This is a genomic window from Pseudomonas sp. BN515 (assembly GCF_029873155.1).
GTDB lineage: Bacteria > Pseudomonadota > Gammaproteobacteria > Pseudomonadales > Pseudomonadaceae > Metapseudomonas.
In genome coordinates, this window is the sequence record NZ_SSOH01000073.1 from 111,830 (window position 1) to 222,850 (window position 111,021).

At 63.8% G+C, this 111,021-nt stretch carries 112 protein-coding genes and 1 pseudogene (2 of these 113 only partly in view); 45 read left to right on the top strand and 68 right to left on the bottom strand.

Features of this window, described 5'->3' with window-relative positions; genetic code table 11:
* The 14 genes from E8E91_RS19600 to E8E91_RS19665 all read right to left on the bottom strand — a co-directional run.
* A protein-coding gene (locus E8E91_RS19600) for a hypothetical protein (RefSeq protein WP_280378002.1) crosses the window boundary here: on the bottom strand, positions 1–155 show its 5' portion. The gene continues 160 nt to the left of window position 1, outside the view; the window shows 155 of its 315 coding nt (coding positions 1–155); its start codon is at positions 153–155; its stop codon lies beyond the left edge, outside the window.
* Positions 156–211: 56 nt separating this feature from the next.
* On the bottom strand, positions 212–1,525 hold the full coding sequence (locus E8E91_RS19605) for a phage major capsid protein (RefSeq protein ID WP_280378004.1): 1,314 nt from the start codon (positions 1,523–1,525) through the stop codon (positions 212–214).
* Between the two features lie 61 nt (positions 1,526–1,586).
* The gene (locus E8E91_RS19610) at positions 1,587–2,537 is read right to left on the bottom strand and encodes a S49 family peptidase (RefSeq protein ID WP_280378007.1); all 951 of its coding nucleotides are present in this window, start codon (positions 2,535–2,537) and stop codon (positions 1,587–1,589) included.
* Positions 2,534–3,805, bottom strand: coding sequence for a phage portal protein (locus E8E91_RS19615; protein ID WP_280378009.1), 1,272 nt, complete (start codon positions 3,803–3,805; stop codon positions 2,534–2,536). The genes E8E91_RS19610 and E8E91_RS19615 overlap by 4 nt, the downstream gene beginning before the upstream one ends.
* Positions 3,806–3,807: 2 nt before the next feature.
* The gene (locus tag E8E91_RS19620; protein WP_280378012.1) at positions 3,808–3,984 is read right to left on the bottom strand and encodes a hypothetical protein; all 177 of its coding nucleotides are present in this window, start codon (positions 3,982–3,984) and stop codon (positions 3,808–3,810) included.
* Complete coding sequence (locus tag E8E91_RS19625; RefSeq protein WP_280378015.1) at positions 3,981–5,762, bottom strand: terminase TerL endonuclease subunit; 1,782 nt, start codon at positions 5,760–5,762, stop codon at positions 3,981–3,983. The genes E8E91_RS19620 and E8E91_RS19625 overlap by 4 nt, the downstream gene beginning before the upstream one ends.
* 7 nt (positions 5,763–5,769) lie before the next feature.
* Entirely contained in the window at positions 5,770–6,294 is a 525-nt protein-coding gene (locus tag E8E91_RS19630; RefSeq protein ID WP_280378017.1) for a P27 family phage terminase small subunit, read from the bottom strand.
* Positions 6,295–6,404: 110 nt separating this feature from the next.
* Entirely contained in the window at positions 6,405–6,782 is a 378-nt protein-coding gene (locus E8E91_RS19635; protein WP_280378019.1) for an HNH endonuclease, read from the bottom strand.
* Positions 6,772–7,122: a phage holin family protein gene (locus tag E8E91_RS19640; protein ID WP_280378021.1), complete on the bottom strand. Its 351-nt coding sequence runs from the start codon at positions 7,120–7,122 to the stop codon at positions 6,772–6,774. Before E8E91_RS19640 ends, E8E91_RS19635 begins: the two co-directional genes overlap by 11 nt.
* 611 nt (positions 7,123–7,733) lie before the next feature.
* Complete coding sequence (locus E8E91_RS19645; RefSeq protein WP_280378024.1) at positions 7,734–8,102, bottom strand: hypothetical protein; 369 nt, start codon at positions 8,100–8,102, stop codon at positions 7,734–7,736.
* Positions 8,099–10,339 carry a VapE domain-containing protein gene (locus tag E8E91_RS19650; protein WP_280378026.1) on the bottom strand — a complete coding sequence of 747 codons (2,241 nt, stop codon included), beginning with the start codon at positions 10,337–10,339 and terminating at the stop codon, positions 8,099–8,101. The genes E8E91_RS19645 and E8E91_RS19650 overlap by 4 nt, the downstream gene beginning before the upstream one ends.
* The gene (locus E8E91_RS19655; protein ID WP_280378029.1) at positions 10,332–10,556 is read right to left on the bottom strand and encodes a TraR/DksA C4-type zinc finger protein; all 225 of its coding nucleotides are present in this window, start codon (positions 10,554–10,556) and stop codon (positions 10,332–10,334) included. Before E8E91_RS19655 ends, E8E91_RS19650 begins: the two co-directional genes overlap by 8 nt.
* On the bottom strand, positions 10,549–11,061 hold the full coding sequence (locus E8E91_RS19660) for a phage regulatory CII family protein (protein ID WP_280378032.1): 513 nt from the start codon (positions 11,059–11,061) through the stop codon (positions 10,549–10,551). Before E8E91_RS19660 ends, E8E91_RS19655 begins: the two co-directional genes overlap by 8 nt.
* Positions 11,062–11,397: 336 nt before the next feature.
* Positions 11,398–11,649: a YdaS family helix-turn-helix protein gene (locus E8E91_RS19665; RefSeq protein WP_280378035.1), complete on the bottom strand. Its 252-nt coding sequence runs from the start codon at positions 11,647–11,649 to the stop codon at positions 11,398–11,400.
* Between the two features lie 108 nt (positions 11,650–11,757).
* On the opposite strand from E8E91_RS19665, the gene E8E91_RS19670 reads away from it, so the two are divergent.
* The 13 genes from E8E91_RS19670 to E8E91_RS19730 all read left to right on the top strand — a co-directional run bounded on the left by E8E91_RS19670 (position 11,758) and on the right by E8E91_RS19730 (position 20,298).
* A complete protein-coding gene (locus E8E91_RS19670; RefSeq protein WP_280378038.1) occupies positions 11,758–12,471 on the top strand; it encodes a LexA family transcriptional regulator in 714 nt (237 codons plus the stop codon).
* A gap of 100 nt (positions 12,472–12,571) precedes the next feature.
* Positions 12,572–12,748, top strand: coding sequence for a hypothetical protein (locus E8E91_RS19675; protein ID WP_280378041.1), 177 nt, complete (start codon positions 12,572–12,574; stop codon positions 12,746–12,748).
* Complete coding sequence (locus E8E91_RS19680) at positions 12,745–13,059, top strand: hypothetical protein (RefSeq protein ID WP_280378045.1); 315 nt, start codon at positions 12,745–12,747, stop codon at positions 13,057–13,059. The genes E8E91_RS19675 and E8E91_RS19680 overlap by 4 nt, the downstream gene beginning before the upstream one ends.
* Positions 13,056–13,649, top strand: a complete 594-nt coding sequence (locus E8E91_RS19685; protein WP_280378047.1) for a hypothetical protein — start codon at positions 13,056–13,058, stop codon at positions 13,647–13,649. Before E8E91_RS19680 ends, E8E91_RS19685 begins: the two co-directional genes overlap by 4 nt.
* An 8-nt stretch (positions 13,650–13,657) precedes the next feature.
* Positions 13,658–13,942: a phage antirepressor KilAC domain-containing protein gene (locus E8E91_RS19690; RefSeq protein ID WP_280378049.1), complete on the top strand. Its 285-nt coding sequence runs from the start codon at positions 13,658–13,660 to the stop codon at positions 13,940–13,942.
* Positions 13,943–14,100: 158 nt separating this feature from the next.
* Entirely contained in the window at positions 14,101–14,553 is a 453-nt protein-coding gene (locus E8E91_RS19695) for a hypothetical protein (protein ID WP_280378052.1), read from the top strand.
* Entirely contained in the window at positions 14,550–14,897 is a 348-nt protein-coding gene (locus E8E91_RS19700; protein WP_280378054.1) for a pyocin activator PrtN family protein, read from the top strand. The genes E8E91_RS19695 and E8E91_RS19700 overlap by 4 nt, the downstream gene beginning before the upstream one ends.
* A 50-nt stretch (positions 14,898–14,947) precedes the next feature.
* A complete protein-coding gene (locus E8E91_RS19705) occupies positions 14,948–15,370 on the top strand; it encodes an AAA family ATPase (RefSeq protein ID WP_280378058.1) in 423 nt (140 codons plus the stop codon).
* Between the two features lie 55 nt (positions 15,371–15,425).
* On the top strand, positions 15,426–16,121 hold the full coding sequence (locus E8E91_RS19710) for a hypothetical protein (protein ID WP_280378060.1): 696 nt from the start codon (positions 15,426–15,428) through the stop codon (positions 16,119–16,121).
* Positions 16,118–16,663: a phosphohydrolase gene (locus tag E8E91_RS19715; protein ID WP_280378063.1), complete on the top strand. Its 546-nt coding sequence runs from the start codon at positions 16,118–16,120 to the stop codon at positions 16,661–16,663. Before E8E91_RS19710 ends, E8E91_RS19715 begins: the two co-directional genes overlap by 4 nt.
* Positions 16,660–17,844 (top strand): Lar family restriction alleviation protein, encoded by a 1,185-nt coding sequence (locus E8E91_RS19720; protein WP_280378065.1) that lies wholly within the window; start codon positions 16,660–16,662, stop codon positions 17,842–17,844. Before E8E91_RS19715 ends, E8E91_RS19720 begins: the two co-directional genes overlap by 4 nt.
* Before the next feature lie 322 nt (positions 17,845–18,166).
* Entirely contained in the window at positions 18,167–20,017 is a 1,851-nt protein-coding gene (locus tag E8E91_RS19725; protein ID WP_280378068.1) for a DNA cytosine methyltransferase, read from the top strand.
* Positions 20,014–20,298: a hypothetical protein gene (locus tag E8E91_RS19730; protein WP_280378071.1), complete on the top strand. Its 285-nt coding sequence runs from the start codon at positions 20,014–20,016 to the stop codon at positions 20,296–20,298. The genes E8E91_RS19725 and E8E91_RS19730 overlap by 4 nt, the downstream gene beginning before the upstream one ends.
* On the opposite strand, the gene E8E91_RS19735 is transcribed toward E8E91_RS19730, so the two are convergent.
* Positions 20,299–21,918, bottom strand: coding sequence for a recombinase family protein (locus E8E91_RS19735; RefSeq protein WP_280378224.1), 1,620 nt, complete (start codon positions 21,916–21,918; stop codon positions 20,299–20,301).
* Positions 21,919–21,940: 22 nt separating this feature from the next.
* Between E8E91_RS19735 and rimO the strand changes: the two genes are divergently transcribed.
* From rimO to tsaA, 6 genes are all read left to right on the top strand, one after another.
* The gene (gene rimO / locus E8E91_RS19740; RefSeq protein WP_280378074.1) at positions 21,941–23,275 is read left to right on the top strand and encodes a 30S ribosomal protein S12 methylthiotransferase RimO; all 1,335 of its coding nucleotides are present in this window, start codon (positions 21,941–21,943) and stop codon (positions 23,273–23,275) included.
* Positions 23,276–23,395: 120 nt separating this feature from the next.
* Complete coding sequence (locus E8E91_RS19745; protein ID WP_280378076.1) at positions 23,396–23,746, top strand: DUF393 domain-containing protein; 351 nt, start codon at positions 23,396–23,398, stop codon at positions 23,744–23,746.
* A 49-nt stretch (positions 23,747–23,795) separates the two neighbouring features.
* Entirely contained in the window at positions 23,796–24,437 is a 642-nt protein-coding gene (locus E8E91_RS19750) for a glutathione S-transferase family protein (protein WP_280378077.1), read from the top strand.
* Between the two features lie 95 nt (positions 24,438–24,532).
* Positions 24,533–25,303 carry an SDR family oxidoreductase gene (locus tag E8E91_RS19755; RefSeq protein WP_280378078.1) on the top strand — a complete coding sequence of 257 codons (771 nt, stop codon included), beginning with the start codon at positions 24,533–24,535 and terminating at the stop codon, positions 25,301–25,303.
* Positions 25,304–25,367: 64 nt separating this feature from the next.
* Complete coding sequence (locus E8E91_RS19760; protein WP_280378080.1) at positions 25,368–25,553, top strand: hypothetical protein; 186 nt, start codon at positions 25,368–25,370, stop codon at positions 25,551–25,553.
* Position 25,554: 1 nt separating this feature from the next.
* Complete coding sequence (tsaA, locus tag E8E91_RS19765; RefSeq protein ID WP_280378082.1) at positions 25,555–26,247, top strand: tRNA (N6-threonylcarbamoyladenosine(37)-N6)-methyltransferase TrmO; 693 nt, start codon at positions 25,555–25,557, stop codon at positions 26,245–26,247.
* 127 nt (positions 26,248–26,374) lie between these two features.
* On the opposite strand, the gene E8E91_RS19770 is transcribed toward tsaA, so the two are convergent.
* Positions 26,375–26,677 carry a putative quinol monooxygenase gene (locus E8E91_RS19770; protein WP_280378084.1) on the bottom strand — a complete coding sequence of 101 codons (303 nt, stop codon included), beginning with the start codon at positions 26,675–26,677 and terminating at the stop codon, positions 26,375–26,377.
* A gap of 60 nt (positions 26,678–26,737) precedes the next feature.
* Between E8E91_RS19770 and E8E91_RS19775 the strand changes: the two genes are divergently transcribed.
* Positions 26,738–27,151: a VOC family protein gene (locus E8E91_RS19775; RefSeq protein ID WP_151136292.1), complete on the top strand. Its 414-nt coding sequence runs from the start codon at positions 26,738–26,740 to the stop codon at positions 27,149–27,151.
* Between the two features lie 56 nt (positions 27,152–27,207).
* Here E8E91_RS19775 and fpr read toward each other — a convergent pair whose 3' ends face one another.
* Positions 27,208–27,987: a ferredoxin-NADP reductase gene (gene fpr, locus E8E91_RS19780; protein WP_151136293.1), complete on the bottom strand. Its 780-nt coding sequence runs from the start codon at positions 27,985–27,987 to the stop codon at positions 27,208–27,210.
* A 128-nt stretch (positions 27,988–28,115) separates the two neighbouring features.
* On the opposite strand from fpr, the gene E8E91_RS19785 reads away from it, so the two are divergent.
* Positions 28,116–29,042 (top strand): LysR family transcriptional regulator, encoded by a 927-nt coding sequence (locus E8E91_RS19785; RefSeq protein ID WP_151136294.1) that lies wholly within the window; start codon positions 28,116–28,118, stop codon positions 29,040–29,042.
* 3 nt (positions 29,043–29,045) lie between these two features.
* Here the strand turns inward: E8E91_RS19785 and E8E91_RS19790 are convergent, their stop codons facing one another.
* Entirely contained in the window at positions 29,046–29,411 is a 366-nt protein-coding gene (locus tag E8E91_RS19790) for a diacylglycerol kinase (RefSeq protein ID WP_069085287.1), read from the bottom strand.
* Positions 29,412–29,483: 72 nt separating this feature from the next.
* Positions 29,484–30,134, bottom strand: coding sequence for a response regulator transcription factor ErdR (gene erdR, locus E8E91_RS19795; RefSeq protein WP_280378087.1), 651 nt, complete (start codon positions 30,132–30,134; stop codon positions 29,484–29,486).
* Positions 30,135–30,336: 202 nt separating this feature from the next.
* Between erdR and E8E91_RS19800 the strand changes: the two genes are divergently transcribed.
* Entirely contained in the window at positions 30,337–31,242 is a 906-nt protein-coding gene (locus E8E91_RS19800; protein WP_280378090.1) for a DMT family transporter, read from the top strand.
* On the opposite strand, the gene E8E91_RS19805 is transcribed toward E8E91_RS19800, so the two are convergent.
* Positions 31,243–31,953, bottom strand: coding sequence for a tRNA-uridine aminocarboxypropyltransferase (locus E8E91_RS19805; RefSeq protein ID WP_280378094.1), 711 nt, complete (start codon positions 31,951–31,953; stop codon positions 31,243–31,245).
* A 191-nt stretch (positions 31,954–32,144) separates the two neighbouring features.
* Between E8E91_RS19805 and E8E91_RS19810 the strand changes: the two genes are divergently transcribed.
* The gene (locus E8E91_RS19810; RefSeq protein WP_280368265.1) at positions 32,145–32,558 is read left to right on the top strand and encodes a quorum-sensing-regulated virulence factor family protein; all 414 of its coding nucleotides are present in this window, start codon (positions 32,145–32,147) and stop codon (positions 32,556–32,558) included.
* Positions 32,559–32,796: 238 nt separating this feature from the next.
* The gene (locus E8E91_RS19815) at positions 32,797–33,876 is read left to right on the top strand and encodes an LOG family protein (RefSeq protein WP_280378096.1); all 1,080 of its coding nucleotides are present in this window, start codon (positions 32,797–32,799) and stop codon (positions 33,874–33,876) included.
* A gap of 78 nt (positions 33,877–33,954) precedes the next feature.
* Here the strand turns inward: E8E91_RS19815 and recX are convergent, their stop codons facing one another.
* The 3 genes from recX to E8E91_RS19830 form a co-directional block, all read right to left on the bottom strand.
* On the bottom strand, positions 33,955–34,416 hold the full coding sequence (gene recX / locus E8E91_RS19820; RefSeq protein ID WP_280378099.1) for a recombination regulator RecX: 462 nt from the start codon (positions 34,414–34,416) through the stop codon (positions 33,955–33,957).
* A 7-nt stretch (positions 34,417–34,423) separates the two neighbouring features.
* Positions 34,424–35,470, bottom strand: a complete 1,047-nt coding sequence (gene recA, locus E8E91_RS19825; RefSeq protein ID WP_190831126.1) for a recombinase RecA — start codon at positions 35,468–35,470, stop codon at positions 34,424–34,426.
* 87 nt (positions 35,471–35,557) lie between these two features.
* Positions 35,558–36,070 (bottom strand): CinA family protein, encoded by a 513-nt coding sequence (locus E8E91_RS19830; protein ID WP_280378102.1) that lies wholly within the window; start codon positions 36,068–36,070, stop codon positions 35,558–35,560.
* A gap of 70 nt (positions 36,071–36,140) precedes the next feature.
* Between E8E91_RS19830 and mutS the strand changes: the two genes are divergently transcribed.
* Complete coding sequence (gene mutS, locus E8E91_RS19835; protein ID WP_280378105.1) at positions 36,141–38,714, top strand: DNA mismatch repair protein MutS; 2,574 nt, start codon at positions 36,141–36,143, stop codon at positions 38,712–38,714.
* A 140-nt stretch (positions 38,715–38,854) separates the two neighbouring features.
* The gene (fdxA, locus tag E8E91_RS19840) at positions 38,855–39,178 is read left to right on the top strand and encodes a ferredoxin FdxA (RefSeq protein ID WP_280368253.1); all 324 of its coding nucleotides are present in this window, start codon (positions 38,855–38,857) and stop codon (positions 39,176–39,178) included.
* Positions 39,179–39,738: 560 nt separating this feature from the next.
* Here fdxA and rpoS read toward each other — a convergent pair.
* From rpoS to E8E91_RS19880, 8 genes are all read right to left on the bottom strand, one after another.
* A complete protein-coding gene (rpoS, locus tag E8E91_RS19845; RefSeq protein ID WP_151136307.1) occupies positions 39,739–40,743 on the bottom strand; it encodes an RNA polymerase sigma factor RpoS in 1,005 nt (334 codons plus the stop codon).
* Between the two features lie 107 nt (positions 40,744–40,850).
* Positions 40,851–41,699, bottom strand: coding sequence for a peptidoglycan DD-metalloendopeptidase family protein (locus E8E91_RS19850; protein WP_280378225.1), 849 nt, complete (start codon positions 41,697–41,699; stop codon positions 40,851–40,853).
* Between the two features lie 182 nt (positions 41,700–41,881).
* Complete coding sequence (locus E8E91_RS19855) at positions 41,882–42,517, bottom strand: protein-L-isoaspartate(D-aspartate) O-methyltransferase (RefSeq protein ID WP_171016522.1); 636 nt, start codon at positions 42,515–42,517, stop codon at positions 41,882–41,884.
* Positions 42,518–42,558: 41 nt separating this feature from the next.
* Positions 42,559–43,308 (bottom strand): 5'/3'-nucleotidase SurE, encoded by a 750-nt coding sequence (surE, locus tag E8E91_RS19860; protein WP_280378107.1) that lies wholly within the window; start codon positions 43,306–43,308, stop codon positions 42,559–42,561.
* Positions 43,296–44,354: a tRNA pseudouridine(13) synthase TruD gene (truD, locus tag E8E91_RS19865; protein WP_280378110.1), complete on the bottom strand. Its 1,059-nt coding sequence runs from the start codon at positions 44,352–44,354 to the stop codon at positions 43,296–43,298. The genes surE and truD overlap by 13 nt, the downstream gene beginning before the upstream one ends.
* Positions 44,351–44,824, bottom strand: coding sequence for a 2-C-methyl-D-erythritol 2,4-cyclodiphosphate synthase (gene ispF / locus E8E91_RS19870; protein ID WP_280378113.1), 474 nt, complete (start codon positions 44,822–44,824; stop codon positions 44,351–44,353). The genes truD and ispF overlap by 4 nt, the downstream gene beginning before the upstream one ends.
* Before the next feature lie 43 nt (positions 44,825–44,867).
* Complete coding sequence (gene fghA, locus E8E91_RS19875) at positions 44,868–45,713, bottom strand: S-formylglutathione hydrolase (RefSeq protein ID WP_280368244.1); 846 nt, start codon at positions 45,711–45,713, stop codon at positions 44,868–44,870.
* A 61-nt stretch (positions 45,714–45,774) separates the two neighbouring features.
* Complete coding sequence (locus E8E91_RS19880) at positions 45,775–46,887, bottom strand: S-(hydroxymethyl)glutathione dehydrogenase/class III alcohol dehydrogenase (protein WP_280368242.1); 1,113 nt, start codon at positions 46,885–46,887, stop codon at positions 45,775–45,777.
* Between the two features lie 103 nt (positions 46,888–46,990).
* On the opposite strand from E8E91_RS19880, the gene E8E91_RS19885 reads away from it, so the two are divergent.
* A complete protein-coding gene (locus E8E91_RS19885; protein WP_280378114.1) occupies positions 46,991–47,905 on the top strand; it encodes a LysR substrate-binding domain-containing protein in 915 nt (304 codons plus the stop codon).
* Here the strand turns inward: E8E91_RS19885 and ispD are convergent.
* From ispD to rpsB, 23 genes are all read right to left on the bottom strand, one after another.
* Positions 47,881–48,591 carry a 2-C-methyl-D-erythritol 4-phosphate cytidylyltransferase gene (gene ispD / locus E8E91_RS19890; protein WP_280368238.1) on the bottom strand — a complete coding sequence of 237 codons (711 nt, stop codon included), beginning with the start codon at positions 48,589–48,591 and terminating at the stop codon, positions 47,881–47,883. The genes E8E91_RS19885 and ispD overlap by 25 nt on opposite strands.
* On the bottom strand, positions 48,588–48,872 hold the full coding sequence (gene ftsB / locus E8E91_RS19895; RefSeq protein ID WP_151136325.1) for a cell division protein FtsB: 285 nt from the start codon (positions 48,870–48,872) through the stop codon (positions 48,588–48,590). Before ftsB ends, ispD begins: the two co-directional genes overlap by 4 nt.
* A 373-nt stretch (positions 48,873–49,245) precedes the next feature.
* Positions 49,246–50,535 (bottom strand): phosphopyruvate hydratase, encoded by a 1,290-nt coding sequence (gene eno, locus E8E91_RS19900; protein WP_280368236.1) that lies wholly within the window; start codon positions 50,533–50,535, stop codon positions 49,246–49,248.
* Between the two features lie 144 nt (positions 50,536–50,679).
* Positions 50,680–51,525: a 3-deoxy-8-phosphooctulonate synthase gene (kdsA, locus tag E8E91_RS19905; RefSeq protein WP_028627461.1), complete on the bottom strand. Its 846-nt coding sequence runs from the start codon at positions 51,523–51,525 to the stop codon at positions 50,680–50,682.
* Positions 51,526–51,528: 3 nt separating this feature from the next.
* Complete coding sequence (locus E8E91_RS19910; protein WP_280368231.1) at positions 51,529–53,160, bottom strand: CTP synthase; 1,632 nt, start codon at positions 53,158–53,160, stop codon at positions 51,529–51,531.
* Positions 53,161–53,332: 172 nt separating this feature from the next.
* Positions 53,333–54,649, bottom strand: coding sequence for a tRNA lysidine(34) synthetase TilS (gene tilS, locus E8E91_RS19915; RefSeq protein ID WP_280378117.1), 1,317 nt, complete (start codon positions 54,647–54,649; stop codon positions 53,333–53,335).
* A gap of 69 nt (positions 54,650–54,718) precedes the next feature.
* Positions 54,719–55,669: an acetyl-CoA carboxylase carboxyl transferase subunit alpha gene (accA, locus tag E8E91_RS19920; RefSeq protein ID WP_280378120.1), complete on the bottom strand. Its 951-nt coding sequence runs from the start codon at positions 55,667–55,669 to the stop codon at positions 54,719–54,721.
* Between the two features lie 127 nt (positions 55,670–55,796).
* Positions 55,797–59,321 carry a DNA polymerase III subunit alpha gene (gene dnaE, locus E8E91_RS19925; RefSeq protein ID WP_280378122.1) on the bottom strand — a complete coding sequence of 1,175 codons (3,525 nt, stop codon included), beginning with the start codon at positions 59,319–59,321 and terminating at the stop codon, positions 55,797–55,799.
* Between the two features lie 106 nt (positions 59,322–59,427).
* Positions 59,428–60,030 carry a ribonuclease HII gene (rnhB, locus tag E8E91_RS19930; protein WP_280378126.1) on the bottom strand — a complete coding sequence of 201 codons (603 nt, stop codon included), beginning with the start codon at positions 60,028–60,030 and terminating at the stop codon, positions 59,428–59,430.
* Positions 60,030–61,163: a lipid-A-disaccharide synthase gene (lpxB, locus tag E8E91_RS19935; protein WP_280368220.1), complete on the bottom strand. Its 1,134-nt coding sequence runs from the start codon at positions 61,161–61,163 to the stop codon at positions 60,030–60,032. Before lpxB ends, rnhB begins: the two co-directional genes overlap by 1 nt.
* 4 nt (positions 61,164–61,167) lie before the next feature.
* Entirely contained in the window at positions 61,168–61,944 is a 777-nt protein-coding gene (gene lpxA, locus E8E91_RS19940; protein WP_280378129.1) for an acyl-ACP--UDP-N-acetylglucosamine O-acyltransferase, read from the bottom strand.
* A complete protein-coding gene (gene fabZ, locus E8E91_RS19945) occupies positions 61,941–62,381 on the bottom strand; it encodes a 3-hydroxyacyl-ACP dehydratase FabZ (protein ID WP_280368215.1) in 441 nt (146 codons plus the stop codon). The genes lpxA and fabZ overlap by 4 nt, the downstream gene beginning before the upstream one ends.
* A 48-nt stretch (positions 62,382–62,429) precedes the next feature.
* Positions 62,430–63,491, bottom strand: coding sequence for a UDP-3-O-(3-hydroxymyristoyl)glucosamine N-acyltransferase (gene lpxD, locus E8E91_RS19950; protein ID WP_280378131.1), 1,062 nt, complete (start codon positions 63,489–63,491; stop codon positions 62,430–62,432).
* Complete coding sequence (locus E8E91_RS19955) at positions 63,491–63,994, bottom strand: OmpH family outer membrane protein (RefSeq protein ID WP_120654865.1); 504 nt, start codon at positions 63,992–63,994, stop codon at positions 63,491–63,493. The genes lpxD and E8E91_RS19955 overlap by 1 nt, the downstream gene beginning before the upstream one ends.
* 42 nt (positions 63,995–64,036) lie before the next feature.
* Positions 64,037–66,388: an outer membrane protein assembly factor BamA gene (gene bamA, locus E8E91_RS19960; RefSeq protein ID WP_280378133.1), complete on the bottom strand. Its 2,352-nt coding sequence runs from the start codon at positions 66,386–66,388 to the stop codon at positions 64,037–64,039.
* A 74-nt stretch (positions 66,389–66,462) separates the two neighbouring features.
* Positions 66,463–67,815, bottom strand: a complete 1,353-nt coding sequence (rseP, locus tag E8E91_RS19965) for a sigma E protease regulator RseP (RefSeq protein ID WP_280378136.1) — start codon at positions 67,813–67,815, stop codon at positions 66,463–66,465.
* A 39-nt stretch (positions 67,816–67,854) separates the two neighbouring features.
* Complete coding sequence (gene ispC, locus E8E91_RS19970; RefSeq protein WP_280368206.1) at positions 67,855–69,045, bottom strand: 1-deoxy-D-xylulose-5-phosphate reductoisomerase; 1,191 nt, start codon at positions 69,043–69,045, stop codon at positions 67,855–67,857.
* A complete protein-coding gene (locus E8E91_RS19975) occupies positions 69,042–69,857 on the bottom strand; it encodes a phosphatidate cytidylyltransferase (RefSeq protein WP_280368204.1) in 816 nt (271 codons plus the stop codon). The genes ispC and E8E91_RS19975 overlap by 4 nt, the downstream gene beginning before the upstream one ends.
* Positions 69,851–70,612 (bottom strand): polyprenyl diphosphate synthase, encoded by a 762-nt coding sequence (uppS, locus tag E8E91_RS19980; RefSeq protein ID WP_280378138.1) that lies wholly within the window; start codon positions 70,610–70,612, stop codon positions 69,851–69,853. Before uppS ends, E8E91_RS19975 begins: the two co-directional genes overlap by 7 nt.
* A 14-nt stretch (positions 70,613–70,626) precedes the next feature.
* Positions 70,627–71,184 carry a ribosome recycling factor gene (gene frr / locus E8E91_RS19985; RefSeq protein ID WP_280368199.1) on the bottom strand — a complete coding sequence of 186 codons (558 nt, stop codon included), beginning with the start codon at positions 71,182–71,184 and terminating at the stop codon, positions 70,627–70,629.
* Positions 71,181–71,924, bottom strand: coding sequence for a UMP kinase (gene pyrH / locus E8E91_RS19990; protein ID WP_044873768.1), 744 nt, complete (start codon positions 71,922–71,924; stop codon positions 71,181–71,183). Before pyrH ends, frr begins: the two co-directional genes overlap by 4 nt.
* Positions 71,925–72,124: 200 nt before the next feature.
* Positions 72,125–72,994, bottom strand: coding sequence for a translation elongation factor Ts (gene tsf / locus E8E91_RS19995; RefSeq protein WP_280368197.1), 870 nt, complete (start codon positions 72,992–72,994; stop codon positions 72,125–72,127).
* Positions 72,995–73,120: 126 nt separating this feature from the next.
* Positions 73,121–73,861, bottom strand: coding sequence for a 30S ribosomal protein S2 (rpsB, locus tag E8E91_RS20000; RefSeq protein ID WP_280368195.1), 741 nt, complete (start codon positions 73,859–73,861; stop codon positions 73,121–73,123).
* Between the two features lie 265 nt (positions 73,862–74,126).
* Here rpsB and map point away from each other — a divergent pair, with 265 nt between their 5' ends.
* The 7 genes from map (at position 74,127) to E8E91_RS20035 (ending at position 82,145) form a co-directional block, all read left to right on the top strand.
* A complete protein-coding gene (map, locus tag E8E91_RS20005; protein WP_280368193.1) occupies positions 74,127–74,909 on the top strand; it encodes a type I methionyl aminopeptidase in 783 nt (260 codons plus the stop codon).
* A gap of 30 nt (positions 74,910–74,939) precedes the next feature.
* The gene (locus tag E8E91_RS20010) at positions 74,940–77,642 is read left to right on the top strand and encodes a [protein-PII] uridylyltransferase (protein ID WP_280378139.1); all 2,703 of its coding nucleotides are present in this window, start codon (positions 74,940–74,942) and stop codon (positions 77,640–77,642) included.
* 76 nt (positions 77,643–77,718) lie between these two features.
* The gene (dapC, locus tag E8E91_RS20015) at positions 77,719–78,915 is read left to right on the top strand and encodes a succinyldiaminopimelate transaminase (protein WP_280368163.1); all 1,197 of its coding nucleotides are present in this window, start codon (positions 77,719–77,721) and stop codon (positions 78,913–78,915) included.
* A 19-nt stretch (positions 78,916–78,934) separates the two neighbouring features.
* Complete coding sequence (locus tag E8E91_RS20020) at positions 78,935–79,282, top strand: ArsC family reductase (protein WP_280378141.1); 348 nt, start codon at positions 78,935–78,937, stop codon at positions 79,280–79,282.
* Positions 79,283–79,360: 78 nt separating this feature from the next.
* Positions 79,361–80,395 carry a 2,3,4,5-tetrahydropyridine-2,6-dicarboxylate N-succinyltransferase gene (gene dapD / locus E8E91_RS20025; RefSeq protein ID WP_280378143.1) on the top strand — a complete coding sequence of 345 codons (1,035 nt, stop codon included), beginning with the start codon at positions 79,361–79,363 and terminating at the stop codon, positions 80,393–80,395.
* Between the two features lie 143 nt (positions 80,396–80,538).
* Complete coding sequence (locus E8E91_RS20030) at positions 80,539–81,744, top strand: cysteine desulfurase (RefSeq protein ID WP_280378147.1); 1,206 nt, start codon at positions 80,539–80,541, stop codon at positions 81,742–81,744.
* On the top strand, positions 81,741–82,145 hold the full coding sequence (locus E8E91_RS20035) for a SufE family protein (RefSeq protein WP_280378150.1): 405 nt from the start codon (positions 81,741–81,743) through the stop codon (positions 82,143–82,145). Before E8E91_RS20030 ends, E8E91_RS20035 begins: the two co-directional genes overlap by 4 nt.
* A gap of 213 nt (positions 82,146–82,358) precedes the next feature.
* Here E8E91_RS20035 and tcdA read toward each other — a convergent pair whose 3' ends face one another.
* Positions 82,359–83,162 (bottom strand): tRNA cyclic N6-threonylcarbamoyladenosine(37) synthase TcdA, encoded by an 804-nt coding sequence (gene tcdA / locus E8E91_RS20040; protein WP_280378151.1) that lies wholly within the window; start codon positions 83,160–83,162, stop codon positions 82,359–82,361.
* Positions 83,163–83,314: 152 nt separating this feature from the next.
* On the opposite strand from tcdA, the gene E8E91_RS20045 reads away from it, so the two are divergent.
* The 5 genes from E8E91_RS20045 (at position 83,315) to E8E91_RS20065 (ending at position 89,747) form a co-directional block, all read left to right on the top strand.
* Positions 83,315–84,466 carry an iron-containing alcohol dehydrogenase gene (locus E8E91_RS20045; RefSeq protein ID WP_280378153.1) on the top strand — a complete coding sequence of 384 codons (1,152 nt, stop codon included), beginning with the start codon at positions 83,315–83,317 and terminating at the stop codon, positions 84,464–84,466.
* Between the two features lie 254 nt (positions 84,467–84,720).
* Complete coding sequence (locus E8E91_RS20050) at positions 84,721–87,315, top strand: glycosyltransferase (RefSeq protein ID WP_280378155.1); 2,595 nt, start codon at positions 84,721–84,723, stop codon at positions 87,313–87,315.
* A 104-nt stretch (positions 87,316–87,419) separates the two neighbouring features.
* Positions 87,420–88,562: a succinyl-diaminopimelate desuccinylase gene (gene dapE, locus E8E91_RS20055; protein WP_280378158.1), complete on the top strand. Its 1,143-nt coding sequence runs from the start codon at positions 87,420–87,422 to the stop codon at positions 88,560–88,562.
* The gene (locus E8E91_RS20060; protein WP_280378161.1) at positions 88,559–89,365 is read left to right on the top strand and encodes a putative RNA methyltransferase; all 807 of its coding nucleotides are present in this window, start codon (positions 88,559–88,561) and stop codon (positions 89,363–89,365) included. The genes dapE and E8E91_RS20060 overlap by 4 nt, the downstream gene beginning before the upstream one ends.
* A 10-nt stretch (positions 89,366–89,375) precedes the next feature.
* Positions 89,376–89,747, top strand: a complete 372-nt coding sequence (locus E8E91_RS20065) for a hypothetical protein (protein ID WP_280378163.1) — start codon at positions 89,376–89,378, stop codon at positions 89,745–89,747.
* 72 nt (positions 89,748–89,819) lie between these two features.
* Here E8E91_RS20065 and E8E91_RS20070 read toward each other — a convergent pair whose 3' ends face one another.
* The 5 genes from E8E91_RS20070 to E8E91_RS20090 form a co-directional block, all read right to left on the bottom strand.
* Positions 89,820–90,029 (bottom strand): cold-shock protein, encoded by a 210-nt coding sequence (locus E8E91_RS20070; protein WP_004421058.1) that lies wholly within the window; start codon positions 90,027–90,029, stop codon positions 89,820–89,822.
* A 328-nt stretch (positions 90,030–90,357) separates the two neighbouring features.
* Positions 90,358–91,350 carry a DUF4340 domain-containing protein gene (locus E8E91_RS20075; RefSeq protein WP_280378166.1) on the bottom strand — a complete coding sequence of 331 codons (993 nt, stop codon included), beginning with the start codon at positions 91,348–91,350 and terminating at the stop codon, positions 90,358–90,360.
* 10 nt (positions 91,351–91,360) lie between these two features.
* On the bottom strand, positions 91,361–93,196 hold the full coding sequence (locus E8E91_RS20080) for a Gldg family protein (protein ID WP_280378167.1): 1,836 nt from the start codon (positions 93,194–93,196) through the stop codon (positions 91,361–91,363).
* A gap of 2 nt (positions 93,197–93,198) precedes the next feature.
* Entirely contained in the window at positions 93,199–93,933 is a 735-nt protein-coding gene (locus E8E91_RS20085) for an ABC transporter permease subunit (protein WP_280378170.1), read from the bottom strand.
* Positions 93,930–94,853, bottom strand: coding sequence for an ABC transporter ATP-binding protein (locus tag E8E91_RS20090; protein ID WP_280378171.1), 924 nt, complete (start codon positions 94,851–94,853; stop codon positions 93,930–93,932). Before E8E91_RS20090 ends, E8E91_RS20085 begins: the two co-directional genes overlap by 4 nt.
* Before the next feature lie 230 nt (positions 94,854–95,083).
* On the opposite strand from E8E91_RS20090, the gene plsB reads away from it, so the two are divergent.
* From plsB to E8E91_RS20115, 5 genes are all read left to right on the top strand, one after another.
* Complete coding sequence (gene plsB / locus E8E91_RS20095) at positions 95,084–97,582, top strand: glycerol-3-phosphate 1-O-acyltransferase PlsB (protein WP_280378173.1); 2,499 nt, start codon at positions 95,084–95,086, stop codon at positions 97,580–97,582.
* Between the two features lie 166 nt (positions 97,583–97,748).
* The gene (locus tag E8E91_RS20100) at positions 97,749–98,015 is read left to right on the top strand and encodes a hypothetical protein (RefSeq protein WP_280378174.1); all 267 of its coding nucleotides are present in this window, start codon (positions 97,749–97,751) and stop codon (positions 98,013–98,015) included.
* Entirely contained in the window at positions 98,012–99,226 is a 1,215-nt protein-coding gene (locus E8E91_RS20105) for a hypothetical protein (protein WP_280378177.1), read from the top strand. Before E8E91_RS20100 ends, E8E91_RS20105 begins: the two co-directional genes overlap by 4 nt.
* 111 nt (positions 99,227–99,337) lie before the next feature.
* Entirely contained in the window at positions 99,338–99,736 is a 399-nt protein-coding gene (locus tag E8E91_RS20110; RefSeq protein WP_280378179.1) for a YbaY family lipoprotein, read from the top strand.
* 43 nt (positions 99,737–99,779) lie between these two features.
* The gene (locus E8E91_RS20115; RefSeq protein WP_280378181.1) at positions 99,780–100,457 is read left to right on the top strand and encodes a DUF4197 domain-containing protein; all 678 of its coding nucleotides are present in this window, start codon (positions 99,780–99,782) and stop codon (positions 100,455–100,457) included.
* A 535-nt stretch (positions 100,458–100,992) separates the two neighbouring features.
* Here E8E91_RS20115 and E8E91_RS20120 read toward each other — a convergent pair.
* From E8E91_RS20120 to E8E91_RS20130, 3 genes are all read right to left on the bottom strand, one after another.
* A complete protein-coding gene (locus tag E8E91_RS20120; protein WP_280378183.1) occupies positions 100,993–102,150 on the bottom strand; it encodes an SRPBCC family protein in 1,158 nt (385 codons plus the stop codon).
* Positions 102,151–102,302: 152 nt separating this feature from the next.
* Entirely contained in the window at positions 102,303–105,419 is a 3,117-nt protein-coding gene (locus E8E91_RS20125; protein ID WP_280378186.1) for an efflux RND transporter permease subunit, read from the bottom strand.
* Positions 105,420–105,425: 6 nt separating this feature from the next.
* The gene (locus tag E8E91_RS20130; RefSeq protein ID WP_280378188.1) at positions 105,426–106,529 is read right to left on the bottom strand and encodes an efflux RND transporter periplasmic adaptor subunit; all 1,104 of its coding nucleotides are present in this window, start codon (positions 106,527–106,529) and stop codon (positions 105,426–105,428) included.
* Between the two features lie 92 nt (positions 106,530–106,621).
* On the opposite strand from E8E91_RS20130, the gene E8E91_RS20135 reads away from it, so the two are divergent.
* On the top strand, positions 106,622–107,257 hold the full coding sequence (locus E8E91_RS20135) for a TetR/AcrR family transcriptional regulator (RefSeq protein ID WP_280378191.1): 636 nt from the start codon (positions 106,622–106,624) through the stop codon (positions 107,255–107,257).
* Positions 107,258–107,317: 60 nt separating this feature from the next.
* Here the strand turns inward: E8E91_RS20135 and E8E91_RS20140 are convergent, their stop codons facing one another.
* From E8E91_RS20140 to tsaB, 5 genes and pseudogenes are all read right to left on the bottom strand, one after another.
* Positions 107,318–108,091 carry a class I SAM-dependent methyltransferase gene (locus E8E91_RS20140; protein ID WP_280378194.1) on the bottom strand — a complete coding sequence of 258 codons (774 nt, stop codon included), beginning with the start codon at positions 108,089–108,091 and terminating at the stop codon, positions 107,318–107,320.
* A gap of 92 nt (positions 108,092–108,183) precedes the next feature.
* Positions 108,184–109,010: pseudogene (locus E8E91_RS20145) on the bottom strand (isocitrate lyase/phosphoenolpyruvate mutase family protein).
* Between the two features lie 48 nt (positions 109,011–109,058).
* On the bottom strand, positions 109,059–109,913 hold the full coding sequence (locus tag E8E91_RS20150) for a DUF72 domain-containing protein (RefSeq protein ID WP_280378196.1): 855 nt from the start codon (positions 109,911–109,913) through the stop codon (positions 109,059–109,061).
* Positions 109,913–110,254 (bottom strand): hypothetical protein, encoded by a 342-nt coding sequence (locus E8E91_RS20155; RefSeq protein ID WP_280378198.1) that lies wholly within the window; start codon positions 110,252–110,254, stop codon positions 109,913–109,915. The genes E8E91_RS20150 and E8E91_RS20155 overlap by 1 nt, the downstream gene beginning before the upstream one ends.
* Positions 110,255–110,357: 103 nt before the next feature.
* Positions 110,358–111,021: the 3' portion of a tRNA (adenosine(37)-N6)-threonylcarbamoyltransferase complex dimerization subunit type 1 TsaB gene (tsaB, locus tag E8E91_RS20160; protein WP_280378199.1), read on the bottom strand. 17 nt of this gene lie beyond the right edge of the window; only the last 664 of its 681 coding nucleotides appear in the window; the start codon falls outside the window, past its right edge; its stop codon occupies positions 110,358–110,360.

The window sequence follows — 111,021 nt, forward strand, 5'->3', positions numbered from 1 at the left end:
TTCGCGGCAGGCTTCGCGGCCTTGGCCTTGTCATACAGCGCCGCAACGCCGCCCTCGATCAGCTGATCGGCCTTCTCGGACGGGAATCCGGCGACCTCGCCGGGACCGTAGCCGCTCCACGGCTGGATGAACTTCACGATCTTGCGATTGCTCATTGCTTCACCTGTGATCAGGAATCAGGGAGTGCCCCGCCATGCGGCGGGGCGTCCGGTTACATGCCATCGCCCCAGGTGACGGCAGTACCCACCGAAATCGACTCGGGGTGGCGCGGGCCGAAGTCGTGCTTGCTGATCACACGGATCAGGGTCTGGTCGCGCTGGAAGGCGCTGACCATGTTGCCGCCGCCGTCCTTGTAGGCCGCCTCGGTGCTGATCGCGATCTCCAGGGTCTCCTCTTCGCCGATGTAGCAGTCGGCAAAGTTGACGAAGTAGATCTCCGACTCATCGCCACCCACGCCCAGGTTGGTCGGGATCTGCGTGGTCAGCGCGAGCGGATAACCCTTGAGGTTGCCCGCATCGATTTCCGGGTAGGCCTTGTTGCCGTTGCCATCGCGCAGCGATTGCAGCCAGCGCACAGAGCGCGGGTGCAGCAGCCAGCCGCAGGACGACATGTCGACGTTGGCGACCTCCAGGCGCAGCATCAGGGCGCCCAGGAAGTTGTCGATGTCCGCCAGGGTGAGGCCTGCCGGCTGCGGGATGACGTGACCGGCCGGCGCCCAGTAGCGGAGGCCCTTTGGCAGCGGCGCGACGCCAGAGCCGCGGATGAAGTGCAGGTCTTCCGACAGCGCCATGCTGACGGAAAGGTCGGCGGTTACCTGGGCGTCCACGCGCGGGTTAACGCCCGCGTAGGCCAACAGGTCGTTGGAGATCGGCACGATGGCTGCCGCCTTCTTCGCACTGAGCTTCAGGTCACCGAACTGCATGTCGGTCAGCGGGATATCCGTCTCGGTGCCAATGTAGGTCACCGAGGTGTTGCCGATCACACGCGGAAGAGTCAGGTTGCCATTGTTCAGCGGCAGGCTGACGGCGCCCATGCGGCGCACCACGGAGCGGGGGCGCAGGGATTCGATCATGCTCCCGCTGAAGTTGGTCGGCACCAGGACACCGCCCGCGCCTGGAGTGACAGTGGAGAGAGCCATGTGGACATCAGCGCCATAGCCCCCAGACTTGGCCAGCTCGGCAGCCTGCTGCTGATTACCCTTGGCCTGGGCCAGCAGGCGCACCATCTGCGCCATCGCCACTCCCGGCGCAGTCGCCTGGTTGAACGGGCCCGAGATGTTTGCCGGAGGAGAATTGTTGCCAGCGGCACTTTCATTGACCGGGACAGCCGAGGCGGCGGCCAGCCGCTCGGCAGCCTCGGCGCGGCTGATCTTGGCGCTGAGGTCGTTGATCTTCGCCTCCAGTTCGGCGAATTCTTTCAGCTGATCAGCGCTGAGGGCACCACCGTCGGCCTCGATCTTGGCCAGCGCCTGGAGCTGGGTATTCAGCTGGGCGCGTTCGCTACGCATTTGAAGTACAAGGGACATAGTGCCTCCTGGGCATGAAAAAGCCCGCACAGGGCGGGCTCGGTTACTGCCGCGAACGCGGTCAGAGTTGGGATTGGATGTTGGCGGCCGTCGCGCGAACGCTGATGCGGCCTGCCTGGCGATTGGCCCGGCTGATCGCCACGGCTTGCGAGATCTCGTCTACCGCATCCTGCGGGCTCTGCAGGCGGTCAGCCAGGCCGGCGGCGATTCCCGCCTGCCCCCGGAACAACCCCGCCTCGGTGGCGATGACCTTTTCCGGGGATAGGCCGCGATACTCGGCCACGGCGCCGACGAACAGCTGATAGCTTTCCTGCACCAGATCCTGCAGCACCTTCAGCGACTGGTCGCTGAGCGGTTCATGCGGGCTCAGGTCGTTTTTGTGGGCGCCGGCATAGACGGTGGTGACCTTCACGCCCATGTTCTCCTCCATCTTGGAGCGATCCATATGGCTGGCGATCACGCCGATGGAACCGACGCCACTGGTCTGACTCACCACCAGCTCGCTGCAGGCGCTGCCAATCAGGTAGCCGCCGGAGTAGGCCATGAAGTTCACCAGGCCGGTGATTGGCTTCAGCTTGGTCAGGGCGCGGATGTCGGCAGCCAGTTCGAAGGCGCCAACCGCTGCCCCGCCGGGGCTGTCGATATCGAGCACGATGCGCTCGACCAGCGGGTCCGACACCGCCTGCTTGAGCTGGGCGCGCAGGTCCTCGTAGCTGGTCATGGTCTCGCAGGCGTTGAGATGGCTGCCACGGCTGACCAGCACGCCATGAACCGGCAGCACCTCCACACCCGTCTTGCCAATCGCGGCACGACGCTGTTCCTCCATGCGCTCCATACGGGCGCCGTAGTCGTCATCGTCGTGCCAGAGCTTGTCGGAGACCGCAGGGCCGATGTTGATGATGTTCAGGTTCATCGCTTGGTTGGCCCAGCGCACGCCCAGGTCGAGCATGTCGGGGGTCACCAGCAGGGGCTGGTTGAACAGCAGGTTGGCGGCACGCAGGTACTGTTTCATTGCGCCAGGATCCTCTCGATTTCGCGCTGCTGCAGCTCCAGCTGCGCCCGCACATTGGGGTTGTTCAGATCGGGCATGCCCTTACCGGCGTCCACCATGTTGAGCGGTTGCAGGTACACCTCACCGCCTGCCACGGGCGGCATATTCTCCAGTCGACGGATGTCGTTGACCGACAACCAGCCCCACTGGCGCCCAATCGCGTAGGCCTCGTAGCGGCTCTTTTGGTCACCACGCAGCAGGCCGGACAGGTTGTATTCGATGAAGTAGGTGCGGCGATCCTGCGGCAGCAGGAAGTCGCGCATCATCGCTTGCTCGTGCCGCTTGACCCACGGCAACAAGCCGAACACCACGAACTGGATCAGTAGTTGCTCGATGGTGTTGTAGTTCGCCTTGTCCAGGTCGTTGACCATCGGCAACGGGATCTTGTAGATCCGCGCCACGTCGACGCCCGAGAGCTTCAACAGGTTCACAATCTCGGCGTCGACGTGGTTCATCGACACCGGTTTGAAGGCCATGCCCTCCTGCAGGAAGGCCACCTTCTTGGCATTGTCCACGCCGCTGAACTTCGATCCCCATTGATCCAGGATGCGGTCAATCGAGCCCTGATCCTTGATCGCAGGCGCCTCTCGGGGCCGCTCGATCACGCCCGAGACAGCCACACCGTTGGCAAACGACTTGCTGGCGTACTGGCGAACAGCCTGGGCCATGCCAATCGACTCGGCGTGCAACTCGACAGGCGACAACCCCACATAGTGATTGGTGCTCGACCAGCGCACATGGTGGATGAAACGCATGGGCAGTGGCTCGCCGGAGCCGATCCGGTAGTACGGCAGCAGATCTTTGCCCTTCAGCACCTGGACCTTGTCGTTCTGTAGTGGCCAGATGGACGCCACGTTGCCGTCGCCGCTCCGCTCGATGTAGCTGAAGCTGTTGCCCCTCAACCCCGCTGCCATCTGCTTGCATTCCTGCAGCTCGAAGGGCGTCTGGAAACCATTGGGCTGGTAGCGCAGCACGTCGTACAGCGGATGGTTTATCGCCGCCTCGCGCTGGCCCTTATCCATCCGCTGGAACAGCTCAAGGGGCAACTGCCCCATGCTCTCAGCCAGTAGCGTGACGCAGTTCTGGAGGATGGGCACACCGAGGGCGGTCTCGGGGGTAACAACGACCCCGGCGCTACTGCGCGCCGATCCAATCAAGCCACGCCAGAAGCCGGAGGTGGCATCGACCAGATTGCCCTGGCCAGGGCCGAGCACACTGGAAAAGAACATGCTCAGCCCCCCTTGCCGTTCATGGTTGCCGCAGCGGCCTTGTCGGCCAAGCGCGACCAGGCCATCAGACCCACCCCCGCCACGATGAACGCGGCGGGCACATTGAGCTGGGCCACCCCAGCCACCAGCAGGCCGAAGCCCAGCAGGCCGGCCAGCCAGCCCGCAATGAGCAGCTTCATATGCCCACCCCTTCGTCATAGATTGATTTGCCGCTACCAGGCGCGGCGGTGCCGCTGACCCCAGTAGCCATGATGGAAGCCACGATGCCGTCGATACGGCCGATAGCCTTGGCCTTGTCGACCTTACGGTTACCCGCCGGGTCGGACACGGTGACCGCGTTACCGGCGTTCCAGGTCAGGACTGGGTTGCCGTCGTGCCGCAGGGTTTCCACCTCCACCTCATCGGACACCAGCTCATAGTCATCAGGGTCCAGGTCGATCACGTCGCCTTCGCGCTTGGGCGGCAGGCCCAGCAGGCGGCGCTCGAACTCATCGACAGCCGGCCCCATATCCTTGAAGCCCTGGCCGAACGACACCAGCTCGGGCAGCTCGATGTCGTGCTCGATCATCAGCGCCTTCAGGTCCTCAATCCGCCAGCGGTCATAGGCGATCTTCAGCACCTCGAAGTAGGCACAGATCGTCTGCAGCCGACGCAGCACATGCAGCTTGCTGATGGCTCGCCCCGGCGTGGTCTCCAGGTGCTTGTCCTTGATCCACACGCTGTACGGCACCTTGTCGCGCTTCTCCCGCTCCTCCAGCTCGTGGTCCGGGATCCAGAAGTACGGCAGCAGGCGCCAGTGCGGGTCGGTGTCCGTCGGGTAGAACAGCAGCGAGAACGCCGTGAGGTCGGTGGTGCTGGACAGGTCCAGCGCCCCCACACAGGGCCGATTGCGCAGCACCCGCATGGGCACCTTCTCTTCGGCCTCGCTCCACACCTCCCAGCTGATCCAAGGCGAGTCCGCTTGGGTCCACTGGCAGAAGTTCAGCCGACGGACCACCGATTCCTTGGCGGGGAGACCGCGCGCTTCCTGCACCTGCTCCCGCAGGTAGATGCGGCCCGGAATCCCGTCCGACTGGCCCTCAGGGATGTGGTCCAGCGAGGGGTTAACCTTCGGCCAGCACGACTCGTCCTGGAAGGGATCATCGCCCTCGTCCAGGGAGCAGATGAAGGCGAAGAAGGAGTCGCTGTCCTCCGCACCGGCACACACGCGCTTGCCGAGGTCATGGTACTGGCCGGCAACGCTGTTCTTGTCCGAGCCAGAGTTGGTGATCATCACCACCATGGCGCGGCGGCGGTTCTTGGTGCCGGCGCGCATCATGTTCACCATGGCCGCCGTTCGGTGCTCATGCACTTCGTCCAGCAGGCTGATGTGCGGGCGCGGCCCCGACTGGCTGTTCTCGTCCGAACCAATGCAGCGGAAAAAGCTGTTGGTGCTCGGGTAGAACAGGTTCCAGACCTTTTCGTCCCGGCCCGATTGCACCAGGCGGGCGGACAGTTTCGGCGACATGTTGACCATGCTCACCGCGTCGCGGAACAGGATCTGCGCCTGGTCCTTCTTGGTCGCCGCCGCGTAGACCTCGGCGCGCTGCTCACCATCGGACACCAGGCCGTACAGGCCGATGCCTGCCACCAGGGGCGACTTGCCAGAGCCCTTGCCCGTCTCGATGTAGGCGATACGGAAGCGACGGTGGCCGGTGTCCTTGTACCAGCCGAACAGGCTGCCGACGACAAAGGCCTGCCAGGGCGCGAGCAGGAAGGGCATGCCCTCATACTCGCCGCCGTTGAGGCACAGCACGTCCTCGAAGAACCCGATGGCCCGGTCGGCCGCCTCCTGATTCCATACCAGACCGCGCAGCGGCCCTTCGTCCAGGTCCCGTAGGTGGCGCCGCGCAGCATTGCGCACGTCCGGCCCTGCGACGATCTCGCCGGCCAGCACCGCGCGGGCGAAGCCGGCCACGCGGCACTCAGCTGAAGTATTTGTCTGCAGCGTCTCTTGGTGCATTTGGGAACAGCTCGCCTTGTGGTGCCAGCGCCTTCATGGCTCGGCGGGCAACCGGGGAGAACCCGAACAGCGCGCCAGCTTTGTTCGCGCGCTGCTCGGCATCGTTGGCCAGCTGCCGCCAAACGCTGAGCTGCTTGGCTCCGCTCTGGAAGGTCTGCACATCGCCGCTGCTCTCCATCGTTGCGTTCAGTTCGGAGATCTTGCGGCGGAAGCGCAGCCAGTCGGCAACGGCCTCGCAGTAGGTGGCCAGCGCCATCATGTCGAGGCAGCTGATCCACCCAAGGGCCAGCAGTGCCTCGACTACGCGGTCCCACTCCATGGCCGCCTCGGGCGTCAGGAAGTCCGGCTTCGGCGGAGCCTGTACCGGGATAGCCTGCTCCTGCGCAGCTGCCTGTAGCGCAGTCATACCCTTCTTGCTGGGGTCGCCACGCAGCATGTGAACCGTAGCGGGCAACGCCGGGCGGCCAGAGTTGTGATTCCCAGCCATAAAACCTCCATGGTCAGAGGGCCATGTTGAAACCCCCACCCCCTCCATTTTTCCCGGCGCTGGAAACCGAGATCCCCCCGTCGTTCGACACTCGGGAGACTGGAGGTTTTTCACCCCCCCTCCCCGGTCGAAACCGGGCGGTTCCAGTGGTGGCGCGGGTCGAGCGGTCGGCCATCGGCAGAGCAGCCGACCTGGCCCGACTTCTCCATCCGCTGCTTGGTCGAGTCGTGGCAGGGCTTGCACAGCGACTGCCAGTTGGCCCGATCCCAGAACAACTTCCACGCCTTGGCGATCCGCTCAGGGTCACCGCTCAACTTGGCGTCACCCAGACGGTGAGGCTCGGTGTGGTCGACCAGCGAGGCCGCGACCGAGAGGCCGCGACCAAGGCAGAACATGCAGAGTGGATGGCGGCGCAGATGATCGGCGCGGGCCAGCTTCCAGCGGTAGCCGTAACCCTTGGCCGCCGAGCTGAGAGGCTTAGTGCTCATCGGCTCCACCTGGCGGCGGCACATCGCACACGTCCATCCGCTTGGCCACCCACCGCTCGTAGAGGGCCGACGCCACGTCAGCGCCCATGGTGGCCACGATGCAGCCAACGGCCACCGCGACCACGATGTGCACCTTGAGGCCGATTAGCACCAGGCCGAAGGTGCCCAGGCCGAAAAAGGCCGAGGCACCAGCACGCAGCGCAATGCGCTTGAGCAGATCCCAGCCGGTGAGGCCAGCCTTGTCGGCCCGCCACATCTCGCCGCTGAGTCCCGCCAGCACCAGGGCCAGTACCACCATCCACAGCGGTACCTCAGCCACCACCTGGTTCTGATCGCTCATCGCATCACCTCGAAGAAAAAGCCCGCTGCCTTGCGGGCGAAGGGCCGGCTATCAGCCGACCAGCGTGATAGGTGCCGCCTTGCGGCGGCGGGTGCTGCTGACCAGGGCTGGGGGCCCTGCAGCACCAGGGAGACGGAAACAAAAACCCCGGCGCGGCGGCCGGGGTTTTGGGGGAGGCTTGCTGCTCGCGCACCTCTACGAAGTTAGCGACTTTATACCCCCTGATTCTCATGGCAGCTAGGGGGCGGTACTGCCATAGGCGCAATGTGTACCTAATGTGCCCGCAATGCGTACCGAATGCGTACCTAATAAGTTACTGCTGGCTATTGGCGCCGCAGGCGCATTCCCCACATACCCCACCGTTCTAACAGGTTGGACACCGCTACACCCCGCATCCTTGCTGACTGTTCCCCACCTCCCCACCTAAAAGGAGGAATAGTTATCTTGTGGGAGCGTGCACACGCTTGCGCGTGTAGACACGCGCCACGTCTGCACATACGTGCCCTTGGGGAAGGTGGGGAGGTTGGACGCAACCAGCAACACCGCGCCTTTCGCGCTGCCCCACATACGAATCAACGTATGGCAGGTGGGGTACAAACGAAAAGCGCGCCTCATGCGGCGCGCCTCCTGATCAGTTGGTCCTCTATCGACACGTGCGCGTCGTGAAGCCTTCGGTAGTACTGGGGCCTACTACAGCCACATGCCTCCCACTTCTGGCACTCGAGACTGTCGTAGTTGGTGTAATGCTCGATCACAACCTGGTGTTCCTTGAACGGTAGATGCTTGTTGACGATCAGCTCGATCTCCGCTGCTCGGTCCAACAACACCCGTGAGCCCCGCGTACAGCGGATCAGCTCTCCCTTGTTGGCGATCAGGGTAGCAATCATGCTGCCGCCTCCGCCACCGAAATCACCACCAGGTTCCGGCCCATGCAGCTCAGCCGCCCATAGACGTAGCGCCTCGTCGATATAGTCGATCATAGGGCCGGCTCCCGATCCGCCAATGCCATCTGGCCTGGACTCTTCCAGCTCTCTGGCCGCATGTAGGCATAAGGCCGGACACCCCCACGACCGGCTGGCGCCAGGCGGCGCCTGCGCCACTTGAGCCGGTGCATGATCTGACCAAGCCGGGTCTGCTCAGGCCGCCCCCAATGGCCGGGCTCGATGTTCAGCGCCTTCTCCAGCAGAACGTCACCGCTCACACTCTCGCAAGGGTTCGTCTGCAGGTAGCTCACGATGCGGGGCTCCCAGAAGTCACCCTGGAAGCGCACGTCCTGCTCGGCCTCGAACATCACCTTCTCATCATCCTGCGGCCACCAGGGCTCACCAGCGAGGTACAGCTGCAGCGCCTCGGCCAGCAGCTGATCACGCACCGACCGTAGCCCCGCCAGATCCACCTTCATGCACAGCACCGGCCAGTAGCGCCGGTTGCCAGTCGGATCGCGCAGATACTCGTCCTGGTTCGTTGTGCCGGCGAACACGCATTGACGCGGCAACCGGATATTGCGCCGCCCGTAGCTGGGCCTGAACGTGTCGACGGAAGCGCCAAAGAACGATTTGGCCTTGGTGCTCTCCACCTTGTTCAGCGCATCCAGCTCGGCCAGCTCGACGATCCACATGCCCTGGATCTGCTGGTAGGCATCCTTGTTGCCCAGGTCGATGGGCGTGTCCATGTACCACTCACCGCCCAGCACCCCGAGCGCAGACGACTTGTTCAACCCCTGCTCACCTTCGAGGATGATCACGCAGTCCGCCTTCGCGCCCGGCACCATCACCCGCGCAACCGCCGAGATCAGATAGCGCATACCCACCGCGCCGGGGTACTCATCATTCCCCGCCAGCGGCACGCCGCCCAGGTAATCGCGCACCCACGTGCTGAGCCGTGGCTTCCCGTCCCACTTCAGCCCCTGCAGATAGTCCCGAACCGGGTGGAACTGGTTCTGGTGCGCAACCACAGCCACCGCCTCCAGTACCGCCATCGACTTCACCAGCAGCCCGTACTGCTCCGCCAACCAGATCGCCGTGCGCGTGTCATCGAGGTCAGACCACTCGCCGGCACGCCCGCCATAAGGCGTGGCCCTGCGCTTCACGGTTCGGCCGGCGAAGACATCCTCACCGATCACGCCTTTCCAGCGGTCGTCGTTCTCCAGAATCAGCGAGATGTTCGCCGGGTGGGGCAGCAGAGCCCCCTGTTTCGTCCGGTGCAACCCCGCCAGCCAGTCCGCGTCGGCACTCGGCCGCACAACCGCCATCACCTGGCGGCGCACCGCATCCATGCCCTCGGCCAGGTGCAGGTCGTTGAAGTCGGTCCACTTGTCATCGCGCTCCCCGCTGAACACTGGGAACACCACCCGGCCGCCAACCACAGCTGCCGCGTGCTCGGCCTTTTCCACGCCAGGGTTCCAGGGCTCATCCTTGTGGTTCGTCGTCTTCCAGTCATCATCGGCGCAGAACAGGAACTGCCGGCCGGGAAAGCGCTCGCGCAATGCCTCGGCTACCGGCATCAAATTGCCCGCAGTGAAGGCTGCGCAGGTGCAGAGCCCGGTCGCCAAATGAACGCTGGCCGCCGTGGCATAGCCCTCGCAGATCAGCACCGCCTCACCCGGCTCCGGGTGCGGGCCGAGCAGGTGGAAGGCCCCGACCGGATCAAGGCCCGGCGGCCAAAAGCGCTTGCTCAGCCCGTCCTCGTCCGGCTGGCCGAACAGCACCTGCAGGCCGACCACCTGATCATGTACGTTGATCATCGGCACCAGGGCAGTGTCGGGCTTGCGCCCGAACTTCAGCCCAACGGCCGGCACCGCCTTGCGATCCAGATACGCACAGCGCCCACGTTCGGGCAGCGTCTCCCACATCCGTGCAGCACGGCGCCGCGCACGGGCCGCTCGGCCGGCGCGCTTCGCCTCTTCCTTCTGTTTGGTCGCTTCCACGCGGGCCTTGATGACCTTGCGATCCTCCTCGGTCATCCGCCCGCCTACAGGCTTGAGCTTCTGGAATGAACCCTTCTCACCTTCGCGCCATGAGCCAAACGCCCCGGCGTAGAAGGTGCGGCCCTCATTCACATGCTCATAGACCACGTAGAAGCCGGTTTTCGTTTTGCCCTTGTCGCCCTCGGCACGGCAGCGCACACGCTCGCCGATGATCAACGGCAGGTCAGGGTCCAAACCGCCGGCCTGCAGCTGGGCCAGCACGTCGTCGAGCAGTTCGTGACGATCAGCCATAGATCACCGTCCTTGTCCGGTCATGCCGGCCCTGACACTCGATGCAGCGAGTGCAGCCTCGCCCGGCCAGAGCCAGGCGACGCCCCTCGGGGATCTCTTCCCCGCAATCCTCGCAATCCTCTGCGACTGCCCCACCTTGGGCAGGCAGGCGCGCCGCGATCTGCTGCTCCAGCTGGAGCAACATGGCGTCGTTCGCCTTGTCCACGTCATCAGCCATGGGACTGGTCCTCCGCATGCTTCTTACGCACGGCGGCGCCCAGCTTGAACACGGCCTGAACCAGGCGCTCGGTCAGCGCCTCGAACTCGGCCAGCTCGTCGTCGTTGAGGTCGTCGTCATCCAGGCTTTCAGAGAGGTGCTTGGTCAGGTCGCCCTCGCGGCTGAGCATGTCGCTGATGCCAGCCAGCAGGGCTTTGGGAGTGTCGGTCTCGCGCAGATCGGACACGTCGATGCCCACCCAACCAATGGGACGCAGGATCGATTCGATGATGCGGCCGTCACGAGTGGCGTCGAGGATCAGCTCCAGGTCGCGGATGTTCGGCGTGTGTGTGGTGTTGGTGAGGCTCAGCTTGTGATTGAAGGTCGTGGGGTTGATATCCCCATCAATGGCCGCGATGGCAGTAGCGCCACCGGGATAGTCGCGGGCCGCGTGATGCAGGGCCTGTGGCAGGGTAAGAATCGTTCGTTTGGCGCGCTCGGCATATCCAATCCGGGCTCGGGTCATGGCAGTTGCTCCCTAAGTCTGCCAGTGACCGCACCGCTACTGATTGCTACAGTTGCGGCATGGTCACTTACAGGTGGTCATGTGCAGATGGCGGCTCTGTGGTGGAAAGGCCATCTGCTCCCCAGTAGGCGAGGCGCTCGCTCCGCGAACGCCCCGCCGAACAAGCCAGCTGCTCTGTGGTGGAGAGGCTGGCAACCCAGAGCTTCCGTGCTCTGGTTCGGGGAAGCGGGACAGGTCGTGGCGGTGTACGTGGTGTGCTCCCTTCGACCTGTCTCGCAACCCCACCCCCGGTGGTGACGGGGGCAGTCAGCTGCGACGCAGCATGGCTGCTTTGATTCAGGCAGCCACACCAACCGCGCCGGAGCCAAAAACGTCGGGGCGCAACTCGTAGCGACTAACGCCACTGATCTCTTCAACCTTCAGGACCAACTCAGCAGGGCAAAGGCCTTTGACCCGAAGGTGATGCCAAAGCAGCTGCTGAGAAATCGACGAACCGGCAGCCGTCAGTTTTCGTGACAGCTCCGATTGGCCACCCGCTGCCACAACGGCCCGCTCAAAGGCTTCTTTCATCTCGTCTCGCGTAAACATGGAGGTAATCCTCAGATGGAGCTGGCACCCAATCTACAAACAAAACTGTTATCTGGCAACAGAGACTTCTGTTTGAGAGGCTACAAAGAAATTTGTAGGGTGCCGTCTATGAGCACTCCTACTGAAAGACAACAGGCCATAGCAGACCTGTTCAAACGCCGCCGGCAAGAACTGAAGATGTCCCAGAGCGATGTAGCTCGGGGCGTTAGCGAGCTGCTGGGCGGGGAGGTTTTCAAGCAGCAGTCATATGCCGCAATCGAATCAGGCAAAACCAAGCACTCCAGGTATTTAGCGCAGATAGCTCGCGTGTTAGGCATACCGCCCCAGGCGGTAGACCCAGCAAGCCCTGCGCCCCGCTTGGTGCAGGAGTCGATCATCCCCTATGGCGAGACAGCCACAGTAGTTGGGGAAACAGGAAGGAAGTTGCCAGTGGTAGGCTCGATTGCAGCAGGCGCATGGTGTGAAGCTATTGATTTGTTTCAACCTGGTGACGCAGAGGAATGGATTGAATCCCCCGGCCCCGTAGGGCCCCGAGCATTCGTGCTCCAGATCGAAGGCATCAGCATGCTCAATACTGGGGGCTCTGTGAGCTTCGCACCAGGTGATCGAGTGGTGATTGACCCCGATGCAGACGCCAGGCCAGGAGACTACGTTGCCGCCAAGGTCGCCAGCTCGAACAGCGTGACCTTCAAGCGCCTGCAGTGTGAGGACGGTGAGTGGTTCCTCGAAGCGACCAACCCGGACTGGAGCCCCCGGTACATCCGAATGACCGAGGAATGGCACATCTGTGGCAAAGCCATGTGGAAGGTACAAAAGCTCTAACAAGCACTGCCTGTCGATTCTACAAACAAAACTGTTGACAGCCTAACAGGACTGTTTGTAGCTTTGCCTCGTCTCTCCACCACAGAGCCGAGGCAAAGCCATGCACACTACCGCCACATTGCACGTCCATCCGGCGTGCGCCTCCAACCGTCAACTGATCGAGCGCCTGCAGTCTGATACCGGCCTGCTTGTTGTCATCAACGGCGGCAAACCCAAGCTGCAAAAGCGCTCCGCGCCCGTCACCCCTACCAACCCCTGGGGAGGTGACGCAGCATGAATAAGCTCACCGCCAAGCAGCGCCGAGCCCAAACGGCTAGTGATCGGGCCTTCTACATCCAGCGCACGCTGACAGCCATCCGCGCCGACCGCGAAACCAAGCTCAAGTCCGACTTGGAATCCCCAACCGCCTTTGCCCACGGAATGGTCTCGGCCGGCCTGTTCCTCAAGCAGCTCTCTGCCTCCGAGTACGACCTCCTGTGGGATCTGGCATCCAATGCCAGAAAATTCCGGCGGCGGGAGCTGCAACACAACCAACCGCTCTACACCTGGAAGGAACAACCCGCCATCGCACAGGAGGCCGCCGCATGAGCCGCTTCTCCCTCAGCGATCAGGACCTGGTGCGCCTCGCCGCCCAGCTCAACCTCACCGGCACCTTCAACCACAACGCCCGGTCGGCCTACAGCGACCAGGTGCTGCCCTTCAAGCTGCAGGTGGAGCAAGGCGGCGCCACCGTCTCCACCACCATCCTTGTGGGCGGTGAGCGCCACACCCTTGCCCTCGAAGCGGCCGACCGCACCAAGCACCACACCCTGGCTGACTTCATCGACGCCATCGCCAACGGAACTGTGGACAGCGCCGAGCCGGCGCCGCCTCGCATCATGAGCCAGGTCGACGAGCCCGAGCCGCTGATCAGTACCGAGCAGGTCGAGCAGCTGCATCACATCGTCCGGCGTGGCGGTTCCCTGGATCTCGACGTGGGCCTGCAGCATCCCATCCGCGTTGCCACCCACCGCACCTTCAACCGCGAGGGGCTGACCGTAATCCTCACCATCGGCAAGGAGCGCCCGCGCACTACCTGCTTCACCGTCCTGGGCAAGCACAACGAGCGGTTCAAGCGGGTGATGCTATCCGTTGAACACCTCGCCGCCATTGGCCTGCCACAACGTAAAGCCGCGTGAGGTGAGCCATGGAACGGACTCTTGAACAGACCGCCAAGCTGCTCGGCCTCACCCGGCCCGCACTGATGCGCCGGATGCGCGAGTTGGACCTGCTTGACGCTAGCCGACTTCCCAAGCACCCGCTGCGTGACAAGGCCTACCTGCGCAAGAAGGAAGGCAGCTGGCAGCACCCGACCTGCGGCACCCAATACACCTACTCCACCCGAGTGACGGAGGCCGGCGTGGTCTGGCTGCGCGAAAAGCTCGGCATTGCCATGCCGGAGCCCCAGCCGGACCCGCGCGATGTCGCGTGATTCCGGCCCCTGGCCGCGCCACTACGCGGCTCACATCGTGAGCCTGCCCACCCTGTCCGAACGCCGTGCGGCGTTCGACAAGGTACCACCGGAGTGGCGCGAGCTAGTGAAGAAGCAAGTGGAGATCGCCTGGAACCATCCAAGTAGGAAAGAACCCCATGGACAGCAAACTAATCGATGAAACCCTGCTCCAGGTGCTGCAGCTACCCGTGGCCAAGAGAACCCCGGAGCGCATCTTGAGCCATCTGACCCTCGCAGCCACGGCTGCAGATGCCAAGCTGCACGGCGCCTCCCCGCTCCAGTTGGAGCACATGAAGCTGCACGCCGCTGTCGGCCACCTGGCCGCCGAACTAGGTGACGGCTTCACCTACCGCACCAACTTGCGCCTCGGCCCAGACCTGGAAGGCATGGAGCTGTTCGCAACCATCGAAGCACGCACCCTCGGCGACGAGGGACAACGCTGGACCGGCTACGGCGGGTCAGCTGAGCGCGTGATCGCATCCCTGCGCCGCGACATGGAGCAGCACGGCAAGGCCCTCGAAAAGCGGCCCCCTCGACGCCTGCGTAGCTCCAACCCGCTCCGCATGCTGCCGAGGGAGCGTCGCGCATGAGCCATCAACACGACAACCAGCAGCGCCTCAACCTCCTTGCCCAGCCCCGCCCCATGACGGTGGACATGCTCTTCCGCATGTTCGGGACGGTGCTGATCCCGCTGGAGGACGTGCGCGCCAAGATGTTCCGCAACCTCAACGAAAAGCGCTTTCGCCTCACGGTAGGCACGCGCCGACTGCCCATCCCCGTCACCACCGTGGATGGCAGCAGCAAGGCGCTGCCCTTTATCGAGATCCACCAGCTCGCCGCCTACATCGAGCACCGCGCCACCCTCGCAGACGAGGACCTGGTGCGCCTGCTCAATAGCTCGGAAGTGCCGGAACTGGAAGCCGAGGAAGACTGATCCACCCACCGCTGCCACCACCAGCGGAACACCACACCAAGGAGCACACCATGGACCGCAACACCCACCCCACCCAAAAAAGCTGGCTCGTCCACGGCCCCCAGGGCTGCGGCAAGACTACCCATGCCCGCGCCATCGCTGACGCCATGGGCCTCAAGCACGTGTTCGACGGCTGGGAGCCGGGCATGCGAGCACCCGCCACCGATCACCTGGTGCTCACCAACGCAGAGCCACCCTTCGATCCGTTCGTGCGCCGCGTCCTGACCTTCGATCAGGCCCTGGCCCGCGCCGACACCACCATCACCCTCTGCCGCGAGTGCCGCGTCACGCGCGCCGTGGACAACGGCACCCGCCTCTGCGTCGACCACCAGTTCATGTCGGACACCTATGAGCGCTACGACGCCCTGAAAGCCGAAGGTCACCAGGATTTCCAAGCGGCCGTTATGGCCGGTCTGGCCGACCCCGACTTCTGATCCCGTTGCGCGCCTGCCACCACCAGGCGCGTGGACTCACCACAAGGAGCACACCATGGAACTGACCACCCAACAGCTGATTTACGTCCTGTTCGCTCTCGGCCTGACCGCTGCTGCGCTGATCGGGCTTGCCTACTGCGCCGGGCTTCGCACCGGCTGCTCTGCCGGCGAGAAGCAAGGCCGCGAGGCCTCCGCCAAGTGCTGGCGGCCGATGCTCACCGACAGCCGCGGCGAACTGGCAGAGGCCCTGCAGCGCCTCGACGCCCGCGAGCGCGAGATCCGCGCCCTGCGGATCAACGTCGAGCAGGAGACCTCCGACCACCAAGCCTTTGAGCAGCAGCTGCAGCAGGAGCTGGCAGCAGCCCGCACCTTCGCCCTGACCTGGGATGACCAGCAGACCCTGATCAAGGCCGCTCGCCAGCTCGGTGTGGCTGCCCAGCAGTTCGCCCGCACGGGCAGCACCAAGGCCAATCACGCCGCCCTGCATCGTGATGCCCTCTCGGCCCTGGCCGCGAAGGTGCAGGCCGCCATCGACGGCGGCCACGTCCACCCGGACACCGAGCTGATCGAGTGGCTGGACCGCGCGGCCTCCGTCTACGGCCACGGCGAGGAGTACGTGCAAATGAACTTCCAGCTTGCTGCAGATCCGACTGGCTACAACCACATCCGCGACGTGCTCAAGCTGGCCAAGCAGCAAGACGAGGAGATCGATCAGAACCACGCCGCCACCCTGCAGGAGGCCGCAGCATGACCTGGATACTCACCCGCAGCGGCAAGCGCTTCGACCTGCAGGAACCCTCGGCCAAGATGGTCGACGGCGCCGACATCGCCTACGCGCTCGGCCAGCTCTGCCGTTTCAACGGCCACACCGGCGCTTTCTACAGCGTTGCCCAGCACTCCATCATTGTCGCGGACCTGGTGCCGGCCGAGCACCAGCTGCAGGCCCTGCTCCACGACGCGGCCGAGGCCTACGTGGGCGACATGGCCAGCCCGCTGAAGAAGATGCTGCCGGAGTTCCGCCAGATCGAGCTGCGGATCTGGCACGCCATCTGCGCCCACTTCCACATCGAGCCCGAGCTGCCGGCCTGCGTCCACGACGCCGACCTGATCGCCCTGGCGACCGAACGCCGCGACCTGATGCCACCCCACCGTGACGCCTGGGAATGCCTCGCCGGCACCCAGCCCATCGCCGCCAGGATCACGCCCTGGAACGCGGCCGAGTCGACCACCCACTTCCACAACAGGCTGCTGGATCTGCTGGCAACCACCCACCGAGCGAGGGCTGCAGCATGACCGGAATCAACCTCAAGCCCTGCCCCTGCTGCGGCAGCACGGCCGCCTTCAACAACGACGGCGAAGGCGCCAACTGGATCGAATGCACCAAGGAAACGTGCGGCCTGTCCACCATGCAGGCCTACAGCCTGATGGATAGCTGCTATCCCCGACTGGCTCAGGCGTGGAACAGCCGCGCCCGCCCCCTGACCACTAGCACACCCTTCCTCGTCGGGATTCAGCGGCAGGACGGAACGCCCTACATCGACGATCTGTGCGTCTCCAGCTCCTTCGCGGAAATGGAAGCCCTAGCCGAGGATCTGAACCGCGAGTCTGCGCTGGGCGGCGGGACCTTCGACCACTACGCGGCCGTCCCCCTCTACCCGGGCAACGATCCATTCCTGGTGGCCGCCCGAGTGGGCATCAGCCAAGCCGCTGAGGACGTACTGATCGAGCGCCGCCGCCAAGGGACGGACGAAGGCTGGACGCCGGATCACGACGACGCCCAGGTATCGCACGAACTCGCCGAGGCAGCGGCCGGCTATGCCATCGCCTCGACAGGCAAGCCATTCGAGCTGTTCGAGACGGTTTGGCCATGGGAGCCCCACTGGTTCAGACCAAGCGAGCCACGCCGGATGCTGGTCAAAGCCGGCGCCCTGATCGTGGCCGAGATCGAGCGCCTGGACCGCGCCACTGCCAGAACCACTCCGATCTCACCGCTATTCGTCACCGGCCACACCGACTACCTGCCAGCAGAGGCGACAGACCGGCGCTTTACGGTGGTCACGCCGGAAGCGGCCGATGTCCTTTCGATCCAAACCGCGACCATCCCCAGCAACATGCTGAACGCGATCAACAATCGCATGAATGGCGGTAACTGCCCCACCGCTGGCTGCCTCGGCGAGTGCCCGATCATCACCAGGATTCAGCCGGATCTGTTCGAGGCTGTGCTGTACATCTGGGATGCCGCCTTCAACGACTCTGCCGCCGTCGCCGGCTGGTTCCGCGAGCTTGGCGCCGACGACGTCACGGTTTCCCTGACGCTGTACAGCGATGCGAACGGGGACCGCGACGGCCAGACCTTCGAGGGAAGCCGCGAGTGGTCCGTGATTTTCTCGATGGCCCAAGCGGCCAGCGAACCCACCCCCCTGCCCGGCTCGCCCGAAGGGCACCCCACCGAAGGCGCGGAGGTGCAGCCGTGACCCTCGCCACCCACCGCACTCAAGCCCCGGCCGCGCGAAAGCGCGGCGGCGGCCTCGCTCACATACCCCAGGACTGCGCCGTGGCCATCGGCCGCCAGCAGACGCCCAAGGGTGGCGAGATAAACAGCCTCTGCCGCGCAGCGGCAGGCATCATCCCTACCCTATCCAGCGCCCGCGCAGGAGTTGTACACCCCACGACAGGCGTGCGCCGTGCCGCGCAAATGGGGACAACGCTCCGCTTCCCGCCCCGCCCGCACGCGCAGCCTGTTAAGGGGTATACGCACCTGCAGGAGAAGGCCAACCAGGCCGGCGGGGGTGCTGCATGACCAGCCTCAACAACCGCGCGCCGTCGACCTTCCGAACCCAATACGGCCTTCCTTTGGACGAAGCCGACGATGCCATCGTAGTGGACCTGTTTGCCGGCGGCGGTGGAGCCAGCACTGGCCTGGAAATCGGCCTCGGGCGCCAGGTAGCCATCGCCATCAACCACAACCCGGCGGCGATCAGCATGCACACCGCCAACCACCAGCACACCACCCACTACCAGACCGATGTCTGGGGCGTAGACCCGCTGGAGAGCACTGGCGGCAAGACAGTCGGCTGGCTGCACGCATCGCCGGACTGTCGGCACCATAGCCAGGCGGCCGGCGGCCAGCCGCGCAAGAAGGAGATCCGCGACCTGTCCTGGGTGGTGGTGAAGTGGGCCGGCAAGCTGCGGCGCCAGAGCAAAGGACCATGGGTGATCAGCCTGGAGAACGTGAAGCAGATCCTCCAGTGGGGTCCGCTGATCGCCAAGCGCTGCAAGGTCACCGGCCGCGTGGTGAAGCTGGACGGCGCCGTGGCGGCGCCGGGCGAGCGCGTACCGCGCCATGAGCAGTTCCTGGTGCCGAACCCGAAGCACAAGGGCCGTACTTGGCACCACTTCGTCCAGACCTTGCGCGGCCTGGGCTACCACGTCGAGTGGTGGGTTGAGCGCAACTGCGACTACAGCGACCCCACCAGCCGCCAGCGGCTGTACATGGTGGCCACCGCCGACGGCTACGAGCCGGCGGCGCCAGTGAAGACCCACGCGGCCAAGCCCGCCAAGGGCCAGAAGCCGCACCGCACTGCGGCGGAGTGCATCGACTGGAGCGACCTGGGCCAGTCCATCCGCAACCGGAAGCGCGCCCTGGCCGACGCGACCATGCGCCGGATCGCCCTCGGCATCGAGCGGGAAGTGAAACAGCGTGCGCAGCCCTTCATCGTGCCCATCGCCAACTGGTCGCGCGAAGCGGTCAACCCGGTTCACCAGCCGCTGAACACCATCACCGCCTGGCCGAAGGGTGGCTCGTTCGCGCTGGCCTCCCCAACGCTGATACAGGTTGGCTACGGCGAACGGGAAGGCCAGGAGCCGCGAGTGCCTGGGCTGGACAAACCGCTGGGCACGGTGGTCGCTGGAGGCGGCAAGCACGCGCTTGCCACTGCCTTCCTGGCCCAGGCCAACGGTGGCTACAACACCACCCACAGCCGCCCGTCCGACGTGCCGATCAGCACCATCACCAACAAGGGCAGCCAGCAGCAGCTGGTGAGCGCCAACCTGGTGACCCTGCGCAAGGGTTCGCACGGAGCCCCGGTGGACGCCCCGCTGGGCACCCAGACCGGCGCCGACCACCACGGTCTGGTCGCGGCGCACTTGCTGCACCTGCGCGGCAACTGTGACGCGCGCGGCGCCGACGAACCCCTGCAAACCATCAGCGCTGGCGGTCAGCACCACGGCCTGGTCACCGCGGAGATGGCAGGCGCCAGCCTGACGCCAGAGCAGATGGATGGCGCCATGTGGGTCGCTGCGTTCCTCATGAAGTACCACGGCACTGGGGAGAACATCAGGCCGCTGGACGAGCCGGTCAGCACCGTGACCACCAAGGACCGCCTGGCCCTGGTCACTGTGTGGATCAGCGGCGACCCCTACGTGATCGTAGATATCCGGCTGCGCATGTTGAAGCCGCGAGAGCTGTACCGCGCCCAGGGCTTCCCCGACAGCTACATCATCGACCAGGGCCATGACGGCCGCCGGTTCACCCTGTCGGAGCAGGTGCACATGTGCGGCAACAGTGTCAGCCCCGGAACCATGGCAGCGATCGCACGCGCCAATGATCCCTGGCAAGCGCGTCAGATTAGGAGACTTGCAGCATGAAGAACGCTATCCCTAACCCCCCGCTGCAGGCCTCGCGCATCACCGCCAACGCCAGCACGGGCTTCAAGGTGACCACCGCCGACGGGCGCCCTGCCCGCCTGGCCGTGGTGGACGACGAAGGCAACGTGATCGAGGCTGGCCAGGATCTCGCCTGGGCAGCCTGGCGCGTGTGCGTCGAGGTGCAGGAGAACTTCTGGGAGGGTATGGGCTGGCTGGAGGTTCACACCAGCCCGCCCGGCGACCCCGTACTGGTCGAAAGGCTCATGGGCAAAGCTGCCTGATCACCCCCGGCGGGCGCGGCCACGGCTCTCGACCCAATGGCCCGTCCGCCGATTCACCTCCAGATACACCTGCCTCCCCGTCCGCGACACCAGCACCAGGTTAAGCACCTTGGATGCCGGGTCCGGCACCACGCCCCGCATGTAGACCGTTATCCGGCTGAAGGTGTCCAGCATCAGCTGCCGCACCTTCTCACGGGCAGGGCTGTAGATGTCCTCCACCTCCACCGCAAGCTGTCGCCACAACTCGGCGCGGGCCGGCGACTGCCGGGGCGCCGACCCGGCCAGCTCGTGCTCGATGCGCTCAGCATCGTGCTGCAGCTGCTGCAGCTCGCCCTCCAGCTCGCGCGCCTTCCTGACGAATGCCAGCGGCGCGGCGCCCTGGTCATCGGCCAGCAGCGCCTCGGTCACCCGGGAAAGCTGCCGCTCCACCTCAGCCTGCCGGCGGCGAAGATCCTGGAGGCGGCGGCGCGGACCCGCGTCATCATCTGCAGGAGCCAATATCCGGTCGAGGTTCAGTTGGTCGGAGCAGAAGGTCATGACCGCCTTCTCGACTGGAACCACGCTGCAGCTGGCCGACTTGCAGCCCTGGCGGTTGCTGTAGGACGTGCAGTGCAGCCGGCGATGGCCATCGTTCAGCGTGCCATCCTCGCGCGCTCGGCTGACCAGGTTCTGCGCCACCACGGCCGTGCCGCAGTAGCCGCACCAGGTGATCCCGATCCCCGTCACGAGGCCCACGATATCGCTAGCACCCCGCCGCCCGTGACGCGTCTCGGTCGAGCCCTGCAGGTCCTGGTACTCCTCATCGGTGAGCAGCGGCGGATAGTAGCCCTCCAGCAGGTAGTCCTCTCCGTCAACGCTGATCCGCTTCGCACCCCGCAGCGCCGGCAGCTTCACCAGGCGGTATAGCTGCTGCCCCGCCAGCCCCCACTCGGTCAGGGCATAGCCTTTCTCGGCCAGCTTGCGCACCGCCCGGGTGGCGCCCTCGCCCTGCTTGTACAGCTCCAGGGCGTAGCGCACCGCCTCCACCCGCTCAGGGATCTGCTGCCAGACTGACGCCTCGCCGTCCCAGCGCAACCACTGCGGATCTCGTCCGTTGCGGATCAGGCCCCGGTAGGTGCCGGCCTGCCAGCCCTCGCACTGACGTCGGATGGCCGCCTTGACCCGCTTCGACTTGGTGTCGGACTCCTCGTGCGCCCGGATCATCACCAGGAGCGAGTAAACCAAGTCCATGGGCTGCGCCTTCAGGCCGGCGCGGTTGTACTCCCGGCCGTCGCTCGCGGTCACCACGGTGATACCGGCATTGATGATCTGGGCGAGCTGAGCCTGCGCCTGGATGGGCTCGGCACGACTCAACCGGTCCAGCCCCTCGACGATCAGCACCGAGCCAGCAGGGATGCGACCCTCGTCAACCGCCTGCAGGAAAGCCCCGAGGGCGCCCTGCTTGACGTGCTGCTGGTGGTAGGCCGACAGACCCTCGTCCCGCAGGGAAAGGGTCTGATCGAGCACCAGGCCGCGCTCAGCCGCCCACTTCTGTGCGTACTGCAACTGACGGTCGGCGCTGCTCCCGGTCGCCTGCTTAGGGTCAGAGAACCGCAGATAGCTGTATACTCGCGCGTTTATTTTTCACCCCCCGTGATTCGCCATGACCGCCAAAGCAGAAAAGAAAGTTCCTAGTGTAGGGTTTATTTCCTTAGGGTGCCCGAAGGCCACCGTCGACTCCGAACGCATCCTTACCCAGCTGCGCATGGAAGGCTACGAAATCGTACCGACCTACCAGGATGCCGACGTGGTCGTGGTCAACACCTGCGGTTTCATCGACAGCGCCAAGGCCGAGTCCCTCGACGCCATCGGTGAAGCCATCGCCGAGAACGGCAAGGTGATCGTCACCGGTTGCATGGGCGTTTCCGAAGATTCCATCCGCGACGTACACCCGAGCGTGCTGGCCGTGACCGGTCCGCAGCAGTACGAGCAGGTGGTGAACGCCGTTCACGAAGTCATTCCTCCCAAGGCCGACCACGATCCCTTCGTTGACCTGGTACCGCCGCAGGGCATCAAACTGACCCCGCGTCACTACGCCTACCTGAAGATTTCCGAAGGCTGCAACCACAGCTGCAGCTTCTGCATCATTCCCTCCATGCGCGGCAAGCTGGTCAGCCGCCCGGTGGGCGACGTGCTCTCCGAGGCCGAGCGCCTGGTCAAGGCCGGCGTGAAGGAGCTGCTGGTGATCTCCCAGGACACCAGCGCCTACGGCGTCGACCTCAAGTACAAGCTCGACTTCTGGAACGGCCAGCCGGTGAAGACCCGCATGCTGGAACTGTGCGAAGCCCTGTCCGCCATGGGCGTGTGGGTGCGCCTGCACTACGTCTACCCGTACCCCAACGTGGACGACGTGATCCCGCTGATGGCTGAAGGCAAGCTGCTGCCCTACCTGGACATCCCCTTCCAGCACGCCAGCCCGAAAGTGCTCAAGTCCATGAAGCGCCCGGCCTTCGAGGACAAGACCCTGGCCCGCATCAAGAAGTGGCGCGAGATCTGCCCGGACCTGACCATCCGCTCCACCTTCATCGTCGGTTTCCCCGGCGAGACCGAGGAAGACTTCCAGTACCTGCTGGACTGGCTGACCGAAGCCCAGCTCGACCGCGTCGGCTGCTTCCAGTACTCCCCGGTGGAAGGCGCCCCGGCCAACGACCTGGGCCTGGAACTGGTGCCGGACGACGTGAAGCAGGACCGCTGGGAGCGCTTCATGGCCCACCAGCAGGCCATCTCCACCGCCCGCCTGCAGCTGAAGATCGGCCGCGAAATGGACGTGCTGATCGACGAAGTGGACGACGAAGGTGCCGTGGCCCGTTCCTGGGCGGACGCGCCGGAAATCGACGGCAGCGTGTTCATCGAGTCCACCAGCGTGAAGCCGGGCGACAAGGTGCGCGTACGCATCGTCGATGCCGACGAGTACGACATGTGGGCCGAACTGGTCTGAGTCGATAGTTGGATGAAAGAGCCCCGCTGATGCGGGGCTTTTTCTTTTGGGCACACTCATGCGCCCTCTTGGTCGTAGGATGTGGTGGAGCGCAGCGATACCCATCAATAGAGCCCCGCCATGCTCAAGGTCTTCTACGACGGCGCCTGCCCGCGCTGCATCGCCGACCGCCGCTGGTACGAATCCTTCCCCCGCGCCGCCGAGGGCGTGGAATGGATCGACATCACCGGCCGTGACGCCGAGTTGCGCGCCCTGGGCATTGACCCCTACCTGGCACTAACCGAACTCCACGTCCAGGACGAAGCCGGCCGCATCCATCGCGAACTGGACGCCTACATCCTCCTGTTCGCGCGGGTCCCCAGGATGGCACCGCTGGCCTGGGCGATCGGGCTGCCGCTGATCAGGCCACTTCTGTCACTGGTCTACCGCCGCTGGGTTCTGCGCCGTTTGAGGCGGGACGGCAGGCTCTAGAGGCTGCGTCTAGACTCGCAGCATCCATGGCCCAAGCGGAATCACAACAATGACCGACCAGAACCGCCAGGTAACCCTCTACCACTGCCCTTACACCCGCTCCACCGGCGCCCTGACGCTGCTGGAAGAGCTCGGCGCGGACTTCAAGCTGCATGTGATGAACATGAAGCTCGGCGAGCAGCGCAAACCCGAGTTCCTCGCCATCAACCCCATGGGCAAGGTCCCCACCATCACCCACGGCGACGCGGTGGTCACCGAGCAGGTATCGGTCTACCTCTACCTCGCCGATCTCTACCCCGAGGCCAAACTGGCACCGCCCCTGGGCGACCCGTTGCGCGGCCCCTACCTGCGGTGGATGGTGTTCTACGGCTCCTGTTTCGAACCGGCCGTGGTGGACCGGGTACAGAATCGCGAGCCGATTCCGGAAGCGCGCTCGCCCTATGGCGATTTCGACAGCGTGATGAAGACCCTGGTTGGCCAGCTCAAGCAAGGGCCCTGGCTGCTCGGCGAACAGTTCACCGCCGCCGACGTGCTCTGGGGCAGCGCGCTGAACTGGACGACCCAGTTCGGGCTGATCCCGGAAGTGCCGGCCATCAAGGCATACATCGCCCGTTTCATCGAACGCCCTGCCTACACCCGTGCCCTGGCCAAAGACGCCGAGCTGGCCGCCGCCCAGGCTGCCCCCGCCTGACAATGCCAGTGCATTCCGCACCTCGATAATGCCCCCGCCCCGGCCACCCCGGGGCTAGGGTATGGGCCTTTCCCGGCACAGTCGCGAGGTTCGCCATGCATCCTTATTTCAGCCTTCAGGGCCGCACCGCCCTGGTCACCGGTGGTACCCGTGGAATCGGTCGGATGATCGCCCAGGGCTTCCTCGAAGCCGGTGCGCGCGTCTTCATCTGCGCCCGTGATGCCGAGGCCTGCCACGAAACCGCTGTCGAGCTCTCCGCCTTTGGCGAATGCCATGGCCTTGCCGCGGACCTCTCCAGCGAAGAAGGCGCCAAGGCGCTGGCCGAAGCGCTGGCGCAGCGCATCGAACGGCTGGACATCCTGGTGAACAATGCCGGCACCACCTGGGGCGCCCCGCTGGAAAGCTATCCGGTGAAGGGCTGGGAAAAGGTCATGCAGCTCAACGTCACCTCGGTGTTCAGCTGCATCCAGCAACTGCTGCCGCTGCTGCGCAAGGCCGGCAGCGAAGCCAGCCCGGCGCGGGTGATCAACATCGGCTCGGTCGCCGGGATCACCTCCCATGGCGAAGAGGCCTACGCCTACGGGCCGAGCAAGGCGGCGCTGCACCAGCTCTCAAGGATGCTGGCGCGGGAACTGGTGGCCGAGCACATCAATGTCAACGTGATAGCCCCCGGGCGCTTCCCCAGCAAGATGACCCGCTTCATCGCCAATGACCCTGAGGCCATGGCCCGCGACACCGCACTGATCCCGATGAAGCGCTGGGGGCGGGGCGAAGAAATGACCGCACTGGCCATCAGCCTCGCCAGCACGGCGGGGGCTTACATGACCGGCAACGTCATCCCCATCGACGGTGGTTTCCACCTGTAACCGGTCTATTGCGCGGCGCCCGGCGCGGCGCTAGGGTAGCCGCGCACTTCAGCGGAAATACCCCATGCGCTTCGCTCTCCTGACTCTATTGCTCACCCTTGCCGCCCCGAGCTTCGCTGCGCCGGCGCCCTTCTTCATCTGGCAGAGCAAGCAGGATGGCGCGCTGACCTGCGCCCAGACCACGCCTGGCGAAGGCTGGCAGCGCCTGGGTGGGCCCTTCCGCGATGCCGGCTGCCGCGTGCCCTACTGACATGCAGCACAGCATTTCCCCGGTCGGTTACGTCCGCTCCTGCTTCAAGGAAAAATTTGCCATTCCCCGCCAGCCTCACCTGGCGCCAGCTGCCCGGGGCGTGCTGGAACTGGTGCCACCGTTCGATACCGGCGATGCCGTCGCAGGGCTGGAACAGGTCAGCCATGTCTGGCTGCTGTTCCTGTTCCACCAGGCCCTGGAAGACAAGCCGCGACTGAAAGTGCGCCCGCCGCGCCTGGGCGGCAACCAGTCCATTGGCGTCTTCGCCAGCCGCTCCACCCACCGCCCCAACGGCATTGGCCAGTCGGTGGTGAAACTGGAGAAGGTCGAAGCCGGTCGTCTCTGGCTGTCCGGCATCGACCTGCTGGACGGCACGCCGGTCGTGGATATCAAACCTTACGTGCCCTACGCCGACCGTCAGGAAGGCGCGCTCAACGCCATCGCCGACGCGGCGCCGGAACTGATTCCGGTGGAATGGGAGCCAAGCGCCCTGCTCCAGGCCCGCGAACACGGCCAGCGCCTGGGCGAACCCCTGGCCGAGCTGGTGGAGCAGTGCCTGGCCCAGGACCCGCGTCCGGCCTACCAGAAGCCCGAGCCCGAACGCCGCTACGGCGCCCGCCTGTGGGACGTGGACGTGCGCTGGCATTACCCCGAACCGGGGCGGATTCGCGTGCTGGAGATTGCGCGGGGCTGATTTTTTCGGGGCAGCGCCAACCGTCGCAGTTGGCGCATGGCCCAACGTGTAGGAGCGAGCTTGCTCGCGAAAAGATCCTGCTCTAGCTGTTCGCGAGCAAGCTCGCTCCTACAAAAAGAGGCGCTATTCAGCGGGCCGGGTTGAGCACCAGGGAATCGGCTTCGATGCAGTCCTGCTCCATGATCAGCGGGTCCACCAACGGGCGGCTGGCGAGGAAATGCGGCGTCCGCATGTGCGCCTCGAAGGCGGCTTCGTCGGTGTAGACCTCATAGAGCCAGACCAGATCGGGATCGCTGCGATCCCGCAGTACATCGAACACCAGGCAACCGGGTTCGTCGCGCACCGATGCAGCGGCGTTGACGCGCATGGCGTCCATGAAAGCGTCCAGGCTGCCGGGACGCAGGCGGGTCTTGAGGAGAAGGCAGTACACGTTGAACTCCGTTTTGTCTTATATTTCTCAAAAATTGTATACAAAAACGGAGACAAAGAAATGCCCACTCGCCCGAGCCGCCTCAACGGCCTGCGCCATATCGCCATCGTCGTGCCCAACCTGGAGGAGTGCGAACGCTTCTACGTGGACGTGCTGGGCATGGAAGTCCTCAACCGCGCCAACGAGGACCTCGTCTACCTCACCTGCGGCAACGACAACCTGTCCCTCGGCCGCGCCTTCGCATCCGCTAGCGGCGTGCAGGCGGTGGACCATTACGGCTTCGTGGTGGACAGCCTGGAAGAGCTGGAAGCCTGGTACCAGTACCTCAAGGCCAAGGGCGTGACCATGCTCGACCGCCCCTTCGCCCATGGCGACGGCGCCCACAGCTTCCACGTGCTGGACCCAGCCGGGAACAAGATCCAGCCGATCTACCACCCGGCCATCTCCGGACAGCGTTTCAGCTCCCCGGTCTGATCCCCGGAAACGACAAAGCCCGCCAATTGGCGGGCTTTGCTGTGTAACGATGGCGCTTACTTCTCGACGAAGGCGCGCTCGATCAGGTAGTCGCCCGGCTCACGCATACGCGGGGAGATCTTCAGGCCGAAGCTGTCGAGAACCTCGCTGGTCTCGTCGAGCATGCTCGGGCTGCCACAGATCATGGCACGGTCGTCCTGCGGGTTGATCGGCGGCAGGCCGATGTCTTCGAACAGCTTGCCGCTGCGCATCAGGTCGGTCAGGCGGCCCTGGTTCTCGAACGGCTCGCGGGTCACGGTGGGGTAGTAAATCAGCTTGTCCTTGACGGCTTCGCCGAAGAATTCGTTCTGCGGCAGATGCTCGGTGATGAACTCGCGGTAGGCGACTTCGTTCACGTAACGCACGCCGTGGACCAGGATCACCTTCTCGAAGCGCTCGTAGGTTTCCGGGTCCTGGATCACGCTCATGAAGGGCGCGAGGCCGGTGCCGGTGCTCAGCAGGTACAGGTGCTTGCCCGGGTTCAGGTCGTCGAGCACCAGCGTGCCGGTGGGCTTCTTGCTGATGATGATCTCGTCGCCTTCCTTCAGGTGCTGCAGCTGGGAGGTCAGCGGACCATCCGGCACCTTGATGCTGAAGAACTCCAGATGCTCTTCCCAGTTCGGGCTGGCGATGGAATAGGCGCGCATCAGCGGACGACCGCTGGCCTGTTGCAGGCCGATCATGACGAACTGGCCATTCTCGAAGCGCAGGCCCGGATCACGGGTGCACTTGAAGCTGAACAGCGTGTCGTTCCAGTGATGAACGCTGAGAATGCGCTCCGAGTTCATGTTGCTCATTTACGGGGCTCCGAAAATTTGAAGTCGCCAGCGCCGCTCAGGAGGGGGCGCGATTGCGCGACATTGTAATGACCACCACAATATCTGTTAACTGAATTATCAAGATATAGGTTATCGGTTATATAGATATGCGATTTACTCTCCGTCAGCTCCAGGTATTCGTCGCCGTCGCCCAGCAGGAGAGCGTTTCCCGCGCTGCCCAGCAGCTTTCCCTGTCGCAGTCGGCCGCCAGCACTTCCGTAACGGAGCTGGAGCGGCAGTCGGGGTGCCAGCTGTTCGATCGCGCCGGCAAGCGCCTCAGCCTCAATGCCCTGGGCCGGCAGTTGCTGCCCCAGGCGGTGGCCCTGCTGGACCAGGCCCGCGAGATCGAGGATCTGCTCAATGGCAAGACGGGCTTCGGCTCCCTTGATGTCGGCGCCACCCTCACGGTGGGCAACTACCTGGCCACCCTGCTGATCGGCTCCTTCATGCAGCGCCACCCGGAATGCCAGGTGAGCCTGCATGTGCAGAACACGGCGAATATCGTCCAGCAGATCGCCCTCTACGAGCTTGATCTGGGTCTAATCGAAGGCGACTGCCAGCACCCGGATATCGAAGTACTGCCCTGGGTGGAGGATGAGCTGGTGGTGTTCTGTGCGCCGCAGCACCCGCTGGCTGCCAAGGGTCAGGCGAGCCTGGCGGAGCTGAGTCGCGAAGCGTGGATTCTCCGGGAAAAGGGCTCGGGCACCCGCCTGACCTTCGACCAGGCCATGCGCCACCACCCTACCCCGCTGAACGTCCGCCTGGAGCTGGAGCACACCGAAGCGATCAAGCGCGCGGTGGAATCGGGCCTCGGCATCAGCTGCATCTCGCGGTTGGCCCTGCGCGATGCCTTCCGCCGCGGCAGCCTGGTGCCGGTGGAAACCCCGGGCATCGACCTGCGCCGGCAGTTCTATTTCATCTGGCACCGGCAGAAGTACCAGACGGCGGCCATGCGCGAGTTCCTCGATCAGTGCCGGGCACTGACCGCCGGGGTGACGCGCAGTGACGAGATCGTACTTCCGCCGATTGCCTGAGCATCAGCCCAGGAGAATGGTCGCCCAGACCGCAGTGATCAGGGTCAGCGCAGTGAATTGCGCGGCGCTGCCCATGTCCTTGGCGTTCTTCGAAAGGGGGTGGCGTTCGAGAGAAATGCGGTCGATGGCCGCTTCCACCGCCGAGTTCAGCAGCTCGACGATCAGCGCCAGCAGGCAGACGCCGATCATCAGCGCGCGTTCGCCACGGCTGACATCGAGGAAGAACGACAGCGGGATCAGGACCACGTTGAGCAGCACTAACTGACGGAAGGCGGCTTCGCCAGTGAAGGCGGCACGCAGCCCGTCAAGGGAATATCCAGCGGCGTTGAGAATACGTTTGAGGCCGGTCTGGCCTTTGAATGGCGACATAGGAAAAGGGGCTGTTGAGAGGAGCGCGCAGCCTAACGCAACGCGCTTCAAATTTGCGTGAAAGACCCGGCGTCAGGACGACGGAATCGATTCCATCTGTTGCAGCAGCAGCGCGGCCTGGGTGCGGGTACGCACGTTGAGCTTGCGGAAGATAGCGGTCACGTGGGCCTTCACCGTGGCTTCCGAAACATGCAGTTCGAAGGCGATCTGCTTGTTGAGCAGGCCCTCGCAGACCATGGTCAGCACGCGGAATTGCTGGGGCGTCAGGCTTGCGAGGCCCTCGCTGGCAGCCTTGGCCTCATCGGACAGGGCCTGTGCTTCTTCAAGCTGCGGAGGCCACCAGACATCGCCATCGAGCACCGCGCGCACCGCGTTCTGGATGACTTCCAGCGGGCTGGACTTGGGAATGAAACCGCTGGCACCGAACTCACGGGAACGAGCGACTACCGACGCTTCTTCCTGGGCGGAGATCATCACCACAGGGATCTGCGGATACTGACCGCGCAGCAGCACCAGGCCGGAGAAGCCGTAGGCTCCGGGCATGTTCAGGTCGAGCAGGACCAGGTCCCAGTCGGCACGCTCGGCCAGGCGGGTCTCGAGCTCGGCGATGCTCGCCGCTTCCACCAGCCGCGCATCAGGCCCCAGGCCCAGTGTCAGGGCTTGCTGCAGGGCGCTGCGGAACAGCGGGTGGTCATCGGCGATGAGAATTTCGTATGAGGCCATGGGCATGTCCTTTTTGTAATGGGCCCAGACACGCCTCTCCGGGGGTGTGGAAAGGCATTTCGGCACGACGGGATACGCTGGCCAGGCCCGAAGCTTGATACGGGCAGGCCGTAAAGCGGCGCCCAGAATGCCGAGCCGGGGCGGGGTGGTCAAGTCGAACGCTTTACGGCAAAGTTCTCGGCTTTTCCCGCCGAGAAATGCCATGCGAAGCCAAGCTCTGCGCGCCGATATCCTGATGCTGATCACCGCCGCCATCTGGGGCGCGGCCTTCGTCGCCCAGCGGCTGGGCATGGATGCTGTCGGCCCCTTCCTCTATACCGGCCTGCGCTTCAGCCTTGGCGCCCTCATCCTGCTGCCGCTGTTGCTGATCCTGCCCAAGCCGGCAGTGAAGCAGCCCCTGAACCGGGGCATGCTGTTGGGCGGGCTGCTCATGGGCCTGGCCCTGTCGCTGGGGATCAACCTGCAGCAGGTGGGCCTGCTGTTCACCACCGTCACCAACTCCGGCTTCATCACCGGCCTGTACGTCATCATAGTGCCGCTGCTTGGCCTCTTCCTCGGCCATCGCACTGGCACGGGCACCTGGCTTGGCGCCTGCCTGGCGGTGGTGGGCATGTTCCTGCTCAGCGTCGGTGAAGGTTTCCACGTCGCGTCCGGCGACTGGCTGCAACTGGCCGGCGCCTGCGTCTGGGGCGTGCACGTGCTGCTGGTGGGCTACTTCGCCAGCCGCTATGACCCGATCCGCCTGTCCATTCTGCAGTTCGCCGTCTGCGCGGTGGTCAGCCTGGTGCTGGCAGTGGTGTTCGAGGAAATCAAATTCGACGCCATCATCCAGGCCGGTCCGGCCATCCTCTACGGCGGCGTCATTGCCGTCGCCATTGGCTACACCTTGCAGGTGGTGGCGCAGCGTCACGCCATCGCCTCCCACGCAGCCATCATCCTCTCGCTGGAGGCGGTATTCGCCGCCATCGCCGGTGCCTTGCTGCTGGATGAGTCCCTGCACGCGCGTGGCTACATGGGCTGCGCCCTGATGTTCGTGGGCATGCTGGTGGCCCAGCTCTGGCCGCAGAAACAGGAGCCACAGGCGGCACCGGCCAAGGCCGAAGCCTGATCAGAGATAGCTGCTGAGCACCTGGTGCGCCGGGCTTGCCTCGTCCAGAGGCAGGGCCCGCTTGGCCCCCAGGTAGCGTTCGGTGAACACATCCAAGTAGGCGTTCAGCGCACCGCCAGCCTCTTCGTCACCCGCCAGCTCCAGGCACAGCGCGCCGACTTCCGCCGTGCACAGGTGCTCTTCGTTCTTCCGGCGACGCAGCTGATAGCGGGAAATCTGCTCCGGCGTCAGGCTGAGTACTGGAAAACGGTCCAGATAGGGGCTCTTGCGGAACATCTTGCGCGCTTCGGTCCAGGTGGCATCGAGCAGGATGAACAGGGGCCGCTTGCCCTCCGCCACCTCGACGCTGTCCACCACGCGCTCAGGCGCCGAGTACTCACCAGGGAACACCAGATAAGGCTGCCACTGCGGGTCTTCGAGCAAGGTGAGCAGCGCCTCGTCCACCTCGGTACGCGACCAGCCAAACGCCCAGGTGTCGGGCACGAGGTCCGCGATCAACCAGCCGGTATTGCTCGGCTTCATTGGCTCGGAGTAGTACATCATCAGGCACACGCCGGAACGCACCGGGACCTTGGGCCGCCAGGCGCAGAAGCAGTAGTCGAAGGCGACCCGGCATTCCGGACAGCGCGGCGCACGCGATCCACGGGCGACAAAGGGACGGGTGCTGCGCGCAAGGCATTCGGCGCGCAGGCGGAAGACGGCGTGACTCATCGAAACGGGTTCCAATACAGCGGCTGGCCGCCCTGCGCAGGCCGAAAGGCAGCGGGCGGAATCGGGGTGGCAAGAAGGATCGCGCGATTCTACCAGAGACGCCGTGAGCTGATTTTTCACGCGACAAGCGCTGCCTGCGAACGCACAATTGCCGCGCTGGTCAAAGAGCTACTTTTCGTTAGGAGATTCACATGCTGCGCCTCACCGCCATCGCCGTCTGCGCGACCCTGCCCTTCTTCGCCCAGGCCGCATCGCTCAAGGACTACGAGCTCAGCAAGATGCTCGAGAAAGTCGCCAAGGAGAGCAGCGTAGGCACGCCTCGCGCAATCAACGAGGACATCCTCGACCAGGGCTACACGGTGGAAGGCAATGAGCTGGTGAATCACCTCAGCGTGCGCGAAACCCATGCGGCGCAGATGCGCGCCAACCCCGATGCCGTGCGCGCACAACTGGGCGCCAGCGTCTGCCGCAATACTGGCTACCGCCAACTGCTGGCCCGTGGCGCCGGTCTGCGCTACGAGTTCAGCGAGTACAAGACCAATCGCCCGGTGACGTCCGAGCGCTTCACTGCCCAGGATTGCGGCCTCAAGGCCAAGACCAACTGATCGACTTCGCGGCACTCCTGTCCGGGGAGCGCCGCCCTCTCCTTTCGCCCTGGAGTCCAGGGCCTACGCTCACTCCGCCATAATCCGGACACCTCGCTGCGGTTCATTCAGGCTGCGGCGTACTGGAAAAGATCCAGCCCCTGCCGCAAGCTGTAGTTGAGCGGCTCGACCGGGTCGCCCGGATTCCGGACTCGGCCCGTAGCGCTGCTCAGAGATGTTGATGAGCAAGGAGAACGCTATGCCCTATGATCCGGACGACTATCTCTCCCGGCACTTCCAGACCAGTGGAATCGACCTGACCCAGAAGGTCGACGAGCTGATCAACCTCACCGTTCCAAGTGGCAGCCCCAACCTCGCGCTCTATCGCGAGATGCTGATCACCGTGGTGCGCATGGCCCAGGCCGACCGCAATCGCTGGGACGCCAAGATCATGCTGCAGACCCTGCGTGAGATGGAGCACGCCTTCAGCGTGCTGGAGCAGTTCAAGCGGCGCCGCAAGGTTACGGTATTCGGCTCGGCCCGCACCCCCGAAGGTCACCCGATCTATACCCTGGCCCGCCAATTGGGAGCGGAACTCGCCAAGCGTGATCTGATGGTAATCACTGGCGCCGGTGGCGGCATCATGGCTGCCGCCCACGAAGGCGCCGGGCTGGAGAACAGCCTCGGCCTGAACATCACCCTGCCCTTCGAGCAGCATGCCAATACGACGGTGAATGGCACCGAGCACCTGCTGTCGTTCCACTTTTTCTTCGTGCGCAAGCTGTTCTTTGTGAAGGAAGCCGATGCACTGGTGCTCTGCCCGGGTGGTTTCGGCACACTGGACGAGGCGCTGGAAGTGCTGACCCTGATTCAGACCGGCAAGAGCCCGGTGGTGCCGGTGGTGTTGCTGGACGAACCTGACGGCAGCTACTGGGAAGACGCCATTGGCTTCCTCCACGAGCAACTGGAGCGCAACCGCTACATCCTGCCCAGCGACATGAACCTGATGCGTCTGGTGCGCAATGCCGACGAGGCGGCCGCTGAGATCGCCCAGTTCTATCGCAACTACCACTCCAGCCGTTGGTTGAAGAACAGCTTCGTGATTCGCATGAATCACTCCCTCAGCGAGAAGGCCCTTGGGCAAGTTCAGGAGCAGTTCGCCGACCTTTGCCTGGAAGGCGATTTCTGCCAGCAAGCCTACGTGGAGTCGGAGAAGGACGAACCGGAGTTCAGTGAGCTGATCCGCCTGGCGTTCCGATTCAACGGTCGCGACCACGGACGCCTGCGCGAACTCATCGACTTCATCAACCTGCCGCAACACTGGGCCGGCAAGGCCTGATTCGCCAGACGAACGCAGTCCCATCCAGCTATCAGCCATGCGCATCCGCGCATGGCTCAAGGCTGCACGCGTGATTATTCAGTCGTCGAGATTACCGCGCAGAAGACGGCTGATCATCTCCATGGAATAGCCACGGTAGGCGAGGAATCGGCCCTGCTGGGCACGCTCTCGGGCGTCCTGGGGTTGGCGATTGAATTTGCGGCGCCAAACCTCGCGCAACTGCTCGCCCCAGTCGATATCGGCCTCGCGCAGGGCCTGGTCGATATCACCTCGCGGCAAGCCACGCTGGGCCAGTTCTTCGCGGATACGCTGCGGACCATAGCCGCCACGGGCGCGGCTGGCGATGAAGCTTTCGAGATAGCGGGTTTCGGAGAGCAGGCCCTCTTCCGTCAAACGGTCGAGGGCACTGTCGATCAGCTCGGGAGGAGCGCCGCGCTGACGCAGCTTGCGCGTCAGCTCGACTCGCCCGTGTTCGCGCTGTGCCAACAGGTCCATGGCGGCCCGCCGCACGGCGGCGGGGCTGTCGAGCACGACGGGCATGGGAGGATCAGAGGTCTACGTCGGCCAGGTCGTCAGCAGTGGCAGCCGACTTGTTGTTGGCAGAGGAGTCGACCAGCAGCTTCTCGCGGATGATCTTCTCGATGGCGCTGCCAACTTCCGGGTTGTCTTCCAGGTACTTGGCGGCGTTGGCCTTACCTTGGCCGATCTTGTTGCCCTGGTAGCTGTACCAGGCGCCGGATTTCTCCACCAGGCCCAGTTGCACGCCCAGGTCGATGATCTCGCCAGTGCGGTAGATGCCCTTGCCGTACATGATCTGGAATTCGGCCTGACGGAACGGCGGGGCCACCTTGTTCTTCACCACCTTGACGCGGGTTTCGCTACCCACGACTTCCTCGCCTTCCTTCACCGCGCCGGTACGGCGGATGTCGAGACGCACGGAGGCGTAGAACTTCAGGGCGTTACCACCAGTGGTGGTTTCCGGGTTGCCGAACATCACGCCGATCTTCATACGGATCTGGTTGATGAAGATGACCAGGCAGTTGGCGTTCTTGATGTTGCCGGTGATCTTGCGCAGGGCCTGGGACATCAGGCGCGCCTGCAGACCGACGTGGGAGTCACCCATCTCGCCTTCGATTTCGGCCTTGGGTACCAGGGCGGCCACGGAGTCGACGATGATCACGTCAACGGCGTTGGAGCGCACCAGCATGTCGGTGATTTCCAGGGCCTGTTCGCCGGTGTCCGGCTGGGAAACCAGCAGGTCGTCGACATTCACACCGAGCTTGCCGGCGTAATCCGGATCCAGGGCGTGTTCGGCGTCGACGAAGGCGCAGGTAGCGCCCATTTTCTGGGCTTCAGCGATGACGGAGAGGGTCAGAGTGGTTTTACCGGAGGATTCTGGACCGTAGATTTCTACGATACGGCCCTTCGGCAGACCGCCAATACCAAGCGCGATATCCAGGCCCAGAGAACCGGTGGAAATGGCCGGGATGGCCTGGCGATCGTGGTCGCCCATGCGCATGACCGCGCCTTTGCCGAACTGCTTCTCGATCTGGCCCAGGGCAGCAGCCAAGGCGCGCTTCTTGTTCTCGTCCATTGAAGTCCTCACTAAACTCAAGAGGGCCTGGCGGCCACCAACAACTGTATAAGTAGACAGTATTATTCCATAGGGCAAGTCGCTCGCCTACCCCTGGACGGCTTTTTCTCCTGCAGCTAGTCGGATCAATCCCTGGAGCGCTTCCACTACCGTTTGCCGGCGCACAGACAGGCGATCACCCGGAAACTGGCGGCGTACGGCCTCTACTTCCTTCCCATTGCCCCAGGCCAGCCAGACGGTGCCAACAGGTTTTTCCGGGGAGCCACCATCGGGTCCGGCGACGCCGCTGACCGCCACGGCGAAACGTGCCCCACTGTGCAACTGGGCACCGCGCACCATCGCCTCGACCACTTCGCGGCTGACCGCCCCCACCAGCGGGAACAGCTCGGCCGGTACCGCCAGTTGCGCGGTCTTCTGCTCGTTTGAATAGGTGACGAAACCCGCCTCGAACCAGGCCGAACTGCCGGGAATACGGGTAATCGCCTCGGCAATTCCGCCACCGGTGCACGACTCGGCAGTGCTCACCGACTCGCCACGCGCCTTCAGTTCATTGCCCAGCCAGGCGGCAAGCGAAGTCAGTTCATCTTCGGTAACGGACATGTGCACTCCGGGGTTAAAGCGGGCCAACGGGATACCGTACACTAGCGCCTTTTGCATGCAAGGCCAGCCAATGAGTCAGAGTGATCTCAGCGAACACACACCCATGATGCAGCAGTACTGGAGGCTGAAGAATCAGCATCCGGACCAGCTGATGTTCTACCGCATGGGCGACTTCTACGAGATCTTCTACGAGGACGCCAAGAAGGCCGCCAAGCTTCTCGACATCACTCTGACCGCACGCGGCCAGTCGGCGGGCAAGTCGATTCCCATGGCCGGCATCCCCTTCCATGCAGTGGAAGGCTACTTGGCCAAGCTGGTAAAGCTCGGCGAATCCATCGTGATCTGTGAGCAGATCGGTGATCCGGCCACCAGCAAAGGGCCGGTAGAGCGGCAGGTCGTCCGCATCATCACCCCCGGTACCGTCAGCGACGAAGCCCTGCTGGACGAGCGCCGGGACAACCTGCTGGCCGCAGTGCTGGGTGACGAACGCCTGTTCGGCCTGGCAGTGCTGGACATCACCAGCGGCCGATTCAGCGTGCAGGAGATCAAGGGCTGGGAAAACCTGCTTGCCGAGCTGGAACGCCTCAATCCAGCCGAACTGCTGATCCCCGACGACTGGCCCCAGGGCCTACCCGCAGAGAAACGTCGTGGCGTACGCCGTCGCGCGCCATGGGATTTTGATCGCGATTCGGCGAAGAAGAGCCTCTGCCAGCAATTCGGCGTGCAGGACCTCAAGGGCTTCGGCTGCGAAACCCTGACCTTGGCCATCGGCTCCGCCGGCTGCCTCCTGGCCTACGCCAAGGAAACCCAGCGCACAGCCCTGCCCCACCTGCGCAGCCTGCGCCACGAGCGCATCGACGACACCGTCATCCTCGACGCCGCCAGCCGCCGCAACCTGGAACTGGACGTGAACCTGTCCGGCGGGCGCGACAACACCCTGCAATCGGTGATCGACCGCTGCCAAACCGCCATGGGCAGCCGCCTGCTAAGCCGCTGGCTGAACCGCCCGCTGCGTGACCGTGCCGTACTCGAGGCCCGTCAGGATGCCATCGACTGCCTGCTGGATCGCTATCGATTCGAAGGCCTGCAGCCGCAACTGAAGGAAATCGGCGACGTCGAGCGCATCCTCGCCCGCATCGGCTTGCGCAATGCCCGTCCGCGCGATCTCGCCCGTCTGCGTGACGCCTTGGCCGCCCTGCCGCAACTGCAAGGCGCGATGACCGAACTGGATGTGCCCCACCTGCAGGACCTGGCAGGCGGCATTCGTACCTATCCGGAGCTGGCCGACCTGCTGGCGCGCGCCATCATCGACAACCCGCCGGCGGTGATCCGCGACGGCGGCGTGATCAAGACCGGCTACGACCCAGAACTGGATGAGCTGCAGGCGCTCAGCGAGAACGCCGGCCAATACCTGATGGACCTGGAGACCCGGGAAAAGGCCCGCACTGGCCTTCCTAACCTCAAGGTCGGCTACAACCGCATCCACGGCTACTACATCGAACTGCCCCGCGTGCAGGCCGAACAAGCGCCGGCGGACTACATCCGTCGCCAGACCCTGAAAGGTGCTGAACGCTTCATCACACCAGAGCTGAAAGCTTTCGAAGACAAGGCGCTGTCCGCCAAGAGCCGCGCCCTGGCGCGGGAAAAGATGCTCTACGACGAGCTGCTCGAACTGCTGATCGAGCAACTGGCACCTCTGCAGGACACCGCAGCTGCCCTCGCCGAGCTGGACGTACTGAGCAACTTCGCCGAACGCGCGCTGAACCTCGACCTGAACCGCCCGCGCTTTGTCGACGAACCTTGCATGCGCATCAACCAGGGCCGACACCCGGTAGTGGAACAGGTACTGGACACGCCCTTCGTGGCTAACGATCTGAACCTGGACGACGCCACTCGCATGCTGATCATTACCGGCCCGAACATGGGCGGTAAGTCGACCTACATGCGCCAGACCGCACTCATTGTGCTGCTCGCCCACATCGGTTGCTTCGTACCGGCGGCCGGCTGCGAGCTGTCGCTGGTGGACCGCATCTTCACCCGCATCGGTTCCAGCGACGACTTGGCCGGCGGCCGCTCCACCTTCATGGTGGAAATGAGCGAAACCGCCAACATCCTGCATAACGCCAGCGCCAGCAGCCTGGTGCTGATGGACGAGGTGGGTCGCGGGACCAGTACCTTCGACGGCCTGTCACTGGCCTGGGCTGCGGCAGAGCATCTGGCCCGCCTGCGCGCCTTCACCCTGTTCGCCACCCACTACTTCGAGCTGACGGTTCTGCCGGAGAGCGAGCCCGTGGTCGCCAACGTCCACCTGAACGCAACCGAGCACAACGAGCGCATCGTGTTCCTGCACCACGTGTTGCCGGGTCCGGCGAGCCAGAGCTACGGCCTGGCGGTGGCGCAACTGGCGGGCGTTCCGGGTGGCGTGATCCAGCGTGCCCGCGAGCACCTGGCGCGCCTGGAAACCACCAGCCTGCCCCATGAAGCCCCACGCCAGAGCCCCGGACAACCGAGTTCGCCCATGCAGAGCGACCTCTTCGCCAGCCTTCCGCACCCGGTGCTGGACGATCTGGCGAAGGTCAAACCGGACGACCTGACCCCGAGGCAGGCACTGGAGCTGTTGTATACACTGAAGTCACGCCTCTAACCCCTGAACCGCACAAGCTGCTAGAATCCCGCGCGCTCTGGAAGACACCCGGGATTCAGCCTGCCCGGCGCCGTGAGTTCCAGAGCCGAGAAGCCGGACATAGAAGGCTTCCGAGCCGCCGCTTGAGGAGAAGAATAGAAATGACCTTCGTCGTCACCGACAACTGCATCAAATGCAAATACACCGACTGTGTGGAAGTCTGTCCGGTGGACTGCTTCTACGAAGGCCCGAACTTCCTGGTTATTCACCCGGATGAGTGCATCGACTGCGCACTGTGCGAGCCAGAATGCCCGGCGCAAGCCATCTTCTCCGAGGATGAAGTGCCTGAGGACATGCAGGAGTTCATCGAGCTGAACCGTGATCTGGCCGAAGTCTGGCCGAACATCACCGAGAAGAAAGATGCCCTGGCTGACGCCGAAGAATGGGACGGCGTCAAAGGCAAGCTGGAACATCTGGCGCGCTGATCCCGCTCAGCGTCCGAACGCAAAAAGGCCCGCATCTGCGGGCCTTTTGCTTTCCTGTGGACGAAAAAAGGGGCGGGGGATACCCGCCCACTCTTTTGTCCATATTCCCTGTAGTCCCTGCTCATCATCCTGATGAATCGCATCCGGCGATATCCTTGGTCGATATCCTTATCAACCCGCATACATCCTGTACGCAAGGGTGATATTAGCGATCCACGGGGACGGATCAAGTTGGCGAAACAGCGTCTCGACGCCTGAAAATGTCATAACGATAAAAATAAAATTCTTTAATATCAATAAGTTACAAATACTCTCAACATTAAACTCTCCATTGGCGAGCAGCAACTTCCTCAGATCACGTACATGGCGTGTAAGCAATGACTTACAAGGCGACGCTAAAAAATGGACGCGCATGATCCGCGATCGAAGCATCTTCGTCTGCATTGATACTTCGAGTTCGCAAGTGATCTCGTGAAAGCCGACATATGCGCACCGGGAAATGCCGGATGCCACAATGAAAAAGCCCGGCCAAGGCCGGGCTTTTTCGAATCTTTCACACGCTACTGGAACAGCGCATCACTGGACAGGCCATTCTTCTCCAGGATTTCCCGGAGACGCTTCAGCGCTTCGACCTGGATCTGCCGCACTCGCTCGCGGGTCAAGCCGATCTCCTGGCCCACTTCCTCAAGCGTACAGCTCTCGTGGCCACGCAGACCAAAACGACGCACCACAACCTCACGTTGCTTGTCGGTCAGTTCGGACAGCCACTGATCGATACTTTGCGAGAGATCGTCATCCTGCAACAGCTCGCACGGGTCGGTGGGACGATCGTCGGTCAGGGTGTCCAACAGGGTCTTGTCGGAGTCCGGGCCGAGGGACACATCCACCGAAGTCACCCGCTCGTTGAGACCGAGCATACGCTTGACCTCGTCCACCGGTTTTTCCAGCAGGTTGGCGATTTCTTCAGGCGAGGGCTCGTGATCCAGCTTGTGGGTCAACTCACGTGCAGCCCGCAGGTAGACGTTGAGTTCCTTGACCACATGGATCGGCAGGCGGATGGTCCGGGTCTGGTTCATGATGGCCCGTTCAATAGTCTGACGGATCCACCAAGTCGCGTAGGTAGAGAATCGGAAGCCCCGTTCTGGATCGAACTTTTCAACCGCGCGGATCAAGCCGAGGTTGCCCTCTTCGATCAGGTCGAGCAGCGACAGGCCGCGATTGACGTAGCGTCGCGCGATCTTCACCACAAGGCGGAGGTTGCTTTCGATCATGCGCTTGCGCCCGGCAGGATCACCGCGCTGCGCAAGGCGCGCGAAGTGCACTTCTTCTTCCGGGGTTAGCAGGGGGGAAAAGCCGATTTCGTTGAGGTAAAGCTGGGTCGCGTCGAGTGCACGACTGTAGTCGATGTACTTGTGCTGCTTGGGTGAGCTCGAATGCCGGGATTTCGCGGTGGGCAGAGGCGCGTCGTTCTCCTCGCTCAACGCTTCATCCAAAATGACGCCTGGCTCAAGAATGAGCAGTTCGTCATCGACGTCAAACTCCGGCGCTTCTTTATTGAGTGCCATTGTTGTTGTCCCTTGCTGAGTTCGACAACAAGCCCCGGCGAAGCCTTATATCCCTGGCGCCGCCTGAGCCCGTCCTTACCACGTGGTGGAACGGGCTGAAAAACAGATCAACGACGTGGCAGGTATTGCAGCGGATCTACAGGTTTACCTTGACGGCGAATTTCAAAATGAAGCTTCACCCGGTCAGTCCCCGTTGAGCCCATCTCGGCAATTGTCTGCCCGACCTTGACCTGCTGTCCCTCCCGCACCAGCAACCTGCGGTTATGACCATAGGCGCTTACGTAGGTATCGCTGTGTTTGATGATGACCAGTTCGCCGTAGCCCCGTAATCCACTTCCGGCATAAACAACTGATCCGTCTGACGCAGCCAAGACAGGCTGGCCTAATTCCCCAGCGATATCAATCCCTTTATTCAAACTGCCGTTTGACGAAAAACGCCCGATCAGAGCGCCGTTTGCGGGCCACACCCAACCGGCTGCAGAGCGCGTAGTAGACGTGTTCGACGGAGTTACTGGCGCAGTCACCACCGGTTGCGGCGCCGGCGTTTGAGGGCGGACGGCCGGTTGCTGGGCCTGCACAGGCGGACGGGTCGAAGTACTGCTTCCAGTCCTTGGATTGGTCACCACAGGGGCGGTGGCAACCGCAGTCGGACGCGCCTGGCCCGGCTGCCCATCGAAACGGATGATCTGACCCGGGCGAATCACGTAGGGGGCGGGGATGCCGTTGCGTGCGGCAAGCGCTTTCCAGTCCCAACCGAAGCGAAATGCAATGGAATAGAGCGTATCGCCACGTTGAACGCGGTACTGGCCGCTGGTGACGGGTTGCCGTTGCGGCGCGGAGGTCGATCCCGGGTGATTGCGGTCGACCACGTTTACACCGTCTTTCTGGGTGCTGGAACAGCCGGCCAGCAGGATGCCAGCGGCGACCGCGGGCAACCAGGTGAGCCCATTCCCCATGCGAATCCACTGCCGAATGGCCATCAGGCTCACTCTTGTCCCCTTTCCCAACATTCCTAGGTGTTATTTATTGTGCCGGAAATATCCGGACGAGCCAGCCGCCTACCGCACAAAGTACAGCAGGCGGACGGCTTGGCGGTGCATCAGATAGTTGCCCGCGATGTGGGTTCCCTGTTTGCGACTCAGGCCAGTGGCCCGCTCAGCAAAGGAACGAATCGCACCGCATCGAGTACGTGACGGGTGAAGCCCTGCTCTTCGCGGATGATCAGCATCAGTTGCTGGACATCGCCGGCGCCTACCGGAATCACCAGGCGCCCACCCGGGGCCAGTTGGTCCAGCAGTGCCTGGGGTACATCCGCAGCTGCCGCCGTGACGATGATGCCGTTATAGGGAGCCAGCGCCGGCCAGCCTTCCCAACCGTCGCCCCAGCGGAACACCACGTTGCGCAGGTTGAGTACTGCCAGCCGCTCCTTGGCCTTGTCCTGCAGGACCTGGATGCGCTCCACGGAAAACACCCGCTCGACCAGTTGCGCAAGGATTGCAGTCTGGTAGCCAGAGCCGGTGCCGATTTCCAGCACCTTATCCAGGGGGCCGGCCGCCAGCAGCAGCTCGGTCATCCGCGCAACCATGTAGGGCTGGGAGATGGTCTGGTTGTGCCCGATCGGCAGTGCGGTGTCTTCGTAGGCTCGATGGGCGAGTGCCTCATCGACGAACAGGTGACGCGGTGTCCGGCGAATGGTTTCGAGCACGCGGGCGTTGGACAGCCCTTCCTCGTACAGACGCTGGATAAGGCGCTCACGGGTGCGCTGGGAGGTCATGCCGATCCCGCGGCGCATCAGGTCGTCCTGTTCCCGGGACATCAGAGCAGGCCCTCCAACCAGCTATCGAGACCCTGGAAGGCCTCGTTGAAAGTCCGATCGAGCTGCAGGGGCGTGATGGACACATAGCCCTGCATCACCGCATGGAAATCCGTGCCCGGGCCACCGTCTTCGGCGTCACCGGCCGCGGAAATCCAGTATCCCTCCTTGCCCCGTGGATTGACCACCTTCACCGGGGCTGCCGCGCGCGCGCGATGTCCCAGACGAGTCAGCTGGATTCCCCGGATGCGCTCCAGCGGAAGGTTGGGAATGTTCACGTTGAGCACGGTGCGCGGCGGCAGATCGAGCTGATCATGGGCGGCCACCAGCCGGCGTGCGATGTAGGCAGCAGCGGGCAGATTGTCCACCTGGCGCGACAGCAGCGAAAAGGCGAACGCCGGCAAGCCGAGGAAGCGCCCTTCCAAAGCGGCGGCCACGGTGCCCGAATAGAGCACGTCGTCACCCAGGTTGGCGCCGAGGTTGATGCCCGACACCACCATATCCGGCAGCTCATCGAGCAGGCCGTTGAGTCCGAGATGGACGCAATCGGTCGGCGTGCCGTTGAGGCTGATGAATCCGTTCTCCAGCGTACTGGGGTGAAGCGGGCGGTCCAGGGTCAGGGAACTGCTGGCACCACTCTTGTCCTGGTCCGGTGCGATGACCACGCATTCGGCGTAATCCTTGAGCGCACCATGCAGAGCGGCGAGACCGGGTGCGTTCACCCCGTCGTCGTTGGAAATCAGAATGCGCATGGGTTTTCCGTCTGCCCCGCCGGCAGCAGATCGACGAGCTCACGCACCACTGCGGTGGCGAAGCATCCAGCCGGCAGGACGAATTCCAGTTGCAGAACGTCAGGCTCGGGATAATGCCACGTCAGACCGCCGATGGGGAGGCGCAGAATGCGCCGTTCGTGCGCCATTCCCGCTTCGGCCAGCCAGTGGCAAAGTGCCTTCTCGCCCGCGGCTACCGCCGCTTCCAGCACTTGGGCCTGTCCCTGGGCGGGTGAATCTCCTTCACCCCAGAGCGGACCGGTCGGGTGCAGGTCGAGCAGAGCGAGACGCGGGTCATTGCACTCGGTCTCACTCGCCATGAAAAAGCTGCGGCTATCGGTGAAGGCGAGCAGATCACCGACCTGGGCCTGGTTCCAGGTTCCGGCTGCGATACGCTCGGCCAGCACCCGGTTGAAGACAAAGCTGCGCCCAGCGGAGAGCAGGCGCGAACGCACATTGCGTTGCACCGGCAGTTCCTTGCGCTCGGCGAAGTTGCGGGCATCGACCACGTTGCCGCCACCATGACCGAAGCGCTGCAGGCCGAAGTAGTTGGGTACCCCGGCCTCGGCCAGCCGCTTCAGGCGTGCCTCCAGCTCTTCCCGGTCAGCGACCAGGCGGGTCAGGCGCAGGGTGAAACCGTTGGCGGAATGGGCACCACGTTGCAGCTTGCGCTTGTGGCGGACGCTCTTGAGGATCCGCAGGCTGGCATTCTCGGCAGCGGACAGGTCCGGATCGGCTTTCCCCGGCAAGTGCAGGCTGAACCATTGGCGGGTCAGTGCCTGGCGATCCTTGAGCCCGGCATAGCTGACCACCTTCAATGGCACACCGGCAGCACGGGCAATACGCCGAGCCGCTTCCTCGGTGTTCAGCTCGCGCTTTTCCACCCAGAGCCAAAGGTGCTCACCCTCGCCTTCCAGCGGGATGTCCAGAACCTCGTCAACCTGGAAGTCTTCCGCGACGGCTTTCAGTTGCGCTTGGCCGAGAGGTTCGCCATGGGCACGCGGGCCCAGCAGTTCGAGTTCGATCATGCGGGCAACAACAGGGACACCGCATGCACGGCGATACCCTCCTCCCGACCGGTAAAGCCGAGCTTCTCGGTGGTGGTGGCCTTGACGTTGACCTGATCCAGTTCGACCTCCAGGTCGGCAGCGATATTCGCGCGCATGGCCTCGATGTGCGGCGCCATCTTCGGCGCCTGGGCAACGATGGTTCCGTCGACATTACCGACTTTCCAGCCCTTGGCCTTCACCAGGGACACCACATGGCGCAGCAAGGCGCGGCTGTCGGCGCCCTTGAACTGCGGGTCGGTATCGGGGAAGTGCTTGCCGATGTCGCCCAAAGCGGCGGCACCCAGCAGCGCATCGGACAGCGCGTGCAACAGCACGTCGCCATCGGAATGGGCAACGAGTCCGAATTTGTGGGGAATACGCACACCGCCCAGAGTGATGAAATCACCATCGCCGAAGCGGTGTACGTCGTAGCCGTGGCCTATTCGCATAAAGAAGAACGCCCTGAAAAGTCAGGGCGTGATTCTACCCGCTTTAGCCCTTCAGGGCCTCGGCGTGATGCTTCAGGTGATCGCCGATGAAACTGGCGATGAAGTAGTAGCTGTGGTCGTATCCCGGCTGCAGGCGCAGGGTCAAGGAATGCCCCGCCGCCTTGGCCGCTGCTTGCAGCGCCTCGGGTTTGAGCTGGTTGGCGAGGAAGTCATCGCGGTCGCCCTGATCCACCAGAATCGGCAAGCGTTCAGTGGCCTCGGCAAGCAGCACGCTCGCATCCCATTCACGCCAACGGGCGCGATCGTCCCCCAGGTAGCGGCTGAAGGCCTTTTCGCCCCAGGGACAAGCCATCGGGTTGCTGATCGGCGCGAATGCGGACAGCGACTGATAACGCCCCGGATTACGCAAGGCGCACACCAGCGCACCGTGGCCGCCCATGGAGTGACCACTGATACCGCGCTTCCCGGACACCGGGAAGTTGGCCTCGATCAGCGTCGGCAGCTCATGCACCACGTAGTCATGCATGCGGTAGTGGCGCGCGTAGGGCTCCTGGGTGGCGTTCAGGTAAAAGCCCGCGCCCAGGCCAAAGTCCCAGGCATTGTCCGGGTCGCCGGGTACTTCGGCGCCGCGAGGGCTGGTGTCCGGAGCGACGATGATCAGTCCGAGCTCCGCCGCCAGGCGCTGCGCACCGGCTTTCTGCATGAAGTTCTCGTCGGTGCAGGTCAGCCCCGACAGCCAGTAGAGCACCGGCAGCTTCGCGCCCTGCTCTGCCTGGGGTGGCAGGTACACAGCGAACACCATGTCGCAGTTCAGGCTGGTGGAGCGGTGACGGTAACGCTTGTGCCAACCGCCGAAGCTCTTGTTGCTGGATACGATTTCGAGGGTCATGGAGCGATCTCCCCTGAGCCGGCCCGGCACCGGACGAAGCGGTCCCGGGCAGGCAGCCAGATCAATAGTGGACGACCGAGCGAATGCTCTTGCCTTCGTGCATCAGGTCGAAGGCCTTGTTGATATCGTCCAGCCCCATGGTGTGAGTGATGAAGGTGTCCAGCGGAATCTCACCCTTCTGCGCCTTCTCCACGTAGCTCGGCAGTTCGGTACGGCCTTTCACGCCGCCGAAAGCCGAACCGCGCCAAACGCGGCCGGTCACCAGCTGGAACGGACGGGTCTTGATCTCGGTGCCAGCCGGCGCCACACCAATGATCACGGACTCGCCCCAGCCCTTGTGGCAGCACTCAAGTGCAGCGCGCATCAGGTCGACGTTGCCGACGCACTCGAAGCTGTAGTCGACGCCGCCATCGGTCAGCTCGACGATGACGTCCTGGATCGGCTTGCTGTGTTCCTTCGGGTTGACGAAGTCGGTGGCGCCCAGCTCACGGGCCACAGTGAACTTCTCGGGATTGATGTCGATGGCGATGATGCGGGAGGCCTTGGCCATCTTCGCGCCGATGATCGCCGCCAGGCCGATGCCGCCCAGGCCGAAGATCGCCACGGTAGCGCCCTCCTCCACCTTGGCAGTGTTGAGCACGGCGCCGATGCCGGTGGTTACACCACATCCCAGCAGACAGACCTTTTCCAGCGGTGCGTCTTTCGGAATCTTCGCCAGGGAGATTTCCGGCAGCACGGTGTACTCGGAGAAGGTGGAGCAACCCATGTAGTGGTAGATCGGCTGGCCGTTGTAGCTGAAGCGGGAGGTGCCGTCCGGCATCAGGCCCTTGCCCTGGGTGGCGCGCACCTTCTGGCACAGGTTGGTCTTGCCGGATTTGCAGAATTTGCACTCACGGCATTCGGCCGTGTAGAGCGGGATGACGTGGTCGCCGACCGCCAGCGAGGTGACGCCCTCGCCCACCGCTTCGACGATACCGCCGCCTTCGTGACCCAGGATGCAGGGGAACACACCCTCGGAATCCGCGCCGGACAGGGTGTAGGCATCGGTGTGGCAAACGCCGGTGGCCACGATCCGCACCAGGACTTCGCCAGCCTTGGGCGGGGCGACGTCCACTTCGACGATCTGCAGCGGCTGGTTGGGCGCGAAGGCCACAGCGGCACGGGACTTGATCATGGTCATTCTCCAGCTGATTGAAATGGCCAAGGAGTGTAGTTGAGCCGCCAATGGTAAATAATCCATGGCAAAGCAAAACTTTATTGCTGTGGAGGGATAATCCATGAGTCGCTGGGAAGGCCTGGACGAGTTCGTTGCGGTTGCGGAGACAGGCCAGTTCACGGCTGCGGCGGAACGCCTCGGCATTTCTTCGTCCCACGTCAGCCGGCAGATCGCCCGCCTCGAAGAACGCCTGCAGACCCGCCTGTTCTATCGCAGCACGCGCAAGGTGGCGCTCACCGAAGCCGGGCAGACTTTCCTGCAGCACTGCCAGCGCCTGATGGACGCCCGCGAAGAAGCCCTGCGCGCAGTCAGCGACCTGACCAGCGAGCCCAAGGGCCTGCTGCGCATGACCTGCGCGGTGGCCTATGGAGAGCGCTTCATCGTGCCACTGGTGAACGAGTTCATGGCGCGACACCCGCAATTGCGGGTGGAGATCGAGCTGAGCAATCGCACCCTGGACCTGGTGCATGAAGGTCTCGACGTAGCGATACGCCTGGGTCGCCTGCAGGATTCGCGTCTAGTGGCGACGCGCCTGGCGCCGCGGGTCATGTACCTGTGCGCGGCACCTGCCTACCTGGAGCGCTATGGCCGCCCCCACAGCCTGTCGGAACTCGCTCGGCATAACTGCCTGGTCGGCAGCTCGGACCACTGGGACTTCCTGCAGCAGGGACGCGAGCATGCCATTCGCGTCCAGGGAAACTGGCGCTGCAACAGTGGCCAGGCAGTGCTGGATGCTGCCCTGCGGGGTTTCGGCCTGTGCCAGTTGCCGGATTACTACGTGCTGGAGCACCTGCAAAGCGGTGCCCTGGTGTCATTGCTGGAACAGCACCGCCCGCCGAACACCGCGGTCTGGGCACTTTATCCACAGCAACGGCACCTCTCGCCCAAGGTGCGGCAGTTGGTGGATCTGCTTAAGGAGGGTTTGGCCCAGCGTCCGGAGTACGCGACTGCTCAGCTGCGCGTCGACCAGCGCTGACGCAGCCAGTCGAGGTCTTCGGGGCGAGTGATCTTGAGGTTGTCGGCGCGGCCTTCCACCAGCTTGGGTGCATTGCCGGCCCACTCCATGGCGGAGGCTTCATCGGTGATGGCGACGCCGGCAACCAGGGCATCGGCCAAGGCGCGATGCAGCGCGCCGAAGCGGAACATCTGTGGCGTGTAGGCCTGCCAGATCAGGCTGCGATCAACGGTTTCCGCCACACGCCCATCTGCGCTGGCGCGCTTGAGGGTATCCCGTGCGGGAACGGCGAGCAGGCCGCCCACCGGGTCATCGGCCAATTCGGCGAGCAACAGGTCGAGGTCGAAACGCGACAGGTTCGGCCGGGCCGCATCATGCACCAGCACCCAGTCATGTGCGCGGGCACCGTTTTCGGCCAGTCGCAACAGGGCACTGAGTACCGAGTCCGCACGCTCCTTGCCACCGTCGGCGCGGATAATGCGCTCGTCGCTGGCACACGGCAGCGCCGGCCAGTAGGGATCATCCACAGAAAGGCTGATCACCAGGCCCTTGAGCTGCGGATGGTCGAGGAAACAATCGAGGCTGTGCTCGAGAATGGTGCGTCCGGCAAGTTCGAGGTATTGCTTGGGACGGTCGGCGCGCATGCGGGCACCGACGCCGGCGGCGGGGATCACCGCCCAGAAGAAGGGAGTATCGGCCTGGTTCATTCGGCAATCTGGTAGAGGGTTTCGCCTTCCTTGACCATGCCCAGTTCGTGACGAGCACGCTCTTCGACGGTCTCCATACCCTTTTTCAGCTCCATCACTTCCGCTTCGAGGATACGGTTGCGTTCCAGCAGGCGTTCGTTTTCGCCTTGCTGCTCGGCGATCTGCCGTTGCAGGTCCTGGACTTGCGCCAGGCTGCCGTCGCCCACCCACAGTCGATACTGCAGGCCAGCCAGCAGCAGGATGAGGACAACGAACAACCAGTAAGTGTTAGGGCGAGTCATTTTGCCAGGGAGTATCCATGCGAAAAGGGCAGCTTGCGCTGCCCTTTTACCATTCCTGAACGGATTACGTCGCTGCCGTGCGGCGGGAGACGACCGGCCAGGAGAAATCAGGTGTGGCTGCGAAGTTTACATGAAGTAAAGATGCATTCAGCGCCTGATTTCAACATGGCATCGCTGAGACTTGCTCACGATCGAGCGAGCTAGAGAAGAACAAGGCGAGAATGGCTGAGGACGCGGAGTTTACGAGCTGTAAATGAGCAGTACTCACTTCGCTCGCCCTCCGGGCCGTGCTGAAGCACGTTAGCCGCAAGCGGCTTTCCGAAGCCATTCTCAACGCAGTTATTCCGACGCGCAGCCGATCGTAGCCAGTCTCTTAGCCGCGGAATTCCGCACGGCCACGGTAGGGAGCCTTCTCGCCCAGTTGCTCTTCGATACGCAGCAGCTGGTTGTACTTGGACACGCGGTCGGAACGGCACAGGGAACCGGTCTTGATCTGACCGGCGGCGGTGCCTACGGCCAGGTCGGCGATGGTGCTGTCCTCGGTCTCGCCGGAACGGTGGGAGATCACCGCGGTGTAGCCGGCAGCCTTGGCCATCTGGATGGCTTCCAGGGTTTCGGTCAGGGAACCGATCTGGTTGAACTTGATCAGGATCGAGTTACCGATGCTCTTCTCAATGCCTTCCTTGAGGATCTTGGTGTTGGTCACGAACAGGTCGTCACCCACCAGTTGAACCTTGGCACCGATCTTGTCGGTCAGGCCTTTCCAGCCAGCCCAGTCGGATTCGTCCATGCCGTCTTCGATGGAGATGATCGGGTAACGCTGGGTCAGGCCGGCCAGGTAGTCGGCGAAACCGGCGGCGTCGAACACCTTGCCTTCACCGGCCAGGTCGTACTTGCCGTCCTTGAAGAATTCGCTGGAAGCGCAGTCCAGGGCCAGGGTCACGTCGGTGCCCAGCTTGTAGCCGGCGTTGGCAACGGCTTCGGCGATGGCGGCCAGGGCGTCTTCGTTGGAGGCCAGGTTCGGGGCGAAACCACCCTCGTCACCTACGGCGGTGTTCAGGCCACGGGCCTTCAGCACGGCTTTGAGGTGGTGGAAGATCTCGGCGCCCATGCGCAGGGCGTCGGCGAAGTTCTTGGCGCCAACCGGCTGAACCATGAACTCCTGGATGTCGACGTTGTTATCGGCGTGCTCGCCACCGTTGATGATGTTCATCATCGGTACCGGCATGGAGTACTGGCCGGGGGTGCCGTTCAGGTCGGCGATGTGGGCATAGAGCGGAACGCCTTTGGCTTGGGCAGCGGCCTTGGCGGCAGCCAGGGACACGGCGAGGATGGCGTTGGCGCCCAGCTTGCCCTTGTTCTCGGTGCCGTCCAGTTCGATCATGGCGCGGTCCAGGGCTTTCTGGTCAGCAGCGTCCTTGCCCAGCAGCAGGTCGCGAATCGGGCCGTTGATGTTGGCCACGGCCTTCAGAACGCCCTTGCCCAGGTAACGGCTCTTGTCGCCATCACGCAGTTCCAGTGCCTCGCGGGAACCGGTGGATGCACCGGACGGCGCGCAAGCGCTGCCTACGATGCCGTTCTCGAGGATCACATCGGCTTCCACAGTGGGGTTGCCACGGGAGTCCAGAACCTCGCGGCCCTTGATGTCGACGATCTTTGCCATTGTTGTTAGCACTCCAAATGTTGACGAAAACGCTCAGCAGAAAGTGAGGCGATTCGCCGGGTCTCGGGGTCGGCCGACCCGGCGAATGTCCTGACCGATCGGTCAGATTGTGCCCACGCGGCACTTTACCGGAGAACGGCCGGTTCAGGCAGTCTCGATCGGCGGAAAACTCTTGACCAGGTCGTCCAGCTGCTTGAGCTGGGACAGGAAGGGTTCGAGTTTGTTCAGGCGCAGGGCGCAGGGACCATCGCACTTGGCGTTGTCCGGATCCGGATGGGCCTCGAGGAAAAGGCCGGCCAGGCCCTGGCTCATGCCGGCCTTGGCCAGGTCGGTGACCTGGGCACGGCGGCCACCAGCGGAGTCGGCACGACCGCCCGGCATCTGCAGGGCGTGGGTGACGTCGAAGAATACCGGGTACTCGAACTGCTTCATGATGCCGAAGCCGAGCATGTCCACGACCAGGTTGTTGTAGCCGAAGGAAGAACCGCGCTCGCAGAGAATCAGGCGATCATTACCGGCCTCCTCGCACTTGGTGAGGATGTGCTTCATCTCCTGGGGCGCGAGGAACTGGGCCTTCTTGATGTTGATGACCGCGCCCGTCTTGGCCATGGCGACCACGAGGTCGGTCTGGCGGGACAGGAAGGCCGGCAGCTGGATGATGTCGCACACTTCGGCCACCGGAGCCGCCTGATAGGGCTCATGGACATCAGTGATCACCGGCACGCCGAAGGTCTTCTTCACTTCCTCGAAGATCTTCATGCCCTCTTCCAGGCCCGGGCCACGGAAAGAGTTGATCGAGGAGCGATTGGCCTTGTCGAAGCTGGCCTTGAACACGTAGGGGATGCCGAGCTTCTCGGTCACCCGCACATATTCCTCGCAGACTTTCAGGGCCAGGTCGCGGGACTCCAGCACGTTCATGCCGCCGAACAGCACGAACGGCTTGTCGTTGGCGATGTCGATGTTGCCGACGCGGACGATCTTCTGCGCCATGGGTCAGGCCTTCTTCGCTTTCTGCGCCAGGGCGGCGTTGACGAAGCCGCTGAACAGCGGGTGACCGTAACGCGGGGTGGAGGTGAACTCCGGGTGGAACTGGCAAGCCACGAACCACGGGTGATCCGGAGCTTCTACCACTTCGACCAGTGCGCCGTCGCCGGAACGGCCAGTGACCTTCAGACCGGCTTCCTGCAGTTGCGGCAGCAGGTTGTTGTTCACTTCGTAGCGGTGGCGATGGCGCTCGACGATCTCGTCCTTGCCATAGCAATCGTGAACCAGGGAACCGTTCTCCAGCTGGCAGGCCTGGGCGCCGAGGCGCATGGTGCCGCCCAGGTCCGAGGCTTCAGTACGGATTTCGGTGGCGCCGGTGGCGTCTTCCCATTCGGTGATCAGGCCCACGACCGGGTGGCCGCTGGACTTGTCGAATTCGGTGGAGTTGGCGTCGGTCCAGCCGAGCACGTTACGGGCGTACTCGATCACCGCCACTTGCATGCCGAGGCAGATGCCGAGGTACGGGATCTTGTTCTCGCGGGCGAAGCGCACGGTGGATATCTTGCCTTCCACGCCGCGCAGGCCGAAGCCGCCCGGAACGAGGATGGCGTCGACACCTTCGAGCAGGGCGGTGCCCTGGGTCTCGATATCTTCGGAATCGATGTAGCGCAGGTTCACCTTGGTACGGCTCTGGATGCCGGCGTGGCTCATCGCTTCGATCAGCGACTTGTACGCGTCCAGCAGTTCCATGTACTTGCCGACCATGGCGATGGTGACTTCCTTCTCCGGGTTCAGCTTGGCATCCACCACGCGGTCCCACTCGGAGAGGTCGGCACTACCGCATTGCAGGCCGAAGCGCTCGACGACGAAATCGTCCAAGCCCTGGGCGTGCAGCACGGACGGAATCTTGTAGATGGTGTCGACGTCCTGCAGGGAGATCACCGCACGCTCTTCCACGTTGGTGAACAGGGCGATCTTGCGACGGGAAGACAGGTCGACTTCATGGTCGGAACGGCAGACCAGCACGTCAGGCTGCAGGCCGATGGAGCGCAGCTCCTTCACCGAGTGCTGGGTCGGCTTGGTCTTGGTCTCGCCGGCGGTGGCGATGTAGGGCACCAGGGTCAGGTGCATCAGCATCGCGCGCTTGGCGCCCACTTCCACGCGCAGCTGGCGAATGGCTTCGAGGAAGGGTTGGGACTCGATGTCGCCGACGGTGCCGCCGATTTCCACCAGGGCCACGTCCGCACCGGCGGCGCCCTTGATGATGCGGTGCTTGATCTCGTCGGTGATGTGCGGGATCACCTGGATGGTGGCGCCCAGGTAGTCACCACGGCGCTCCTTGCGCAGCACGTCGGCGTAAACGCGGCCGGTGGTGAAGTTGTTGTTCTGGGTCATCGTGGTGCTCACGAAGCGCTCGTAGTGGCCCAGGTCGAGGTCGGTCTCGGCGCCGTCCTCAGTCACGAAGACCTCACCGTGCTGGAAGGGGCTCATGGTGCCCGGATCCACGTTGATGTACGGATCCAGTTTGAGCATGGTGACCTTCAGTCCCCGAGCTTCCAGAATGGCGGCCAAGGATGCCGAGGCGATGCCTTTCCCCAAAGAAGAAACAACACCACCCGTGACGAAAATGTAGCGCGTCATGAAAAACCCTAGAAGTCTGCGTTTAGGCGGAAAGCCGCCGGGGAAAGCGATGAAGGGCTATGGCCTTCAACCATGGAGCGCCACTGGGCGCTACTGCAAAAGCAGCAGCCGCCGATTCCGAAGGAATCAGCGGAAGCTATGTAAGACGGGAGCGTAGTCTACCGGAAAGACCCTACCAGCTCAAACCTTGGTCATTCGTCGGTGGCGTCCAGCGCAGCCGCCAGTTGCCCGCAGGTGGACCATCAAGGCCGGGAAGATTGGCGATGGCTTGCAAGTCACCGTCCACCAGCAGCAGCGGCAATCGGCCGCGGACAAAAGCCGGTACACGGGATTCATTGAGCAATCGTTTGAGGTCGCGACGCCCTCGCCCTGCGATCAAAAGCACTTCACCGCCCTGGCGATAGCGGATTTCGAGCATTCCAGCAGGAGGCGTCCCCTCGATTTCCAGCCGTCCGTTGCCGGGCAGTACAAGCTGTCGGGCGGGGTCGGGCCAGGTGAGATTCGAAGCCGGCGCGGCGAGCCAGTCGCCGGATAACCACCACAACCGTCCGTCGGCGCGCTGCAACTCGCCCTTAGCCAGACGCCAGACAGGCATTGCATCGATTGCCGCATCCCGCAGGTCTTCCCACCCTGCCCAATGGTCGCTGTCGGGCAGCGGCGTCAGCGGCGCCAGCCAGAAGCGCAGTGCGTTGCGCTGCCGGGCAGGCGAGAGGGACGCGAGCGATTGCAGCTTCAGGGACGGCAGGGTCAGCCAGGAGAATTCGCTGATGCCAGACGCCCTGTCGAGATCGGCCCGTGCCAGTTCACCCAGCAGGCCTTCCGCCTCGGCCATGTGCTCGGCACTGCGCGCCAAGCTTTCTACGGCCTTGGGCCAGCGGGCCTGCAACCCCGGGAAGACGTCGTGACGGAGATAATTCCGAGCGAGTGAGGTGTCGGCATTGCTCGGGTCTTCCACCCAGGCAAGGCCTTCGGCACGGGCGAAGGCCTCCAGCTCCGTGCGAGAAAACTGCAGGAACGGCCTGACCAGGATACCCGCCCCCAGAGGGCGGCTTTCCGGCATGCCCGCCAGACCGCGCACACCCGCGCCGCGCAACAGGCGGAAGAGCAGCGTTTCCGCCTGGTCGTCGCGATGCTGGGCGCTCAGCAGCACTTCGCCTACTCCCAGCTGACGACAGAAAGCGGCGTACCGAGCATCCCGGGCAGCCCTTTCCAGGCTGGGCCCGGGGTCGACCTTCACCCGCAACGCCTTGAGCGGCACACCCAGTTCGTCGCAGACCCGCTGACAATGTTCAAGCCAGGCATCGGCCGCAGGCTGCAGGCCGTGATGGATATGGATGGCGGAAATCGGTGGCAGGACTTCGCGACGGGCGAGGCGCACCAGCAGATGAAGCAGTACGGAGGAATCAAGCCCGCCAGAGTAGGCAACGTGCCAGGCCGGCGCATGGCGCCAGGGGGCCAGGGCAGTCAGGAGGCGGGACTCGAGGGACATGATGTGGCTCAAAAAAAATCGGGCCCCAAGCATAAAGCCGGGGCCCGATCTTTACAGCTTCTGACGGGATCAGGCTACGCCATAGCTCATCAGACGGTCATAACGACGCGCCAGCAGATCCTCATTGTTGAGCTTCTGCAGGGTTTTCAGCTGCTCGGAGAGCTCCTTGCGGATCGACTCGGCGGCTGCAGCCGGATCGCGGTGGGCGCCACCCAGGGGCTCGGCGATCACCTTGTCGACGATTCCCAGGCCCTTCAGACGCTCGGCGGTGATGCCCATGGCTTCAGCGGCATCCGGCGCCTTCTCGGCGGTTTTCCACAGGATCGAGGCACAACCTTCCGGCGAAATCACCGAATAGGTGGAGTACTGCAACATGTTCAGGCGGTCGCAAACGCCAATGGCCAGTGCGCCGCCAGAACCGCCTTCACCGATCACGGTGGCGATAATCGGGGTCTTGAGGCGAGCCATGACACGCAGGTTCCAGGCGATAGCCTCGCTCTGGCCACGCTCCTCGGCATCGATGCCCGGGTAGGCGCCGGGGGTATCGATGAAGGTGAGGATCGGCATCTTGAAGCGCTCGGCCATTTCCATCAGGCGGCAGGCCTTACGGTAGCCCTCGGGGCGCGGCATGCCGAAGTTGCGGCGGACCTTCTCGCGTACGTCACGGCCTTTCTGGTGGCCGATGATCATGACCGGCTGGTCGTTCAGACGGGCAATGCCGCCGACGATGGCCGCGTCATCGGAGAAATGACGGTCACCGTGCAGCTCGTCGAACTCGGTGAAGATGTGCTCGATGTAATCGAGGGTGTAGGGCCGGCGCGGGTGGCGTGCCAGTTGGGCAATCTGCCAGCTGGACAGGTTGCCGAAGATGCTCTCGGTGAGCGCGCTGCTCTTTTCCTGCAGGCGAGAGATCTCGTCAGTGATGTTCAGGGCGTTGTCGTTACCGACCAGACGCAGCTCCTCGATCTTGGCTTGCAGATCGGCGATGGGCTGTTCGAAATCCAGAAAGTTCGGGTTCATAGGCTTCCGTCGTGCGCTTGGGGCCAGGCGGCTGGTTCCATTTGGCGCCCTACCTTAAGGGATCGGGCGCGTTCGGGTCGAGATCAAATCGAAATCGGGCCGGTGCGGGCGTGCCATCACGCTCGCATCAGCGGTAGTGCAGGAAGACGTTGTCGCGCCCGAACTGGTCACGCAATGCCTGAATCAAAGCGTCGGCCGGTGCGATCCGCCAGTCGTCGCCGAACTGCAGCAGGGCCTTCGCGTCATTGCCGCTGTAGTCCAGGGTCAGGGGGCAGGAGCCGCGATGGCGGCCGCACAACTCGGCCAGCCAGCGCAGGCGATCGCCTTGCAGGGCGCTGAAGTCCACCTTCATCCGCAGGCTTTCCGCCAGACCGGTACGGGCTTCCTCCAGGCTCAGCACACGCTTGGCGCGCAGGCGCAGGCCACCGGAAAAGTCGTCGTGGCTCACCTCCCCTTCCACCACCACCATGGCGTCGGTCTGCAACAGGCCGCTGGCAGCGTTGAAGGCATCGGCGAAGAGCGAGGCCTCGATACGGCCGGAGCGGTCGTCGAGGGTGATGAAGCCCATCTTGTCGCCCTTCTTGTTCTTCATCACCCGCAGGTTGACGATCAGGCCGGCGATGATCTGGGTGTCCCGCGCCGGTTTCAGCTCGACGATGCGCTGGCGGGCAAAGCGACGGACCTCGCCCTCGTATTCGTCAATCGGGTGGCCGGTGAGGTACAGGCCCAGGGTGTCCTTCTCGCCCTTCAGGCGCTCCTTGAGGGACATTTCCTTGGCTCTGCGGTGATTGGCGTAGAGATCCGCCTCCGGCTCGGCGAACACGCCACCGAAGAGGTCCATATGGCCGCTGTCATGGCTGCGGGCGGTCTGTTCGGCGGCCTGGATGGCTTCTTCCATGGCGGCCAGCAGCACTGCGCGGTTGGTGTCGATACCCGCCTGGTAGGCCTTGGGCTCGTTGCTGAAGAACGGACCGAGGCGATCCAGCGCACCGCAGCGAATCAGGGCTTCCAGGGTCCGCTTGTTGATGCGCTTGAGATCGACGCGATTGCAGAAATCGAACAGATCCTTGAAGGGACCGCCTTCGGCGCGGCACTCGGTAATGGCCTCCACCGGACCTTCACCCACGCCCTTGATGGCGCCCAGTCCGTAGACGATCTGGCCGTCATTGTCGACGGTAAAGCGGTACTCGGAGTTGTTCACGTCCGGCGCGACGATGCGCAGCTTCATGTGCCGGCATTCTTCGATCAGCGTCACCACCTTGTCGGTGTTGTGCATATCCGCAGTGAGAACCGCGGCCATGAAGGGTGCTGGGAAGTGCGCCTTGAGCCAGGCCGTCTGGTACGAAACCCAGCCGTAGGCGGCCGAGTGGGATTTGTTGAAGCCGTAGCCGGCGAACTTTTCCACCAGGTCGAAGATGTTGCCCGAGAGGGTGGGGTCGATGCCGTTGCTGGAACAGCCTTCGATGAAGCCGCCGCGCTGCTTGGCCATTTCCTCGGGCTTCTTCTTACCCATGGCGCGGCGCAGCATGTCGGCGCCGCCGAGGGTGTAGCCGGCCATCACCTGGGCGATCTGCATCACCTGCTCCTGGTACAGGATGATGCCGTAGGTGGGCTTGAGCACCGGCTCAAGGCCGGCGTACTGGTAGTCCGGGTGCGGATAGGAAAGCTCCGCGCGACCGTGCTTGCGGTTGATGAAGTCGTCCACCATGCCTGACTGCAGCGGCCCCGGGCGGAACAGCGCTACCAGAGCGATCATGTCTTCCAGGCAGTCCGGCTTGAGCTTCTTGATCAGCTCCTTCATGCCGCGGGATTCGAGCTGGAAGACGGCGGTGGTCTCCGCCTTCTGCAGCATGTCGTAGGTTTTCTTGTCGTCCAGCGGGATACGGTCGATGTCGACCAGGGGCTTGCCCAGCTTCTCCTGCTCCCGGTTGATCATCTCCATGGCCCACTTGATGATCGTCAGGGTACGCAGGCCGAGGAAGTCGAACTTCACCAGGCCGGCGGCTTCCACATCGTCCTTGTCGAACTGGGTCACCAGGCCGGCGCCCTCTTCATCACAGGCGATCGGCGAGAAGTCGGTGAGTTTGGTCGGCGCGATTACCACGCCACCGGCGTGCTTGCCGGTACCCCGGGTGATGCCTTCCAGCTTCAGGGCCATGTCCCAGATTTCCTGGGCTTCCTCATCAGTCTTGAGGAAGTCGCGCAGCACCTCTTCCTGGTTGTAGGCCGCCTCCAGGGTCATACCGACTTCGAAGGGGATCATCTTCGACAGGCGATCTGCCAGGCCGTAGGACTTGCCCTGCACCCGGGCCACGTCGCGCACCACTGCCTTGGCCGCCATGGAGCCGAAGGTGATGATCTGGCTCACCGCATTACGCCCGTACTTGTCGGCCACGTAGTCGATCACCCGGTCGCGGCCGTCCATGCAGAAGTCGACGTCGAAGTCGGGCATGGAAACGCGTTCGGGGTTCAGGAATCGCTCGAACAGCAGGTCATAGGCCAGCGGGTCGAGGTCGGTGATCTTCAGCACGTAGGCCACCAGCGAGCCGGCACCCGAGCCACGGCCCGGTCCCACCGGCACGCCGTTGTTCTTGGCCCACTGGATGAAGTCCGCAACGATCAGGAAGTAACCGGGGAAACCCATCTGGATGATGGTGCCCAGCTCGAATTCCAGGCGGTCGATGTAGACCTGCCGCTTCTCTTCGTAGTCAGGCGTGGTGTCCTTGGGCAAGAGCACGCTCAGGCGCTCTTCCAGCCCCTCAAAGGAGGCATGACGCAGGTAGTCGTCGATGCTCATGCCGTTGGGCGTGGGGAAGTCAGGCAGGAAGTGCTTGCCCAGCTGGACCTCGATGTTGCAGCGCTTGGCAATCTCGACGGTGTTCTCCAGCGCCTCGGGGATATCGGCGAACAGCTCGGCCATTTCCGCCGGGGACTTGAGGTACTGCTGATCGGAGAAGTTGCGCGGGCGGCGCGGGTCATCCAGGACCCGGCCCTCGCCGATGCACACGCGGGTTTCGTGGGCCTCGAAGTCGTCAGGCTTGATGAAACGCACGTCGTTGGTGGCCACCAGCGGTGCGCCGCAACGATCGGCCAGGGCGACGGCCGCATGGACGTGCTCTTCGTCGTTGACTCGCGAGGTGCGCTGAAGCTCCAGGTAGAAACGGTCGGGGAAGACGGATTGCCACTCGGCCAGCAGGGCTTCGGCACCGGCCTGGTCACCATTGAGCAGAGCCATGCCGACCTCCCCTTCCTTGGCGCCGGACAGGGCGATCAGGCCCTCGGCGGCCTCCTTCACCCAATGGCGCTGGATGATCACCAGACCGTTGCTCTGACCTTCGGACCAACCACGGGAAACCAGTTCGGTGAGATTGCGATAGCCCTTGGCATTCATCACAAGGAGCGTCATGCGGCTCAGGGGGCCGTCCTCGACAGGGCTGTCGAGCCAGATATCGGCGCCGCAGATGGGCTTGATGCCGCCACCCATGGCGGTCTTGTAGAACTTCACCAGCGAGCACATGTTGCTCTGGTCGGTGATCGCCACCGCCGGCATACCCGCTCCCGCCACGGCCTTGACCAGTGGCTTGACCCGCACCAGGCCGTCTACCAGGGAGTATTCGGAATGCAGACGCAGATGGACGAAGGAAGCGGTCATGGAAGTCCTATGCAAAACGCGAAAACGACAAGGCCCGGATTGTACCGGGCCCTCGGACAAAGCTACAGGCTTGGGGCAAGGTCGCGGACAGGAGCGACAACGGGCCTCAGCGACCGCCCTCGATCAGCTCCCGGACAGGGCCGAAGGAGCGACGATGAATGGGAGTCGGCCCTAGGCGGCGCAAGGCCTCCAGATGGACGGCAGTGGGATAGCCCTTGTGCCCGGCGATGCCATAGCCGGGGTAGAGCGCATCCAGCTCGGCCATTTCCCGATCGCGGCTGACCTTGGCCAGGATGGAAGCCGCAGCAATGGCCGGTACCTGGCTATCACCCTTGACCACCGGCGCACTGGGCACCTTGAGCTTGGGGCAGCGGTTGCCATCGATCAGTGCCAGTTTCGGGGTCACGCTGAGCCCTTCAACCGCACGCTGCATCGCCAACATTGTGGCGTGCAGGATGTTCAGTTGGTCGATCTCTTCTACCTCGGCGCGGGCGATGCACCAGGCGAGCGCCTTCTCGCGGATTTCGTCGAACAACGCTTCGCGACGCGCTTCGGAAAGTTTCTTCGAATCGTTCAGGCCGAGGATCGGCCGCACCGGGTCGAGGATCACTGCAGCGGTTACCACCGGACCGCAGAGGGGGCCTCGGCCGACTTCGTCGACGCCAGCCACCAGTTCTTCCACCAGGCTGAAATCCAGGCCAAGTTGCATCAGGACACTCCAATCAATTTCAGGATGGCGTCGGCCGCCTGCCGCGACGCGTCCTGGCGCAGGGAGCGGTGAATGACATCGAAGCCGTGGGTCTGCACCTCGCCGTCATCCAGTAGCGGCGAGACGGTCTGTGCCAGGGCCTCCGGAGTCGCAGCGTCCTGCAGCAGCTCAGGCACGAGCAGGCGCTGGGCCAACAGGTTGGGCAGGGACACGTAAGGACTCTTCACCAGACGCTTGAGGATTCGGTACGTGAGCGGCGCAACCTTGTAGGCCACCACCATCGGACGCTTGTAAAGGAGCGCTTCCAGCGTGGCGGTACCGGAAGCGATCAACACCGCGTCGCAGGCGGCCAGGGCTTCGTGCGAGCGCCCGTCCAGCAGTTTCAGGGGAAGGTCACGGCCGGCCACCATCGCCTCGACCTGTTCGCGCCGCTCCGGGCTCGCGCAAGGCAGGACGAAACGGATGCCGGGCCGGATTGAGCGCAAGCGCTCGGCGGCATCGAGGAACAAGGCCCCGAGCTTGCCGACTTCGCCGCCCCGGCTTCCGGGCAGCAGCGCTACCACGGGGGAATCTTCGGGCAGGTCGAGCTGCCCACGCGCTACCGCGCGATCCGCTTCCAGCGGAATGGCATCGGCGAGCGGGTGACCAACAAAGCGCACTGGTACGCCGTGCTCTTCATAGAAGCGAGCCTCGAAGGGGAAGAGCGTGAGCATCAGATCGCAGCCTTCACGAATCTTCAGCACACGCTTCTGCCGCCAAGCCCAGACCGACGGGCTGACGTAATGAACGGTCTTGATCCCGGCCCGGCGCAACTTGAGTTCGACCCCGAGGTTGAAATCCGGTGCGTCGATGCCGATGAAGACGTCGGGACGCTCGTCGATCAGGGTCTGGATCAGCCGCTTGCGCCGACGCAGCAGCTCTGGGAGGCGACCGAGCACCTCCACAAGGCCCATGACCGCCAGGCGTTCCATGGGGAAATAGGATTCCAACCCTTCGGCTTGCATGCGCGGGCCGCCAACGCCGATGAACTGGACGTCGGGATGGCGCGCCTTGAGCGCCTGCATCAGGGTGGAGCCGAGGATATCGCCGGACGCCTCGCCGGCAACCAGCGCGATGCGCAAGGGACGATTCATGGTCTCAGCGGGTGATGCCGCGGGTCGAGGACTGGATGGAGTCGCGGAAAACGGCAACTTCCGGGAACTGGGCAGAGGATTCGGCCAGTTCGGCCAGTGCCTGCTCCACGGTCAGCCCCTGGCGATAGACCACTTTGTACGCACGGCGCAGGGCCGCGATGGCCTCCGCGCTGAAACCGCGACGGCGCATGCCCTCGAAGTTCATGCTGCGGGCCTCGGCCGGGTTGCCGAAGACGGTGACGTAGGCCGGTACATCCTTGCCGATGGCGGTTCCCATGCCGGAGAAGCTGTGGGCACCGATACGGCAGAACTGGTGAACCAGGGTGTAGCCGGAGAGGATCGCCCAGTCATCCACATGCACGTGGCCGGCCAGTGCGGTGTTGTTCACCAGAATGCAATTGTTGGCGATGACACTGTCGTGGCCGACATGCACATAAGCCATCAGCAGATTGTGGTCGCCAATGGTGGTTTCAGAGCGGTCTTGCACAGTGCCACGGTGAATGGTCACGCCTTCGCGGATCACATTGTGGTCACCGATCACCAGGCGGGTGGGTTCACCCTTGTACTTCAGGTCGGGCGTGTCTTCGCCCACCGAAGAAAACTGGTAGATGCGGTTGTGCTTGCCGATGCGGGTCGGTCCCTTGATGACCACATGAGGTCCGACCACGGTCCCCTCGCCGATTTCCACATCGGGTCCAATGATCGACCAGGGGCCGACCTGAACTCCATCCGCCAGCTTGGCTGTCGGATCGATAATGGCGCGAGGGTCAATCAAACTCATAGTTTGCGTTCCGCACAGATGATCTCTGCCGAGCAGACTTCCTTGCCATCGACGCTGGCTTGGCAGTCGAACTTCCAGATACCGCGTTTGACGCTGACGAACTTCGCATCGAGGATCAGTTGATCACCCGGCAGCACCGGCTGGCGGAAGCGCAGCTTGTCGGAGCCAACGAAATAATAGAGGGTGCCGTCGGCGGGCTTCACGTCGAGCATCTTGAAGCCGAGGATACCGGCCGCCTGTGCCATGGCTTCGATGATCAGCACGCCGGGCATGATCGGGTGCTGCGGGAAGTGGCCGTTGAAGAAGGGCTCGTTGATGCTGACATTCTTGTAGGCGCGAATGCGCTTGCCTTCAACATCCAGTTCCACCACCCGATCCACCAGGAGGAAGGGGTAGCGGTGCGGCAGATATTCGCGAATCTCGTTGATGTCCATCATGTTCCTGGAGCCTTTTCAGAGGATTGGGGATGCACGGCGCTGCGTGAATCACGCTTCTGATGAAGCATCCCCGCCCGGGGTCACTGCCGCCAGGCGTTTTTCCAGTTGCTGCAGACGACGCGCCATGTCGTCCAACTGGCGAATCCGGGCAGCACTCTTCTTCCAATCCGCGGCGGTCTGCATCGCGGTACCGGAGGAGTAGGCTCCCGGCTCGGTGATATTGCGCGTCACCATGGTCATGCCGGTGACGAATACGTTGTCGCACACTTCAATGTGGCCAACCATGCCCACGCCGCCTGCGATCATGCAGTTACGGCCAATCTTGGTGCTGCCGGAAATACCGACGCAGCCGGCCATGGCGGTGTTGTCACCGACCTGCACGTTGTGCGCGATCATGATCTGGTTATCCAGCTTCACGCCATTGCCGATCAGAGTATCGGAGAGTGCACCACGGTCGATGGTGGTGTTGGCACCGACTTCAACATCGTCACCCAGGGTCACACCACCGATCTGCGCGATCTTCTGCCAGACGCCCTTTTCATTGGCGAAGCCGAAGCCCTCACCGCCGATCACGGCGCCAGACTGGATTACCACGCGCTTGCCGATCTTCACATCGTGATAGAGGGTCACACGCGGAGCCAGCCAGCCGCCTTCACCGATGACGGTGCGGGCACCAACCACGCAGTGGGCACTCAAGGTCACACCAGCGCCGATCTGCGCGCCGGACTCGATCACCACGTAGGCGCCAACACTGGCGCTCGGGTCGACCTTGGCATCGGCCGCGACCACGGCGGTCGGATGAATACCCGGTTGTGCCTTGGGCTTGGGATCGAACAGGTGGGAAAGCTCGGCGTAGGCCAGGTAAGGATTGGCCACGACCAGGGCATCGCCAGCAAAGCCTTCTGCGTCGGCTGCGGTCAGCAGCACGGCGGCGGCCTTGGTATCGACGAGGAACTTGCGGTACTGCGGATTGGCCAGGAAGGTGAGCTGGCCAGGGCCGGCCTCCTGCAAGGTGGCCAGGCCGCTGATAGCCTTGTCCTCGGAGCCACGCAGGGTGGCGCCGAGACGTTCGGCCAGTTGGCCGAGGGTGAAGACCGGGGCAGCCATCATCAACGCTGCTGGTTCATGCGCTCGATGACCTGGCGGGTGATGTCGTACTGCGGCTTGACGTCAACCACAGCACCACGCTCCAGCACCAGGTCATAGCTGCCTTGCTTCAGGACTTCTTCGACAGCCTTGTCCAGCTTCGGCTTGAGCTGCTTGAGCATGTCGCGATCAGCAACGGCCTTGGCTTCGTTCAGTTCCTTGGACTGGAACTGGAAGTCACGGGCCTTCTGCTTGAACTCGAGCTCCAGACGCTCACGCTCGGCCTGCTGCATCTTCTCGCCATCTTTCACCAGACGGTCCTGAATACGCTTGGCGTCGCTTTCCAGAGTCTTCAGCTTGTTCAGCTGGGGACCGAACTTCTTTTCGGCGTCGACGGCGTATTTCTTGGCTGCGTCGGATTCCAGCAGGGCCATCTGATAGTTCAGTACCGCAATCTTCATTTCCGCAAAGGCCGGAGTCGCCATCATGGCAGCGGCCACCAGAACGAATTGAGTCAACTTACGCACGATGCAACTCCTGCAACACATACTGTTGTCTTGAAATAATACTTAGAAGGTCTGGCCCAGGGAGAACTGGAATACCTGGGTATCGGCATTGTCCGGTTTCTTGACGGGCATGCCCAGACTGAAGCTCAGCGGTCCCAGCGCGGTAATCCAGGTCAGGCCCACACCCACGGAGCTGGCCAGATCACCGGCGTTGATGCTGCTGCAGTTGGTCGCGGTGGACGAGCAACTGGTGTCGAACACGTTACCCACGTCCCAGAACAGCACGGTACGCAGCTGGCGCTGGTCCTTGACGAACGGCATCGGGAACAGCAATTCCACACCGCCCTGGATCAGCACGTTGCCACCGAAGGGCAGCGGGTCCTGGTCCGGGTCGAATGCGGTACCCGGGTTCGTACCCTTACTCGGCGTACTGCGCGGGCCGAGGCTGCTGTCTTCGAAGCCACGAACGGAGTTGAAACCACCGGCGAAATAATGCTCGTAGAACGGCAGCTCGGAGGTGGAACCATAGCTGTCGCCGTAGCCCAGCTCAGTGTGCCAACGCAGAGCGGTGCTCTGGCTCAGCGGAGTGAACAGCTGGCCGCGATAGTCGAGCTTGTAGAACGACAGGTCGCTACCCGGGATGGTGCTTTCCAGCACCAGGCTCTGGGAATGGCCACGAGTGGCCAGCACGCCCTTGTTCAGCGTCGATTCGGACCAGCCGATGGAGCCCTTGAAGTTCAGGTAGCTGTCGCCTTCCTGTTCGAGGAAATCGAAGATCTCGTCGACGGTGTAGATACCGGTGTTGATCTTGTCCTGCTGTACGGTCAGGCCGTAGGTCAGGCGCGCGGTCTCGCTGATCGGGTAGCCGATGCTGACGCCGGCACCGTAGCTGTCAACGGCATAGCTGGACACATCGGTATCGAGATCGTCGTAGTCGGTGCTGCGATAGAAGGCGTTGTAGCCCAGGCTGACGCCATCCGGAGTCCAGTAGGGATCGACGAAACCGAAGTTGTAGCGGGTCTGGTACTCGGAACGGGTCAGGCCGATGCTGACCTTGTTACCGGTACCCAGGAAGTTGTTCTGGCTGATGGAACCGCCGAGGATCAGGCCGGCGCTCTGGGCGAAGCCCACGCTGGCGGTGATGGAGCCGGACGGCTGCTCTTCCACGGTGTAGTTGACGTCGACCTGGTCATCGGTGCCGGGCACCTGCGGGGTTTCGACGTTCACTTCCTTGAAGAAGCCGAGGCGTTCCAGACGGGTCTTGGACTGGTCGATCAGGTAGGTCGAGGCCCAGCCACCTTCCATCTGGCGCATTTCGCGACGCAGCACTTCGTCTTCAGTCTTGGTGTTGCCGCGGAAGTTGATGCGATTGACGTAGGCGCGCTTGCCCGGATCCACCACGAAGGTGATGGAAACGGTGTTGTCCTCGTCGTGAGCTTCCGGCACGCCGTTGACGTTGGCGAAGGTGTAGCCCTCGTTACCCAGGCGGCGGGTGATCAGTTCGGAAGTGGTGGTCATCACCTTGCGCGAGAACACCTGGCCCTGCTGTACCAGCAGCAGCTTCTTCACTTCGTCCTCGGGCACCTTGAGGTCGCCGGAGAGTTTCACTTCGCGAACGGTGTACTTCTCGCCTTCATCGACGTTGACGGTGACGTAGACGTGCTTCTTGTCCGGGGTGATGGATACCTGGGTGGAGGAGATATCCATGTTGATGTAGCCGCGGTCCAGGTAGTAGGAACGCAGGCGCTCCAGGTCACCGGACAGTTTCTCGCGGGCGTACTTGTCATCATTCTTGAAGAAGGACAGCCAGTTGGTGGTCTTCAACTCGAACAGGTCGATCAGGTCTTCGTCAGGGAAGACGGTATTGCCGACGATGTTGATGTGCTGGATGGCCGCGACAGAGCCTTCGTTGATCTTGATCTTCAGGGCCACGCGGTTGCGCGGCTGCGGAATCACTTCGGCTTCGATCTCTGCGGAGTAGCGGCCCTGGGCCACGTACTGGCGCTGCAGCTCGTTACGTACGCCTTCGAGGGTGGCGCGCTGGAAGATCTCGCCTTCGGAGAGGCCGGATTGTTTCAGGCCCTTGAGCAGGTCTTCGGTGCTGATGGCCTTGTTGCCCTCGATCTCGATGCTGGAAATCGACGGACGCTCGACTACGGTGATAACCAGGACGTCGCCATCGCGACCCAGCTGGATGTCCTGGAAGAAGCCGGTCTTGAACAGTGCGCGGGTGGCTTCGACCAGACGGCGGTCGTCGGCGGTGTCACCGACGTTGAGCGGCAGGGCACCGAACACGCTGCCGGCGGAAACCCGCTGCAGGCCGTTGACGCGGATGTCGGAGATGTTGAAGGACTCGGCGTGAACCTCGGCGATCATGAGTGCGGCAAGCACCGCAGGTAGCAGCAGGCGTTTCATGAAGTCCTTTTTTATTCCAACCGGTAATAAAGAATCTGCCGCGCAAGGCGGCAGACTCGAAAATCAGTGACTCGTTACAGACGGCTCAGATCGTTTACCAGGGCGAGCAACATCACCCCTACGACCAGACTGATACCGATCTGCACCCCCCAAGCCTGCACCCGCTCTGACAATGGGCGACCTCGCGCCAATTCGATCAGGTAGAACAGCAGGTGCCCCCCATCAAGGACGGGAATTGGCAACAGATTGAGAACCCCCAGGCTTATGCTCAGATAGGCGAGGAAATTGAGAAAATCCCCCACCCCGGACTGGGCCGAAGCGCCCGCCACTTTAGCAATGGTTATCGGCCCGCTCAAGTTTTTTACCGAGAGCTCGCCAAGCAACATTTTCTTTAGGGAATCCAGAGTTAGCAGGCTCATGGACCAGGTCCTGGCCGCTGCTTCGGTCGCCGCATCGAGCGGGCCGAAACTGACTTCCCGGAGCATTTCCGCCGGCCAGTCGACACCTTTCACCCCCGCACCGAGGTAGCCACTGCGTGCCTCACCCTCACCACGGGAAGCCAGGGTCACCTGAACGTCACGCGCCTGGCCCTGAGTCTCGACACTGAGAGTGATGCGCTCGGCGGGACGCTTGCGTACCCGCTCGACCAGTTGCTGCCAGTCGTCCAACGGTTGGCCGTCCAGGGCCAGCAGACGGTCGCCTACCTTGAGGCCGGCAGCCTGGGCCGGTCCTTTGGGATCCAACTCATCGAGGATCGGCGGGATAGCCGGGCGCCAGGGGGCAATACCCAGGGCGCCAATCGGATCAGGCTCTTCCACGCCCTTGAGCCAGTCGTTCAGCTGCAGTTCACGGAACTCTTCGGTGGTGGCGCCGGCCTCGCGGACGCCCACCTGCAAGGATCCGGATTCGCCCAGACGGCGGATCAGCTGCAAGTTGACCTGGGACCAGCCAGTGACTGCCTTGCCATCGACCGAAACGATTTCCTCGCCGACCTCAAGGCCTGCGCGGGCAGCAATACTGTCGGGTGCAATGCTGCCGATGACCGGTTTGACCTGCTGGCTGCCGAGCATCGCCAGCACCCAGAAGAACAGCAGCGCAAGGAGGAAGTTGGCGATGGGACCGGCCGCAACGATGGCAATGCGCTGACCCACCGGTTTGCGATTGAAGGACTGTCCGAGCAGTTCCGCGGGTACTTCGGCCTCGCGCTCGTCCAGCATCTTCACGTAGCCGCCAAGGGGAATGGCAGCTACGACGAACTCCGTGCCGTGGCGATCATGCCAACGGAACAGCGGCATGCCGAAGCCGACGGAGAAACGCAGGACCTTGACCCCGCAACGCCGGGCCACCCAGAAGTGACCGAACTCGTGGAAGGTCACCAGCACCCCGAGAGCAATCAGGGTGCCAAGAATCATGTACACAGCGCTCATCGGTTTCCTCCGGAGCAAGCGACCACTGAAGGCCGGCCGCTAGCGCCCTTGACGGACCAACCACTGCTGCGCCGCGGCCCTGGCTCGGGCGTCAGCTTGCAGCACGGAGTCCAGCGTTTCGACCGCACTCGCCGCTTCGCGGTTCAGCACTTCGTCGATGATACTCGCGATCTCGGTGAAGCGGATGCGCCTACCCAGGAAGGCCGCAACAGCCACCTCGTTCGCGGCATTGAGCATCGCCGGGGCACTACCGCCCTCCTCCGCCGCCTGTCGAGCCAGGCGCAAGCAGGGGAAGCGCCCTTCGTCCGGGGCCTGGAAGTCCAGGCGGGCCACGGCGAACAGATCCAACGGCGATACGCCGGAATCGATGCGTTCCGGCCACGCCAGCGCGTGGGCGATGGGGGTGCGCATGTCCGGATTGCCCAGTTGGGCCAGTACCGAACCGTCCACGTAGTCCACCAACGAGTGGATCACACTCTGCGGATGGATCACCACTTCCACCTGGGCCGGGCGCGCATCGAACAGCCAGCAGGCCTCGATCAACTCCAGCCCCTTGTTCATCATGCTGGCCGAATCCACGGAAATCTTGCGCCCCATGGACCAGTTGGGATGCGCGCAGGCCTGCTCAGGAGAAACCTCTGGCAACTGCTCCAGCGGCATCTCTCGGAACGGGCCGCCGGAAGCGGTCAGCAGAATGCGGCGCACGCCTACGGGCGCCAGTCCACGGGCGTAATCCCGGGGCAGGCATTGGAAAATCGCATTGTGTTCGCTGTCGATCGGCAGCAACACGGCACCGCTCTTGCGCACGGCCTGCATGAACAGGGCGCCGGACATCACCAGCGCTTCCTTGTTGGCCAGCAGGACGCGCTTTCCCGCCTCAACCGCAGCCAGGGTCGGCTTGAGACCGGCAGCGCCTACGATAGCGGCCATCACAGCGTCGACCTGCGGGTGAGCGGCGACCTCGCAAAGCCCTTCCTCACCCACCAGGACACGCGTCTTAAGCCCGGCCGCCAGCAGACCGCCTTGCAGATGACGGGCGGAATCGGCATCCGGCACTACAGCGAATTCGGGGCGATGGCGCAGGCACAGGGCCTCCAGCTCGCTCAGTCGGCTGAAGCCGCTGAGGGCGAAGGCCTGATAACGATCAGGATGGCGAGCAACGACATCCAGGGTGCTGAGGCCGATGGAGCCGGTAGCCCCCAGCACGGTAATGCGTTGCGGCTGACTCACAGGGCACCCCAGCCGGCAGCCCAGAGCAGCGCGGCGAACAGCGGGATGGCCGCAGTCAGGCTGTCGATGCGGTCCAGCACGCCACCATGACCCGGCAGCAGGTTACTGCTGTCCTTGATGCCGGACTGGCGCTTGAACATGCTTTCGGTCAGGTCGCCCACGACCGAGATCAGCACTACCAATGCGGCGCCAGCCAGGGCCAGTACAAGCTCCGAACCCACCCAGCCACGGTAGAAACCAACACCCACGGTGATCGCCAGGCTGGCCAGCAGACCACCCACCAGCCCTTCCCAGCTCTTGCCGGGGCTGACGTTGGGTGCAAGCTTGCGCTTGCCGAATGCCTTGCCGGAAAAATAGGCGCCGATATCGGCTGCCCAGACCAGGACCATCACGGCGAGAATCAACCAATTGGCCAGCGGCCATTGCTTGAACAGCACCAGCCCCTGCCAGGCGGGCAGCAGGATCAACAGACCGATGACCAGCTTGCCCGGCGTACCACCCCAGTAGCGGCTCGTTTCGGGATACCCCAGCACGAGGATGGTCGCCGCCCCCCACCAGAGCACGCCGAGCACCAGGACCAGCGGCGCCAGTGCCGGCGCGAGATATAGCCCATAGAGCAGTGCAGCGACGAGCAGGCCATAGGCGACACGCAGCGGCTGTGAGGAGAAGCCCGCCAGGCGCGCCCACTCCCAACCACCGAGGCTTACCACGGCACCGATGAACAGAGCGAAGGCGCCGCCATCCAGCCAGAAGAAGCCCGCGAGGGCGATGGGCAGCAACACCAGGGCGGTGATGACGCGTTGTTTCAGCATTTGGCTCGGGCCTCGGCTTCTAGCTGCTCGCTTGTCTTGCCGAAGCGACGCTGGCGCTTGGCGAAATCGGCCAGCGCCTTGCGCATGGCTTCGTGCTTGAAGTCAGGCCAGAAGAGATCAGAGAAATACAGCTCGGCATAGGCGAGCTGCCAAAGCAGGAAGTTGCTGATGCGATGCTCGCCACCCGTGCGGATGCACAGGTCGGGCAACGGCAGATCGCCGGTGACCAGGCAGCTTTGCAGCAACTGCGGAGAAATGTCGTCGACCTGCAGGTGACCAGCCTGGACCTCACGCGCCAGGCGCTGTGCGGCCTGGGTGATGTCCCACTGACCGCCGTAGTTGGCGGCGACCTGAAGGACGAACTTCTGATGGGTGGAGGTCAGTTGCTCGGCTTCGCGCATGGCGGCTTGCAGCTCCGGATGGAAGCGCGAGCGGTCGCCAATGATGCGCAGGCGGATGTCGTTCTGGTCCAGGCGCCGAGCCTCGCGGCGCAGCGCCCCCAGGAACAGCTCCATCAGGGCGCTGACCTCATCAGCCGGACGCTGCCAGTTCTCACTGGAGAAGGCGAACAGGGTGAGCACCTCGACACCGGCCTCGGCACACACCTCGATCACCGCCCGGACCGCGTCCACGCCGGCCTTGTGTCCGGCGACGCCAGGCAGCAGGCGCTTCTTCGCCCAACGGTTGTTACCGTCCATGATAATCGCCACATGCCGTGGCACCGCGGGGTTCGCGCCTTGCTGGTTCTTGTCCATGGCGATACCGGACGTCAAACGGCCATCAGGTCTTTTTCTTTGGTTTCCAGAGCCTTGTCGACTTCGCCAACGAACTTGTCGGTCAGCTTCTGGACGTCGTCAGCGGCACGACGCTCGTCGTCTTCGCTGATTTCCTTTTCCTTGACCAGATCCTTCAGCTGCGCCAGGGCATCACGACGGATGTTGCGCACGGCAACACGGGCGTTTTCGGCTTCGGCACGCGCCTGCTTGGTGAAGCCCTTGCGGGTTTCCTCGGTCAGGGCGGGCATCGGCACACGAATGGTGGTGCCGGCAGTAGCCGGGTTCAGGCCCAGGTCAGAGGTCATGATGGCCTTTTCCACAGCCTGGATCATGCTCTTGTCGAACACGGTCAGGGCCAGGGTGCGGGAGTCCTCGGCTATCACGTTGGCCACCTGGCGCAGCGGAGTGTCGGCGCCATAGTAGGAGACCATGACGCTGTCCAGAATGCTCGGGTGCGCACGCCCTGTGCGGATCTTGGCGAAAGCATGATCCAGCGATTCCAGGGTTTTCTTCATGCGCTCCTGCGCTTCTTGCTTGATCTCGTTGATCACTGTTCGCCCTCCTCGATCAGGGTTCCTTCGGCGCCGCCGACCACGATGTTCAGCAGGGCACCCGGTTTATTCATATTGAAGACCCGCAGCGGCATCTTCTGATCACGGCACAGACAGATGGCCGTGAGGTCCATGACACCCAGCTTGCGATCCAGCACCTCGTCATAGGTCAGGCGCTCGAACTTCTCGGCATTGGGGTCCTTGAACGGGTCGGCAGTGTACACGCCATCGACCTTGGTGGCTTTCAGCACCACGTCAGCATCCACTTCGATGGCTCGCAGGCAGGCGGCCGAATCGGTGGTGAAGAACGGGTTGCCGGTGCCGGCGGAGAAGATCACCACTTCGCCGGAGCTCAGGTGACGCATGGCCTTGCGGCGGTCGTAGTGGTCGGTCACGCCGACCATGGAAATGGCCGACATCACGATGGCGGGGATGTTGGAACGCTCCAGCGCATCACGCATGGCCAGGGCGTTCATCACGGTGGCAAGCATGCCCATGTGGTCGCCGGTTACCCGATCCATGCCAGCGGCGCTCAGGGCCGCACCACGGAAGAGGTTGCCGCCGCCGATCACGAGGCCGACCTGGACGCCGATACCGACCAGTTGGCCGATTTCCAGCGCCATACGATCGAGGACCTTCGGATCGATACCGAACTCCTCGGAGCCCATCAGGGCCTCACCGCTGAGTTTGAGCAGAATGCGTTTGTAGCGAGGTTGGCGGCCACTCACCTGCTGAGCCATTGCGTATCTCTCCTGCGGCGCTATTGAATTCATGGGCATCAAAGCCCGGTGTACTGGCGAGTCCTGAGACTACGCAAACGGCAATTGGTGCCCGGCTACCGGGCCCGCCGCTGGAACCGCCCCGAAATGGCTCCCCAGTTTGACGAAGAGGCCGCACGCGTGAGCGGGCAGCCTCTTACGGGGCGACAGCCGAAGCCGTCTTATTGCTTGGTAGCGGCGACCTGGGCAGCTACTTCGGCAGCGAAGTCGACTTCGACTTTCTCGATGCCTTCGCCTACTTCGTAACGAACGAAGGAAACGATTTCGGCGCCGGCTTTCTTGGCCAGGTCACCGACCTTGACTTCCGGATCCTTGACGAAAGGCTGCTCGACCAGGCTGGCTTCGGCCAGGAACTTGGCGATACGGCCCTTGACCATGTTCTCGACGATGTTTTCCGGCTTGCCGGCGATCTTGTCGGCGTTCAGGGCCAGGAAGATTTCCTTTTCCTTGGCAACGGCTTCTTCGGAAACTTCGGCCGAGCTCAGGAACTGCGGGTTGCTGGCAGCCACGTGCATGGCGATGTCCTTGGCCAGTTCCGGGGTGCCGCCCTTCAGGTTCACGACTACGCCGATGCGGTGGCCGTGCAGGTAGGCACCAACCACGTCGCCTTCAACGCGGGTCAGACGACGGATGTTGACGTTTTCGCCAGTCTTGGAAACCAGGGCCAGACGAGCTTCTTCGCGGGACTCGACCAGCGGAGCGGCGTCGGTCAGCTTCTCGTTGAAAGCCTGTTCCAGGGAAGCGGCAACGAAGCCTTTGAAGTCGTCCTGCAGAGCCAGGAAGTCGGTCTGGGAGTTGACTTCGATGATGACGGCAACCTTGTTGTCGTCTGCCACTTTGACAGCGATGGCGCCTTCGGCAGCGATGTTGCCAGCCTTCTTGGCAGCCTTGATGGCGCCAGCGGCGCGCATGTCGTCGATGGCCTTCTCGATGTCGCCTTCAGCGGCGGTCAGGGCCTTCTTGCAATCCATCATGCCCAGGCCGGTACGCTCGCGCAGTTCTTTAACCAGGGCTGCAGTAATCTCTGCCATGTCGCAATCCTCTTGAATAGGTTTTCAACCATTCAGCCCGGAGACCGGGCATTCACAATTCGGAGGTGGCAAAAAGGGGGCCTAGCCCCCTTCTTGCGCACCGGGTAACGCTAGACGGCTGTCAACTCAGCCTTCTGCGGCCTCGGAAGCAGCTTCTTCGACGAACTCGTCAGGACCGCCAGCGGCATTCTGACGACCGCGGATTACAGCATCAGCAACGCTGGAGAGGTACAGCTGAACGGCGCGGATGGCGTCGTCGTTACCCGGGATGACGTAATCAACGCCTTCAGGGCTGCTGTTGGTATCGACGACACCGATAACCGGGATGCCCAGCTTGTTGGCTTCGGTGATAGCGATGCGCTCGTGGTCAACGTCGATCACGAACAGAGCGTCCGGCAGGCCGCCCATGTCCTTGATACCGCCCAGGCTGCGCTCGAGCTTCTCGAGGTCGCGGCTGCGCATCAGAGCTTCTTTCTTGGTCAGTTTGGCGAAGGTGCCGTCCTGGGACTGGGTTTCCAGATCGCGCAGGCGCTTGATGGACTGACGGATGGTCTTGTAGTTGGTCAGCATGCCGCCGAGCCAGCGGTGATCGACGTACGGGGAGCCGCAGCGAGCAGCTTCTTCACGAACGATCTTGCCAGCGGAGCGCTTGGTGCCGACGAACAGAACCTTGTTTTTGCCAGCAGCCAGTTTCTCAACGAAGCTCAGGGCGTCGTTGAACATCGGCAGGGTTTTTTCAAGGTTGATGATGTGGATCTTGTTGCGCGCGCCGAAAATGTACTTGCCCATTTTCGGGTTCCAGTAACGGGTCTGGTGGCCGAAGTGCACACCGGCCTTCAGCATATCGCGCATGTTGACTTGGGACATTTCAATTCCTCGATAAGTCGGGTTAGGCCTCCACGTATCCCAATATCCAACCCTTTCGGGCACCCAGGAGATCGTGTCGATACGTGTGTGGGTTAAAAGCTTCCGGACAGCACGTCCGTAAAGCGGCGCGTTTTATAGCACAAAAAGCTGGGTAGAGCTACTGCAACGATACGCCTCAAATCAGGTGCTTTCCTCCCTGACGCTTATGGCTTGCGGCTTGAAGCTGTTAATATCAAGCCTTTTCCGTTTGCGCCCGAGAGCCAATATGACCGTCACCATCAAGACGCCCGCAGAAATCGAGAAAATGCGCGTTGCCGGCCGCCTGGCCGCCGAAGTGCTGGAGATGATCGGCGAGCATGTCAAACCCGGCGTGACTACCGAGGAACTGGACCGCATCTGCCATGACTACATCGTCAACGTGCAGCAGGCCATCCCCGCTCCCCTGAACTACAAGGGGTTCCCCAAGTCGATCTGCACCTCGGTCAACCACGTGGTGTGCCACGGCATCCCCAACGAGAAGCCGTTGAAAGATGGCGACATCGTCAACATCGACGTCACCGTCATCAAGGACGGCTACCACGGCGACACCAGCAAGATGTTCATGGTGGGCAAGGCGCCGGAATGGGCCGACAAGCTCTGCCGCGTGACCCAGGAGTGCATGTACAAGGGCATCCAGCTGGTAAAACCGGGCGCACGCCTGGGCGATATCGGTGAAGTGATCCAGAAGCACGCCGAGAAGCTGGGCTATTCGGTGGTCCGTGAATACTGCGGCCACGGCATCGGCGCCGTGTTCCACGAAGAGCCCCAGGTCCTGCACTACGGCCGCGCCGGTACTGGCATGGAGCTCAAGGAAGGCATGACCTTCACCATCGAGCCGATGATCAACCAGGGCCGCCCGGAAACCCGCCTGCTGGGCGACGGCTGGACCGCCATCACCAAGGACCGCAAGCTTTCCGCGCAGTGGGAGCACACCGTCCTGGTGACCGCCGACGGCTATGAAATCCTGACGTTGCGCAGCGACGACACCCTGTCGCGCACCTCGCCCTGATCACCCACCTTATATAAGGAACGCCGCCCCATGCCGCAGGTGGATCCCGAGTTGTTCGACCGCGGGCAGTTCCAGGCGGAACTGGCCTTGAAGTCCAGCCCCATCGCTGCCTTCAAGAAAGCCATTCGCCAGGCCCGCGATGTGCTCGACAACCGTTTCGCCAACGGCCGCGACATCCGTCGCCTGGTGGAAGACCGCGCCTGGTTCGTCGACCAGATCCTGCGGGCGGCGTGGGGGCGCTTCGGCTGGAGCGAGGACGCCGACATCGCCCTGCTGGCCGTGGGCGGCTACGGGCGCGGCGAGCTGCACCCCTTCTCCGATATCGACTTGCTGATCCTGCTGGACAGCGCCGATCACGAAGTCTTCCGCGAACCCATCGAAGGCTTCCTCACCCTGCTCTGGGACATCGGACTGGAAGTGGGCCAGAGCGTGCGCTCGGTGGCCGAATGTGCCGAAGAGGCGCAGGCCGACCTGACGGTGGTGACCAACCTGATGGAAAGCCGGACCATCGCCGGTCCCGAACACCTGCGTCAGCGCATGCTGGAGGTCACCAGCCCCGAGCAGATGTGGCCGAGCAAGCACTTCTTCCTCGCCAAGCGCAACGAGCAGAAGGCGCGCCACGCCAAGTACAACGACACCGAATACAACCTGGAACCCAACGTGAAGGGTTCCCCGGGTGGCCTGCGCGATATCCAGACCATCCTCTGGGTCGCCCGCCGCCAGTTCGGCAGCCTCAACCTGCACGGCCTGGTGCAGCAGGGCTTCCTGATGGAAACCGAGTGCAGCATGCTGGCCTCCAGCCAGGAATTCCTCTGGAAGGTGCGTTACGCCCTGCACATGCTGGCCGGACGCGCCGAAGACCGCCTGCTGTTCGATCACCAGCGCAAGATCGCCTCCCTCCTCGGCTTCGAGGACGGCGACGGCAAGCTCGGCATCGAACGCTTCATGCAGAAGTACTACCGGGTGGTGATGGGGGTTTCCGAGCTCAGCGACCTGATCAACCAGCACTTCGAGGAAGTCATCCTGCGCGCTGGCGAGACCGGTCAGGCGCAGCCGTTGAACAGCCGTTTCCAGTTGCGCGACGGCTATATCGAGGTGACCCACCCGAACGTCTTCAAGCGCACCCCCTTCGCCATGCTGGAAATCTTCGTGCTGATGGCCCAGCACCCGGAGATCAAGGGTGTGCGCGCGGACACCATCCGCCTGCTGCGGGACAGCCGTCATCTGATCGACGACGATTTCCGCAAGGACATCCGCAACACCAGCCTGTTCATCGAGCTGTTCAAGTCCACCCAGGGCATCCACCGCAACCTGCGGCGCATGAACCGCTACGGCATCCTCGGCCTGTACCTGCCGGAGTTCGGCCAGATCATCGGGCAGATGCAGCACGACCTGTTCCACATCTATACGGTGGACGCCCACACGCTCAACCTGATCAAGCACCTGCGCAAGCTGAAGTGGCCGGAGCTGGCGGAGAAGTTCCCCCTGGCCAGCAAGCTCATCGACAAGCTGCCCAAGCCGGAGCTGATCTACCTCGCCGGCCTCTATCACGACATCGGCAAGGGCCGTGGCGGCGACCACTCCGAACTGGGTGCCGTGGACGCGGAAATCTTCTGCGCCCGCCACCAGTTGCCGGTATGGGACTCGCGCCTGGTGGCCTGGCTGGTGCAGCACCACCTGGTAATGTCCACCACGGCTCAGCGCAAGGACCTCTCCGACCCGCAGGTGATCTACGACTTCGCCCGCCTGGTGGGCGACCAGACCCGCCTGGATTACCTCTACGTGCTCACCGTGGCCGACATCAACGCCACCAACCCGAGCCTGTGGAACTCCTGGCGCGCCAGCCTGCTGCGCCAGCTCTACACCGAGACCAAGCGCGCCCTGCGCCGCGGCCTGGAAAACCCGCTGGATCGGGAAGAGCAGATCCGCCAGACCCAATCCGCCGCCATCGACATCCTGGTGCGCAACGGCATCGACCAGGACGAGGCCGAGCAGCTCTGGAGCCAGCTGGGCGACGACTACTTCCTGCGCCACACCGCCAACGACGTGGCCTGGCACACCGAGGCGATCCTCCAGCACCCGGCCGGCAACGACCCGCTGGTGCTGATCAAGGAAACCGCCCAGCGCGAGTTCGAGGGCGCCACCCAGATATTCATCTACGCGCCGGACCAGCACGACTTCTTCGCCGTGACCGTGGCCGCCATGTCGCAGCTCAACCTGAACATCCACGACGCGCGGATCATCACCTCCACCAGCCAGTTCACCCTCGACACCTACATCGTGCTCGATGCCGACGGCGGGCGGATCGGCGAGAACCCGGCGCGCATCCGCGAGATCCGCGAAGGCCTGATCGACGCCCTGAAGAACCCGGACGAGTACCCGGCCATCATCCAGCGCCGCGTACCGCGCCAGCTCAAGCACTTCGCCTTCCCGCCGCAGGTGACCATCTCCAACGACGCCCAGCGCCCGGTGACCATTCTAGAACTGATCGCCCCCGACCGCCCCGGCCTGCTGGCGCGCATCGGGCGCATCTTCCTGGAGTTCGACCTGTCGCTGCAGAACGCCAAGATCGCCACCCTCGGCGAGCGGGTGGAAGACGTGTTCTTCGTTACCGACGCCAACAACCAGCCGCTCTCTGACCCCGAGCTCTGTCTACGGCTGCAGGAGGCCATCGTCTCCCAGCTGTCCGACGCCAACGGCAAGAGCCTGGACCCGACACGAATAAGCATCTGAACCCGTAGGGTGCAATAAGGCCGCAGGCCGGATTGCACCGTTTGACCCACGACCTCCCTGTTGACGCCCTACAACCATGAATGACGCCCTGAACCAGCTGCAGCCCTACCCCTTCGAGAAACTCCGCGCCCTGCTGGCCGGCGCCCAGCCGCCGGCGGAGAAAAAGGCCATCGCCCTGTCCATCGGCGAGCCCAAGCACCGCTCCCCGGCCTTCGTCGCCGAGGCGCTGTCGGCCAGTCTCGATCAATTGGCGGTCTACCCCACTACCCTGGGCATCCCGGCCCTGCGCGAAGCCATCGCCCAGTGGTGCGAAGGCCGCTTCAAGGTGCCCGCCGGCTGGCTTGACGCCGCCCGCCACGTGCTGCCGGTGAACGGCACCCGCGAGGCGCTGTTCGCCTTCACTCAGGCTGTCGTGAACCGTGCCGACAACGGCCTGGTGGTCAGTCCGAACCCCTTCTATCAAATCTACGAAGGTGCGGCCCTGCTGGCCGGCGCCGAGCCCCATTACCTGCCGTGCCTGGCGGAGAACGGTTTCAACCCGGACTTCGACGCCGTGCCGGCGGACGTCTGGCAGCGCTGCCAGATCCTCTTCCTCTGCTCCCCGGGCAACCCCACGGGTGCGCTGATCCCGGTGGAAACGCTGAAGAAGCTGATCGCCCTGGCCGATGAGCACGACTTCGTCATCGCCGCCGACGAGTGCTACAGCGAGCTCTATTTCGATGAGCAGAACCCGCCCGCCGGCCTGCTCACCGCCTGCGCCGAACTGGGCCGCTCGGACTTCAAGCGCTGCGTGGTGTTCCACAGCCTGTCCAAGCGCTCCAACCTGCCGGGCCTGCGCTCCGGCTTCGTTGCCGGCGACGCCGACATCCTCAAGTCCTTCCTGCTGTACCGCACCTACCACGGCTGCGCCATGCCGGTGCAGACCCAACTGGCCAGCGTCGCGGCCTGGAACGACGAAGTCCACGTACGCGCCAACCGCGCCATGTACCGCGAGAAATTCGACGCCATGCTGGATATCCTTGGCCCGGTGCTGGACGTACAGCGTCCCGACGGCGGTTTCTACCTCTGGGCGAAGACCCCGGTGGACGACGAAACCTTCACCCGTGAGCTGTTCGCCCGCGAACACGTCACCGTGGTTCCCGGCTCCTACCTGTCGCGCGCCGTCGATGGCTTCAACCCCGGCGCCGGCCGCGTGCGCATGGCCCTGGTGGCCCCGCTCGCCGAATGCGTGGAAGCCGGCGAACGCATCCGCCACTTCATCAAGGGCCTGTGAGATTCGAAGGAAAGACACCATGAGCATCACCCTCTACGGCATCAAGGCCTGCGACACCATGAAGAAGGCGCGCACCTGGCTCGAAGAGCAGGGCGTGGCCTACAGCTTCCATGACTACAAGGCATCGGCCATCGACCGCGCCAACCTGGAGAAATGGTGCGCCGAGCATGGCTGGGAAACCGTCCTGAACCGTGCTGGCACCACCTTCCGCAAGCTGGAAGACGCGCAGAAGGCCGACCTGGACCAGGACAAGGCCGTCGCCCTGATGCTGGCCCAGCCGTCGATGATCAAACGTCCAGTGCTGGACCTGGGTGATCGCACCTTGGTCGGTTTCAAACCGGACCTTTACGCCGCCGCATTCAAGTGACTTGCCAGGGCGCGGTGCCGGGACTGCTTCCCAGTAACCGCCCCATCTGATCAACACCCTTCAGCAAGAGGAATCCCCATGTCCAACGCTCTCTTCAGCATCGCCTTCGGCGTCGGCACCCAGAACCGCCAGGGCAACTGGCTGGAAGTCTTCTACGCCCTGCCGCTGCTCAAGCCGTCCGAGCAACTGGTCGCTGCCGTCGCTCCCGTGCTCGGTTACAGCGCCGGCAACCAGGCCATCACCATCAGCAACGCCCAGGCCGCTCAATTGGCCACTGCGCTGAAGGATATCGACGCCGCCCAGGCCGCCCTGCTGACCCGCCTGGCCGAAAGCCACAAGCCGCTGGTCGCCACCCTGCTGGCCGAAGACGCCGCACTGACCTCCACCCCGGAGGCCTACCTCAAGCTGCACCTGCTGTCCCACCGCCTGGCCAAGCCGCACGGTCTGAACCTGACCGGCATCTTCCCGCTGCTGCCGAACGTTGCCTGGACCAGCCAGGGCGCCATCGACCTGTCCGAACTGGCAGAGCGTCAGCTGGAAGCCCGCCTGAAGGGCGAGCTGCTGGAAGTCTTCTCCGTGGACAAGTTCCCGAAAATGACCGACTACGTGGTCCCGGCCGGCGTGCGCATCGCCGACACCGCCCGCGTACGCCTGGGCGCCTATGTGGGTGAAGGCACCACCGTGATGCACGAAGGCTTCATCAACTTCAACGGCGGCACCGAAGGCCCGGGCATGATCGAAGGCCGCGTTTCCGCTGGCGTCTTCGTCGGCAAGGGCTCTGACCTCGGCGGCGGCTGCTCCACCATGGGCACCCTGTCCGGCGGCGGCAATATCGTCATCTCCGTGGGCGAAGGCTGCCTGATCGGCGCCAACGCCGGCATCGGCATCCCGCTGGGCGACCGCAACATCGTCGAAGCCGGCCTGTACATCACCGCTGGCACCAAGGTGGCACTGCTGGACGACCAGAACCAGCTGGTGAAAGTGGTCAAGGCCCGCGACCTGGCTGGCCAGGCTGACCTGCTGTTCCGCCGCAATTCGCAGAACGGTGCTGTCGAGTGCAAAACCAACAAGACTGCCATCGAGCTGAACGAAGCCCTGCACGCTCATAACTGAGCCAGGGTCCCGAAGCCTCGGCTTCGGGACAGCTTCCGACCAGGCCCGGACGCTCGTTTACACTCAGTAGACCGTGCATCCGGGCCTGTTCGCGTTCGAACCGGCCTTAACTCGCAACGCTTCCATTTCCGTGTGCCGCAGCAATGTCCCTGAACTCCCCCTGGCGCTCCGACTTCCCCGCCCTTTCGGCCCTTGAAGCCGAGGGCCAGACCTACCTCGACAGCGCCGCCACCTCGCAGAAGCCCCAGGCGGTGCTCGACGCCCTGCTCGGCTACTACGCCAGCGGCGCAGCCAATGTGCATCGTGCCCAGCATCTGCCGGGCGAGCGCGCCACCCGCGCCTTCGAAGGGACACGGACACTCGCGGCACAGTGGTTGAATGCCGCTAATCCGGCGGAAATCCTCTTCACCCGCGGCGTCACCGAGGCGATCAACCTGCTGGCCTATGGCCTGGAGCATCTGTTCCAACCAGGCGATGAGATCGTCATCAGCGCCCTGGAACACCACGCCAACCTGCTGCCCTGGCAGCAATTGGCCCTGCGCCGGCAGCTCAAACTGGTGGTTTTGCCGCTGGATGATCGCGGCGTGATCGACCTGGAACAGGCGCGCCGGCTGATCGGACCGCGTACCCGCCTGCTGGCGGTGAGCCAACTGTCCAATGTGCTCGGTCGCTGGCAGCCGTTGACCGAGCTGCTGCCCCTGGCTCGTGGTCAGGGCGCCATTACCGTGGTCGACGGTGCCCAGGGCGCGGTACATGGCCGCCATGACGTCCAAGCAATGGGTTGCGACTTCTATGCGTTCTCCAGCCACAAGCTCTATGGCCCCGACGGCGTCGGCGTGCTTTACGGTCGCAGCGAGGCACTGGCGCGTCTCAGGCACTGGCAGTTCGGCGGTGAGATGGTCCACACCGCTGCTTACCAGAGTGCCGACTTCCACGGCGCCCCTCTGGGCTTCGAGGCTGGCACCCCGGCCATCGCCTCGGTGATCGGCCTGGGCGCCGCACTGGATTACCTGGGCAACCTCGACGCCGCCGCCATCGCCGGCCATGAAGCAGCCCTGCACGCCAAACTCCTGGCCGGGCTCGCTGCACGAGACGGCGTGCGCCTGCTGGGCGACCCCGAACTGGCGCTGGCCAGTTTCAGCATCGAAGGCGTGCATAACGCCGACCTCGCACATCTGCTTACCGAGCAGGGCATCGCCGTGCGTGCCGGCCACCACTGCGCCATGCCACTGATGCACCGCCTCGGCCTGCAAGGCGCCATCCGCGTGTCCCTCGGCCTTTATAACGACGGCAATGACCTGGAGCGCTTCTTCGGCGCCCTGGACAAGGCTCTGGAGATGCTGCGATGACCCTGCCCGCCAAGGCCCGGGAAGCCCTGGACGTATTCACCGCCGCCGGTGGCTGGGAACAACGTGCGCGCCTGCTGATGCAATGGGGCGAACGACTGGAAGCCCTGAGCGATGCCGAACGCAGCGATGCCAATCGGGTGCATGGCTGTGAAAGCCAGGTCTGGCTGATCGCAGAGCACCAGGGCGAGCACTGGCATTTCCGTGCGGCCAGCGACGCACGATTGATCCGCGGCCTGCTGGCGGTCCTGCTGGCACGCGTTGACGGGCTGGAAGGTAGCGAACTGGCTGGAATCGACCTGGCGGACTGGTTCAATCAGCTGGGATTGGGCCGGCAACTGTCGCCATCGCGCAGCAATGGCCTGAACGCGGTACTCAAGAAAATGCGTGAACTGAGCCTGTAGGGGCGAATTCGTTCGCTGTGTCTGCATTGAGTGTTGCAAGTAGCTGCATTGCCCGTAGGAGCTGGCTTGCCAGCGAATAGCCCCTTTCGCTAGCAAGCTAGCTCCTACAAGGCTCCTGGACGGATGGGCGATCTCTGGCAATAGCCAACAAGGCGCGCCCGTCGTGCCCGGAATCGTTGGGCCTCGTTCCTCGGCACCAACCTACCAGGAGCCTTATCCCGCAGTGCGCTCCGACGGCCTGCGCGCCCCGGCCACCAACTTATCCACAATCCGCGCCGCCGCCACCATGCCAAAGGTGGCAGTGACCATCATCACCGCGCCAAAGCCGCCGGCGCAGTCCAGCTTCACGCCTTCGCCGACGAAACTCTTCTGCTGGCACACCGAGCCATCCGGCTTCGGGTAGCGCAGCTGCTCCGTCGAGAACACGCAGGGCACGCTGTAGGTGCGCCCTGGCGTGCGGGAGAAGTTGTAATCGCGGCGCAGGGTCGAACGCACCTTGGCCGCCAGGGGGTCGTTGAAGGTCTTGTTCAGGTCGGCGACCTGGATCTGAGCCGGGTCCACCTGGCCACCGGCACCGCCGGTGGTGACGATCTGGATCTTGCGCCGCTTGCACCAGGCGATCAGGGCCGCCTTGGCCGCCACGCTGTCGATGCAGTCGATCACCGCATCCAGTTCAGGGGTGATGTACTCGGCCATGGTCTCGCGGGTCACGAAGTCGGCCACCGCATGGACCACGCAAGCCGGGTTGATGGCGCGGATGCGCTCGGCCATCACGTCCACCTTGGCCTTGCCCACGGCGCCTTCGATGGCATGCACCTGGCGGTTGGTATTGGTGATGCAGACGTCGTCCAGGTCGAACAGGGAGATCTCGCCCACCCCGGAGCGCGCCAGGGCCTCCGCCGCCCAGGAGCCCACGCCGCCGATGCCGACCACCGCCACATGGGCCGCCTGCAACCGGGCGAGTCCATCCAGGCCATAAAGCCGGGCAATGCCGCCGAAACGCTCGTCTGTATTCATGCCGATCACTCCCATCGCCAACCTTCGGGCGGGCGCGCATTATAGGAAGCGCTCTCCTTCGGCCCAAGTCCATTGGCGCTGAATGGTGGCCCATAGATCCGGGCCCGGTCCGCCAGGGCTATAGTCGGCCGATAACAACAACGGAGCCGGTCATGCGCAATTTCACCTTCTATAACCCCACCCGCATCCATTTCGGCGAAGGCCAGATCAGCAAACTGGGGCGGGACGTGCCCGCCGGCAGCCGGGTCCTGGTGACACACGGCGGCGGCAGCATCTTCCAGAACGGTGTCTGGCAGCAGGTAGAGGAAGCGCTGGACGGGTATCAGCTGGTCCGTTTCGGCGGAATCGAGGCCAATCCGCAGTTCGATACCCTGGTCAAGGCCGCCGAGCTGGCCAAGGCCGAACGCTGCGACTTCATCGTCGCCGTCGGCGGCGGCTCGGTAATCGATGGCAGCAAGTTCATCGCCGCCGCAGCCTGCTACGACGGCGACCCGCTGGACCTGCTCAGCGGCAAGCGGATCACCGCCGCCCTGCCCATGGGCTGCGTGCTGACCCTGGCCGCCACCGGCTCGGAGAGCAACCCCCACGGCGTGGTCACCCATGTCGCCCGCCAGGAGAAGCTGCCCTTCTCCAGCGCCCTGCTCTATCCGCGTTTCGCCATCCTCGACCCGCGCACCACTTTCAGCCTGCCCCCCCGGCAGATCGGCAATGGCGTGGTGGATGCGTTCGTCCACACCATCGAGCAGTACCTGACCTACCCAGCCGACGCGCCGCTGCAGGACCGCTACGCCGAAGGCCTGCTGTTGACCCTGATAGAAGAAGGCCCCAAAGCGCTGGCCAACCCCGACGATTACGCCGTGCGCGCCAACCTGATGTGGTGCGCCACCCAGGCGCTGAACGGCCTGCTCGGCTGCGGCGTTCCCCAGGACTGGTCGACCCACATGATCGGTCACGAGCTGACCGCGCTCTACCACATCGACCACGCCCAGACCCTGGCCGTGGTGCTGCCGGCACTGCTGGCCGAGCGCCGCCAGGTCAAGCGCGAGAAGCTGCTGCAGTACGCCTCCCGCGTCTGGGGCTTGAAGGAAGGTGACGAAGAACAGCGTATCGATTCCGCCATCCAGGCCACCCGCGATTTCTTCAAGCGCATGGGCGTGCCCACCCGTTTGTCCGAACACGGCCTGGATGCCGATGTGATCCCCCAGGTACTGGCGCAACTGGAGCGGCACGGCATGACCGCATTGAGCGAGCGGCGCGACCTTGACCTGGAAATCAGCGAGCGCATTCTGTTGAGAGCGCTCTGACGCGATACCAGCCTCCGAGGCGGCATTTCGCCACATCGGGAGAACTTCTGGCGCCAAAGACAAACAAACCATCTGGCGGGGCGGCCATCCGGCTCCCCCGTCTGGTTGCAATCTATACAGCTGTTGGGCGCCGGGGTAGGATTCGCGCCGGCCAGCAATTCGCTGGCCCTACCCCCGGTTTCGTATGAAAAACCGCCTGATGCAGGCCGTTCTCCTATGGGACCCAGTTCCTCGATTCGGAACCCTTGACCTCTATGCCATCGCGTAAATTTGGACTCAACCTGGTGGTCTTCGTGGCGGTTGCCGCGTTGTTCACCGGTATCTGGGCGCTTTACAACCGCCCGGTCACCGCGCCGGACTGGCCGGAACAGATCTCCGGTTACTCCTTCTCGCCGTTCCGCGCGGACCAGAACCCACAGCAGAACCGCTACCCCAACGACGACCAGATCCGCCAGGACCTCGAACTGCTGAGCAAGCAGACCGACAACATCCGGACCTACTCGGTGGACGGCACCCTGGCCGACATCCCGCGCCTGGCAGAGGAATTCGGCCTGCGGGTGACCCTGGGCGTGTGGATCAGCCCGGACGAGGAACGCAACGAGCGCGAGATCGCCAAGGCCATCGAAATCGCCAACGCGTCCCGCAGCGTGGTTCGCGTGGTGGTAGGTAACGAGGCCCTGTTCCGTCGCGAAATCAGCCGCAAGGACCTGATGGTCTACCTGGACCGCGTCCGCGCCGCCGTGAAGGTGCCGGTGACCACCTCCGAGCAGTGGCACATCTGGCTGAAATACCCGGAACTGGCCAAGCACGTCGACCTCGTGGCAGCCCACGTGCTGCCTTACTGGGAATTCGTGCCGATGGAGGACTCCACCGAATTCGTCCTGGAGCGCGCCAAGGACCTGAAAAAGGCCTTCCCGAAAAAGCCGCTGCTGCTGTCCGAAGTGGGCTGGCCGAGCAACGGCCGCATGCGTGGCGGTGCTGACGCATCCCAGGCCGACCAGGCCATCTACCTGCGCACCCTGGTCAACGCCCTCAACGCCAAGGGCTACAACTACTTCGTGATCGAAGCCTTCGACCAGCCGTGGAAGGCCAGCGACGAGGGTTCGGTGGGCGCCTACTGGGGCGTCTACAACCTCGACCGCCAGCCCAAGTTCGCCTTCGAAGGCCCGGTGATCGCCATTCCGCAATGGCGCATGCTCGCGGTGGCCTCGGTGGTCATGGCCCTGCTGGCCCTGGCCCTGATGCTGATCGACGGCAGCGCCCTGCGCCAGCGCGGTCGCACCTTCCTCACCTTCGTCGCCTTCGCCGGCGGCTCGGTGCTGGTGTGGATTGCCTACGACTACAGCCAGCAGTACAGCACCTGGTTCAGCCTCACCGTGGGTCTGCTACTCGGCGTCGGTGCCCTGGGCGTGTTCATCGTGCTCCTCACCGAAGCCCATGAACTGGCCGAGGCGGTCTGGGTGCGCAAGCGCCGCCGTCCGTTCCTGCCGGTGCTGGCCGACAGCGCCTACCGTCCGAAAGTGTCGGTGCACGTGCCCTGCTACAACGAGCCGCCGGAGATGGTCAAACAGACCCTCGACGCCCTGGCCAACCTCGACTATCCGGACTACGAAGTCCTGATCATCGACAACAACACCAAGGACCCGGCCGTCTGGGAACCGGTGCGCGACTACTGCGAACAGCTGGGCCCGCGCTTCAAGTTCTTCCACGTCGCCCCGCTGGAAGGCTTCAAGGGTGGCGCGCTGAACTACATCCTGCCGTACACCGCGCCGGATGCCGAAGTCGTGGCGGTGATCGACTCCGACTACTGCGTCGACCGCAACTGGCTGAAGTACATGGTTCCGCACTTCGCCGACCCGGAAATCGCCGTGGTGCAGTCGCCCCAGGACTATCGCGACGGCAACGAGAATACCTTCAAGCGGCTCTGCTACGCCGAGTACAAGGGCTTCTTCCACATCGGCATGGTCACCCGCAACGACCGCAACGCCATCATCCAGCACGGCACCATGACCATGATCCGTCGCAGCGTGATGGACGAGCTGAAGTGGGCCGACTGGACCATCTGCGAAGACGCCGAGCTGGGTCTGCGTGTGTTCAAGAGCGGCTATGCAGCGGCTTATGCGCACGAGAGCTTTGGCCGCGGTCTGATGCCGGACACCTTCATCGACTACAAGAAGCAGCGTTTCCGCTGGGCCTACGGCGCCATCCAGATCATGAAGGGTCACGCCCGCAGCCTGTTCCTGGGCAAGGATTCCAAGCTCAAGCAGGGCCAGCGCTACCACTTCATCGCTGGCTGGCTGCCCTGGGTCGCCGATGGTCTGAATATCTTCTTCACCATCGGTGCCCTGCTCTGGTCGGCGGCCATGATCATCGTGCCGCAGCGGGTCGACCCGCCGCTGCTGATCTTCGCCATCCCGCCGCTGGCGCTGTTCTTCTTCAAGGTGGGCAAGATCGTGTTCCTCTACCAGCGCGCGGTGGGGGTCAACCTGAAGGACGCCTTCTGCGCGGCGGTGGCGGGGCTTGCGCTCTCGCACACCATCGCCAAGGCGGTGCTCTACGGATTCTTCACCAAGAGCATCCCGTTCTTCCGCACACCGAAGATGCGTAGCAATCACGGCCTGATGATGGCCCTGGCCGAGGCCCGCGAAGAAGTCTTCGTGATGCTCCTGCTGTGGGGCGCTGCCATCGGCATCGCCATCGTCCAGGGCATGCCCAGCCCGGATGTGAAGTTCTGGGTGGCCATGCTGCTGGTGCAGTCGCTGCCTTACCTGGCGGCGCTGATCATGGCGCTGCTCTCCTCCCTGCCCAAGGGCCAGGAAGAGGAGCAAGAGGAGGTCGCTACCGCCTGATAGGCGAGCGAAACCCCTAAACGGCGGCCAATGGCCGCCGTTCTTGTTTTAAGATATCGGCCTTTTCATCCTCTGCGTTTCCGCGCTGCCCTCCGGAGCCTTCCATGTCGTCCCTGTCCCCCACCCTCGAACTCGCCTGCGACCTCATTCGCCGCCCCTCGGTCACCCCGGTCGACGAAGGTTGCCAGGACCTGATGATGCGCCGGCTGGAGGCCGCGGGCTTCCGCATCGAGCGCATGCGCATCGAGGATGTGGAAAACTTCTGGGCCATCCGTGGCGGCGAAGGCCCCGTGCTCTGCTTCGCCGGCCATACCGATGTGGTGCCCACCGGCCCGGTACAGGCCTGGCAGCACCAGCCGTTCGATGCACTGATCGACGAACAGGGCATGCTCTGCGGCCGTGGCGCAGCGGACATGAAAGGCAGCCTCGCGGCCATGGTGGTAGCGGTCGAGCGCTTCGTCGCCGAGCACCCGCAGCACAAGGGCGCCATCGCCTTCCTCATCACCAGCGACGAAGAAGGCCCGGCACACCACGGCACCAAGGCCGTCGTCGAACGCCTGGCAGCCCGTGGCGAGCGCCTGGACTGGTGCATCGTCGGCGAACCCTCCAGCACTTCGCTGGTGGGCGATGTCGTGAAGAACGGCCGCCGCGGCTCCCTTGGCTGCACCCTGACTGTTCGCGGCGTGCAGGGTCACGTCGCTTACCCCCACCTGGCGAAGAACCCCATCCACCTGGCCGCACCGGCCCTGGCCGAACTAGCCGCGGAACACTGGGACGACGGCAACGCTTTCTTCCCGCCCACCAGCTTCCAGGTCTCCAACCTCAACTCTGGCACCGGCGCCACCAACGTCATCCCGGGCGAGCTGAAGGCCATCTTCAACTTCCGTTTCTCCACCGAATCCACGGTGGATGGCCTGCAGCGCCGGGTCGAGGCCATCCTCGACAAACACGGCCTGGACTACCACCTGGAGTGGGCGCTTTCCGGCCTGCCCTTCCTCACCGAACCGGGTGAGCTGCTGGACGCGGTCTCCGCAAGCATCAAGGCCATCACCGGCCGCGATACCACGCCGTCCACCAGCGGTGGTACCTCCGATGGCCGCTTCATTGCCACCATGGGTACCCAAGTCGTCGAACTGGGCCCGGTCAACGCCACCATCCACCAGGTGAACGAGCGGGTGCTGGCCAGCGATCTCGACCTGCTGACCGACATCTACCAGCAGACCCTGGTTCGCCTGCTCGCCCAATGAAACTCATCTGCCCCCTTTGCCAGGCTGCCATGAGCGCCCGTGACCAGAGCCTGGTGTGCCCGGCCAATCACAGCTTCGACCGCGCACGCCAGGGCTACTACAACCTGCTGCCGGTGCAGCACAAGAACAGCCGCGATCCGGGCGACAACGCCACCATGGTCGAGGCTCGCCGACGCTTCCTCGACGGCGGCCACTATGCGCCGCTCGCCAATCGCCTGGCCGCGCTCGCTGCCGAACGTGATCCGGAAAGCTGGCTGGATATCGGCTGTGGCGAGGGCTACTACACCGGTCAGTTGGCCATGGCCCTTCCGGCCACCGATGGCTACGCCCTGGATATTTCCCGCGAGGCGGTAAAACGTGCCTGCCGCCGCGCCCCGCAATTGCACTGGCTGGTGGCGAGCATGGCGCGGGTTCCGCTGGCCGACGGCAGTTGCGACCTGCTCGCCAGTGTCTTCAGTCCGCTGGACTGGCAGGAAGCGCTGCGCCTGCTGTCCCCCGGTGGCGGCCTGCTGCGTATGGGACCGACTCGCGAGCACCTGATGGAGCTGCGCGAGAAGCTCTACGACGAAGTCCGCGACTACGACGACGAGAAACACCTGTCGCAGATTCCAGCGGGCATGCGCCTGGCCCACAGCGAAACGCTGAGCTATCGCATGCACCTGGCCGACGCCGAGGCTCGCGCGGACCTGCTGGCCATGACCCCGCACGGTTGGCGCGCCAGCGCCGAGCGCCGGGCCGCGGTGGTGGCCGAAGCCTTCGATGTGACGGTGTCCATTCGCTACGATTGGATCGAGAAAATCTAGGGAGTCCCCCATGCGTCAACCCGATATCGAGATCTACCTCAAGGACGCCGACCAGGATGCCGTCACTGCCTGGCTCAACGCGGCGCTGGGTTCCTGCACGCCTTGGCAGCAGAAGGGGCAGACCTTCAAATGCATGGCCGGGGATGTTCCCATCACCTGGCTGCCCAAGGCCGTTGGCAAGTGGAATAGCCTCTACCTCGAAAGCGACGCTACGCCCTGGGAGGATGATCTGGGTTGCGCACGCGCAGCCTTTGCGGCTCTGGGTGTGGAAATCCGCTGCGCACCAGGTGGCTGGCAGGAAGCGCAGGGTGAAGAAGACGCCGACCGCTGGATCAAGGTGAACGCGGAAGGCGAGCAGGAAATCATCTGGCGCACCGACTGATTGATCGGCAGCCCGATTGAGGAATCGCAGAAAGCAAAAGGCCCGTCACTGACGGGCCTCTTGTTTTGAGTCTCAGACCTTGGCGACGTCTTCCGCCTGCAGGCCTTTCTGACCCTGAATCACGGAAAACTCCACCTTCTGGCCTTCCAGCAGAGAGCGATGACCCTCGCCGCGGATAGCACGGTAGTGAACGAACACATCAGGACCGCTTTCGCGCTGAATGAAACCATAGCCCTTGGCGTCATTGAACCACTTGACGGTTCCGATCTCACGATCAGCCATTACTGCTCTCTCCAACTCGCAATTTTGTTGTGTACCCCCTTTGCTGGGGGTTTCGACGGTGCGGCAAAGACGTTCTTCTTGTTATATCCAACCCCGGCGGGATCAAGCTTGGAGCGGGTATTTCGAATGACGTTCTTTTTATGACCGCGACCGGAGTATACGACAAGAGTTCGCGCTGAAAAGCACTTTTTTATGACAGTGCAGAATGGCCGTCCCATGCGGGCTGGACGCCCTTTTTTGGTTCCCGAACAGTACAAAATGGGGCATGAAGAAAGGCGGAAAAGAACCGGCCAAAGTCCGATTTACCGCCTTACTTCAATAACTTGCACTACTTGGTAGCAAGTACGTCCTCAAGCTTCTTGGCCAGTGCCTGATATTGGAATGGCTCAAGTCGATAGGCCCAATCCAGTTTGCCGGGCACCTGCTCTTCGCCGAGTTTCTGCTTGTCCTTGAGCACCAGCCAGGGCTGTTCGCCCTGCCCGTAGACCTCACCACGCAGCTCACCTCCCTCGAAGGTGGAAAGGCTGAATTGCAGCAGCGGCTTGCCCTTGAACTGCACCTGCGCCAACGGCGCGTTGTCAGCGAATTCCAGGCCGGCGAAAAGGGTCGCCATGCCATTGGCAGCCGCCTCGTAGGCCAGGCTACGGCCCTTGGGTAGTTGCTTGAGCTTGAGATTGGGCTCCTCGGCGGTATCCCGGTAGACAGTCAACTGGCTGCCGTTCGGGTAGCTCACCTCCACCTGCCGAATACTGGCGAAGGGGATAGCCGCCACCCGGCGGTCCAGCCAATTGAGTTCGCTCGTCGGCAGCGGCATCGCCTGGTCGACCAACCAGACCTGGTTATTGCCATAAAGGCGCACCAGCTGCCCCTTGCCCTGCTGTGCCGGCTTGCCCAGCAGCAGTTCCAGGGGCATTTCGTTGCCGCGCTCGACCTTGATGCGCGAACCCTGCTCGCCGGCATCGCCCTTGTCCGCCAGGCCTACGCGAGCGTGCAGCTCGGGATTGGCGGTCTTGGCTTCCACCTTGCGAGCCTCGGCGAGTGCCCTCAGCAGCGCGGTTACAGGCTGGCCGGCCGCCGGATAGTCGGCCTTGGCCGGCAACACCCAGACGCCATCCTTGCGCGCCAGGCGCAAGTCGGGCTGGCCGGGCACCTGCACGTCCAGCGCCGTTACGCTTTCCAGCTTGCCCTGCAGCTCCGGCAGCAGCAGCTCCCGGCTGGCGCTAGGCTGCGGCTGGGGCCGCGCGCTGTCCTGCTGGATGTAGTAGGCCGCGCCCAGTCCGGCAGCCAGCAGGGCGAGAAAGATCAGGCCTTTGCGTCCCATATCGCCCTCCTCAAGCCTTGCGCCGACGGCGCCAGAACCACAGCACCAGCACGCCCAGGGTCAGCACCAGCGGCACCAGGGCAATGTTGACGAACTTCAGGGTACGCCCCAGGTCCTCGATGCTGGCATTGAGCTGGAAGTGCACGTCGCGCAGCTCCTTGCGGATGCGCAGCTTCTCCTGGATGAACTGCTGCAGCGTCGCCTGCTGTTCCGGGGTCAGTTCCAGCGCCTTGGCCGGGTCCTGGTTCTGCTGCAGCGACGCCAGCTTCTGCTCGGTGTCAGCCAGGCGCTGCTGGAGCACCTGTTCCTGCTCGCGGAACTTCACCTCGGCGTCGCGCTGGAGTTTCTCCACCACGTCGAAGGGACGGCTGAAGCGACCACGGGAACGCACGCTGATCAACGCATCGGAACCGGCCAGGTTGTCCAGGGCGTTGATGGCGAAGCCGGAGTTGTCGGCCCAGGGCTGCGGCACGCGCTGACCGAAGAAGTCCTGCACCTGCACCCACATGCGATCGCTGAGGATGTCGGTATCGGCCACGGCGATCACGTTGATGTTCTTCGCCGATTTCAGGCCATCTTTGCGGCCCTCGATGCCATCGGGGAACGCCGATTGCGCCGGACCGCTGATTCGCGCAGCCACCGTATAGCGCTCGCCGGTGGGCTTGAGCTCGCGAATCAGCTCCTCGGGGTCTGTCAGCATGCCGAAGCGCTGTACGTCGAAGGGCATGGCGTACTCGGAGCTCTGGATCAGCGGCACGAACTGGGTCTTGGCGCCTTCCAGCGGCTTGAGGATGCCCGCGGTGGCCACGGTAATGTTTTCCAGGCCCGCGGTGCTGACATCGGCCTGGTCGAGACTGCGCTGGGGCAGGTTGAGCCAGGCAGCATGACGCGCCGGCGGCTTGCCCTCGCCAACGCTCACCGACATGGCGTTGGCACCGTCACCCAGCACCTTGCCCGGTACCATCTGCAGGCCCCAGGCCTTGAACAGGGTGTCCAGATCGGAAGCCTTGTCGCCCCCCGGCTCGCCCGGCATTTCCATGCCGCTGTCGGCCTCGCTCCACGGATCGACGAAGGCCAGCAGCTTGCCTCCGCGCAGGACGAACTGGTCGATGGCGTACTGCGTCTGCTGCGGCAGATTTTTCGGATGCACCAGCAACAGCACCGAGACCTTTTCGGGAATCTGGTCGACATCGCTCTTCAGGCTCTCGATCTGGAAGAGCTGGCGGATTTCCTCCATCACCATCCACGGCGCGGTCGGCTGGCGGCTCATCATGTCGAAGCCACCATTGAGCTTCAGCCCGGAAATCACGCCCACCACCGGACGTTCCGGCTTGGCCAGGCTCTGCACCAGACGGCTGATTTCGTACTCGAGGAACTCTTCCTGATCCAGCGGGAAGAACGGGATGATCTGGGTATCGTCCACGCCGTTGGTACCGGCCAGGCCGAAGTAGACCTGATCGCCGCCCTGCTGCAGCGGAACCGCCTGCAAGCCGAACTCGGCGGCCTTGTCCTCCTCCTCGGAGAAGGGCTCTGGGTCGACGATGTGCAGCTTGATCTTGCCGCCAGCGGCACGCTCGTAAGCCTTCAGCATCTCTTCCACACGCCGGGCGTAGTTGCGCAGCACCACCAGGTCCTTGGCGGTCTTGTCGGAATAGAAGAAGTACAGGTTGATGGGTTCGTCGATCTCGCCAAGGATCTTCCTGGTCCCGTCCGAGATGGTGTAGAGCTTCTGTTCGGTGAGATCGACCCGCGCGTTGGTCAGGGTCAGCCCGGCGAGCATGTTGAACGCCAGGAAGGCCAAGGCGATCAGCAGCAGCCCGGCGCCGGAATACATCAGTCTTTTCATGTTCAGTCGGCCTTCTTCAGATCGACCACCACGGCGGTGGCGGCCAGCCAGGCGGCGATCAGGGTGACGAAGTAGAGCAGGTCACGCAGGTCGATCACGCCCTTGCTGATGGCATCGAAACGGGTGAGGAAACTCAGCGAGGCCACGGCGTCCAGCAGCCATTGCGGCGCCCAGGCGCTAAAGGCGTCCAGCACCAGCGGGAAGCCGCTGACGATGAACAGGAAGCACACGCTGACGGCGAGGATGAAGGCGATCACCTGGTTCTTCGCCAGTGCCGACATGCAAGAGCCAATGGCGAGGAAAGCCCCGGCCAGCAGCCAGCTGCCGATGTAGCCGGTGATGATGGCGCCGTTGTCCGGCTCGCCGAGGTAGTTGACCGTGATCACCATCGGGAAAGTCAGCAGCAGCGCCAGGCCGGCGAAGGCCCAGGCGGCTAGGAACTTGCCGGTGACCGCCTCGAAGCGGGTGATGGGCAGCGTCATCAGCAACTCGATGGAGCCCGACTTGCGCTCCTCGGCCCACAGGCGCATGGCGATGGCCGGCACCAGGAACAGGTAGAGCCAGGGGTGGAAGTTGAAGAAGGGCGCGAGGCTCGCCTGGCCGCTTTCGTAGAAGCCGCCCAGATAGAAGGTGAAGACCCCGGACAGCACCAGGAAGATCACGATGAACACATAGGCCAGCGGTGTAGCGAAGTAGCTCGCCAGCTCGCGTTTGAAAATAACCGGCAACTGCCTCATGCCGCTTCTCCCCGGGTCAGTCGGCGGAACACCTCATCGAGACGGCCGCGCTCCACGTCCAGCTCCTTCACTTTCCAGCCCCGCTGGTGAATCAGTTGGTTCACCTGCGGGAAGATCACTTCGCCCGGCTTGGCCAGGATGGTGAGGCCGCCTTCGATGGCGTTCTCCTCGATGCCGGCCACACCCGGCAGCACTGCCAGGGCCAGCATGTCCAGCGGCTCGTCGGCTACCAGCGTCACCGCCTGGTGGTAGCGGGAGCGGCTTTCCAGCTCGAAGGGCGTGCCATCGGCCACCACCTTGCCGGAAGCGATCACCAGGGCGCGGGTGCAGACCGCGGTGACCTCTTCGAGGATGTGGGTAGAGATGATCACGATCTTCTCGTGGGCCAAGCTCTGAATCAGCTGGCGCACCTGGTGCTTCTGGTTCGGATCGAGACCATCGGTAGGCTCGTCGAGGATCAGCACGCGCGGATCATGGAGGATCGCCTGGGCCAGGCCGACGCGGCGCTTGTAGCCCTTGGAGAGGGTCTCGATGGACTGGCCGAGGACGTTATCCAGCTCCACCTGCCCCACCGCACGGGCTACCCGCGCTTTCTTCTCGGCACCCCGGAAGCCGCGCACCTCGGCGATGAACTCGAGGAAGCCGCGCACCGTCATGTCGCCATAGCAGGGAGCGCCTTCCGGCAGGTAGCCGATTTCCCGCTGGGCCTTGAGGGTGTGAGTCTGGATATCGAAGCCGAAGATGCTCGCGCTGCCTGAGGTCGGCGCGAGGAAGCCGGTGAGCATCTTCATGGTGGTGGACTTGCCCGCGCCGTTGGGGCCAAGGAACCCCAGCACCTCCCCCGGTGCGACGCTGAAGGACAGGTTGTCCACGGCAGTGTGCTGCGCAAAGCGCTTGGTCAGATTGGTTATTTCGATCATGGCCTCTAGTCCCGTCGGGAACAGCCCCTGGCCATGCTGGCCACCGGGGCCTTGCAAAACGCTGGCGGACTATAAGGAGTCCCCCGCAGGCATTGCAAGACTGCCCCTTGTGCGAAAAGTTGCAGGAAAATTCGGGCAAAAACGACGGCCCGCGGCTTTTTGCGACCCGACGGCGAATACGGCAAACTAGCCGCCCCGAGCAATCGCTCGTTTCACAGCCTTACCCTGTCATGACCCGCTCCCCTTTCCGCCGACTCGCCTTTGGTGCCCTGCGCCGCCTGCTGTATCTCTGGGTGCGCTCCGAGACCATCAACCAGTCCGCCTTCACCTTGAAGCTAGACCGCAGCAAGCCGGTGTTCTACGTACTGCAGCAACCGTCGGCCAGTGACCTGGCGGTGGTGGATCGGGAATGCACCAAGGCCGGCCTGCCACGTCCGGTGCTGCCGGTGGCAGTGGGCGACCTGCTGGAGCCGACCGCATTCTTCTATCTGACACCGGAGCCGGGCTGGTTAGGCGGCCAGGACAAGCGCGGCGCCTCCCCCACCCTGGTACGGGTGCTGGGCGCCATCCAGCAGCATGCGGTGGAAGATGCGCAGATCATTCCGGTGACGGTGTTCTGGGGCCAGTCGCCCGACCGTGAAACCAGCCCCTGGAAGCTGCTGTTCGCCGACAGCTGGGCAGTGACCGGCCGCCTGCGCAAGCTGGTCAGCATCCTCATTCTCGGGCGCAAGACCCGCGTGCAGTTCTCCGCCCCCATCCACCTGCGTGAGCTGGTAGAGCAGGACAAAGGCCCGGAGCGGACGCTGCGCATGGTCAACCGCATCCTGCGGGTCCACTTCCGCAACCAGAAGACCGCGGTCATCGGCCCTGACCTCTCCCACCGCCGCAACCTGGTCAAGGGCCTGGTGCGCGGTCCGCTGGTGCGCCAGGCCATCGCCGAGGAAGCCGAACGCGAGAAGGTCAGCCTGGCCACCGCCGAAGCGCAGGCGCTCAAGTACGGCAACGAGATCGCCTCCGACTTCGCCTACACCGCCATCCGTTTCCTCGAAGTGGTGCTGTCCTGGTTCTGGAACAAGCTCTACGAGGGCATCAAGGTCAACCATATCGAGCAGGTGCAGGAGATCGTGCATGGCCACGAGGTCATCTACGTGCCCTGCCACCGCAGCCATATCGACTACCTGCTGTTGTCCTACCTGCTGTTCCGCAACGGCCTGACACCGCCGCACATCGCCGCCGGCATCAACCTCAACATGCCGGTAATCGGCGGCCTGCTGCGCCGTGGCGGTGCCTTCTTCATGCGCCGCACCTTCAAGGGCAACCCCTTGTACACGGCGGTATTCAACGAATACCTGCACACCCTGTTCAGCCGCGGCTTCCCAGTGGAGTACTTCGTCGAGGGTGGACGCTCGCGCACCGGCCGCATGCTGCATCCCAAGACCGGCATGCTCGCCATCACCCTGCGCAGCTTCCTGCGCTCCTCGCGCCTGCCCATCGTCTTCGTGCCCGTGTACATCGGCTACGAGCGCGTGCTGGAAGGCCGCACCTACCTGGGCGAACTGCGCGGCGCGAGCAAGAAGAAAGAATCCATCTTCGACATCTTCAAGGTCATCGGCGCCCTCAAGCTGCGGTTCGGTTCGGTGGCGGTGAACTTCGGCGAGCCGATCAAGCTGGCCGAATTCCTCGACCAGCAGCAGCCGGACTGGCGCGCCCAAGAGCTGGGCCCGCAGTTCCGCCCGGCCTGGCTCAACGACACCACCAACCAGCTCGCCGTGCGCATCGCCCGCCACCTCAATGACGCGGCGGCGATCAACCCGGTCAACCTGGTGGCGCTGGCGCTTCTGTCCACTACCCGCCTGGCCCTGGACGAACGCGCCCTGACCCGCGTGCTCGACCTCTACCTGGCCCTGATCCGCGCCGTGCCCTACTCGCCCCACGCCACCCTGCCGGAAGGCGACGGACAGGCGTTGATCCAGTACGTGCAGAGCATGAACCTGCTGGCGGAGCAGAAGGACGCGCTGGGCAAGATCCTCTACCTGGACGAGCAGAATGCCGTCCTCATGACCTACTACCGCAACAACGTGCTCCACGTGTTCGCCCTGCCCGCCCTGCTGGCCTGTTTCTTCCAGAGCAGCGCGCGGATGAGCCGCGAGCAGATCCTGCGCTACACCCGCGCGCTCTATCCCTATCTGCAGGCGGAGCTGTTCATCCGCTGGGACGCGAGCGAGCTGGATGGCGTTGTGGACCAGTGGCTGGCGGCCTTCGTCGAGCAGGGTCTGCTCAAGGTGGAAGGCGACGTCTACGTGCGCCCTGCTCCGAGTTCGCGGCAGTTCGTCCTGCTGACCCTGCTGGCCCGCGCCATCGTCCAGACCCTGCAGCGCTTCTACATGGCCATCGCCCTGCTGCTCAACGCCGGCCAGAACCAGTTGAGCGCCGAAGAGCTAGAGGACCTGTGCACCGTCATGGCCCAGCGCCTGTCGATCCTCCACGGCCTGAACGCCCCGGAGTTCTTCGACAAGAGCCTGTTCCGCCACTTCATCCAGACGATGCTGGACCAGCGCGTACTGCGTCGGGACGAAGCGGGCAAGCTGGGCTACCACGAACTGCTTGGCGAACTGGCTGAAGGCGCTGCCAAGCGTGTTCTGCCAGCGGAAATTCGCCTGTCCATCCGCCAGGTGGCATTCGATCGCCAAGCCGAGGCCGAACCGGAAGCCCCGGCAGAAGCCGGCTGATCGTTCGCGCCAGGCCATCGGGCCTGGCGCTTCTCCTTTGGGACCGTTCCCACATCCCGACTGGGCAACTCCCGGCAGGCTCGCCTGAGCCCCCTCCGTACCATTCGGCGCTGCGCCTCTCGGTCAACCGAGTGCACCACCAGCCCGAACACGGAAGACTCAATCCATGCTGCTGAGAACCATCACAGTCGAGAACGGCACCGGAGAGGTGGTCAACGCCGCCGTCCTGTGCAGCTTCGCCATCCCCCTGATCGATCGCAACATCCTCGTCTACACCCTCAACGAAGAAAGCCGCCAGGGCACCGCCAAGGTGTATGTGGCGAGCGCTATCCCCCAGGAGAACGGCTATCGCCTTGCCGGCCTGGAGTCCGAGCAGGAATGGCAACACACCGTGCAGGTGCTGAAGGAGATCACCAGGGGGGAAGAGTCGTGAGCACGGCCAGCAAAACGGAATTCCACTTCGTCCAGCTAAAGGGCGAAATCACCGGCGATGGCACCAACCCAGCCGTCTCGGGCGATCACCACTGTCTCTCCATCAACAGGTCTTCCATCAGCAAACTGATCGCCACCCGCGAAAGAGCCAACTTCGGCGACCCGCTACCGTCTGCCCGCCCGCCACTGCTGGATGAAACCACTCCTGCGGTGACCTCCTTCCCCGCCATCGATAGCCGCGCCCTTGGCGTGGACTTCAGCCTGACAACACCGGCAGTCGTCGAAGCCTCGGTCGAGAAGCCCGCGCCGACAGACGAGGCAGTCGCGGAAGAGATCGAGCACGAGTCGGTTGACGTACAGCACGAAGCGGAAGCCTGCGCTGAAGTACCCGCGGAGCCAGTGCTCCCCGAACCTGAATCCGAGTCTGAGCCTGAGCCTGAGCCTGAGCCTGAGCCTGAAACGGAAACCGAATTGCCCTTCGAAAACAGGGACCTACGTAGCGACAGCGCCGAAATCGGCACGGAGCCCCCACTGCCCCAGCAGACAGCGGAACATCCGATTGAGCCGGCAATGGTGGAGGCAGAGCACCCGACCACCGTGATCCCGCCTCAATCGGCTCTCCCCAACTTTTCCGACAGCGAGGCTGACAGCGTCCTGTGCGACGTACAGAGCACTCTCGACTCCCTCGCGGACATGGCCAAGGGCCTGACCCAGCAGAAGCTGGAAACGGTGAAGCAGCAGGAAGGCCTGGAGCAGCGCAAGGCCCTGTTGCAGGAGAAAGAACGCATCCTGGCCGATAAGGACGAACAACTGCGTCAGCTGGAGGCACGGCTGACCCGCGAAGTCTCCAACCTGGAGCGCAACGCCGAGGACAATGCCCGCGCCCTGGTCGAACGCAGCACCGCTCTCAAGGCCCTGGCCGAAAGCGTCGAAGCCCGCGACCGCAGCACGACCAAGCTCGCCGAAACCCTGCGCCTGGAAAAGGTGCGCAATGATGAACTGGCCGAGTCCCTGGTTCGCCGGGCGGAATCCCTCGACGAGCGCGAGGCAGCACTGAACCGCAAGGACGACGAGCTCGCCGAGCAGCTCAAGCAACTGATCGCCGCCAAGGACCGCTTCCGTGCCCTGGTCAAAGCCTTCAACGAAACGGTGCAGTTCAACAACACCCTGAACGCCATCTCCAGCACCGCGCTGGAGGACGGCCAGCACTGACCTCCCCTTCTCGCCCCCGATAAGGGGGCGATGTCTTTCCAGGCGCCATGGCCGCTTGCACATTGCCTTCTATAGTGGGTCCTATCGATTCCGTTCGACCCAGAGGTTCAGATGAAAGCACTGCCCATGATTATCGCCAGCGGCCTGCTCGCTGCCTGCGCCGGCCAGCCCGCCGACGAAACCCGCCACCTAGAAGGCGAGGTCTTCTACCTGCAGCGCATGGCGCTCCCACCCGCCGCCACCCTCAGTGTCAGCCTTCAGGATATTTCCCTGGCCGATGCCCCGGCGGTGGAACTCGCCCGCCAGAATGGCCCGATCCAGGGCCAGGTGCCCCTGGCCTTCCGTCTCGACTACGATCCGGCCAAGGTCCAGCCCAACCATCGCTACGCCGTGAGCGCACGGATCGAACTGGATGGCCGGCTGATGTTCATCAACACCGAGCATCACTCGGTTAAACTCGACGGCTCCGATCCGCAGCCCCTGCGGATAAAGGTCGACCCGGTCCGCTGAGTACCGAGGCAGACCGCCCCACCATCGCCACAAGGATGCAGCCATGATCCGCTTCGCTACCCTCTGCGCCGGCCTCGCCCTCTCCGCCAGCGCCTTCGCCTTATCCCTCGCCGACCTCAGCCAGCAGGACGTCAGCGGCGGCCTGAAGGATGCGCTCACCCAGGGTGCCAAGGTTGCCGTCCAGCAACTCGGCAAGCCGGGTGGTTTTTCCAGCAATCCGGACGTGCGCATCGAACTGCCGGGCAACCTCGGCAAGGCTGCCAAGACCATGAAGATGATGGGCATGGGCGCCCAGGTGGAACAGCTGGAAGCGACCATGAACAAGGCCGCCGAAGCTGCCGTGCCGCAAGCCCAGGCGCTGCTGGTGGACGCGGTGAAGAAAATGACCGTGCAGGATGCCAAGAGCATCCTCAGCGGCCCGGACGACGCCGCCACCCAGTACCTGAACAAGACCAGCCGCGACCAGTTGCGCGCGAAGTTCCTGCCCATCGTCAAGCAGGCCACCGACAAGGTGGGCCTGGCCCAGCAGTACAACAGCTTCGCCGGCCAGGCCGCGAGCTTCGGCGTGGTGGACGCCAAGAGCGCCAATGTCGAGAACTACGTGACTGAAGAGGCTCTGGACGGCCTGTTCAAGATGATCGCCGAGCAGGAGGCCAGCATTCGCCAGAACCCGGCGGGCGCAGCTACCAGCCTGGCGAAGAAGGTGTTCGGGGCGCTTTGAGCGTCGCAATGCAGTGAAAGAGCCCGGCTTGATGCCGGGCTTTTTTGTGGGTATCAGATTGGTTCCGGTGAATTGGAAATTTGGGAGATGGATGTCCAGCTCATTGCCGAGTGGGCGTCAGGTTTCTGTTTCGCCTCCCGGCGAGTCTCTTTTGGCAGTCGTCGGAATGCCGCACCACCCAAAAGGAACCAAAAGGGCTTGCCCCTGCATCCGGGTCCGGCTGCGCCGGACTTCCCTCGCTCCATCGTTGCGCCGGGGCACGGCGAGAGGGGCCATCCATGGCCCCACACGCCTCTCGCGGCATCCATGCCGCTCGTCCCCTCTGCAACGATTCCGCTCGGCCTCCTGAAGGGGCGAACTCGCCGCCCCACCGCTTCTGCACGGTTTCAGGCCGCGGGTTGCTTCAGGATGATTTGTCCCTCGCCGGCGCGAGTCACCCCTCTACCTTTGGGAGAGGGGCTGGGGGTGAGGGCAACGTCCGTCGGCACGGCCCCGATCAGCAGCAACCACACAAGATTGCCAATCTGTTCTGCCCTCACCTTCCCACAACCTCCACCCGCACATCATCCAGCACTTCATCCAACCCCTGATGGAACCACCTCAGCGCCTGCTCGAACCGCCCATGCCAGAGCCTGTCGCTGGCCCCGGCCTGGATCCCTGCCTGCACCCGCGCCGCCATGGCGAAGTCCTCCTCCAGGGCCGAATAGAGAATGGCGTTGTTCTTCTCGAAATAGCGCTGCGCCTTTTCCGTCGCCGGCGCTTCCGGCAGCAAGGTATGCCCGAGCACGCGGGTCGCCTGCGGCCCGTCGGGAAACACGGTGGAGAAGTCGATGTGGTCCGGCTCCACCAGCACCAGCGTATTGGGCCAGAGGAAGTACAGCAGATTGCCGTGGCGCCGCAGGTCCCAGTCCTGCTCCGGCTGGTCGAGGATTTCCCGCAGGTTGCGCTTCACGTAGTAGTTGCGGATATGCCGGCCGAAGCGCTCGAACAGGCCCAGATTGGGCCAGAACAGATGGTCGATGGTGGCCTGGTGCGCCTTGGTGACATGGTAATTCTCCAGGAAGGTGTCGATGGTCAGCTTCCAGTTCACCGGCCGGCGAATGTCCTGGGGATCGAAGATCACATGATCGTCCAGGGCGAAGCTGTCGAAGTCAGCCAGAATCTGCTCGCCGAAGAAGGCGTCCATGTCCAGAGCCGGCCCCGGAGAGTGACGTGCCCAGACGGCACCAAAACGTTCGGCGACCGGCACCTCGGTAAGGTTCAGGCACGCGCGATCGATGCCTTCGAAACCGTACCCATGAGGAATGCCCCGAAGCTGCCCGTCCGGGTTGTACGCCCATGCATGGTAAGGGCAGACGAAGACCCGGTTGCGCCCGGCAGCATCGCCCACCAATTGAGTGCCACGGTGCTTGCAGACGTTGAGGAAACCGCGCAGTCGGCCCTGCTCGTCACGGGTCAGCAGCAGCGGTGTCAGCAGGTCACGGGTGATGAAGTGGCCGGTGGGAATTTCGCCGGAACGGGCTACCAGCAAAGGCTCACGGCGGAGTATCTCGTCCCGTTCGCGACGGTAGCGCTGCTCGTCGAGGTAGACGTCCACCGGCAGCGCCGACGGCGAGTCGACGCATTCGGACACGCCCTGTTCCACCAGGGCCAGGGTTCGCTTGAGCAATTCCACCTGAGTCGCGTGCTGCATGGGCACCTCGTCTTGTGATCATGGGCTGAGGCAAGCCCGGCCAGTCTCTGCGCGCATGCCCACGCCGCCAAGGGCCGAGGACGAACCAGCCGGATGATTGGCAGAAATGACCGAAGCGCCCATGAAAAAGGCCCCCGAAGGGGCCTTTTGCGTCAGTGGCTGGGCTGCGGGTCGGATGCCATCGCTGGCTGGGCCTGCTCCGCCTCCGCCGGTTTGACCCGGAACCAGGCGGCGTAGAGCGCCGGCAGGAACAACAGGGTCAGGGCGGTGGCGACGATCAGCCCGCCCATGATGGCCACGGCCATGGGACCGAAGAACACACTGCGCGACAGCGGGATCATCGCCAGCACCGCTGCCAGCGCGGTGAGCACGATGGGGCGGAAGCGCCGCACCGTGGCTTCGATGATGGCGTGCCAGCGGTCCAGCCCGTGAGCGATGTCCTGTTCGATCTGGTCCACGAGGATCACCGAGTTGCGCATGATCATCCCCGCCAGGGCGATGGTGCCGAGCATGGCGACGAAGCCGAAGGGCTGGCGGAACACCAGGAGGAACAGGGTCACGCCGATCAGCCCCAGGGGCGCGGTGAGGAACACCATGGCCGAGCGTGAGAAGCTCTTCAGCTGCAGCATCAGCAGGGTCAGCACGACCACGACGAACAGCGGCATGCCGGCGTTCACCGAGCGCTGCCCACGGGCGGAGTCTTCCACCGTACCGCCGACCTCCAGCAGATAGCCGTCCGGCAGCTCGGCGCGGATCGGGTCCAGCGTCGGCGAGATGTCCTTGACCAGGCTGGCCGGCAACGACTTGTCGTAGATGTCGGCACGCACGGTGACGGTGGGCAGGCGGTTGCGGTGCCAGATGATGCCTTCTTCGAAACCGTATTCCAGGGTGGCGATCTGCGACAGCGGCACGCTGTGGCCGTTGTCCGTGGGCACCGCCAGGCTCGGCAACAGGGCCAGTTCCTGGCGTTCACGCACGGTGCCGCGCAGGAGGATCTCGATCAACTCGTTATCTTCGCGGTACTGGCTCACTGGCGCGCCGGTCAGCGAGCTCTGCAGGAATTTCGACAGGTCGGCGGTGCTCACCCCCATGGCGCGGGCGCGGTCCTGGTCGATGTTCAGCCGCACCACCTTGCTCGGCTCTTCCCAATCCAGGTGCACGTTCACCACGTGCGGATTCTCGCGCACCTTGTCGGCCACCTTGCGCGCCAGGGCGCGGACTTCGTCGATGTGCTCGCCGGACACGCGGAACTGCACCGGGTAGCCCACCGGCGGGCCGTTCTCCAGGCGCGAGATACGGCTGCGCAGGGTCGGGAAATCATCGTTCAGCACCTGAATCAGCCAGCTGCGGATTTCCTCGCGGGACTCGATGGATTTGGCCAGCACCACGAACTGGGCGAAGCTCGCCGCAGGCAGTTGCTGGTCCAGCGGCAGGTAGAAGCGTGGCGAGCCGGTGCCGACGTAGGCCACATAGTTATCCACACCCGGGTGGTCGCGCAGCATCTGCTCCAGACGCTTCACCTCGACCTCGGTATTGGCCAGAGACGAACCCTCGCCCAGCTTGAGGTCGACCATCAGCTCCAGGCGTCCGGAAGACGGGAAGAACTGCTGGGGCACGAACCGGAACAGCGCGATGGAGGCGACGAACGCGGCCAGCGTCAGCAGGATCACCGTCTTGCGCCGCCGCACGCACCACTCCACCACACGACGTACACGCTGGTAGAAGGGAGTGCCATACGGATCGTGGCCCTCGTCGCTGCCGCCGTGCTTCTTCGCGTGCAGCTTGGCCAGATCGGGCAGCAGGCGGTCGCCCAGATAGGGGACGAACATCACCGCGGCAATCCAGGACACCACAAGGGCAATGGTCACCACCTGGAAGATCGAGCGGGTGTACTCGCCGGTACCGGATTGCGCGGTGGCGATGGGCAGGAAACCGGCGGCGGTGATCAGGGTGCCGGTGAGCATCGGGAACGCCGTGCTGCTCCAGGCATAGCTGGCCGCCTTGAGGCGGTCATAGCCCTGCTCCATCTTGATGGCCATCATTTCCACCGCGATGATCGCGTCGTCCACCAAGAGCCCCAGCGCCAGTACCAGCGCGCCGAGGGAAATCTTGTGTAGGCCGATGCCGAGGTAGTACATCGTGGCGAAGGTCATCGCCAGCACCAGCGGGATGGACAGCGCCACCACCAGACCGGTGCGCAGGCCCAGGGAGAAGAAGCTCACCAGCAGCACGATGACCAAGGCCTCGGTGAGTACGCGAACGAACTCCCCTACCCCGGTCTTCACCGCCGCCGGCTGGTCGGACACCTTGCGCAGCTGCATGCCGGCCGGCAGGTTCTGCTGCAGCCGGGCGAATTCCTGTTCCAGCGCCTGGCCGAGCACCAGGATGTCGCCGCCGGGCTTCATGGATACGGCCAGGCCAATGGCGTCTTCGCCCATGAAACGCATACGCGGCGCCGGCGGGTCGTTGAAGCCGCGACGCACTTCCGCGACGTCGCCGATGCGGAAGGTACGGTCACCCACGCGGATGGGGAAATCGCGGATTTCCTTCACCGAATCGAAGCGGCCGGAAACCCGCAGCTGCACACGGTCACTGGCGGTCTCGAAGAAACCGGCGGCGGCCACGGCGTTCTGCTCTTCCAGGGCTTGCTGAACGGCGGCGAGGGGCAGCCCCAGGGTCGCCAGCTTCACGTTGGACAGTTCGATCCAGATCTTCTCGTCCTGCAGGCCGAGCAGTTCCACCTTGCCCACATCCTTGACCCGCTGCAGTTGCAGCTGGATACGGTCGGCGTAGTCCTTGAGCACGGCGTAGTCGAAGCCCTCGCCGGTCAGCGCATAGATGTTGCCGAAGGTGGTGCCGAACTCGTCATTGAAGAACGGTCCCTGGATACCCGGCGGCAAGGTATGGCGAATGTCGCTGATCTTCTTGCGGACCTGGTACCAGAGCTCGGGAATCTCGTTGGAGTGCATGGAGTCGCGGGCGATGAAGGTCACCTGCGATTCGCCGGGGCGGGAGAACGAGATGATCTTGTCGTACTCACCGGTCTCCATCAGCTTCTTCTCGATGCGTTCGGTGACCTGGCGGGACACTTCCTCGGCACTGGCGCCCGGCCAGTTGGTGCGTACCACCATGGCCTTGAAGGTGAAGGGCGGGTCTTCGCTCTGACCCAGTTTGGTGTACGAAATGGCCCCGACTATGCCCAGCAGCAGCATGATGTAGAGGACGATCTGGCGATTCTTCAGCGCCCAGGCGGAAAGGTTGAAGTTCACGGCGCCTTACTCCTTGGCCAGCATCTTCACCGAACGATTGGCGCGGTCCACCGGCCGCACCTGCTGGCCTTCGCGCAGCACCTGCACACCGGCGGCCACGACCCAATCGTCGGGCTTCAGACCTTCGAGAACCGGCACCCGGTCCTCGCCGTAAGGACCGACACGCACCAGGCGGCGCTTGAGGGTGGAGTCCTTGGGATCCACTACCCAGACATAAGGCTGGCCCGCTTCGGCGGTCAGCGCCGAGAGCGGTACGGAAAGGGGAACGGAACCATTGCTGCGGATGAAGACGCGGGCGCTCTGTCCCAGCTCTGCCGGGACCTTGCCATCGGCGAAGGCGACACGCGCGGCAAAGGTGCGCGACTGCGAATCGGCAGCCGGCGCCAGCTCACGGATACGCGCCGGGAAGCGCTGACCGGGCAGCGACCACAATTCGACCGCCACCTCCTGGCCGACCTTGAAGCGGTCGATGGCATGTTCCGGCAGGCTGATCAGCACTTCGCGCTCACCATCTGCAGCCAGGGTGAAGACCGTCTGTCCGGCGGCCACCACCTGCCCTACTTCCGCGCGGCGGCTGGCGATCACGCCATCCTGGGAAGCGCGCAACACGGTGTAGGCAGCCTGGTTGCTGGCGACGTTGAACTCGGCCTTGATCTGCTTCACCCGCGCCTCGCCCGCGCGGTACTGGTTCTCCACGTTGTCGTACTGGGAGTGGCTGATCATCTGGCGGTCCAGCAGGGTGCGGTATCGATCACGCTCGGCGCGCACCAGCTTGAGGTTGGCTTCGGCAGCGGCGACCTGGGCCCGACTGGCCTCCAGCTGCAGGCGCACGTCCTCCGGGTCCAGTTCGGCCAGAGACTGGTCCTTCTTCACCCGCTGCCCCACTTCCACGAGACGCTTGTTGATCTTGCCGCCGATGCGGAAGGCCAGATCGGGCTCGTAGCGCGAGCGCACTTCACCGGGGAAAGTATCCACCGCCTCCGCAGCAGGCTCGGGCTGCACCACCATGGCCGGACGCACCACCTGTTGCACAGGCTCCCCATTGCCGCAGGCCGTGATCAACAAGGAGAGGGAAAGGGGCAGAGCGAGGGGCAAGGCATGGCGAAACATGATGAATGACCTTTCGCGAAGAGCAGCTGGAATATTTATACTGCTGGGTATAGTAAAAATAGCAAACTCACCAGTCCAGTATTTAGAAAGAAATGTCTGACAATTCGTTTCCGACCAGCGGCCCAGGCCGCCCAAAAGATCCGGCTAAAAGAAAGGCAATTCTCGAAGCCGCGAAGAATCTTTTCCTACGAAACGGCTACGACGGCAGCAGCATGGACGCCATCGCCGCCGAGGCCGGAGTGTCCAAGCTGACCGTGTACAGCCATTTCACCGACAAGGAGACGCTGTTCTCCGCCGCGGTGAAGGCCAAGTGCGAGGAGCAGCTGCCGGAGCTGCTGTTCGAGTTGCCGCCGGACGCCAGTATCGAGAGCGTGCTGCTGAACATCGGCCGCAGCTTTCACCAGCTGATCAACAGCCGCGAATCCGTGGAGCTGCACCGCGTGATGGTGGCCATGGCCAACCAGGACGCGAAGCTGTCACGGATGTTCTACGAGGCGGGACCGCTGCAGATCCTGCAGGAAATGACGGGGCTGCTGGCCCAGGCCAACCAGGCCGGCAAGCTGCGCATCGAGCACCCGCAGAATGCCGCCGAGCATTTCTTCTGCCTGATCAAGGGCGGGCATAACTTCCGCCTGCTGATCGGCTGCGGCGCCGCCCTGGAAGGGGAAGACGCCGAGCAGCATGTGCGGGAAGTGGTGGAGCTGTTCATCAGGGCCTACGCGCCCTGACCGAGCGTCAGCAGGTCTGATCGCGGAATCGGCTGGACGCCACCTGAGGGTGGCGCCGGCTCAGTTTCCGAGTTTCTTCTTCGGATAGATGTCGTACCGGCTGGATTTGCCTTCCAGCGCGTAGCCCGGCTTGGCGCCTTCGATGATCGGCGCCTTGCGCGGGCGCTTCACCACCACGCGGTGGCTGGCCAGGGCCAGGGCCGCCTCCAGCAGCGCCGGGGCGTCCTGGTCATCGCCCACCAGGGGGCGGAACAGACGCATTTCCTTTTTCACCAGCGCGCTCTTGTCGCGGTGCGGGAACATCGGGTCGAGATAGATCACCTGGGGCGCTTCGCCCTGCCAATGGCGCATCAGTTCGATGGCATTGCCCTGCAGCAGTTGCATACGCGCAACGATGGCGGCGGAGTCCAGGTCCCGACCGGCTCGGGCCAGGCCGTCTTCGAGCAAGGCGGCGATCAGCGGCTGGCGCTCGATCAGGGTCATGCCGCAACCCAGGGTCGCCAGGACGAAGGCATCGCGCCCCAGCCCCGCCGTGGCGTCCAGCACCGTTGGACGGACACCGGGCTGCACGCCCACCGCCTTGGCGATCATCTGCCCGCTGCCCCCGCCGAACTTGCGCCGATGGGCCGCTGCGCCTTCGACGAAATCCACCCTGACAGGTCCCGGCGAATCGGGGCCCAGTTGCAGCAGTTGCAGGCCGTCGTCGCCCAGTTGCAGGGCGAAGTCCGCCTCGCCCTCGCGCGGCAATCCCAGGCGCACGGCCCAGGCGTCCAGCGCTTCGGCATAGGCCGGTTCCAGGGCTTCGGCCCTTACCCTGACGGAATCTTCACTCATGGACGCAATCGCCTGACCGGTAAAAAACCCGCGCATTCTGCCAGAGCCTGTCGCCAGCGTCCCAATGGCCCGCGCGCGAAAGAACCCTCCGTTCAATACCTGAACAGGTCGTTGATACGGTCGAAGGGCATCGCGCGCGCCATGGGTTCGAGGTCCCCTCGACGCAATGATTCGGCCGCCTGGTAGAACGCTCCCAGGGCGACTCGGGCCAGATTCGAGCCAACGCTGACCCGCTTGACTCCAAGCTCGGCCAGCTCGTCCAGGCCCAGTTTCAGGCTGGGCGAGCCCACCAGCACGTTCACCGGTCTTGGCGCCACTGCATGAACCACTTCCCTGATCTGCTCGCGGGTGGTCAGGCCAGGCGCGTAAAGCACATCGGCGCCAGCTTCTGCATAGGCCACCAGCCGACGCAGGGTGTCGTCGAGATCAGGACGTCCATGCAGGAAGTTCTCGGCCCGTGCCGCCAGGGTGAAGGCGAACCCGAGACTGCGCGCCGCTTCCACTGCGGCGCGGATGCGTTCCACGGCAAGTTCCAGCGGATAGATCGGGTCCCCGTCCCGGCCGCTGGCGTCTTCGATGGAGCCGCCCACCAGCCCTGCCGCAGCCGCTGCGCGGATGGTCTGTGCGCAGTCTTCGGGGCGATCGCCGTAGCCGTTCTCCAGGTCCGCCACTACCGGCAAGGGCGTCGCCTCGACTATGTCCCGGGCATTGGCCAGGGCTTCTTCGCGGCTGACATTGCCTTCGGCATCACGCCGGCCAGGGCGAAGGCAAGGCCGGCGCTGGTGGTGGCCAGGGCGGAGAATCCCAGGTGGGCGAGCATCTTGGCGGAACCTGCATCCCAGGGATTGGGCAGGACGAACAGGCCGGGGGCATGGTGCAGGGCGGCAAAGGCTTCGCCGCGTTGCGCTTGGGTAGTCATGGCAGGCTCCGGAATCTGCGAACAGAGGCCGATAGCCTAGCCCAAGGTTTACAGGAGACCGAGCTGTTCGGCAGGCGGTTGCGGCAGCACGAGGGCCGGCAGCCCGGGCAGGCGCTCGCAAAGGGCGGCATGGAAACGCAAGGCCTGGGCTGCCGCCAGGTGATTGTCCGGGGTGTGCAGGAAAACGTTGGGCGTCAGGCCCTGCTCGATCCAGCCGGCCACCTTGTCCAGCCAGGGTTCGAGGAACGGCTGGTTGGCGTCCAGGTCAGGCCCGCCGATAAAACGCACCTGCGGACTGGCGCTGAAGGCGGTGGGTCGAACCGGCACGCGCGGCTTCTTCGACTGCGCATGGAGCACCGCCGGGTCCTGGGAGCGGACGCTGAACAGGGCCCGCGAATCCAGGCAGATTCGCTCTACGCCGCGCTCGTGCAGCAGGCGATTGAGTACTCGCTCGGCATCGCCCTTGTCGAAGAAGGCCGGATTGCGCACTTCCACCGCAATGGCCTGGTGACTGAACTCGTCCAGCCAGCAAGCCAGCTCGCCGAGCCGGTTAGGCCCGAAGGCCGCCGGCAACTGCAGCCAGAGCGGCGCCAGACGCGGCCCGAGGGGCGACAGCAGCTGGAGAAAGTCCTGGGTGGAGGTGAACTGGTCGCGCAGATCGCCTTCGTGGCTGATGTCGCGGGGCACCTTGGCGCAGAAGCGGAACCCCTCCGGCATGGTTTGCGCCCAGCGCTGAATAGTCTCGGCGGATGGCCGGGCGTAGAAGGTGGTATTGCCTTCCACGGCGTTGAACACCTGGCAGTAGCGGCCAAGTGTTTCGGCGGGACGCAGGTCAGCGGGATAGAAACTGCCGCGCCAGGCCGGCTCGTTCCACGACGGGCAACCCAGGTGATAAGGCAGCATCAGACGTAAAGGTCGAGGCCGAGGACTTCGGGGGCGTCGTATTCGGCGGTCATGCGGGCGGTGGTGCTGTAGCTGGCGATGGCCTGGGCGGCGCGGTTGCTCATGTTGCGCTGCTGGATCAGGTCTTGCGGACGCACCGGGAGGCTGTCGGTCGAACCATTGCTGGCCTGCACGCGACGGGACTGCGGCGCCTGCTCGTAACCCTGGGTGGAGGACGGCGTACTCGGCTGCTCGCGGCGAGTCTCCTCCTCACGCTGGATCTCGCGGAAAGGCGTGACCGCGCTGCCCTGGCGAGGGCTGCGCTCCAGCGGATAGGAAGAGGTGAAGCCGTCGATGCGCATCGGTTACTGCTCGGCAATGCTGGCGTTTCGAAATGAATGCGGGAGGACTCTAGCCGCCCGCCCCGGCGTTGGCAATCCGCGCCGGAGACGGCATGGATTGAGTCTAGTTCGGCGCCTTGGGCGTGGCGACGTTGTCGCGCAGGTAGACCGGCTGCGCCTGATCGGCGGGCAGGCCTTCCCCCCGTGCCCAGGCGAAGCGAGCCAGGGTCAGCAGGTCTTCGGCATGGGGCAGCAGGTCCGGCGACTGGCCGCTGACCTGCACCGGAATCCGCGCGGAGAAGGTGCCCCAGCCGGTGCCGGCGCCGTACCAGTTGCCGCTGGCATCGCGTGGCAGCAGGGCCTGTTCGGGCGGCAGCACCGCTTCCACGCCCGCCAGGCGCATTTCGCCGGCTTCCAGGCGGTAGCAGCCCCAGTAGACCTCATCCATGCGCGCGTCGATGGCGGCAGCAACCTGATCCACGCCCTGCTCGCGATGGGCGCGCTGGGCCAGCACGGCCAGGTCGGACACCGGCAGCACCGGGCGATCGAGTGCAAACGCCAACCCCTGGACGACACCGATGGCGATGCGCACACCGGTGAAGGCACCGGGGCCACGACCGAAGGCGATGGCATCCACTGCGGCCAGCGGCAGGCCGGCTTCACCCAGGAGGGTCTGGATCATCGGCAGCAGACGTTGGGCATGCAGGCGCGGGATCACCTCGTAATGACTGAGCACCTTGCCGTCATGCAGCAGGGCAACGGAGCAGGCTTCGGTGGCGGTATCCAGG

Excerpts from the sequence above, each read along its gene's own strand:
- E8E91_RS19605 (WP_280378004.1), bottom strand. The coding sequence starts at position 1,525 with ATGTCCCTTGTACTTCAAATGCGTAGCGAACGCGCCCAGCTGAATACC.
- E8E91_RS19610 (WP_280378007.1), bottom strand. The coding sequence starts at position 2,537 with ATGAAACAGTACCTGCGTGCCGCCAACCTGCTGTTCAACCAGCCCCTG.
- E8E91_RS19615 (WP_280378009.1), bottom strand. The coding sequence starts at position 3,805 with ATGTTCTTTTCCAGTGTGCTCGGCCCTGGCCAGGGCAATCTGGTCGAT.
- E8E91_RS19620 (WP_280378012.1), bottom strand. The coding sequence starts at position 3,984 with ATGAAGCTGCTCATTGCGGGCTGGCTGGCCGGCCTGCTGGGCTTCGGC.
- E8E91_RS19630 (WP_280378017.1), bottom strand. The coding sequence starts at position 6,294 with ATGGCTGGGAATCACAACTCTGGCCGCCCGGCGTTGCCCGCTACGGTT.
- E8E91_RS19635 (WP_280378019.1), bottom strand. The coding sequence starts at position 6,782 with ATGAGCACTAAGCCTCTCAGCTCGGCGGCCAAGGGTTACGGCTACCGC.
- E8E91_RS19640 (WP_280378021.1), bottom strand. The coding sequence starts at position 7,122 with ATGAGCGATCAGAACCAGGTGGTGGCTGAGGTACCGCTGTGGATGGTG.
- E8E91_RS19645 (WP_280378024.1), bottom strand. The coding sequence starts at position 8,102 with ATGATCGACTATATCGACGAGGCGCTACGTCTATGGGCGGCTGAGCTG.
- E8E91_RS19650 (WP_280378026.1), bottom strand. The coding sequence starts at position 10,339 with ATGGCTGATCGTCACGAACTGCTCGACGACGTGCTGGCCCAGCTGCAG.
- E8E91_RS19655 (WP_280378029.1), bottom strand. The coding sequence starts at position 10,556 with ATGGCTGATGACGTGGACAAGGCGAACGACGCCATGTTGCTCCAGCTG.
- E8E91_RS19660 (WP_280378032.1), bottom strand. The coding sequence starts at position 11,061 with ATGACCCGAGCCCGGATTGGATATGCCGAGCGCGCCAAACGAACGATT.
- E8E91_RS19665 (WP_280378035.1), bottom strand. The coding sequence starts at position 11,649 with ATGTTTACGCGAGACGAGATGAAAGAAGCCTTTGAGCGGGCCGTTGTG.
- E8E91_RS19670 (WP_280378038.1), top strand. The coding sequence starts at position 11,758 with ATGAGCACTCCTACTGAAAGACAACAGGCCATAGCAGACCTGTTCAAA.
- E8E91_RS19675 (WP_280378041.1), top strand. The coding sequence starts at position 12,572 with ATGCACACTACCGCCACATTGCACGTCCATCCGGCGTGCGCCTCCAAC.
- E8E91_RS19680 (WP_280378045.1), top strand. The coding sequence starts at position 12,745 with ATGAATAAGCTCACCGCCAAGCAGCGCCGAGCCCAAACGGCTAGTGAT.
- E8E91_RS19685 (WP_280378047.1), top strand. The coding sequence starts at position 13,056 with ATGAGCCGCTTCTCCCTCAGCGATCAGGACCTGGTGCGCCTCGCCGCC.
- E8E91_RS19690 (WP_280378049.1), top strand. The coding sequence starts at position 13,658 with ATGGAACGGACTCTTGAACAGACCGCCAAGCTGCTCGGCCTCACCCGG.
- E8E91_RS19695 (WP_280378052.1), top strand. The coding sequence starts at position 14,101 with ATGGACAGCAAACTAATCGATGAAACCCTGCTCCAGGTGCTGCAGCTA.
- E8E91_RS19700 (WP_280378054.1), top strand. The coding sequence starts at position 14,550 with ATGAGCCATCAACACGACAACCAGCAGCGCCTCAACCTCCTTGCCCAG.
- E8E91_RS19705 (WP_280378058.1), top strand. The coding sequence starts at position 14,948 with ATGGACCGCAACACCCACCCCACCCAAAAAAGCTGGCTCGTCCACGGC.
- E8E91_RS19710 (WP_280378060.1), top strand. The coding sequence starts at position 15,426 with ATGGAACTGACCACCCAACAGCTGATTTACGTCCTGTTCGCTCTCGGC.
- E8E91_RS19715 (WP_280378063.1), top strand. The coding sequence starts at position 16,118 with ATGACCTGGATACTCACCCGCAGCGGCAAGCGCTTCGACCTGCAGGAA.
- E8E91_RS19720 (WP_280378065.1), top strand. The coding sequence starts at position 16,660 with ATGACCGGAATCAACCTCAAGCCCTGCCCCTGCTGCGGCAGCACGGCC.
- E8E91_RS19725 (WP_280378068.1), top strand. The coding sequence starts at position 18,167 with ATGACCAGCCTCAACAACCGCGCGCCGTCGACCTTCCGAACCCAATAC.
- E8E91_RS19730 (WP_280378071.1), top strand. The coding sequence starts at position 20,014 with ATGAAGAACGCTATCCCTAACCCCCCGCTGCAGGCCTCGCGCATCACC.
- rimO (WP_280378074.1), top strand. The coding sequence starts at position 21,941 with ATGACCGCCAAAGCAGAAAAGAAAGTTCCTAGTGTAGGGTTTATTTCC.
- E8E91_RS19745 (WP_280378076.1), top strand. The coding sequence starts at position 23,396 with ATGCTCAAGGTCTTCTACGACGGCGCCTGCCCGCGCTGCATCGCCGAC.
- E8E91_RS19750 (WP_280378077.1), top strand. The coding sequence starts at position 23,796 with ATGACCGACCAGAACCGCCAGGTAACCCTCTACCACTGCCCTTACACC.
- E8E91_RS19755 (WP_280378078.1), top strand. The coding sequence starts at position 24,533 with ATGCATCCTTATTTCAGCCTTCAGGGCCGCACCGCCCTGGTCACCGGT.
- E8E91_RS19760 (WP_280378080.1), top strand. The coding sequence starts at position 25,368 with ATGCGCTTCGCTCTCCTGACTCTATTGCTCACCCTTGCCGCCCCGAGC.
- tsaA (WP_280378082.1), top strand. The coding sequence starts at position 25,555 with ATGCAGCACAGCATTTCCCCGGTCGGTTACGTCCGCTCCTGCTTCAAG.
- E8E91_RS19775 (WP_151136292.1), top strand. The coding sequence starts at position 26,738 with ATGCCCACTCGCCCGAGCCGCCTCAACGGCCTGCGCCATATCGCCATC.
- fpr (WP_151136293.1), bottom strand. The coding sequence starts at position 27,987 with ATGAGCAACATGAACTCGGAGCGCATTCTCAGCGTTCATCACTGGAAC.
- E8E91_RS19785 (WP_151136294.1), top strand. The coding sequence starts at position 28,116 with ATGCGATTTACTCTCCGTCAGCTCCAGGTATTCGTCGCCGTCGCCCAG.
- E8E91_RS19790 (WP_069085287.1), bottom strand. The coding sequence starts at position 29,411 with ATGTCGCCATTCAAAGGCCAGACCGGCCTCAAACGTATTCTCAACGCC.
- erdR (WP_280378087.1), bottom strand. The coding sequence starts at position 30,134 with ATGGCCTCATACGAAATTCTCATCGCCGATGACCACCCGCTGTTCCGC.
- E8E91_RS19800 (WP_280378090.1), top strand. The coding sequence starts at position 30,337 with ATGCGAAGCCAAGCTCTGCGCGCCGATATCCTGATGCTGATCACCGCC.
- E8E91_RS19805 (WP_280378094.1), bottom strand. The coding sequence starts at position 31,953 with ATGAGTCACGCCGTCTTCCGCCTGCGCGCCGAATGCCTTGCGCGCAGC.
- E8E91_RS19810 (WP_280368265.1), top strand. The coding sequence starts at position 32,145 with ATGCTGCGCCTCACCGCCATCGCCGTCTGCGCGACCCTGCCCTTCTTC.
- E8E91_RS19815 (WP_280378096.1), top strand. The coding sequence starts at position 32,797 with ATGCCCTATGATCCGGACGACTATCTCTCCCGGCACTTCCAGACCAGT.
- recX (WP_280378099.1), bottom strand. The coding sequence starts at position 34,416 with ATGCCCGTCGTGCTCGACAGCCCCGCCGCCGTGCGGCGGGCCGCCATG.
- recA (WP_190831126.1), bottom strand. The coding sequence starts at position 35,470 with ATGGACGAGAACAAGAAGCGCGCCTTGGCTGCTGCCCTGGGCCAGATC.
- E8E91_RS19830 (WP_280378102.1), bottom strand. The coding sequence starts at position 36,070 with ATGTCCGTTACCGAAGATGAACTGACTTCGCTTGCCGCCTGGCTGGGC.
- mutS (WP_280378105.1), top strand. The coding sequence starts at position 36,141 with ATGAGTCAGAGTGATCTCAGCGAACACACACCCATGATGCAGCAGTAC.
- fdxA (WP_280368253.1), top strand. The coding sequence starts at position 38,855 with ATGACCTTCGTCGTCACCGACAACTGCATCAAATGCAAATACACCGAC.
- rpoS (WP_151136307.1), bottom strand. The coding sequence starts at position 40,743 with ATGGCACTCAATAAAGAAGCGCCGGAGTTTGACGTCGATGACGAACTG.
- E8E91_RS19850 (WP_280378225.1), bottom strand. The coding sequence starts at position 41,699 with ATGGGGAATGGGCTCACCTGGTTGCCCGCGGTCGCCGCTGGCATCCTG.
- E8E91_RS19855 (WP_171016522.1), bottom strand. The coding sequence starts at position 42,517 with ATGACCTCCCAGCGCACCCGTGAGCGCCTTATCCAGCGTCTGTACGAG.
- surE (WP_280378107.1), bottom strand. The coding sequence starts at position 43,308 with ATGCGCATTCTGATTTCCAACGACGACGGGGTGAACGCACCCGGTCTC.
- truD (WP_280378110.1), bottom strand. The coding sequence starts at position 44,354 with ATGATCGAACTCGAACTGCTGGGCCCGCGTGCCCATGGCGAACCTCTC.
- ispF (WP_280378113.1), bottom strand. The coding sequence starts at position 44,824 with ATGCGAATAGGCCACGGCTACGACGTACACCGCTTCGGCGATGGTGAT.
- fghA (WP_280368244.1), bottom strand. The coding sequence starts at position 45,713 with ATGACCCTCGAAATCGTATCCAGCAACAAGAGCTTCGGCGGTTGGCAC.
- E8E91_RS19880 (WP_280368242.1), bottom strand. The coding sequence starts at position 46,887 with ATGATCAAGTCCCGTGCCGCTGTGGCCTTCGCGCCCAACCAGCCGCTG.
- E8E91_RS19885 (WP_280378114.1), top strand. The coding sequence starts at position 46,991 with ATGAGTCGCTGGGAAGGCCTGGACGAGTTCGTTGCGGTTGCGGAGACA.
- ispD (WP_280368238.1), bottom strand. The coding sequence starts at position 48,591 with ATGAACCAGGCCGATACTCCCTTCTTCTGGGCGGTGATCCCCGCCGCC.
- ftsB (WP_151136325.1), bottom strand. The coding sequence starts at position 48,872 with ATGACTCGCCCTAACACTTACTGGTTGTTCGTTGTCCTCATCCTGCTG.
- eno (WP_280368236.1), bottom strand. The coding sequence starts at position 50,535 with ATGGCAAAGATCGTCGACATCAAGGGCCGCGAGGTTCTGGACTCCCGT.
- kdsA (WP_028627461.1), bottom strand. The coding sequence starts at position 51,525 with ATGGCGCAGAAGATCGTCCGCGTCGGCAACATCGACATCGCCAACGAC.
- E8E91_RS19910 (WP_280368231.1), bottom strand. The coding sequence starts at position 53,160 with ATGACGCGCTACATTTTCGTCACGGGTGGTGTTGTTTCTTCTTTGGGG.
- tilS (WP_280378117.1), bottom strand. The coding sequence starts at position 54,649 with ATGTCCCTCGAGTCCCGCCTCCTGACTGCCCTGGCCCCCTGGCGCCAT.
- accA (WP_280378120.1), bottom strand. The coding sequence starts at position 55,669 with ATGAACCCGAACTTTCTGGATTTCGAACAGCCCATCGCCGATCTGCAA.
- dnaE (WP_280378122.1), bottom strand. The coding sequence starts at position 59,321 with ATGACCGCTTCCTTCGTCCATCTGCGTCTGCATTCCGAATACTCCCTG.
- rnhB (WP_280378126.1), bottom strand. The coding sequence starts at position 60,030 with ATGCAACTTGGCCTGGATTTCAGCCTGGTGGAAGAACTGGTGGCTGGC.
- lpxB (WP_280368220.1), bottom strand. The coding sequence starts at position 61,163 with ATGAATCGTCCCTTGCGCATCGCGCTGGTTGCCGGCGAGGCGTCCGGC.
- lpxA (WP_280378129.1), bottom strand. The coding sequence starts at position 61,944 with ATGAGTTTGATTGACCCTCGCGCCATTATCGATCCGACAGCCAAGCTG.
- fabZ (WP_280368215.1), bottom strand. The coding sequence starts at position 62,381 with ATGATGGACATCAACGAGATTCGCGAATATCTGCCGCACCGCTACCCC.
- lpxD (WP_280378131.1), bottom strand. The coding sequence starts at position 63,491 with ATGATGGCTGCCCCGGTCTTCACCCTCGGCCAACTGGCCGAACGTCTC.
- bamA (WP_280378133.1), bottom strand. The coding sequence starts at position 66,388 with ATGAAACGCCTGCTGCTACCTGCGGTGCTTGCCGCACTCATGATCGCC.
- rseP (WP_280378136.1), bottom strand. The coding sequence starts at position 67,815 with ATGAGCGCTGTGTACATGATTCTTGGCACCCTGATTGCTCTCGGGGTG.
- E8E91_RS19975 (WP_280368204.1), bottom strand. The coding sequence starts at position 69,857 with ATGCTGAAACAACGCGTCATCACCGCCCTGGTGTTGCTGCCCATCGCC.
- uppS (WP_280378138.1), bottom strand. The coding sequence starts at position 70,612 with ATGGACAAGAACCAGCAAGGCGCGAACCCCGCGGTGCCACGGCATGTG.
- pyrH (WP_044873768.1), bottom strand. The coding sequence starts at position 71,924 with ATGGCTCAGCAGGTGAGTGGCCGCCAACCTCGCTACAAACGCATTCTG.
- tsf (WP_280368197.1), bottom strand. The coding sequence starts at position 72,994 with ATGGCAGAGATTACTGCAGCCCTGGTTAAAGAACTGCGCGAGCGTACC.
- rpsB (WP_280368195.1), bottom strand. The coding sequence starts at position 73,861 with ATGTCCCAAGTCAACATGCGCGATATGCTGAAGGCCGGTGTGCACTTC.
- map (WP_280368193.1), top strand. The coding sequence starts at position 74,127 with ATGACCGTCACCATCAAGACGCCCGCAGAAATCGAGAAAATGCGCGTT.
- E8E91_RS20010 (WP_280378139.1), top strand. The coding sequence starts at position 74,940 with ATGCCGCAGGTGGATCCCGAGTTGTTCGACCGCGGGCAGTTCCAGGCG.
- dapC (WP_280368163.1), top strand. The coding sequence starts at position 77,719 with ATGAATGACGCCCTGAACCAGCTGCAGCCCTACCCCTTCGAGAAACTC.
- E8E91_RS20020 (WP_280378141.1), top strand. The coding sequence starts at position 78,935 with ATGAGCATCACCCTCTACGGCATCAAGGCCTGCGACACCATGAAGAAG.
- dapD (WP_280378143.1), top strand. The coding sequence starts at position 79,361 with ATGTCCAACGCTCTCTTCAGCATCGCCTTCGGCGTCGGCACCCAGAAC.
- E8E91_RS20030 (WP_280378147.1), top strand. The coding sequence starts at position 80,539 with ATGTCCCTGAACTCCCCCTGGCGCTCCGACTTCCCCGCCCTTTCGGCC.
- E8E91_RS20035 (WP_280378150.1), top strand. The coding sequence starts at position 81,741 with ATGACCCTGCCCGCCAAGGCCCGGGAAGCCCTGGACGTATTCACCGCC.
- tcdA (WP_280378151.1), bottom strand. The coding sequence starts at position 83,162 with ATGAATACAGACGAGCGTTTCGGCGGCATTGCCCGGCTTTATGGCCTG.
- E8E91_RS20045 (WP_280378153.1), top strand. The coding sequence starts at position 83,315 with ATGCGCAATTTCACCTTCTATAACCCCACCCGCATCCATTTCGGCGAA.
- E8E91_RS20050 (WP_280378155.1), top strand. The coding sequence starts at position 84,721 with ATGCCATCGCGTAAATTTGGACTCAACCTGGTGGTCTTCGTGGCGGTT.
- dapE (WP_280378158.1), top strand. The coding sequence starts at position 87,420 with ATGTCGTCCCTGTCCCCCACCCTCGAACTCGCCTGCGACCTCATTCGC.
- E8E91_RS20060 (WP_280378161.1), top strand. The coding sequence starts at position 88,559 with ATGAAACTCATCTGCCCCCTTTGCCAGGCTGCCATGAGCGCCCGTGAC.
- E8E91_RS20065 (WP_280378163.1), top strand. The coding sequence starts at position 89,376 with ATGCGTCAACCCGATATCGAGATCTACCTCAAGGACGCCGACCAGGAT.
- E8E91_RS20070 (WP_004421058.1), bottom strand. The coding sequence starts at position 90,029 with ATGGCTGATCGTGAGATCGGAACCGTCAAGTGGTTCAATGACGCCAAG.
- E8E91_RS20075 (WP_280378166.1), bottom strand. The coding sequence starts at position 91,350 with ATGGGACGCAAAGGCCTGATCTTTCTCGCCCTGCTGGCTGCCGGACTG.
- E8E91_RS20080 (WP_280378167.1), bottom strand. The coding sequence starts at position 93,196 with ATGAAAAGACTGATGTATTCCGGCGCCGGGCTGCTGCTGATCGCCTTG.
- E8E91_RS20085 (WP_280378170.1), bottom strand. The coding sequence starts at position 93,933 with ATGAGGCAGTTGCCGGTTATTTTCAAACGCGAGCTGGCGAGCTACTTC.
- E8E91_RS20090 (WP_280378171.1), bottom strand. The coding sequence starts at position 94,853 with ATGATCGAAATAACCAATCTGACCAAGCGCTTTGCGCAGCACACTGCC.
- plsB (WP_280378173.1), top strand. The coding sequence starts at position 95,084 with ATGACCCGCTCCCCTTTCCGCCGACTCGCCTTTGGTGCCCTGCGCCGC.
- E8E91_RS20100 (WP_280378174.1), top strand. The coding sequence starts at position 97,749 with ATGCTGCTGAGAACCATCACAGTCGAGAACGGCACCGGAGAGGTGGTC.
- E8E91_RS20110 (WP_280378179.1), top strand. The coding sequence starts at position 99,338 with ATGAAAGCACTGCCCATGATTATCGCCAGCGGCCTGCTCGCTGCCTGC.
- E8E91_RS20115 (WP_280378181.1), top strand. The coding sequence starts at position 99,780 with ATGATCCGCTTCGCTACCCTCTGCGCCGGCCTCGCCCTCTCCGCCAGC.
- E8E91_RS20120 (WP_280378183.1), bottom strand. The coding sequence starts at position 102,150 with ATGCAGCACGCGACTCAGGTGGAATTGCTCAAGCGAACCCTGGCCCTG.
- E8E91_RS20130 (WP_280378188.1), bottom strand. The coding sequence starts at position 106,529 with ATGTTTCGCCATGCCTTGCCCCTCGCTCTGCCCCTTTCCCTCTCCTTG.
- E8E91_RS20135 (WP_280378191.1), top strand. The coding sequence starts at position 106,622 with ATGTCTGACAATTCGTTTCCGACCAGCGGCCCAGGCCGCCCAAAAGAT.
- E8E91_RS20140 (WP_280378194.1), bottom strand. The coding sequence starts at position 108,091 with ATGAGTGAAGATTCCGTCAGGGTAAGGGCCGAAGCCCTGGAACCGGCC.
- E8E91_RS20150 (WP_280378196.1), bottom strand. The coding sequence starts at position 109,913 with ATGCTGCCTTATCACCTGGGTTGCCCGTCGTGGAACGAGCCGGCCTGG.
- E8E91_RS20155 (WP_280378198.1), bottom strand. The coding sequence starts at position 110,254 with ATGCGCATCGACGGCTTCACCTCTTCCTATCCGCTGGAGCGCAGCCCT.